The organism is Endozoicomonas elysicola (assembly GCF_000710775.1).
GTDB lineage: Bacteria > Pseudomonadota > Gammaproteobacteria > Pseudomonadales > Endozoicomonadaceae > Endozoicomonas > Endozoicomonas elysicola.
Map to the genome: position 1 here is coordinate 2207071 of NZ_JOJP01000001.1, position 115343 is coordinate 2322413.

At 47.6% G+C, this 115343-nt stretch carries 114 protein-coding genes and 4 tRNA genes (2 of these 118 only partly in view); 68 read left to right on the forward strand and 50 right to left on the reverse strand.

What is annotated here, in order from left to right:
• Nucleotides 1-1775, reverse strand: the 5' portion of a protein-coding gene (locus tag GV64_RS09375; protein WP_020585101.1) for an efflux RND transporter permease subunit. Its footprint begins 1354 nt before the window's first position; only the first 1775 of its 3129 coding nucleotides appear in the window; it begins with the start codon at nt 1773-1775; the stop codon falls past the left edge of the window.
• 1 nt (nt 1776) lies between these two features.
• A complete protein-coding gene (locus GV64_RS09380) occupies nt 1777-3003 on the reverse strand; it encodes an efflux RND transporter periplasmic adaptor subunit (protein WP_020585100.1) in 1227 nt (408 codons plus the stop codon).
• A gap of 965 nt (nt 3004-3968) precedes the next feature.
• On the opposite strand from GV64_RS09380, the gene GV64_RS09390 reads away from it, so the two are divergent.
• Genes GV64_RS09390 through GV64_RS09405 form a run of 4 tightly spaced genes read left to right on the forward strand, consistent with a single transcriptional unit; the run spans nt 3969 to nt 7362 of the window.
• Nucleotides 3969-4673, forward strand: coding sequence for a response regulator (locus GV64_RS09390; RefSeq protein ID WP_033403744.1), 705 nt, complete (start codon nt 3969-3971; stop codon nt 4671-4673).
• Between the two features lie 11 nt (nt 4674-4684).
• Nucleotides 4685-6076, forward strand: a complete 1392-nt coding sequence (locus GV64_RS09395) for an ATP-binding protein (protein WP_160171781.1) — start codon at nt 4685-4687, stop codon at nt 6074-6076.
• Nucleotides 6069-6770, forward strand: a complete 702-nt coding sequence (gene nfi / locus GV64_RS09400; protein ID WP_020585096.1) for a deoxyribonuclease V — start codon at nt 6069-6071, stop codon at nt 6768-6770. Before GV64_RS09395 ends, nfi begins: the two co-directional genes overlap by 8 nt.
• Nucleotides 6655-7362: a hypothetical protein gene (locus GV64_RS09405; protein WP_152553988.1), complete on the forward strand. Its 708-nt coding sequence runs from the start codon at nt 6655-6657 to the stop codon at nt 7360-7362. The genes nfi and GV64_RS09405 overlap by 116 nt, the downstream gene beginning before the upstream one ends.
• Before the next feature lie 255 nt (nt 7363-7617).
• Here the strand turns inward: GV64_RS09405 and GV64_RS09410 are convergent, their stop codons facing one another.
• From GV64_RS09410 to GV64_RS09420, 3 genes are all read right to left on the reverse strand, one after another.
• Complete coding sequence (locus GV64_RS09410; protein ID WP_236632929.1) at nt 7618-8346, reverse strand: MBL fold metallo-hydrolase; 729 nt, start codon at nt 8344-8346, stop codon at nt 7618-7620.
• A gap of 34 nt (nt 8347-8380) precedes the next feature.
• On the reverse strand, nt 8381-9016 hold the full coding sequence (locus tag GV64_RS09415; RefSeq protein ID WP_020585093.1) for a peroxiredoxin: 636 nt from the start codon (nt 9014-9016) through the stop codon (nt 8381-8383).
• Between the two features lie 204 nt (nt 9017-9220).
• Nucleotides 9221-10405: an acyl-CoA dehydrogenase family protein gene (locus GV64_RS09420; protein WP_020585091.1), complete on the reverse strand. Its 1185-nt coding sequence runs from the start codon at nt 10403-10405 to the stop codon at nt 9221-9223.
• Between the two features lie 387 nt (nt 10406-10792).
• Between GV64_RS09420 and GV64_RS09425 the strand changes: the two genes are divergently transcribed.
• The 6 genes from GV64_RS09425 to GV64_RS09450 all read left to right on the forward strand — a co-directional run bounded on the left by GV64_RS09425 (nt 10793) and on the right by GV64_RS09450 (nt 17706).
• Nucleotides 10793-11392, forward strand: a complete 600-nt coding sequence (locus tag GV64_RS09425; protein WP_152553989.1) for a hypothetical protein — start codon at nt 10793-10795, stop codon at nt 11390-11392.
• Between the two features lie 336 nt (nt 11393-11728).
• Entirely contained in the window at nt 11729-12244 is a 516-nt protein-coding gene (locus GV64_RS09430; RefSeq protein WP_020585089.1) for a flavin reductase family protein, read from the forward strand.
• A gap of 49 nt (nt 12245-12293) precedes the next feature.
• Complete coding sequence (locus GV64_RS09435; protein WP_020585088.1) at nt 12294-13994, forward strand: FAD-binding protein; 1701 nt, start codon at nt 12294-12296, stop codon at nt 13992-13994.
• A complete protein-coding gene (locus GV64_RS09440) occupies nt 13981-14730 on the forward strand; it encodes a glucose 1-dehydrogenase (protein ID WP_020585087.1) in 750 nt (249 codons plus the stop codon). The genes GV64_RS09435 and GV64_RS09440 overlap by 14 nt, the downstream gene beginning before the upstream one ends.
• Nucleotides 14731-14751: 21 nt before the next feature.
• Nucleotides 14752-15849 (forward strand): ferredoxin--NADP reductase, encoded by a 1098-nt coding sequence (locus tag GV64_RS09445; protein WP_020585086.1) that lies wholly within the window; start codon nt 14752-14754, stop codon nt 15847-15849.
• A gap of 276 nt (nt 15850-16125) precedes the next feature.
• Nucleotides 16126-17706: a FadD3 family acyl-CoA ligase gene (locus GV64_RS09450; RefSeq protein WP_020585085.1), complete on the forward strand. Its 1581-nt coding sequence runs from the start codon at nt 16126-16128 to the stop codon at nt 17704-17706.
• A 61-nt stretch (nt 17707-17767) separates the two neighbouring features.
• On the opposite strand, the gene GV64_RS09455 is transcribed toward GV64_RS09450, so the two are convergent.
• The gene (locus GV64_RS09455) at nt 17768-18475 is read right to left on the reverse strand and encodes a hypothetical protein (protein WP_020585084.1); all 708 of its coding nucleotides are present in this window, start codon (nt 18473-18475) and stop codon (nt 17768-17770) included.
• 287 nt (nt 18476-18762) lie between these two features.
• Between GV64_RS09455 and GV64_RS09460 the strand changes: the two genes are divergently transcribed.
• The 7 genes from GV64_RS09460 to GV64_RS09490 all read left to right on the forward strand — a co-directional run bounded on the left by GV64_RS09460 (nt 18763) and on the right by GV64_RS09490 (nt 24876).
• Nucleotides 18763-19986 carry an acyl-CoA dehydrogenase family protein gene (locus GV64_RS09460; protein WP_020585083.1) on the forward strand — a complete coding sequence of 408 codons (1224 nt, stop codon included), beginning with the start codon at nt 18763-18765 and terminating at the stop codon, nt 19984-19986.
• A 5-nt stretch (nt 19987-19991) separates the two neighbouring features.
• Nucleotides 19992-21185 (forward strand): acyl-CoA dehydrogenase family protein, encoded by a 1194-nt coding sequence (locus GV64_RS09465; RefSeq protein WP_020585082.1) that lies wholly within the window; start codon nt 19992-19994, stop codon nt 21183-21185.
• 265 nt (nt 21186-21450) lie between these two features.
• Nucleotides 21451-22233, forward strand: a complete 783-nt coding sequence (locus GV64_RS09470) for an SDR family oxidoreductase (protein ID WP_020585081.1) — start codon at nt 21451-21453, stop codon at nt 22231-22233.
• A complete protein-coding gene (locus GV64_RS09475; RefSeq protein ID WP_020585080.1) occupies nt 22233-22694 on the forward strand; it encodes a MaoC family dehydratase in 462 nt (153 codons plus the stop codon). The genes GV64_RS09470 and GV64_RS09475 overlap by 1 nt, the downstream gene beginning before the upstream one ends.
• Before the next feature lie 65 nt (nt 22695-22759).
• Nucleotides 22760-23962: an acetyl-CoA C-acyltransferase gene (locus GV64_RS09480; protein WP_020585079.1), complete on the forward strand. Its 1203-nt coding sequence runs from the start codon at nt 22760-22762 to the stop codon at nt 23960-23962.
• 108 nt (nt 23963-24070) lie between these two features.
• Nucleotides 24071-24454 carry a nuclear transport factor 2 family protein gene (locus tag GV64_RS09485; RefSeq protein ID WP_020585078.1) on the forward strand — a complete coding sequence of 128 codons (384 nt, stop codon included), beginning with the start codon at nt 24071-24073 and terminating at the stop codon, nt 24452-24454.
• Nucleotides 24451-24876, forward strand: a complete 426-nt coding sequence (locus GV64_RS09490; protein WP_020585077.1) for a nuclear transport factor 2 family protein — start codon at nt 24451-24453, stop codon at nt 24874-24876. Before GV64_RS09485 ends, GV64_RS09490 begins: the two co-directional genes overlap by 4 nt.
• A 35-nt stretch (nt 24877-24911) precedes the next feature.
• Here GV64_RS09490 and GV64_RS09495 read toward each other — a convergent pair whose 3' ends face one another.
• Nucleotides 24912-26069: a DUF819 family protein gene (locus GV64_RS09495; protein ID WP_020585076.1), complete on the reverse strand. Its 1158-nt coding sequence runs from the start codon at nt 26067-26069 to the stop codon at nt 24912-24914.
• A 145-nt stretch (nt 26070-26214) separates the two neighbouring features.
• On the opposite strand from GV64_RS09495, the gene GV64_RS09500 reads away from it, so the two are divergent.
• Nucleotides 26215-26646, forward strand: coding sequence for an OsmC family protein (locus GV64_RS09500; protein WP_236632930.1), 432 nt, complete (start codon nt 26215-26217; stop codon nt 26644-26646).
• A gap of 166 nt (nt 26647-26812) precedes the next feature.
• On the opposite strand, the gene GV64_RS09505 is transcribed toward GV64_RS09500, so the two are convergent.
• Together GV64_RS09505 and GV64_RS09510 are read right to left on the reverse strand one after the other, a co-directional pair.
• The gene (locus GV64_RS09505) at nt 26813-27301 is read right to left on the reverse strand and encodes an SRPBCC family protein (RefSeq protein WP_020585074.1); all 489 of its coding nucleotides are present in this window, start codon (nt 27299-27301) and stop codon (nt 26813-26815) included.
• Between the two features lie 26 nt (nt 27302-27327).
• Nucleotides 27328-28122: an SDR family oxidoreductase gene (locus tag GV64_RS09510; protein ID WP_020585073.1), complete on the reverse strand. Its 795-nt coding sequence runs from the start codon at nt 28120-28122 to the stop codon at nt 27328-27330.
• Between the two features lie 286 nt (nt 28123-28408).
• Between GV64_RS09510 and GV64_RS09515 the strand changes: the two genes are divergently transcribed.
• The 5 genes from GV64_RS09515 to GV64_RS09535 all read left to right on the forward strand — a co-directional run bounded on the left by GV64_RS09515 (nt 28409) and on the right by GV64_RS09535 (nt 33017).
• The gene (locus tag GV64_RS09515; RefSeq protein ID WP_020585072.1) at nt 28409-29230 is read left to right on the forward strand and encodes an alpha/beta fold hydrolase; all 822 of its coding nucleotides are present in this window, start codon (nt 28409-28411) and stop codon (nt 29228-29230) included.
• A gap of 118 nt (nt 29231-29348) precedes the next feature.
• Entirely contained in the window at nt 29349-30140 is a 792-nt protein-coding gene (locus GV64_RS09520) for a fumarylacetoacetate hydrolase family protein (protein WP_020585071.1), read from the forward strand.
• Between the two features lie 4 nt (nt 30141-30144).
• Nucleotides 30145-31059, forward strand: coding sequence for an acetaldehyde dehydrogenase (acetylating) (locus tag GV64_RS09525; RefSeq protein ID WP_026258653.1), 915 nt, complete (start codon nt 30145-30147; stop codon nt 31057-31059).
• 3 nt (nt 31060-31062) lie between these two features.
• Nucleotides 31063-32091, forward strand: coding sequence for a 4-hydroxy-2-oxovalerate aldolase (gene dmpG / locus GV64_RS09530; protein ID WP_020585069.1), 1029 nt, complete (start codon nt 31063-31065; stop codon nt 32089-32091).
• Between the two features lie 83 nt (nt 32092-32174).
• Nucleotides 32175-33017: an SDR family NAD(P)-dependent oxidoreductase gene (locus GV64_RS09535; protein WP_020585068.1), complete on the forward strand. Its 843-nt coding sequence runs from the start codon at nt 32175-32177 to the stop codon at nt 33015-33017.
• A 44-nt stretch (nt 33018-33061) separates the two neighbouring features.
• On the opposite strand, the gene sctU is transcribed toward GV64_RS09535, so the two are convergent.
• The 9 genes from sctU to GV64_RS09580 form a co-directional block, all read right to left on the reverse strand.
• Entirely contained in the window at nt 33062-34126 is a 1065-nt protein-coding gene (sctU, locus tag GV64_RS09540; protein ID WP_020585067.1) for a type III secretion system export apparatus subunit SctU, read from the reverse strand.
• Nucleotides 34123-34914, reverse strand: coding sequence for a type III secretion system export apparatus subunit SctT (sctT, locus tag GV64_RS09545; RefSeq protein WP_020585066.1), 792 nt, complete (start codon nt 34912-34914; stop codon nt 34123-34125). The genes sctU and sctT overlap by 4 nt, the downstream gene beginning before the upstream one ends.
• 2 nt (nt 34915-34916) lie before the next feature.
• Nucleotides 34917-35180: a type III secretion system export apparatus subunit SctS gene (gene sctS / locus GV64_RS09550; protein ID WP_020585065.1), complete on the reverse strand. Its 264-nt coding sequence runs from the start codon at nt 35178-35180 to the stop codon at nt 34917-34919.
• Nucleotides 35173-35841: a type III secretion system export apparatus subunit SctR gene (gene sctR, locus GV64_RS09555; RefSeq protein ID WP_020585064.1), complete on the reverse strand. Its 669-nt coding sequence runs from the start codon at nt 35839-35841 to the stop codon at nt 35173-35175. The genes sctS and sctR overlap by 8 nt, the downstream gene beginning before the upstream one ends.
• A gap of 66 nt (nt 35842-35907) precedes the next feature.
• On the reverse strand, nt 35908-36879 hold the full coding sequence (sctQ, locus tag GV64_RS09560) for a type III secretion system cytoplasmic ring protein SctQ (protein ID WP_020585063.1): 972 nt from the start codon (nt 36877-36879) through the stop codon (nt 35908-35910).
• A gap of 8 nt (nt 36880-36887) precedes the next feature.
• Entirely contained in the window at nt 36888-37628 is a 741-nt protein-coding gene (locus GV64_RS09565; protein WP_020585062.1) for a type III secretion HpaP family protein, read from the reverse strand.
• A 12-nt stretch (nt 37629-37640) separates the two neighbouring features.
• A complete protein-coding gene (sctO, locus tag GV64_RS09570) occupies nt 37641-38144 on the reverse strand; it encodes a type III secretion system stalk subunit SctO (protein WP_020585061.1) in 504 nt (167 codons plus the stop codon).
• Between the two features lie 4 nt (nt 38145-38148).
• Complete coding sequence (gene sctN / locus GV64_RS09575) at nt 38149-39492, reverse strand: type III secretion system ATPase SctN (RefSeq protein WP_020585060.1); 1344 nt, start codon at nt 39490-39492, stop codon at nt 38149-38151.
• 329 nt (nt 39493-39821) lie between these two features.
• Nucleotides 39822-40328: a type III secretion system chaperone gene (locus GV64_RS09580; RefSeq protein WP_020585059.1), complete on the reverse strand. Its 507-nt coding sequence runs from the start codon at nt 40326-40328 to the stop codon at nt 39822-39824.
• Nucleotides 40329-40506: 178 nt separating this feature from the next.
• On the opposite strand from GV64_RS09580, the gene tadA reads away from it, so the two are divergent.
• From tadA to GV64_RS09605, 5 genes are all read left to right on the forward strand, one after another.
• On the forward strand, nt 40507-41073 hold the full coding sequence (gene tadA / locus GV64_RS09585) for a tRNA adenosine(34) deaminase TadA (protein ID WP_020585058.1): 567 nt from the start codon (nt 40507-40509) through the stop codon (nt 41071-41073).
• 222 nt (nt 41074-41295) lie between these two features.
• Entirely contained in the window at nt 41296-45222 is a 3927-nt protein-coding gene (gene purL, locus GV64_RS09590; protein ID WP_020585057.1) for a phosphoribosylformylglycinamidine synthase, read from the forward strand.
• Between the two features lie 151 nt (nt 45223-45373).
• Nucleotides 45374-46114: a hypothetical protein gene (locus GV64_RS25870; protein WP_152553990.1), complete on the forward strand. Its 741-nt coding sequence runs from the start codon at nt 45374-45376 to the stop codon at nt 46112-46114.
• A gap of 141 nt (nt 46115-46255) precedes the next feature.
• The gene (locus tag GV64_RS09600) at nt 46256-46726 is read left to right on the forward strand and encodes an outer membrane lipoprotein (RefSeq protein ID WP_033403729.1); all 471 of its coding nucleotides are present in this window, start codon (nt 46256-46258) and stop codon (nt 46724-46726) included.
• Between the two features lie 117 nt (nt 46727-46843).
• Nucleotides 46844-47254, forward strand: a complete 411-nt coding sequence (locus GV64_RS09605; RefSeq protein ID WP_020585054.1) for a GNAT family N-acetyltransferase — start codon at nt 46844-46846, stop codon at nt 47252-47254.
• 29 nt (nt 47255-47283) lie between these two features.
• Here GV64_RS09605 and GV64_RS09610 read toward each other — a convergent pair whose 3' ends face one another.
• Nucleotides 47284-47652: a GtrA family protein gene (locus GV64_RS09610; RefSeq protein ID WP_020585053.1), complete on the reverse strand. Its 369-nt coding sequence runs from the start codon at nt 47650-47652 to the stop codon at nt 47284-47286.
• Between the two features lie 144 nt (nt 47653-47796).
• On the opposite strand from GV64_RS09610, the gene GV64_RS09615 reads away from it, so the two are divergent.
• Both GV64_RS09615 and GV64_RS09620 read left to right on the forward strand, forming a co-directional pair.
• The gene (locus GV64_RS09615) at nt 47797-48105 is read left to right on the forward strand and encodes a hypothetical protein (RefSeq protein ID WP_020585052.1); all 309 of its coding nucleotides are present in this window, start codon (nt 47797-47799) and stop codon (nt 48103-48105) included.
• 379 nt (nt 48106-48484) lie between these two features.
• Nucleotides 48485-49336, forward strand: coding sequence for a sulfurtransferase (locus GV64_RS09620; RefSeq protein WP_020585050.1), 852 nt, complete (start codon nt 48485-48487; stop codon nt 49334-49336).
• Nucleotides 49337-49347: 11 nt separating this feature from the next.
• On the opposite strand, the gene GV64_RS09625 is transcribed toward GV64_RS09620, so the two are convergent.
• Complete coding sequence (locus GV64_RS09625; RefSeq protein WP_020585049.1) at nt 49348-49596, reverse strand: hypothetical protein; 249 nt, start codon at nt 49594-49596, stop codon at nt 49348-49350.
• A gap of 361 nt (nt 49597-49957) precedes the next feature.
• Between GV64_RS09625 and GV64_RS09630 the strand changes: the two genes are divergently transcribed.
• From GV64_RS09630 to GV64_RS09650, 6 genes are all read left to right on the forward strand, one after another.
• On the forward strand, nt 49958-51322 hold the full coding sequence (locus GV64_RS09630) for a class II 3-deoxy-7-phosphoheptulonate synthase (RefSeq protein ID WP_026258649.1): 1365 nt from the start codon (nt 49958-49960) through the stop codon (nt 51320-51322).
• A gap of 13 nt (nt 51323-51335) precedes the next feature.
• Nucleotides 51336-51602 carry a macro domain-containing protein gene (locus GV64_RS26105; protein WP_248630901.1) on the forward strand — a complete coding sequence of 89 codons (267 nt, stop codon included), beginning with the start codon at nt 51336-51338 and terminating at the stop codon, nt 51600-51602.
• On the forward strand, nt 51568-51858 hold the full coding sequence (locus GV64_RS26110; protein WP_020585047.1) for a macro domain-containing protein: 291 nt from the start codon (nt 51568-51570) through the stop codon (nt 51856-51858). Before GV64_RS26105 ends, GV64_RS26110 begins: the two co-directional genes overlap by 35 nt.
• 61 nt (nt 51859-51919) lie before the next feature.
• Nucleotides 51920-51996: transfer RNA gene (locus tag GV64_RS09640), tRNA-Pro, on the forward strand.
• A gap of 93 nt (nt 51997-52089) precedes the next feature.
• Nucleotides 52090-52166 (forward strand) — tRNA-Pro (locus tag GV64_RS09645).
• Between the two features lie 254 nt (nt 52167-52420).
• Complete coding sequence (locus GV64_RS09650; RefSeq protein ID WP_020585046.1) at nt 52421-53350, forward strand: hypothetical protein; 930 nt, start codon at nt 52421-52423, stop codon at nt 53348-53350.
• Nucleotides 53351-53410: 60 nt separating this feature from the next.
• On the opposite strand, the gene GV64_RS09655 is transcribed toward GV64_RS09650, so the two are convergent.
• Together GV64_RS09655 and GV64_RS09660 are read right to left on the reverse strand one after the other, a co-directional pair.
• Nucleotides 53411-54301, reverse strand: coding sequence for a sterol desaturase family protein (locus tag GV64_RS09655; RefSeq protein WP_020585045.1), 891 nt, complete (start codon nt 54299-54301; stop codon nt 53411-53413).
• Nucleotides 54302-54340: 39 nt separating this feature from the next.
• Complete coding sequence (locus GV64_RS09660) at nt 54341-55459, reverse strand: MBL fold metallo-hydrolase (protein ID WP_020585044.1); 1119 nt, start codon at nt 55457-55459, stop codon at nt 54341-54343.
• A gap of 379 nt (nt 55460-55838) precedes the next feature.
• Here GV64_RS09660 and GV64_RS09665 point away from each other — a divergent pair, with 379 nt between their 5' ends.
• Both GV64_RS09665 and GV64_RS09670 read left to right on the forward strand, forming a co-directional pair.
• Nucleotides 55839-56531 (forward strand): AraC family transcriptional regulator ligand-binding domain-containing protein, encoded by a 693-nt coding sequence (locus GV64_RS09665; protein ID WP_020585043.1) that lies wholly within the window; start codon nt 55839-55841, stop codon nt 56529-56531.
• Nucleotides 56532-56547: 16 nt separating this feature from the next.
• Nucleotides 56548-56886: a helix-turn-helix domain-containing protein gene (locus GV64_RS09670; protein ID WP_020585042.1), complete on the forward strand. Its 339-nt coding sequence runs from the start codon at nt 56548-56550 to the stop codon at nt 56884-56886.
• A gap of 12 nt (nt 56887-56898) precedes the next feature.
• Here the strand turns inward: GV64_RS09670 and GV64_RS09675 are convergent, their stop codons facing one another.
• The 4 genes from GV64_RS09675 to GV64_RS09690 all read right to left on the reverse strand — a co-directional run bounded on the left by GV64_RS09675 (nt 56899) and on the right by GV64_RS09690 (nt 63522).
• Nucleotides 56899-58461: an FGGY-family carbohydrate kinase gene (locus GV64_RS09675; RefSeq protein ID WP_026258648.1), complete on the reverse strand. Its 1563-nt coding sequence runs from the start codon at nt 58459-58461 to the stop codon at nt 56899-56901.
• Nucleotides 58462-58724: 263 nt separating this feature from the next.
• Nucleotides 58725-60323, reverse strand: coding sequence for a glycerol-3-phosphate dehydrogenase/oxidase (locus GV64_RS09680; RefSeq protein ID WP_020585040.1), 1599 nt, complete (start codon nt 60321-60323; stop codon nt 58725-58727).
• 35 nt (nt 60324-60358) lie between these two features.
• Nucleotides 60359-61960 (reverse strand): FAD-binding oxidoreductase, encoded by a 1602-nt coding sequence (locus tag GV64_RS09685; RefSeq protein WP_020585039.1) that lies wholly within the window; start codon nt 61958-61960, stop codon nt 60359-60361.
• A 455-nt stretch (nt 61961-62415) separates the two neighbouring features.
• Entirely contained in the window at nt 62416-63522 is a 1107-nt protein-coding gene (locus tag GV64_RS09690) for a linear amide C-N hydrolase (RefSeq protein WP_034844173.1), read from the reverse strand.
• A 402-nt stretch (nt 63523-63924) separates the two neighbouring features.
• On the opposite strand from GV64_RS09690, the gene GV64_RS09695 reads away from it, so the two are divergent.
• Both GV64_RS09695 and GV64_RS23720 read left to right on the forward strand, forming a co-directional pair.
• Nucleotides 63925-65376 (forward strand): hypothetical protein, encoded by a 1452-nt coding sequence (locus GV64_RS09695; protein WP_152553991.1) that lies wholly within the window; start codon nt 63925-63927, stop codon nt 65374-65376.
• A gap of 539 nt (nt 65377-65915) precedes the next feature.
• On the forward strand, nt 65916-66341 hold the full coding sequence (locus tag GV64_RS23720) for a VanZ family protein (protein WP_157237125.1): 426 nt from the start codon (nt 65916-65918) through the stop codon (nt 66339-66341).
• 112 nt (nt 66342-66453) lie between these two features.
• Here the strand turns inward: GV64_RS23720 and GV64_RS09705 are convergent, their stop codons facing one another.
• Both GV64_RS09705 and GV64_RS09710 read right to left on the reverse strand, forming a co-directional pair.
• Entirely contained in the window at nt 66454-67206 is a 753-nt protein-coding gene (locus GV64_RS09705; protein WP_020585034.1) for a hypothetical protein, read from the reverse strand.
• A gap of 96 nt (nt 67207-67302) precedes the next feature.
• Nucleotides 67303-68040 (reverse strand): hypothetical protein, encoded by a 738-nt coding sequence (locus GV64_RS09710; protein ID WP_236632931.1) that lies wholly within the window; start codon nt 68038-68040, stop codon nt 67303-67305.
• A gap of 261 nt (nt 68041-68301) precedes the next feature.
• Here GV64_RS09710 and GV64_RS09715 point away from each other — a divergent pair, with 261 nt between their 5' ends.
• The 9 genes from GV64_RS09715 (at nt 68302) to GV64_RS09755 (ending at nt 74110) form a co-directional block, all read left to right on the forward strand.
• The gene (locus tag GV64_RS09715; protein WP_020585032.1) at nt 68302-69186 is read left to right on the forward strand and encodes a bile acid:sodium symporter family protein; all 885 of its coding nucleotides are present in this window, start codon (nt 68302-68304) and stop codon (nt 69184-69186) included.
• A gap of 64 nt (nt 69187-69250) precedes the next feature.
• Nucleotides 69251-69712, forward strand: a complete 462-nt coding sequence (locus GV64_RS09720; protein WP_020585031.1) for a DUF3291 domain-containing protein — start codon at nt 69251-69253, stop codon at nt 69710-69712.
• Between the two features lie 14 nt (nt 69713-69726).
• Complete coding sequence (locus GV64_RS09725) at nt 69727-70464, forward strand: SGNH/GDSL hydrolase family protein (protein WP_020585030.1); 738 nt, start codon at nt 69727-69729, stop codon at nt 70462-70464.
• 67 nt (nt 70465-70531) lie between these two features.
• On the forward strand, nt 70532-70942 hold the full coding sequence (locus tag GV64_RS23725) for a hypothetical protein (RefSeq protein WP_020585029.1): 411 nt from the start codon (nt 70532-70534) through the stop codon (nt 70940-70942).
• A 63-nt stretch (nt 70943-71005) separates the two neighbouring features.
• Nucleotides 71006-71221, forward strand: coding sequence for a DUF7661 family protein (locus GV64_RS09735; protein WP_020585028.1), 216 nt, complete (start codon nt 71006-71008; stop codon nt 71219-71221).
• Between the two features lie 82 nt (nt 71222-71303).
• The gene (locus GV64_RS09740; RefSeq protein WP_020585027.1) at nt 71304-72152 is read left to right on the forward strand and encodes a DMT family transporter; all 849 of its coding nucleotides are present in this window, start codon (nt 71304-71306) and stop codon (nt 72150-72152) included.
• A gap of 49 nt (nt 72153-72201) precedes the next feature.
• Nucleotides 72202-73239 carry an NAD(P)H-dependent flavin oxidoreductase gene (locus GV64_RS09745; protein WP_330218049.1) on the forward strand — a complete coding sequence of 346 codons (1038 nt, stop codon included), beginning with the start codon at nt 72202-72204 and terminating at the stop codon, nt 73237-73239.
• A gap of 41 nt (nt 73240-73280) precedes the next feature.
• Complete coding sequence (locus GV64_RS09750) at nt 73281-73673, forward strand: MazG nucleotide pyrophosphohydrolase domain-containing protein (protein WP_020585025.1); 393 nt, start codon at nt 73281-73283, stop codon at nt 73671-73673.
• A 206-nt stretch (nt 73674-73879) separates the two neighbouring features.
• Nucleotides 73880-74110, forward strand: a complete 231-nt coding sequence (locus GV64_RS09755) for a hypothetical protein (RefSeq protein ID WP_020585024.1) — start codon at nt 73880-73882, stop codon at nt 74108-74110.
• A 977-nt stretch (nt 74111-75087) separates the two neighbouring features.
• Here the strand turns inward: GV64_RS09755 and GV64_RS09765 are convergent.
• The 6 genes from GV64_RS09765 to ectA form a co-directional block, all read right to left on the reverse strand.
• A complete protein-coding gene (locus tag GV64_RS09765; protein WP_020585022.1) occupies nt 75088-75285 on the reverse strand; it encodes a hypothetical protein in 198 nt (65 codons plus the stop codon).
• A gap of 250 nt (nt 75286-75535) precedes the next feature.
• Complete coding sequence (locus tag GV64_RS09770) at nt 75536-77017, reverse strand: aspartate kinase (protein WP_236632932.1); 1482 nt, start codon at nt 77015-77017, stop codon at nt 75536-75538.
• Entirely contained in the window at nt 76987-77892 is a 906-nt protein-coding gene (thpD, locus tag GV64_RS09775) for an ectoine hydroxylase (RefSeq protein ID WP_026258646.1), read from the reverse strand. Before thpD ends, GV64_RS09770 begins: the two co-directional genes overlap by 31 nt.
• Before the next feature lie 7 nt (nt 77893-77899).
• Entirely contained in the window at nt 77900-78295 is a 396-nt protein-coding gene (locus GV64_RS09780; RefSeq protein WP_020585019.1) for an ectoine synthase, read from the reverse strand.
• An 11-nt stretch (nt 78296-78306) separates the two neighbouring features.
• Nucleotides 78307-79617, reverse strand: coding sequence for a diaminobutyrate--2-oxoglutarate transaminase (gene ectB / locus GV64_RS09785; protein ID WP_020585018.1), 1311 nt, complete (start codon nt 79615-79617; stop codon nt 78307-78309).
• Nucleotides 79618-80163 (reverse strand): diaminobutyrate acetyltransferase, encoded by a 546-nt coding sequence (gene ectA, locus GV64_RS23730; RefSeq protein WP_269078658.1) that lies wholly within the window; start codon nt 80161-80163, stop codon nt 79618-79620.
• A gap of 217 nt (nt 80164-80380) precedes the next feature.
• Between ectA and GV64_RS09795 the strand changes: the two genes are divergently transcribed.
• From GV64_RS09795 to GV64_RS09810, 4 genes are all read left to right on the forward strand, one after another.
• Nucleotides 80381-80878 (forward strand): MarR family winged helix-turn-helix transcriptional regulator, encoded by a 498-nt coding sequence (locus GV64_RS09795; protein WP_020585016.1) that lies wholly within the window; start codon nt 80381-80383, stop codon nt 80876-80878.
• 159 nt (nt 80879-81037) lie between these two features.
• A complete protein-coding gene (locus GV64_RS09800) occupies nt 81038-81466 on the forward strand; it encodes a hypothetical protein (protein ID WP_020585015.1) in 429 nt (142 codons plus the stop codon).
• Nucleotides 81467-81733: 267 nt separating this feature from the next.
• Complete coding sequence (locus GV64_RS09805) at nt 81734-82312, forward strand: hypothetical protein (protein ID WP_020585014.1); 579 nt, start codon at nt 81734-81736, stop codon at nt 82310-82312.
• 99 nt (nt 82313-82411) lie between these two features.
• A tRNA-Pro gene (locus GV64_RS09810) sits at nt 82412-82488 on the forward strand.
• Between the two features lie 232 nt (nt 82489-82720).
• Here the strand turns inward: GV64_RS09810 and GV64_RS09815 are convergent.
• On the reverse strand, nt 82721-83047 hold the full coding sequence (locus GV64_RS09815) for a hypothetical protein (protein ID WP_020585012.1): 327 nt from the start codon (nt 83045-83047) through the stop codon (nt 82721-82723).
• A 197-nt stretch (nt 83048-83244) separates the two neighbouring features.
• Between GV64_RS09815 and GV64_RS09820 the strand changes: the two genes are divergently transcribed.
• A tRNA-Pro gene (locus GV64_RS09820) sits at nt 83245-83321 on the forward strand.
• A gap of 164 nt (nt 83322-83485) precedes the next feature.
• On the opposite strand, the gene GV64_RS09825 is transcribed toward GV64_RS09820, so the two are convergent.
• A complete protein-coding gene (locus GV64_RS09825; protein ID WP_020585011.1) occupies nt 83486-84346 on the reverse strand; it encodes an aldo/keto reductase family protein in 861 nt (286 codons plus the stop codon).
• Nucleotides 84347-84793: 447 nt separating this feature from the next.
• On the opposite strand from GV64_RS09825, the gene GV64_RS09830 reads away from it, so the two are divergent.
• Nucleotides 84794-85672 (forward strand): patatin-like phospholipase family protein, encoded by an 879-nt coding sequence (locus GV64_RS09830; RefSeq protein WP_020585009.1) that lies wholly within the window; start codon nt 84794-84796, stop codon nt 85670-85672.
• Here GV64_RS09830 and dgt read toward each other — a convergent pair.
• Nucleotides 85641-87107, reverse strand: a complete 1467-nt coding sequence (gene dgt, locus GV64_RS09835; RefSeq protein WP_020585008.1) for a dGTPase — start codon at nt 87105-87107, stop codon at nt 85641-85643. The genes GV64_RS09830 and dgt overlap by 32 nt on opposite strands.
• A 156-nt stretch (nt 87108-87263) precedes the next feature.
• Nucleotides 87264-87605, reverse strand: coding sequence for an acid-activated periplasmic chaperone HdeA (hdeA, locus tag GV64_RS09840; RefSeq protein WP_020585007.1), 342 nt, complete (start codon nt 87603-87605; stop codon nt 87264-87266).
• A gap of 284 nt (nt 87606-87889) precedes the next feature.
• Between hdeA and GV64_RS09845 the strand changes: the two genes are divergently transcribed.
• On the forward strand, nt 87890-89014 hold the full coding sequence (locus GV64_RS09845; RefSeq protein WP_152553994.1) for an SPFH domain-containing protein: 1125 nt from the start codon (nt 87890-87892) through the stop codon (nt 89012-89014).
• 264 nt (nt 89015-89278) lie between these two features.
• On the forward strand, nt 89279-91237 hold the full coding sequence (locus GV64_RS09850; RefSeq protein ID WP_020585005.1) for a DNA topoisomerase III: 1959 nt from the start codon (nt 89279-89281) through the stop codon (nt 91235-91237).
• A gap of 288 nt (nt 91238-91525) precedes the next feature.
• On the opposite strand, the gene GV64_RS09855 is transcribed toward GV64_RS09850, so the two are convergent.
• The 3 genes from GV64_RS09855 to GV64_RS09865 all read right to left on the reverse strand — a co-directional run bounded on the left by GV64_RS09855 (nt 91526) and on the right by GV64_RS09865 (nt 94439).
• The gene (locus GV64_RS09855; protein ID WP_020585004.1) at nt 91526-92152 is read right to left on the reverse strand and encodes a hypothetical protein; all 627 of its coding nucleotides are present in this window, start codon (nt 92150-92152) and stop codon (nt 91526-91528) included.
• A gap of 250 nt (nt 92153-92402) precedes the next feature.
• On the reverse strand, nt 92403-92831 hold the full coding sequence (locus GV64_RS09860) for a hypothetical protein (RefSeq protein WP_020585003.1): 429 nt from the start codon (nt 92829-92831) through the stop codon (nt 92403-92405).
• A 234-nt stretch (nt 92832-93065) separates the two neighbouring features.
• The gene (locus GV64_RS09865) at nt 93066-94439 is read right to left on the reverse strand and encodes a hypothetical protein (RefSeq protein ID WP_152553995.1); all 1374 of its coding nucleotides are present in this window, start codon (nt 94437-94439) and stop codon (nt 93066-93068) included.
• 300 nt (nt 94440-94739) lie between these two features.
• Between GV64_RS09865 and GV64_RS09870 the strand changes: the two genes are divergently transcribed.
• Nucleotides 94740-96029, forward strand: a complete 1290-nt coding sequence (locus tag GV64_RS09870; protein ID WP_020585001.1) for an ankyrin repeat domain-containing protein — start codon at nt 94740-94742, stop codon at nt 96027-96029.
• Between the two features lie 54 nt (nt 96030-96083).
• Here the strand turns inward: GV64_RS09870 and GV64_RS09875 are convergent, their stop codons facing one another.
• On the reverse strand, nt 96084-98102 hold the full coding sequence (locus GV64_RS09875; protein ID WP_020585000.1) for an NADPH-dependent 2,4-dienoyl-CoA reductase: 2019 nt from the start codon (nt 98100-98102) through the stop codon (nt 96084-96086).
• 139 nt (nt 98103-98241) lie between these two features.
• Here GV64_RS09875 and GV64_RS09880 point away from each other — a divergent pair, with 139 nt between their 5' ends.
• Nucleotides 98242-98847 (forward strand): TetR/AcrR family transcriptional regulator, encoded by a 606-nt coding sequence (locus GV64_RS09880; protein WP_020584999.1) that lies wholly within the window; start codon nt 98242-98244, stop codon nt 98845-98847.
• A 44-nt stretch (nt 98848-98891) separates the two neighbouring features.
• Here GV64_RS09880 and GV64_RS09885 read toward each other — a convergent pair whose 3' ends face one another.
• From GV64_RS09885 to GV64_RS09905, 5 genes are all read right to left on the reverse strand, one after another.
• The gene (locus GV64_RS09885) at nt 98892-99785 is read right to left on the reverse strand and encodes a D-hexose-6-phosphate mutarotase (RefSeq protein ID WP_020584998.1); all 894 of its coding nucleotides are present in this window, start codon (nt 99783-99785) and stop codon (nt 98892-98894) included.
• Nucleotides 99786-99918: 133 nt separating this feature from the next.
• Nucleotides 99919-100590, reverse strand: a complete 672-nt coding sequence (gene artM, locus GV64_RS09890) for an arginine ABC transporter permease ArtM (protein ID WP_020584997.1) — start codon at nt 100588-100590, stop codon at nt 99919-99921.
• Entirely contained in the window at nt 100587-101306 is a 720-nt protein-coding gene (gene artQ, locus GV64_RS09895) for an arginine ABC transporter permease ArtQ (protein ID WP_201772477.1), read from the reverse strand. The genes artM and artQ overlap by 4 nt, the downstream gene beginning before the upstream one ends.
• 82 nt (nt 101307-101388) lie before the next feature.
• A complete protein-coding gene (locus tag GV64_RS09900; protein WP_034844176.1) occupies nt 101389-102147 on the reverse strand; it encodes a lysine/arginine/ornithine ABC transporter substrate-binding protein in 759 nt (252 codons plus the stop codon).
• Nucleotides 102148-102217: 70 nt separating this feature from the next.
• Entirely contained in the window at nt 102218-102964 is a 747-nt protein-coding gene (locus GV64_RS09905) for an ATP-binding cassette domain-containing protein (RefSeq protein ID WP_020584994.1), read from the reverse strand.
• Nucleotides 102965-103102: 138 nt separating this feature from the next.
• On the opposite strand from GV64_RS09905, the gene argR reads away from it, so the two are divergent.
• The 4 genes from argR (at nt 103103) to GV64_RS09925 (ending at nt 107317) form a co-directional block, all read left to right on the forward strand.
• Nucleotides 103103-103570 (forward strand): transcriptional regulator ArgR, encoded by a 468-nt coding sequence (gene argR / locus GV64_RS09910; protein WP_236632933.1) that lies wholly within the window; start codon nt 103103-103105, stop codon nt 103568-103570.
• A gap of 370 nt (nt 103571-103940) precedes the next feature.
• Nucleotides 103941-104744, forward strand: coding sequence for a class I SAM-dependent methyltransferase (locus tag GV64_RS09915; protein ID WP_020584992.1), 804 nt, complete (start codon nt 103941-103943; stop codon nt 104742-104744).
• Between the two features lie 123 nt (nt 104745-104867).
• Entirely contained in the window at nt 104868-106325 is a 1458-nt protein-coding gene (locus GV64_RS09920) for a hypothetical protein (protein WP_034844178.1), read from the forward strand.
• Nucleotides 106326-106471: 146 nt separating this feature from the next.
• On the forward strand, nt 106472-107317 hold the full coding sequence (locus tag GV64_RS09925; RefSeq protein WP_157237123.1) for a phytanoyl-CoA dioxygenase family protein: 846 nt from the start codon (nt 106472-106474) through the stop codon (nt 107315-107317).
• 67 nt (nt 107318-107384) lie between these two features.
• Here the strand turns inward: GV64_RS09925 and GV64_RS09930 are convergent, their stop codons facing one another.
• On the reverse strand, nt 107385-108656 hold the full coding sequence (locus GV64_RS09930; RefSeq protein ID WP_152553997.1) for a hypothetical protein: 1272 nt from the start codon (nt 108654-108656) through the stop codon (nt 107385-107387).
• A 230-nt stretch (nt 108657-108886) separates the two neighbouring features.
• Here GV64_RS09930 and GV64_RS09935 point away from each other — a divergent pair, with 230 nt between their 5' ends.
• The 4 genes from GV64_RS09935 (at nt 108887) to GV64_RS09950 (ending at nt 112463) form a co-directional block, all read left to right on the forward strand.
• Nucleotides 108887-110017, forward strand: a complete 1131-nt coding sequence (locus GV64_RS09935; RefSeq protein ID WP_020584988.1) for an ABC transporter permease — start codon at nt 108887-108889, stop codon at nt 110015-110017.
• A gap of 2 nt (nt 110018-110019) precedes the next feature.
• Complete coding sequence (locus GV64_RS09940) at nt 110020-110799, forward strand: ABC transporter ATP-binding protein (protein WP_020584987.1); 780 nt, start codon at nt 110020-110022, stop codon at nt 110797-110799.
• A gap of 63 nt (nt 110800-110862) precedes the next feature.
• Complete coding sequence (locus GV64_RS09945) at nt 110863-111816, forward strand: MlaD family protein (RefSeq protein ID WP_020584986.1); 954 nt, start codon at nt 110863-110865, stop codon at nt 111814-111816.
• Nucleotides 111813-112463: a PqiC family protein gene (locus GV64_RS09950; RefSeq protein ID WP_020584985.1), complete on the forward strand. Its 651-nt coding sequence runs from the start codon at nt 111813-111815 to the stop codon at nt 112461-112463. Before GV64_RS09945 ends, GV64_RS09950 begins: the two co-directional genes overlap by 4 nt.
• A 50-nt stretch (nt 112464-112513) precedes the next feature.
• Here GV64_RS09950 and GV64_RS09955 read toward each other — a convergent pair whose 3' ends face one another.
• A complete protein-coding gene (locus tag GV64_RS09955) occupies nt 112514-113380 on the reverse strand; it encodes an OTU domain-containing protein (protein WP_152553998.1) in 867 nt (288 codons plus the stop codon).
• A 93-nt stretch (nt 113381-113473) separates the two neighbouring features.
• The gene (gene udp, locus GV64_RS09960) at nt 113474-114247 is read right to left on the reverse strand and encodes a uridine phosphorylase (RefSeq protein WP_020584983.1); all 774 of its coding nucleotides are present in this window, start codon (nt 114245-114247) and stop codon (nt 113474-113476) included.
• A gap of 257 nt (nt 114248-114504) precedes the next feature.
• Between udp and GV64_RS09965 the strand changes: the two genes are divergently transcribed.
• Nucleotides 114505-115343, forward strand: the 5' portion of a protein-coding gene (locus GV64_RS09965; protein ID WP_020584982.1) for a sodium-dependent transporter. 505 nt of this gene lie beyond the right edge of the window; only the first 839 of its 1344 coding nucleotides appear in the window; its start codon is at nt 114505-114507; its stop codon lies beyond the right edge, outside the window.

The window sequence follows — 115343 nt, forward strand, 5'->3', positions numbered from 1 at the left end:
GTAATCTGTCGCATGACCTCTTCGGTACGATTCAAAGAGGCGGCGTCTGGCAGCTGGATATCCACCAGGAAGAAGCCCTGGTCTTCATCAGGCACAAAACCGGTGGGTGTTGAGGTGAACATAAAGCCGGTGGCCGCCATCATAATGGCAAAGAGGGCCATGCCGAGAATAGAACGACGCAGCAGCAGTGATACCCAGCTCTTGTAACCCCTAGTCAGCCGGGTAATAAAGTTCTCTACGGGCCTTAACCAGACGATCTGGGCCAGGTTGCCTTTCTTCAGCAATGTAGCACAGAGAGCCGGGCTGAGGGTCAGGGCGTTGATGGAAGAAATTAATACGGCGACCGAGATGGTGACGGCAAACTGTGAGTATAGCCCCCCCGTTATGCCCGGCATAAAGCCAACCGGTACGAATACCGCCAGCAGCACCAGGGTGGTTGCAACGATCGGTCCAGATACTTCTTTCATGGCCAGACTGGTTGCATCTTTGGGGGACATGTTTTCCTGGGTGATCAGACGTTCGACGTTTTCAATAACAACAATCGCGTCGTCTACTACAACCCCGATCGCCAGCACCAGACCAAACAGGGTAATGGTGTTGATGGAGAAGCCCAGCAGTTTCATGACCGCAAAGGTACCGATCAACGATACCGGGATAGCGATTGCCGGAATGAGCGTTGCCCGCCAGTTCTGCAGGAACAGGAACACCACCAGGATTACCAGAAGTACGGCTTCAAAGAGTGTTTTAACGACTTCGTTGATGGAAGCATCGATGAAGTCGGTGGTGTCAAACTTGATAACGTACTCGATACCTTCCGGGAAGGTATTGGCCAGATTCTTCATCTCCGCCTTCACGCCTTCAGCCACTTCCATGGCGTTGGCATCAGGCTGCTGATAGATAACCAGAAATGCAGTCGGGTCGTTATTCAGGCGGGCATCACCTTCATAGCTCTGTGAACCCAGTTCAACGCGGGCCACATCTTTTACACGGATAAATGAGCCATCAGGTTGCGCACGGACAATAATATTACCGAACGCTTCAGGGCTACTCAGACGACCCTGAGTCTTGATGGTATAGGTGAACTGCTGGTCGGGAAGGGTTGGTCCCTGACCCAGCTTACCCGCTGCAACAATGGTGTTCTGCTCATTAATGGCACTGGCGATATCACTGGTGGTGACATCCAGAGCGGCCATCCGGTTAGGATTCAGCCACAGACGCATACTGTAGGTCATGGGACCCAGTACTTCGGCACTGGCAACACCATTGATACGAGCCAGTGGCTCTTTCAGATAGTTGTTGGCGTAGTTGTTCAGGAAGATCTGATCATACTCACCACTTTCTGAAATCAGGTTGACCCCAAGCAACATGTTGGACGACTGCTTACGCACCGTGACGCCAAGGCGGCGAACATCTTCCGGCAGGCTGGGTTCAGCAACCGCTACGCGGTTCTGAACGTTAACCATGGCCATGTCCTGATCAATACCGGTCTCAAAAGTGACCGTGATAGACGCAGAGCCACTGTTGTCAGCGGTGGAGTTGATGTAGATCATCCCCTCAACACCATTAACCTGCTCTTCAATGGGTCGGATAACCGCTTCTTCAACGGTCTCGGCATCAGCGCCGGGATACATGGCATTAATAGTCACCTGGGGCGGCGCTATTTCCGGGTACTGGCTCACTGGCAGTGTCATCAGTGAGATCAGGCCGACCAGGGTAATCACTATCGAGATGACGAAAGCGAACTTTGGCCGGTTAATAAAAAACTGGCTGATCATCTCAGTTACCCTTCTCCTGCTCAGGGGTAATGGTGCCGGTGGTTGGGTTCACCGTTACCAGTCCCGGGGTTACTTTGGCACCTGGGCGAACTTTCTGCAGACCTTGAACAATGATGTGCTCATTGGCTTTCAGGCCTTTGGTCACCACCCACATGGCACCGATACGTCGTCCCAGGGTAACCTGGCGGGTTTCGACAGTATTCTCAGGTGTTACTACCAGTACAAAGTGGCCGGACTGGTTCTGCTGAACGGCAGCCTGAGGGATCATCGGTTGCATGGTCTTGGCATTGCTTTCCGCCTGCAGGTTGACATACAGCCCTGGCAGAATGATACCGTGAGGGTTAGGGAAAGAAGCACGCAGTGTCAGTGTGCCGGTTGTTTCGTCCACCTGGGTGTCGGCGAAGCGGAAGGTGCCTGGCTGGTTATACTCCTGACCGTTAGGCAGCTTCAGTGTTAGCTTGAACTCTTCCTTTTCCTCAATCGGCGCTTCTTCTTCGGCGTCTGCTTTCTGGCCTGCCGCCATGGCATTGTCCATCATATGACTGATCAGCTGTCGCTCATCCACCTGGAAGGTGACATAGATAGGGTCCATGCTGGTCAGAGTTGCCAGTGGTTGGCTGGTAGGGCCGACCAGGTTACCAACGCTGTAGGTTGATTTGCCGATTTCACCTTTAAAAGGTGCGGTGATGCGAGTGTAGCTCAGGTTGATCTGTGCGGTTTCCAGACTGGCTTCCGCGGCCTCAACACCGGCAACAGCCTGTGCTTCCGTGCTGGTTTGCATATCGAAATCAGCCTGACTGATAAACCCTTTTTTCACCAGGTCCCGGCCACGCTCAAGGTTCTTCTGAGCATTGACCAGGTTAGCCTTGCTGCTGGCCAGCTGGGCTTCAGCACCTTTAAGAGCGGCAATAAACGGCGCTCGGTCAATTTCATAGAGCAGCTGATCTTTTTCCACCAGGCCGCCTTCAGTGAAGTTTCTTTCGACAAGAAAACCTTCAACCCGGGCACGAATATCGACGACATCAATTGCTTCGGAACGGGCTACGAACTCATGGTATTCGCCTACTTCCTGATCAGCCACGTTAAATACGGAAACAGCTGGGGGGGGCATCTGATGCTGTTGCTGTTGCTTGTCTTCTGAGCACCCTGCCAGAAATAATATAGAGGTGGCTAAGGCGCCTATCGGAAGCCATTTTCCGAATTTACGATCAGTGATTTTAGCGATCATTGATAGCTCCGTAAGGGGTCAGGTTCTTGCAGGACCCGCAAAAGCAATGATGTGCCAGACCATTAGTTTAAGCACATCTCTATTCTGGTGGCTGCCAATACCGCTATCACAGCAGCCTCTTTATACCGTTCGCTTTAATACCCTCTATGGTCCTGACATTTGGGGCAGATACACGAATAGGCACTGTCTGGGCTCAACAGAAAATTTGCCTTGTATATCTCCCCTCAAACACCACGCCCTGCATTGAGGGGAAAGTCTGATTGGTACTTGTTGTGTATTAACCCCGAATGACTCTGCGGTTAGAGTGCCTGTCTTCGGCTCTTCATAGGGGAATGCTCCGTGCAAAGCATCGGACAGCATACAGGGTTATGGGTTGTGACGGATAGTATGGGTTTTATGTATCTATAGCCATGTGGAAAACCGAAGTTGGCAGTTTTTTTACTATTCAAAATGGAATAAGGCAGGGCTTTACACTGCTTTTACCGGATCTATTGACCCGATTGAGATGCAAGCCAATACACTGTACCTACATTCAGGAACAGCAGGTTTAAGTGCAGTTGTTGCAGGCGATAAACCGGAAAACTGTCAGTAATCGTTTAAAAAAGCATTCCTGATAGATGAATGATATGATGTCCCGCGCCTCGGAGAGTACTGGTTAAGCCCTTTTTGCATATTATTAAGAAGCAGGAAAGGGAGGTCAGAATCACATTGAGTGAATAACTCAAGAGGCTAACAGCTGAGAGCAGTACATTTTCTTATAATGTTCTGCAGGATTTAGAATAGTCAATCAGCTGTATCTTTGGAATTAAAGTGGTATGAAAAAGCCTCTATTGAAATGGTATATCGATAGAGGTGGCCAGAAAGCCCAAGCGGGGGGTTGGCTGGCTTGGCAATCAGTTACCCCATGAGCTGTACCTTTAACCCCGCTTCCCCCAAGGCGGGGTCTTTTTTTTATGGAGCAAACCATGAGCAAAACCAATGCCAAGCTATTGCTGATTGATGATGATATTGAGCTCTGTGAATTGCTGGTGGAATACCTGGCCACAGAGGGATTTACTGTCTCTGCTGTTCATGATGGTGAAGCAGGGGTTGATGCGGCTCTGTCCGGGATGCATGACCTGGTGCTATTGGATGTAACGTTGCCTAAACTGAACGGCTTCGATGCTTTGAAACAGATTCGTCAGCAATCCGATATTCCGGTTTTGATGCTGACTGCCCGTGGTGACGATGTGGATCGGATTATTGGTCTGGAAATAGGTGCTGATGATTACCTGCCCAAGCCTTACAATCACCGTGAACTGGTGGCCAGAATCAAGGCCATTTTGCGTCGCGGCCGAACGCCGCTGATTCCTGAAGGGACCAGCCGGACCTTGCAGATTGATGACATTGCATTAAACCTTGCGAACCGTGAGGCTGCCATTTCTGGCGAACCTCTGGAATTGACTGCAACAGAATTTCTGGTGCTGAAAACGCTGATTGAAAAAGCGGGAGAACTCATTTCCCGGGATGATCTGACCCAGATTGCTTTGAACCGTAAACTGACGCTTTATGATCGTGCGATTGATATGCATGTGAGCAATGTGCGCAAGAAAATTGGTACCCGGCCTGACGGCAGTCTGAGAATTAAAACCGTTCGTGGTTCTGGCTATTTTTATATTCTTCCGGGCTGATGGGGTTACGAGTGCGATTTAAAATCCCCCGGCTTGTGGTCTGGCCATGGCATAGTGTCTTCTGGAAGATCTTTCTGTGGTTTTGGTTAACCATGATTGCCATGCTGGTCACACTGTTTCTGGCATTTGCCGTCACGGTGGACCCTTCCGACTTCCTTTCAGAACGGCGGGCGCTGTTTCGCGAGCTGGAAATAGCAGCTCGCAAGATGGAACTTTTGTCCCGCACCTCTGTGCACCTGCCTATCCCAAGGTTTCCAGGCAGTGGCTATTACCTGTTTGATACCGAAGGTAATATTCTGGGCAGTGCATCTATCTCTGAAGAGTTGATTTCTGCCTACAACAAAACCCGGAATCGCAGTGACCCAACGATCACTTTTCGAAGAGGTGTTGTTGTCGTAGGCCCTCAGCGCATTACCCTGAATGATGCCCCTTATGAGCTTTACCTCACTAAAGAGATGCCAATGCTGGTGCACTGGCGGGTGCAACAGGTGGTGGCAAGGCAATGGCATCTTATTATTCTGGCACTGGGTGTCAGCTTCTTCCTTTGTGTGGTATTGGCGCGCTACCTGGTAGGCCCTATTCGCAACCTGCAGAGGGCATCAAGAAAGCTGGCTCGAGGTGACCTGAGTGCCCGCGTGGGTGTCAAGGTTGCTAAACGTCGAGATGAGTTGGGAGAGCTGGCCAGAGACTTTGACCATATGGCAGAGCAGGTCGGTTCTCTGGTGTTCAGTAAAGAGCGTTTGCTCCGGGATGTATCCCACGAGCTAAGGTCACCGTTAACCCGACTGCAGATTTCTCTGGCTCTGGCGAGAAGAAAGACACCCGATGCAGAAGCAGAGCATGCCCGTATTGAGCGTGAAATTGAGCGACTGGATCAGCTGATTGGGCAGATCATCCACTTTTCCCGTATTCAGCATAATATGGCCAATATGGCCTGCGAGAAGGTTTCGCTTGAAGTCATGCTGAAAAAACTGGTAGATGATGGAAACTTTGAAGCTCAGGCTCGTGATAAGGCGGTGGTTTTCAAAGAAACCGCTAAGATTGAGCTGGTTGCTGTTCGTGAGTTTCTCTCCAGTGCGGTGGAAAACATTATCAGGAATGCAATCCGCTTTACGCCGGAAGGCTCAGAAGTTGAGGTGCGTCTGTTCCGTGAAAATGATATGGCTCTGATTCGTATTCGGGACCACGGACCTGGTGTGCCTGAAGAGGCTCTTGAAGATTTGTTTGAACCATTTTTCCGGGTAGATGAAACCCGGGGGAAAGAAAATGATGGAACGGGCCTTGGGATGGCTATTGCAAGCACGGCAGTATCACAGCACAACGGCTCTATTATTGCCCGTAATGCTCATCCCGGTCTTGAGGTGTCCATTCGCCTTCCGTTAAGGAATGGGTTGAGTGCCTGACCTGGATCTTCACTGCTGGGATTTGTCTTATGCAGAGGCCAGAACTTTGCAGACGACGCTGGCCAGGCAAGTCATTCAGTATGATGACTTGCCTGAGGTCCGTTGCGTTGCCGGTGTTGATGTTGGCTTTGAAGAGAAGGGTAGCGTTACCCGGGCTGCTGTGGCCGTACTGGCTTTTCCCGGGCTGGAACTTCTGGACTACGCGGTTGCCAAAGTACCGACCCTGATGCCTTATATTCCCGGATTACTGTCATTTCGGGAATGCCCAGCCATTCTGGAAGCACTTTCCCGGTTATCGGTTCAGCCAGATCTGCTGTTCTGTGATGGTCAGGGGATTGCTCATCCCCGAAGATTTGGAGTGGCTTGTCATATTGGGGTATTAACCGGGTTGCCGGCGATTGGTGTTGCCAAGAGTCGGCTGTGTGGAAAAAGTGAGATTCTGCCTGAGGAAAAAGGCGCCCGGGTTGAGCTTTGGGATGACAATGAACTTATAGGGAGCGTGGTTCGTACCAGAACTGCAGTACGCCCACTGTATATCAGTATTGGCCATAGAATATCGTTGAACACGGCGGTGCATTATGTTGAAGCATGTCTTACCCGGTACCGGTTGCCAGAAACTACCCGCTGGGCAGATGCCCTGGCTTCAAACCGGGGGCAGGCAGTTATCAGGGCAAATCAGGTTCTGGGTCGTTAGCTTTTCCTGTGGTCTACTGGTTCTGTTGCTGGGTGGCTGTGCAGGAAATGATCGGGAAACATACAGTCAGCAGAGCTTTCAGAAAATGGTGGATGCCGGTTTTCTCTCACCGCAGATTCGCAGCTTGGATATGCTGCCAGTTATGATGGTACAGCTTTACCTGGAAACCCCCCAGATCTTTATCCAGGGCGATGGTAAACCACTGATGTTTCATATCAATGGCAAGGTTGATGCGGATGTGTTTGGTGGCATGGTTACAGAAAAGCTACCAGTGCAGGTCACTGGATTTACTCAGCTGAAGTACTCGACGGAAGATCAGGCTATCTATTTTGATCAGATCGATTTTATGGAAGCCCGGATTGATCTGGAAGTGGCACTGTTTAAAACAATGATCGTAGACAGCTTCCAAAAAGCCCTGCTGAAAGAGCTTGCAGCAATGCCGCTTATTTCACTGGAAAGAACGCCGGAGCTGGCAGCAACCCTTGAGGCTTTGTCCAGAAATAATGAGGAAGGCGATATTCGCTTTGATACCCGTGATGGCAGTCTTGTGGTTGAGGTTGTGCCGAATAAAAAGGAAAACAATTCGGGATAGTCGATGTGTCTGGTAGACGTGAAGTATTTATCTCCTGCTTTCATGGATTAAGGATTGAACCACAGAGTTCGCAAAGAGCACAAAGGAAAAGCGCTTCTTAGTGTTCTTTGTGACCTCTGTGGTTTAAAAAAGAATCCCGCAGTACGGTCAGGCTCTTAGAGTAAGGTAATAGATCAGAAACAAGCAGTGACGTTACTTGCATTACCCTCCGAAGCATTAAGGGAAGTCCTTAATCTCTATCTTAAAGGCAGGTGTTCAGAGAATATCTGTTGAACCACACCGAAGGTTTGCTGGCACTGCAATGTCCATTTTTTTGGGGTACGCAAGGTTCAGGCTGTTCATGATGGCAACAAATTCTTCTTTACTCTTTCCTCCCCCGATTCTCTGATTAAATCGCTTTTCTTCTCCAATGGATGAGCTGGTGAATCCACGGTAATCATGGGCAGGGTATACAAGGGTTGGGTCTGGCAGGGTAAACAGCTTGTTAGTAATACTGTCGTATAACTGCTCAGCAGAGCCCTCCTGAAAGTCACACCGTCCAGTCGCACGAATAAGGAGAGTATCTCCGGTCAATACCTTGTTATCAAACAGGAAACTCATACAGCTTTTTGTGTGACCTGGTGTTGCAATAGTTTTGACTGGAATAGCTCCAATATAAATAGTTTCTCCATCACCCAGTAACTGGTCAGCCATATCAATACAGGATGATTTGCTCAGTGCTATGTTGGCTCCGGTTTGCTGTCTCAGCTTCCAGGCTCCGGTAATATGATCGGCATGCACGTGTGTCTCAAGGATAAGTTTCGGTCTGAGGCCCAGTTCTTGCAAAAGCTGAAGATCTCGATCTGTTTGCTCGCTGACTGAGTCAATCAGAACGCCTTCTTTTGCGTCCACATCTCCAAGGATATAGGTGTAAGTATGAGATTCTGGATCCTGCAGTTGCCGGAAAATCAGGTTATTCATGGTGATGGTATTTGTTGTGCCCAACCTTTATGCATAAAAATAAAGGCTGGCGAGGTGGCTACAGGTTGGGTTGTGGTGTGGTTCGTAGATAACTCTTGATGCGTTGATGCCCTTTAGGAAATTTGGCCGGTATGTCTTCATCAGGGATGGACGGAACAATGATGCAGTCTTCGCCATGATTCCAGTCAACAGGGGTTGCCACCTGGTAATCAGCGGTCAGTTGAAGGGAATCGATGATCCTGAGTATTTCATCAAAGTTCCTGCCTGTGGACGCCGGGTAGACAATGGTTAATTTCACTTTTTTATCAGGGCCGATAACAAAAACATTCCGGGCGGTCATGGTGTCTTCTGAGGTCGGATCCAGCATGTCATAAAGGGCGGCTATTTTACCGTCAGAGTCGGCAATCAGTGGATAATTGATGGTGGTGTTCTGTGTCTCTTCAATATCCTTGATCCAGCTATGGTGGGATTCGACAGGGTCAACACTGAGTCCTATAACTTTAACCCCTCTAGAGTCAAACTCATCCTTTAATTGGGCAACACGGCCAAGCTCAGTGGTGCAGACAGGGGTGAAGTCTTTGGGGTGTGAAAATAAAACCGCCCATTGATTATCAAGCCAGTCATGAAAAGTTAAATCGCCTTCAGTCGTTGTTGCCGTAAAGTCAGGTGCTGTATCTCCAAGCCTGATGCCCATGTAAAACCTCTTATTTTATTTGAAGAAAGGTGCGAAATAAGGATGAATTTTCCTGATTCCAAGTCCGAAGAATAGATTAATTTATGAATTTTGTTCTTCAGGTTTTTTCAGTAGTTAAAGCGAGAGAAGAGAGTCAGGGGGGAAGAGAAAGGGGGAGGGAAGTAACAGGGCTGCTGTTATCAGCCCTGTTACAGAGGGGATTTCTTAAAGGAAAAAATCAGTAGTTTCACGGCCCATCACGACACCGCCAAAGTTGCGTGCATACTTGGCAGGCTGGTTGGCAACGTGTGTACGACCGGTCTGAATATCACGGAAAGCCTGGTTAACTTTGTGACCATTATGAATAGCAGCTGAGCCACAGTGCAGGTAAAGCTCTGTAATTGCATCGGCACAACGAGAAGCGACAACCGCAGAGTCATAACGCATTTTAACGCGTTCTTCGATGGCCAGAGGTTCACCTTCTTCAGCGCGCTCACTCAAAATATCAAAGTTTTTGAAGAGAATGGTTTTCAAATCGCTGACGACCATCATCGCATTAGCCGCTGCAGTTTGTGCGCCAGGGTCTTCAACAACCGCTTTCCCGTCATGAAGGGCAATGCGCTTGCGGTTAAAGTCAACGAAATCATCCACGGCACCTTTCAGTGCGCCAATAGCTGCTGAAGAAACGGCGCGAACAAAGATCTGTCCGAAGGGCAGCTTGAACAGTGGTGCAGTGTTTACTGCATTGCCTGGGCTGTTCTGCATAAAACCATCCAGAGAGCGGTGCGTGCGGTACTCTGGCACAAATTTGTCTTTTACCACGACATCATGAGAGCCGGTAGCCTGCAGCCCCATGGTGTCCCAGTTGTCCACGATCTCGTAATCTTCCCGAGGTACCAGGAATGTCCGGTAGTCAGGTGCCTCGCCTTCGTTTTTTGGCGGAACAATGGCTCCCAGAAATGCCCATTCGCAGTGCTTGGAGCCGGAGGAGAAGCCCCATTTACCGCTGAGCTTGTAACCACCTTCTACATGTTCCACTTTACCAACCGGCATATAAGAAGAGGAGATGAGAACGCTGGTGTCTTCACCCCAGACATCCTGGGCAGCGCGATCATCAAACAGGGCCAGCTGCCAGTTGTGGATAGCAACGACACCGAGAACCCAAGCTGAAGACATACAGCCTTCGGCCAGGGTCATCTGAACTTCGAAAAAGTCATGAGGCTTCAGCTCGTAGCCACCCCATTTTGCAGGCTGGAGAATTCGGAAGAAACCCGCTTCCTGAAAATCTGCAATGGTTTCGTCGTGCAGTTTGCCCTGGTTATTGGCTTCAGCTGTGCGCTCTTTCAGTACTGGCACCAATTCCCGGGCTCGTTCGTAGAGTTTCTGCCGAATCTGATCTTGATCACTCATTATTATTATCTCCAGTTGTCACCGGTTTGGATGAGGCCTTACCTGGATTTGATCAGTATCTTCTACTGTTGGCTGGCGCCAATTGGGTTTATTCCTGGCAAGACCACTGTACTCCAGTTCCCCGAAAGCACGCTCCGGTAGGGCGCTCTTAACTGTGGATTGAAACAGTCTGGCAGGCAACCGACATACTCTAAATGGACCATCTTGCATACGGTTGGAGAAACTTATATGGATGTTTATTGTCTTTTGATTGTATGACGTATATCTGGCAGATTGCCGGAAAGAGCCGATTTTGCATCAGGTCAGATGGCGGGGGCTCCATAAGTCAATAGTTTTAAGTGTCATATAGCTCTTAGAGCTTCAAATACCTTAATTTGGGTTGTTGATGTGCAAGGGCCTCAAATCGATATTCAATATTGCCAGTCCTCATCTAGTGGAACGAGTGATCGATCTGATGATGTTGGACGAAGTTTTAGTGGTCGAGGGGTTAAAACTCAAAAGGAAGTTCTTTTATTTGCAAAACAATCAAAGATGGGCGGTCAGGTGATGTTTGATTGTGCATTATACAATGACTGTAAAGGTAAGCAATTTGGGCTAATGGTCAAGCATCTAAACAAAACTCATTTCATGGTCAGGCCATTTCAGTGTGCTGATTGTAATGTTGGTTTTCATAACTCCGCACTGCTTGCTGGCCATCGTCACACTACAAAGCATCTCTCTAATACAAAGTATCAACATGAGAATGTTTTTGATTCAGTCTATTATTCTCGAAATGAACCTTATTCTGTGGAAGCTTGTGCAATAGAAAAGCAAGTTTCTAAAGACGATATGATAGCCCCTTTGAAGAGGGGTTCAAAGCTACTTATCAACGTAAACTTGAAGCTCATATTGATGAGCTGGAAGAGGAGGAATATGACATTGTATTTAACTGGCTGCGTCCTGCAGGGCTATTTGAAATTGGCAGTGATAAGCACATCGAACTCATAGAGAGGCTTCATAAGATAAGAGTGCTAAATTTGCGATAAGAAAATTGAACTAAGATCATTGCAATATTCATTGTTTCCCTATGTTGAGCGACTTCCCGTGACGCCGGGTTCATAGCCCTGCAGTATTTATTCTCTTACTTGCTTATGTGTAAATAGTGCTTGCCTGATTAACTCTGTTTTCTGGCAGAAGCACCATTTTAGCTGTTAGTCCCCTTGGACGATGATGCTCTCTGGTCACAACGACACAATTCAGGCAGCGCTGTTGTAAGTGCATCGGAGGCTATTCTCAGACAGCCTCGAAAAACGTATTCTCAGCGAATTGATCCAGGAGCGGATAATGACTAATTCCAAACAGCGCCATGAACCGTTGAAAGAGCAGATGCTTCAATCCATGCGCCGCCTGGCCAGCTCTGTGACTGTTGTTTCCTCCACAAATGGGGAGCAGCGTCATGCGATGGCGGCGACTGCTGTGACTTCTTTGTCCGTTGAGCCACCTTCATTGCTGGTTTGTGTTAATCAGTCTACGGCCATGCATGCGCTTCTGGAAGAAGGTGTGGATTTTTGTGTCAATATTCTCAGCCGTGAGCAGGAAGAAGTTTCGGCCATGTGTGGCGGCAAGGCGCATGGTGAAGACCGTTTTCTGACAGGTAACTGGGAGAGCAGTGAAGAAGGTCTGCCCTATCTCTCAGATGCGCAGTCAGTGCTGATTTGTGAGCAGGATGGTAAATACAGCTACGGCACACACACCATCTATATAGGTCGCATCAAACAGATTCAGAACAGTGAGGATGTCAGCCCACTGATTTATGTTGATGGCCGTTATACAACCTCCGCCGAGGCGGTAACAGCCTGATTTAGTCACCCCTTTTTATATAAAAAATAATAAAAAGAAGAGAGACCTTATGAGTCGTCCATCCGAAGAACGAAATGCTTTAAAGGTAGAGAGTGCGGACCAGATCCAGTGGCACGATGAGCGTGATGTTGTCGTGGTTGGTTTTGGTGGTTCGGGTGTGGCGGCGGCGCTTGAGGCTCGTTATCACCGTGTTTCTGTATTGGCGCTGGATCGCTTTTTTGGTGGTGGTGCTACGGCACGCAGCGGTGGCGTCGTATACTCCGGTGGGGGGACCGAGTTTCAAAAAGCAGAAGGTTTCGATGATACCCCGGAGGAGATGTTTAATTACCTTCGTCAGGAAACAGGCGATGCGGTAAAAGAGGAAACACTTAAGCGTTTCTGTGATCAGAGTGCGACGAATCTGCGTTGGCTGCAGAGTCATAATGTTGAGTTCTCTGGTCAAATTCCACCGGTGAAAACGTCCTATCCAAGTGATAAGTACTATCTCTATTACTCCGGTAATGAGGCTGTCGGAAGTTATGCAAAGCATGCGAAGCCTGCTCCCCGGGGGCATCGGGCGAAAGGTCCGGGTCTTTCCGGTGCGTCTCTGTTTGCACCGTTAAAAGCTTCCGCCCTTGCCAGGGGGGTTGAATTACAGGTTCAAAGTGATGTTCGTCGTCTGGTGTGTGATGAATCCGGATCGGTACTCGGTGTAGAAGTTCGTCGTTTGATGCCCGGTACTAAAGCGGCGCGCAATCATAAACGGTGGTCTAATCTGGCGACGGCTATTCATAATTATTCTCCCAAGCTTGCTTTCAAGGTCCGTGGCAAGGTTCGGGCTCTCGAAGAAAGTGCCGGAGTTGTTCAATACATTCGCGCCAGAAAAGGGGTGGTTCTGACTGCGGGTGGTTTCATCTTTAACCGTGAAATGGTCAAACAGTACGGCCCAAAATATCAGGAAGGTTTATCACTGGGAACCACAGGGTGCGACGGCAGTGGTATTCAGATGGGCATGGGCGCGGATGCAGCGATTGATCGAATGGATAAGCTGAGTGCCTGGCGATTTATTAACCCTCCGCTGGCCTGGGCACAGGGGATTGTGGTTAATGATCACGGCGAGCGTTACTGCAATGAAGAGGTTTATGGAGCCAAGCTGGGTTATGAGATGGTTGAGCATCACAATGGCCGTGCAACACTGATTCTTAATAAAGACCTCTTCAAACAGGCATTTAATCAGGTGTTGCCAGGTAAGATCTGGTTTTTCCAGACTGCTCCAGCCTTGATGAGCATGTATCTGAACTGCAAGAAGGCCAGCTCTATTGCTGAACTGGCGAAAAAGATTAAGGTTCCTGAAGGCGCACTGGCGGCCACAATCCAGAGTTATACCGATGCAGCAAAGGGCCTTGCAGAAGATGAATTAGGTAAGTCCAGCGGATTTCTGGCGCCTCTGGATCAGGGCCCCTGGTATGCAATGGATATCTCCTTCAATAGTTCTGTTTTCCCCTGCCCAATGATTACTCTGGGCGGTCTGAAGGTGAATGAGGAAACTGGCCAGGTTCTGGATCAAAAAGGGGATGGAATATCCGGCTTGTACTCTGCAGGTAGAAATGCGATTGGTGTGGCTTCAAACCTATACGTAAGTGGTCTTTCAATTGCTGATTGCATTTTTTCTGGTCGTCGTGCTGGTAGCAGCGTGGCCCGGGTTGGTGAGAAATTAGTGAATACAGCGGAGCAGTCCGCAAGTAAGGAGGCTGTAAATGAAGCGGGTTGATGGAAAGGTTTGTATTATCACCGGTGCCGCCAGTGGTATGGGTAAAGAAGATGCACTTTTGTTTGCAGCCGAAGGTGCAAAGGTGGTGCTGACAGATCTGAATGAAGACGCCGGTAAAGCCCTTGCTGCAGAAATTGGTGAAAATGCGCTGTTTATTCGTCAGGATATCAGCAGTGAGGCAGACTGGCAGAACGTAATAAAAGAAACATTGAATGTTTTTGGTCGGTTGGATGTATTGGTCAATAATGCGGGTATTTTGATTCCTGGTTCTATTGAAGATACCTCTCTGGATCTTTGGCAAAAGATTAACCGGGTGAATGGGGATGGTTATTTCCTTGGCTGTAAGTATGCAGTTAAGGCGATGAAAGAGACCGGTGGTGGCTCAATCATCAATATGTCATCGGTTGCAGCACTGGCAGGTATGCCACATTTCTGTGCGTACTCTGCCTCCAAGGGGGCGGTCACCGCGTTGACCCGTGCCGTTGCGGTTCACTGTCGAGAGCGTGGTTATCGGATACGTTGTAACAGTGTTCATCCTGATGGTGTTGATACCCCCATGACTCAGCCTTTTACCGGTGGGCCGCAGTCAGAAGAAATAAAAAATGATCCGAAAAGTCGGATGTGTGATCCGAAAGAGATCGCCAGTCTGGTGTTGTTTCTGGCATCTGACGAATCTAGGTTCGTCAATGGCAGTGAGTTTAAAATTGATAACGCCCAGACGGTATCAGGGGTTTAGGAACGGATTAGGAGTTGAGAGATGAGTAGTTCAGAAGCTATAGCGGTTCAAGAGGTTGCACAAGAAAGTGCACCAAAACAGCGCTACCATCGTCTGGAAGTAGCTGCTGTCATCGAAGAAACCCACGATAGCAAGTCCGTGGTGTTCAGTATTCCTGAAGAGGTCCGGGAGCAATTCGAATATCTGCCTGGTCAGTTTCTGACGTTGAAAGTCCCTTATGAAGGCAAGCAGCTCACTCGTTGTTACTCATTGGCCAGCTCGCCACATGTGGATCCTGAGCATAAGGTGACGATCAAGCGGGTGGACGGTGGTCGAATATCTAACTGGATTAACGACGGAGTTAAAGCCGGTGATCTGATTGAAGTGATGCCGCCAGCAGGTTTGTTTCATCTAACCAGCAAAACCCCTCCTGGCGATATTGTTCTCTTTGGTGGTGGCTCTGGTATCACACCGGTGTTCTCAATCCTGAAGTCAGCACTGAAAACAACCGATCGCAAAGTAAAGCTGATTTATGCTAACAGGGATGACCAGTCGGTCATCTTCAAGGATGAAATGAAAGCGATTGCTGCAGAGAATATTGATCGTCTGGAGGTGGTTCATATTCTGGACTCTGTTCACGGCTTTCTGACTCAGCCCATGGTAAAACAGTTGGTTGAAGGGCATGAGAATGGTGAGTATTTTATCTGCGGCCCAGGGCCTTTCATGGATACGGTTGAGTCATCACTGATCGGTTTGGGTGAGCCCCGTGAGCGGATTCACACTGAGCGTTTTGTCTCTCCACCGGATCCTGATCAGGCCGAAGCTGCAGCTAAAGAAGCAAAAGCTGCAGCAGAAGGCTCAATTACTACCCAGTTCGTAGCTGAGCTGGATGGTGAGGTGCATGAAGTCGCCTATGAGAAAGGGGATACCCTGCTTCAGGCTATGCAGAAAGTGGATCTTGATGCCCCGGCATCCTGTGAAGAAGGCATGTGTGGTGCCTGTATGTGCATGGTAGAGAGTGGTGAGACTCAGCTGGGTCTTAACGAGGTACTTTCAGAAGCTGAGCTAGAAGAAGGGTGGACGTTAGCCTGTCAGAGTCGTCCATTGAGCAATGACGTTAAGGTTAAGTTCCCTGATTAAACCTTTAAGTACCCAAGCCTATGAAATCATATTTTCTGACTCACTGGACAGCCGCTCTGCCACGTTGCAACTTTGGTCACATAGCCCTGCTATGCTTCCGCCGTTGTGCCTTGCATAGCAACTGTTCAATAAGCCAGAAATATTCGACTTCATATGGCCGGATACTTAACCACAAAGCACACAGAGCTCACAAAGATTATATTTCTTGATTCTTTGTGTTCTTCGTGACCTTTGTGGTTCCAAGTGGTTCAAAAAATAAATAAGAAGCGACCGGTTATGATTGATCTGCAAGCAGTAAATACAATTCCTGATCTGATGGATGCCGCAGCTAATACCTATGGTAGCCGGTCTGCGATTGAAGATGAAAACGTGACTCTGAGTTTTATAGAGCTGAATGAGTTGCGCCTTAAAGCCGCCGCTTCATTGCTTTCTATGGGGGTAAAGCCAGGGGATCGTATAGCAGTCTGGGCTCCCAATATTTATGAATGGATTGTGGCGGCCACTGCATTGCAGACCGTCGGGGCAGCACTCGTTCCATTGAACACCCGAATGAAAGGTTCTGAAGCAGGTTATGTCCTTCGTGCCAGTGGTGCGAAACTGTTGTTCTGTATTCATCAGTTTCTAAACTGCCAGTACCCGGACATGCTGGAAGGTGAGGCGCTTCCTGAACTGGAGACGATTGTCACATTCCGTGGGCAAGGTGCCGAAAACTGTATTTCCTGGAATGAGTTTCTGCAAAAGTCAGAAAATACTTCTTCTGAACAAGTTCAGTTACGTCAGCAGCACGTAGCATCTGACTCCATGTCTGATTTGCTGTTTACCTCGGGCACTACGGGTAAGCCCAAAGGAGTGATGACCAGTCATGGTCAGAACCTTCAGGTGGTTGAGGACTGGAGTGGGGTTGTTGGGTTAACGGAAGCGGATCGTTATCTGATTGTTAATCCTTTCTTCCACTCTTTTGGCTACAAGGCAGGCTGGATGGCTGCCTTAATGAGAGGGTGTACAATTCTGCCACTGCAAATATTTGATGTGTCTACCATTCTGCAGATGATTTCCGACGAGAAAGTCTCTGTACTGCCGGGGCCTCCGACACTCTATCAATCCATTCTGGCTCATCCGGAACTGGATACATTTGATATTTCATCATTACGGGTTGCGGTCACGGGGGCGGCTGCGATTCCTGTTTCCATGATTCACCAAATGCGGGATGAGCTCGGTTTTGACACCATTATCACCGCTTATGGCCTTACAGAGGTTTGTGGCTTTGCGACTATCTGTCGTTCCGGAGATGACCCGGAATTGATTGCCAATACTTCCGGTCGTGCCATGCCCGGTATAGAAGTTTGCTGTGTTGATGGTGAGGGAAATAAGGTGGCTGCAGGAGTACCGGGGGAGGTTGTGATTCGAGGCTATAACCTGATGCAAGGGTACTTTGAAAACCCAGAGGCTACTGCAGAAACCATCGATTCTGATGGCTGGTTGCATACAGGTGACATCGGGGTAATGGACGAGCAGGGTTACCTGAAAATTACCGATCGGATGAAGGATATGTTCATTACCGGAGGTTTCAATGTCTACCCGGCAGAGATAGAAAACCTGATGAGCAGTCATAAGGCCATTGCGCAGGTCGCTGTGGTAGGGATACCCGATGAAAGAATGGGTGAAGTGGCGATGGCTTATATTATTCCAGTATCCGGTGAGAGTCTTAGTAAAGACGATGTGGTAGCCTGGTGCCGACAGGAAATGGCAAACTATAAGGTGCCAAGGCATGTAGCTATTGTGGATAGCCTGCCAACCAATGCGTCAGGCAAAGTGCTGAAATTTGAATTAAGAGAGAGTGCAAAGAAACTGGTGTAGTTAATAAAAAGCCTTGTTGATACAAGGCTTTTTATTAACCTGTGACAAGTTGGTCCGGATGTTAATTTGAGGGTTTAAAGGATCCCATCATAATGTTGAAGGTATCCGTTACCGGGTAGAGTGGATAGAAGGTGCGCTGGTTGGCAAAATTTCGGCTCAGATCATATTTAAAGTCGCTGAGAATAAAGTCTGGAATCTCTGGAATCCATTTGTGCACCACTTTCCTGAATGTGAATACCTCGCTTCTGGTTTGGTAGCCGGAGTATGAGTCTGGGAAAGTCGTTAATACGGTTACAATCTCTCCATCATCATCTGCCCGCATACGAAATTTAGGGGTTAAGTTAATTTCGTAGGCCCGGGAAATGCCAACATTAAATTTTGATTTGGAAATGATTCGAATAAAAAAATCTTGTGGAGTAAGCTCATTGGCCTTTGCTCTTCCCTCAGGAAAAACAAACTCAAATAAATGACTTGAGTGATAGCGTTGAACCTGATGCTTTAATAGCTTTAATGAGTCTTCTGCAAAGAAGTTGGCGAAGTCATCAAAGTCAAAAGTATTCAAGGTTCGTATCATCTCAATGATGGTGGCTTTCAGTTCTTCTTTGTCACTCTCGGATAACGACGCATCCATGGCAGGCATGGGGGATGTTATTTCTGTAGGGTCTGGCTTTTTCGAATGTGAGTTATTTTCTGACTCACCAAGACATGATTGGACAGTGACGAAAACGGCAATCATCCCGATAAGGAGTGATTTAATGACACTGGACATTTGAACCTCCTGATAAAATATTAAGTGAAATTTCAATCGCTGCAGCAAAATTTTTAATTATGAGAGCTGAATAAAGAATTAACTCTGACTGTAAAAACTAATGACTCTAAAAAAACAATTCTTCAAGTGGTTTTTAAGACTCATCAAGCCAGCATGGACATAAGATAGTCAGTAATTCTTGGTTCTGCTGAGTTGATGCAGGCGCCGATATCGTCCATTCGAACGATTACGCTGTTGATGATTCAGGCGAGAGTATGCAGCGATAAGAATCATAAGAGGCGCTTGCAATGGAGTTCGCTTTTACCGATGAGCAGGAGATGATTCGGGAGTCCGCCGACAGCTTCCTGCAGGATGTCTCAACATCGGAGGCAGTTCGTGCAGCCATGGCTACTGATCAGGGTTTTGATCCTGAACTCTGGGACCGGCTGTGTCAGGAAATGTACTGGCAGGCACTGCATATTCCTGAAGAGTATGGTGGCCTTGGTCTGGGGTATGTTGAACTGGCGATACTGTTTGAAGAGATGGGGAGAAGGTTGTTTTGTTCACCCTTCTTTTCAACCGTTGCAATGGGTGTTAATGCGCTTCTGGTTGCTGGCAATGAAGAACAGAAACAGCAGTGGTTGCCTCAGATTGCTGAAGGCAGCCTGACCGCAACACTGGGTCTGGCGTCCAGTCAGCAGAATCGAGAAAATCGCAGTTGGGATGCCAGCAGTGTTCAAGCCACCGCCAGGAAAGAGGGGGATGGCTATGTGCTTTCAGGCTCCTGGCATTACGTGCCGGATGGGCATACAGCAGGATTATTGATTCTTGCTGCCAGGGAAGAGGGCAGCAAAGAGGAAGATGGTATACGTCTTTTTGCCGTGTCTCCTGACAGCGAAGGTGTACAGCGTTACTGGACACCAACCATGGATCAAACCCGCAAACAGGCAAAGGTCGAGATTGAAAATCTGTTCGTTTCAGCAGATTGCCGTCTGGGTGGTGAAGGGACGTCAGACTGGCCTGCCCTGCAACAGGTTCTTCAACTGGCGTCGATAGCCATTGCTGCTGAACAGGTGGGTGGTGCACGTCAGGTGATGGATTTAACCATCGACTACACCCGCGAGCGGGTTCAGTTTGGTCGTACCATTGCCAGCTTTCAGGCCATCAAACACCGGGCTGCGGATATGATGCTGCAGGTTGAGTGTGCCAAATCTGCCGTTTATTACGCAGCCTGTGTTGCTGATGAGGTGTTGAGAAACGAGTCTGATTCCGCAGTAAAAGAAGAACTTCCCGAAGCAGCAGCGCTTGCCAAAGCGTATTGCTCTGACGCTTTTTTCCACTGTGCTGCAGAATCCATCCAGCTTCATGGTGGTGTTGGCTTTACCTGGGAATATGACCCACACCTCTATTTCAAACGTGCCAAGTCCACCGAAACCTTTCTGGGGGATGCTGGTTTGCATCGGGAGCGTATTGCCAGTCTGCTATTGGATGATAGTAAAGATAACGTTACTTCAGGGCAGGTGGAGAGGTAAGCATTATGAAAATCAGTTTCAGTCCTGAAGATGAGCAGTTCCGTAAAGAAGTAGCCACCTGGCTAAAGGAAAACCTGACCGGCGAGTTTGAGCAGCTTCGCTTCCGCGGTGGGCCGGGTGATGAACATATGTTCCCGGAAGAGCGGAAAAAATGGGAAGAGCACATGGCCAAAGCGGGTTGGCTCTGTGTGGGTTGGCCTGAAGAGCATGGCGGTCGCGGGCTCTCTATTAATCAGCAGGTTATTTTTAACGAAGAGTATGCCCGTGCCGGTGGTCCTGGCCATATGGGGCATATTGGTGAAGGTCTGGCTGGCCCTACCATCATTGCTTTCGGTACTGAAGAGCAGAAGCAACGTTTTCTCCCAGGTATTGCCAATGGCACAGAGTATTGGTGTCAGGGGTACTCAGAGCCCAGTGCAGGTTCAGATCTGGCTAATGTCAAAACTAAAGCAGCATTGAATGAGTCTACCGGGCAGTGGGAGATCAGTGGTCAGAAGGTCTGGACCTCTCTTGCCCATGAATCTGACTGGTGCTTTGTGATTGCCCGTACCGAACCCGGTAGCAAAGGCCATAAAGGGCTTTCGTTTCTGCTGGTGCCAATGGATCAGCCAGGAATCGAAGTACGCCCTATTGAACAGCTGACGGGTACCTCAGAGTTTAACGAAGTCTTCTTTGACAATGCTGTAACCGATGCCAGCAATATTGTCGGCAAGCCCGGTGATGGCTGGAAAATAGCCATGGCTTTGCTGGGCTTTGAGCGTGGAGTCTCCACGCTGGGACAGCAGATGCAGTTCCTCAATGAGATGGATGAAATTATCCGGATCGCAAAAAAGAATGGTGCAGCAGAAGATCCTGCTATACGACAGCGCATTGCTGATGCCTGGGTTGGTCTGCGGATCATGCGTTATAACGCACTTCGCATGTTGTCCGGTTCTCAGGATGGTTCTCTGCAGAAAGAAGCGATGATCTACAAACTGCACTGGGCTACCTGGCATGCCAACCTGGGTAAGCTGGCGATGGATGTGCTTGGGCCTGAGTCTGAACTGCTGGACGAAGGGCCTTATGAGCTGACCCGCCTGCAATCCATGTATCTCTTTACCCGTTCTGACACTATTTATGGTGGCAGTAATGAAATTCAGCGGAACATTATCGCTGAGCGGGCATTGGAAATGCCCAAAGAGCCCAGACAGGCCAAGTAGTTTTTGAGCCACAAAGAGCACGAAGAGCACAAAGGAAGAAAAAGAAAAGCTTCCCTTTGTGATCTCCGTGATTAGGCTCTGGTTTGAGCCCGAAGGGTGGCTCGTATAACCGCCTTCCAGCTTCGTTGGACTGGTTTGATGTAGAACCTACTACACCTGCACCAGTCCGCCTCGTGGAAGATGGCTATACAAGCCACTGAGGCTGCAACCTTAGGTCAACAGAGCCTAACATTATTTGATAATAAGAATTAACGGGAGAAAGGCGATGTTGAACCCGGAATATGTACAGGGTCATAACCTGTTGGATGGTAAGTCAGTTCTGATTACCGCAGCTGCCGGAGCGGGTATTGGCTTTTCTGCTGCTGTGCGGGCGGCGGAAGAGGGCTGTCGTGCACTGATGATCAGCGATATTCATGAAGGCCGGTTGATTGAGGCCGCAGAAAAGATAAAAGCCGAAACCGGTCTGGAAGCGATTTATACCCAAGTTTGTAATGTCACCGATGAAGAGCAGGTCCAGACTCTGGTGGCTGCTGCTGAGGAAAAGCTCGGTGGTGTGGATGTATTGATCAATAATGCTGGTCTGGGTGGTTCCAAGCTGCTGGTAGAGATGGAAGACGCTGAGTGGAACCGTGTTCTTGATGTGACGTTGACCGGTACCATGCGTATGACTCGTGCTATTTTACCAGCGATGATGGCTCGTAAATCCGGTGTTATTGTTAATAATGCTTCGGTACTGGGCTGGCGTGCCCAGAAAGAGCAGGCACATTATGCGGCTGCCAAGGCCGGGGTTATGGCACTGACCCGCTGTTCCGCTCTGGAGGCTGCAGAGTATGGCATTCGTATCAATGCGGTCAGCCCAAGCATCGCTCTTCATGATTTCCTTCGTAAGTCAGCACCTCAGGATCTGTTACAACAGCTGGCTTCAAGAGAAGCATTTGGTCGTGCTGCTGAAGTCTGGGAGATCGCCAACATCATGATGTTCCTGGCCAGTGACTACAGCTCTTACATGGCCGGTGAAGTGATTTCTGCCAGCAGCCAGAGGGCCTGATGATGACCACAGTCTTTAAAACACCTCATGAACTCCAGGATAAGGTTGGCGTGGTTCTGGGAGAAAGTCAGTGGCTGACTATTGACCAGGAGCGAATTAACCTGTTTGCAGAAGCAACCGGTGATCACCAGTGGATTCATGTTGACCCCGAACGTGCCAAGGACGGCCCTTTTGGTGCCTGCATAGCCCATGGTTACCTGACGCTCTCACTGGTCAGTTTGTTCCTGCCAGAGATTATGGATGTTCAGGGAATCAGTATGGGCGTTAATTACGGCACGGATAAAGTGCGCTTTCCTAATTCTGTGAAAGTGGGTGCGCGCATTCGTGGTGTGGGTGAGCTGATTAACGTTGAAGAAGTAAAAGGTGGTGTTCAGTCAACAGTTCGAGTGACTGTAGAAATTGAAGGTGAAGATCGTCCTGCCTGCGTGGTGGATACGATTTCCCGTTACTACCCAGAATAATCAGTTAACCCGGTAGGAAAGCCGGGTTGAAGCTTTCCAGAATGCTCGAGCAAGGAATAAAAACAATGAAAGACGCTGTTATTGTTTCAACCGCCCGTACGGCCATTGGTAAAGCGTTTCGCGGCGCATTTAATGATACTGAAGCACCGGCGATGGGTGGTCATGTAGTACGTGAGGCGGTTAAGCGCGCTGGCATCGAAGCGGGTGAAGTGGATGATGTGCTGATTGGTGCGGCTGCTCAGCAGGGCACTCAGTCATACAATCTTGGTCGCCTCTGTGCCATTGCTGGTGGGCTGCCAGAGAGCGTGCCCGGTATGGCCATGGAGCGTCAATGTTCATCAGGTTTGATGACGATTGCTACTGCTGCCAAAAGCATCATGTGTGATGAGATTGATATTGCAGTGGCAGGTGGTCTTGAGTCAATCTCACTGGTTCAGAACAAACACAAGAATACCTATCGAAACCTGTCTAAGGCCGCCATTGCCATGGATCCTGCTGCCTATATTCCCATGATTGAAACGGCAGAGATTGTTTCTGAGCGTTATGGCATCAGTCGTGAAGCGCAGGACGCCTACAGCCTGCAAAGTCAGCTGAGAACGGCTGAAGCCCAGAAAGCCGGCCTCTTTGCGGATGAAATTGTCCCCATGACCACGACCAAGAGCATCTTCAATAAGGAAACTAAAGAGGTGACTTATGAAGAGGTGACACTGGCTCAGGATGAGTGCAATCGAGCCAGTACAACGCTGGAGAGTCTGGCAGGCCTGCAACCCGTGTGGAAGGATGGTCACTGGGTACCTGAAGGTCGCTTCATTACAGCGGGTAACGCTTCACAGCTGTCTGATGGTGCATCTGCCTCTGTTTTGATGAGCAGCAAACTGGCAGAGCAAAGAGGTCTGGAACCACTGGGTATTTATCGTGGTCTTGCCGTTGCTGGTTGTGCATCCGATGAAATGGGGATTGGTCCTGTGTTTGCCATTCCCAAACTTTTGAAGCGCCATGGTCTGAAAATGGACGACATTGGTCTTTGGGAGCTGAATGAAGCTTTTGCCTGTCAGGTCATTTACTGTCGTGACCAGCTGGGTATTCCCAATGAAAACCTGAACGTTAATGGTGGTGCGATTGCCGTTGGCCATCCATTTGGGATGTCAGGTGCCCGTATGGTGGGGCATTCTCTTATTGAAGGTAAGCGTCGTGGAGCCAAATATGTGGTGGTCACCATGTGTATTGGTGGTGGTATGGGCGCTGCAGGCCTGTTCGAAGTAGCCTGATTTTTATTGAACCACGAAGATCACAAAGCCTACAAAGAAGGGCTTTTCTTTTGATTCTTTGTGCTCTTCGTGATCTTCGTGGTTAAAAAACAGAGGATGATAATAACAATGATCTCTACATCCACTATCCGTGAAAAGATGGAACTCTATGTCCAGCTGGTTAATAAGCGGGATATTAAAGCTATTCTCGAACTTTATGCCGCTGATGCCACTGTGGAAGATCCTGTGGGTGTTGAACCTTTACAGGGTATTGAAGCAATTTCCCGGTTTTACCGTGAAGGGTTAGGGCAAAGTGAAGCCTCAGCTGAGCAAACGGGTGACGTCAGAACAACGATCAGTGGTGAGGGGGCTATTCCTTTTCAAGTCAAAGTGACCTTTGAAGGACGACCCTGTGTTATTACGGTTATCGATGTCATGCAGTTCAACGACGATGGCAAAATTACTTCCATGAAGGCCTATTGGAGCCAGGATAACCTGGAGGTGCTGGCATGACGCTGGAAGAGCGCATAGAAAAGCTGGAAGCGCTGGAAGATATCCGTCAGCTGAAACACCGTTACCTGAACGCCTGTGACCTGAAAGAAGTGGAAGCTATCAGAGACTGCTTTGCCGAGGGTGACATTGTCATCGATTATGGCCCTATTGGCCTTTTTAAAGATCGTGACAGTTTTGTTGGGCTGTTCCAGGAGATGGCCTGTCATGATCATGTCATTGACCTTCACCATGGCGCTAATCCTGAAATTGAAGTGGATGGTAACCAGGCTTCAGCAAGATGGGCGCTCTATTACTTCAATATCAATGGGGATACGGGGGCAACCCGTCAGCTCGGCGGTTTTTATCAGGATGAGTATCGTCGTATTGCTGGTTCATGGAGGATCATTAAAACAACTTTCAAGGCTCACTCTATAAGCGAATGAGCCTTGGGCCGCCAGTTTTTAACAGGATCTGGCGTCTACCCCAGCCACACTAGAATCTCACTCACCAGCAGGCCGACAAAAGAACCCACCATGGAACCGATCAGAGCCATGATGATGGCGATCGGCATCAGGTTTTTATCATAGGCTGCGGCAACCACCGCCGCAGAAGGCGCACTGCCAATATTGGCAATGGAGGCAATTCCGCAGATATGCAGGTTCAGCTTCAACAGACGACCCAATAAAAGTAGTAGAGCGCCATGGATGGTAAGGATCATAACCCCGGAGAGAATATATAGCGGCGCTTTGGTAATTGCGCTCAGGTTAACTTCTGCACCGATCAGGGCAACGATAATGTAAAGCATGATGGTTGATACTTCGTCACCACCACCCATCTTACCAAGCTTGGTGGGTGCCAGGATCATACCACTCAGGGATGAAATAATGATGGCCCAGACCATGGCACTGAATAGTCCGGTGGCAGCAATCAGGCCACCAAAATAGTGGGAGAGTGCCGCAATGATCAGTGAAAGGCCAAGCATCAGCATTAATGCCTGAAAGTCAGGCTTTTCGGTGCTTCCTACATTTTGCAGTTGCTCCAGCACTTTATCCAGGCCGCTGTTATCCGCTCTTAGAAAATGACTGAACTTAGCCTTAAAGGGCTTCATGGCGATAATAATAATCAGCCATACTGAGTAGCAGAGAGCGCCCATCAACAGGGTGTAAGCCATGGCTGAATCACTGACGTTCAGGGCCTCTTTTACAGCAACAAAATTCTGAGTGCCTCCAGTCCAGCCAGCGCTCATAACACCAAAGGTATAGGGGGTTTCATCACCGAGTAAAGGCCCCATGATCTGCTGAACAATAATAAAACCCAGCATTATGGTAATGGTGGAGCCCAGAAACATGGTAATCAACCGGATACCCAGTTTTCGGATGATGGAGAGGTCGAATTTCAGGGACATAAGAAACAGCATGGCAGGAATCAGGTTGTCCCTGACTGAGGCTCTGGCTGTTTTTACTTCAGACGACATTTCCCACAGGCCGAAAGTATAAAGTGCCATCGAACCAAACATCACCAGGACAATACTGGGGAACCATTTGAAGAGGCGACTGGGGTACTGTTGCTCTATCCATACCAGAATGCCGCATAGCCCTGCCATAACGGCAATAAACGGGAAACCCGTGGTGATCATGCTGTTACCCACCAATATCAAATTATCATTATTTGGAAAAATTATTTTTTTAAGGTTATGGGCTGAGTGGATATGCTGCTTTGATACGAATCAACAAGACAGATGTTGGAACTGGTTATGCTGGCGCATCGATTTAGGAGGGAAGATGATGCAGGCAACGATACAGTGGTTGGGTAATAAACGATTTGTAGGGCATACCGAATATGTTGAAGGCGAACATTCATTGATCATGGATGCGCCAACGCAGTTTGGTGGTAAAAACAGCGCTCCTTCTCCTATGGAAGTTGTGCTGGCTGCCGCCGGTACTTGTGCCTCTATGGATGTGACATCCATTCTTACGCAGGCTCGCCAGGATATTCGTGACTGTAAGGTCTTACTGACTTCAGAGCGTTCGAAAACACCTCCAACGGTGTTTACGGCTATTCACATGCATTTTGATATTTACGGAAAGGATCTATCTGAAAAGCAGGTGGATCGCGCATTAGCGTTGACTTTTGAGAAGTACTGCTCGGTATCAATCATGCTGGCAGAGTCAGGGGTGACGATAAGCTGGGACTATACCCTGCATCAGGCTTGATTAGAGTGAGTAAAAAATGTACTTAATAAAGGATCAATCAACGTCTGCTATTGAGTACATATTTTATTAGCCTGGCTTGCTACTTAGTGGCTAACCATATGAAATCCTGTATTTCTGATTCAATATGGCTAGCACTGATCAAGCAGAAAAGTGGCAGATACCTTTATCAGGCTTTTGAAATGGTTTTATTGCTGGGAACACCCGTCTCATAATAGCTTTTCATATTCCGGGCAATTTTGTTCACTGCACCGTCAAGCGCTTTTTTAACAAACAGTTTATCCAGCAACTTACCCAGGAAACCAAAGCGGACTGTGTAGCTCATGGTGGTGGTCAGTTGAGTTTTTTCACCTTTTGGCTGGATTTTGTAGATAAAACAGGCTTCCCGGAAAGGGGCTGGCGCAGGACCATCACCTTCGTGAAGACGAATCACAAAGCCCTGTTTTTCCCGCCAGTGGGTGACCGTTTCATCGAGAAATTTTCCGTTTTTCTGAAAGACTCTTCGGCTGGCGCCTTTACCTTCCTCTGGTCCGGGGTGGAGCTCACAGCCAGTCAAGTTGGGAACGTAATTTACGGCTTGAGTAAAATCACGAAGAATTTCCCAGGATTTCTCCAGGGGTAAGTCAATATCGATGGTGCTGGTTGATTCTGAAGTCATTGTTATTATCCTCCACCGTCAATGGTTTATGATGATGTGTTTTCTGCCGCATTCAGGAATGCCGGTTTTTCTCCACCACCATGAACAGTGATATCAGCACCACTAACGTAGGATGAAAGTGGTGATGCCAAGTACAAACAAGTGTCGCCTATATCGGAGGGAGTTGCCAGTCGCTGTAGTGGAACTGTTCGGGCGACACTGGCAATACCGTCTTCATCACCGTAATGCAGGTGAGCCTGTTCTGTGAGAATCAAACCAGCAGTAACCGCATTCACTCGAACCTTCGGTGCCCACTCGACAGCCAGCGATTGTGTCAGGTTTAAAAGACCTGATTTTGCGGCACCGTAGGCTGCGGTTCCTGGAGAAGGGCGTTTGGCGCTGACGCTGCAGATATTGATAATCATCCCGCCTTCAGCCTGTTCCTGCATGACGGCATTGGCTTTCTGGCACAGGTTCAGCGGTGCGATCAGGTTCAGGCGAATGATGGACTCAGAAAAACGGGGTGATACGGTGGCTGCATCGGCATTGGGAGCGCCACCGGCATTGTTGACCAGAACATCCAGGCGTCCAAACGTTTTGATGGTGCTGCCAATCAGTTGATCGATCTGCTCCAGATCCCGGACATCACAGGGAAAGAAGGTCGCCGTATTTTGACTTCCCTGTGGATTAACTGCAGAAGGCAGGTTATCCGGTTCCTGACGTCCACAGATTACGACATGGGCACCCTGCTGTAAGAAACGTTCACTGATGCCTTTGCCGGCACCTTTGCCACCACCAGTGACCAAAACGACTTTACCGGTAAAATCCAGAGGGTTACTCATTACTACCATCCCTTTTTATTAGCTATGCGCATTTGTTCTTTTATTTTTTCATTAAGTCTACGATGTTACCCACTGAGTCTGGGGCTGTATTAGTCTTGTTGGACGATGTTGCTCTTGCCTGCCATTGAAAAAATGCCTAACAGTAAAGAACCTTGAGCGAAGATAAACACCACTTCTATACAGTGATCAAACTCACTGGGTAGATGCTTTTTCACAATGGGTGTTTGGTGGATACCAAATGATCAAAACGGTTCCACATTCATAATAACAAGAAGGAGAGCGGGTAATGAGTGCAATTCCAGAGGGGCATTTTGTTCAATTGGAAGATGGTCTGTCACTTCACTACCACGAAGCCGGTCAGGGAGAAGCTGTACTGTTCCTGCATGGCAGTGGACCCGGTGCCAGTGGTTACAGTAATTTCAAAGGCAACTACCCGATTTTTGCAGAAGCCGGTGTGAGAGCTATCGTTCCTGATCTTCCTGGTTATGGTTTGAGTGATAAACCGGAAACTGAATACACCCTCGATTTTTTTGTTGCCGCCGTCAAAGGTTTGATCGATCAACTGGCTATTGATTCTGTCACCCTGGTGGGTAACTCACTGGGTGGCGCCATTGCCATCAAACTGACGCTCGACTATCCCGAGCTGGTTACAAAACTGATTCTTATGGCCCCGGGTGGATTGATGGAGAAAGAACAGTACTTCCAGGAGATGGAAGGTATTCAGAAGATGGCGGCTGCGTTTGCTTCTGGAGAACTAAAAGAAGCTTCTGGAATGAAACGTCTGTTGGGTCTTCAGCTCTATGATGCGTCACAGGTGACCGATGAAACGGTGAATGAACGAGTTGCTGTCGTCCATGAACAGCCTGCCTGTGTTCTGTCAACCATGCAGGTGCCAAACATGACCTCCCGTCTTCATGAGTTGAACTGCCCCATCTTCGGTATCTGGGGAGTCAATGACAAGTTTTGTCCTTCCCGTGGTGCCGACACCATGATGAAGGGCTGCAGTAATATCCGTTTTACCCTGCTGAGTGAGTGTGGTCACTGGGTGATGGTTGAACATCAGGACTGGTTTAACCGGCAATGTCTGGATTTTATAAAACACGGCTGATGAATTGTTAAGGGGCATCTATTCCCAGACAGTCTCCTCGCTCCCATGTCCCGGCGCAGGAGTATGTGACAGGTTTTAGATTCCCATTCAGAACGTGGGAATGAGGCGAATAAAAATAATGAATAAAGATAAAAGAGCGCAGTACGGTGATGAACTCTATGAGGCCTTAACCAATGGCCAGAGCATTGCCCCGCTAACGGAACGTGAGAGCGATATTTCTATTGAAGATGCCTACCACATTTCTCTTCACATGGTGGAACGTCGGGTTGCTGCTGGCGATAAGATTGTGGGCAAAAAAATAGGCGTAACCTCCAAAGCGGTTCAGGACATGCTGAATGTACATCAGCCAGACTTTGGATTTATTACCGAGCAGATGTGGTTCAACAATGGGGAAACTATTTCCTGTTCAGAAAACAAACTCATACAACCCAGGGCTGAAGGAGAAATTGCCTTCAAACTGAAAAAGGATCTGGTGGGGCCTGGTGTGACTGAACAGGATGTACTGGATGCAACCGAGTCGGTTTTTCCCTGTTTTGAAATTGTAGACTCCCGCATTCATAACTGGCAGATCAAGATACAGGATACGGTTTCTGATAACGCTTCCTGTGGTGTTTTTGTGTTGGGTGAAGAGGCTGTTGATCCACGGTCTATTGATCTGCCCGCCGCGCAGATGAAAGTTTATAAAAATGGTCAGTTGATCAGTGAAGGTGTTGGGGCAGCCGTTCAGGGGGACCCATTAACGGCGGTTGCCTGGTTGGCCAATACCCTTGGTGAGTTTGGCATTCCTTTCAAGGCGGGTGAAATAATTCTGTCTGGCTCCCTTGTACCTCTTGAGCCTGTTCAGCTAGGTGATGTGATGGAGCTGGAGATTGAAGGTTTAGGCAAGGCCGCTGTGACATTTGGAGAATAAAAAGATGAGTCAGAAACTGAAGGCAATCATCATCGGGCCGGGCAATATTGGTACCGACCTGTTGATGAAAATGAAGCGCTCTGAATGGATCGAGCCGGTCTGGATGGTGGGTATTGACCCTGAATCAGAAGGTTTGAAACGTGCTCGTGAAATGGGCATCAAGACCTCTTCAGAAGGTGTTGATGGTGTGCTTCCTCATGTTATTAAGGACGATATCCGCATCGCGTTTGATGCAACGTCAGCTTACGTACATGCAGAGAACAGCCGTAAGCTGAACGAGCTGGGTGTGATCATGATTGATTTGACCCCTGCTGCTATCGGTCCTTTCTGTGTGCCTCCTGTGAATCTCAGAGAACATACGGAAGAGTTGAAGCTCAACGTGAATATGGTGACCTGTGGTGGGCAGGCGACCATCCCCATGGTGGCTGCTGTCTCTCGAGTTCAGGAAGTGGAGTACGGTGAGATTGTTGCCACCGTATCTTCCCGCTCAGTAGGGCCTGGTACACGACAAAATATTGATGAATTTACCCGAACCACGTCCGGAGCCGTTGAAAAGGTCGGTGGCGCCAAGAAGGGCAAGGCGATCATTATCATTAACCCCGCTGAACCACCACTGATCATGCGTGACACCATCCACTGTCTGACCACAGAAGAGCCGGATCAGAGAGCGATCACTCAGTCGGTTCACGACATGGTGGCTGAGGTTCAGAAATATGTACCGGGCTATCGTCTGGTGAATGGTCCTATTTTTGATGGCAACCGGGTTACGGTCTTTATGGAAGTGGAAGGCCTTGGGGACTTTCTGCCCAAGTATGCCGGTAATCTGGATATTATGACGGCGGCTGGCCTAAGAACGGCTGAGATGTTTGCTGAAGAAGCGGCGAAGGGCGCTATCACTTTACCGGCACGTGGAGAATAAGCAATGAACCTGAAAGGTAAAAAAGTCACCCTCCATGATATGTGTCTGCGGGACGGTATGCATGCCAAGCAGCATCAGATTTCTCTCGATGAAATGGTGAATATTGCCACTGCGATGGATGATGCCGGTATTCCCCTGATCGAAGTCACTCATGGTGATGGCCTGGGTGGGGCATCCGTTAACTATGGTTTTCCGGCCCACAGTGATGAAGAGTATCTGGATGCCGTTATTCCCAAGATGAAAAATGCCAAAGTTTCTGCTTTGCAGCTGCCTGGTATAGGAACTCTTGATCACTTGAGAATGGCAAAAGATCTGGGGGTTTCCACCATACGGGTAGCAACGCATTGTACGGAAGCGGATGTGTCTGAGCAGCATATTGGCATGTCTGCCAAGATGGGCATGGATACAGTGGGCTTTTTAATGATGGCGCATATGGTCAGTGCTGAGAAAATTCTGGAACAGGCCAAGCTGATGGAAAGCTACGGTGCAAACTGTATTTACTGTACCGACTCTGCCGGTTATATGCTGCCGGATGAGGTGACAGATAAGCTTGGACTCCTTCGTGCAGAGCTAAAGCCTGAAACGGAGATAGGCTTCCATGGTCATCACAATATGGCGATGGGTATTGCTAACTCTCTGGCAGCAATTGAAGCCGGAGCCAGTCGTATTGATGGTTCTGTGGCAGGCCTGGGTGCCGGTGCTGGTAATACACCATTGGAAGTGTTCGTTGCAGTGCTGGATCGCATGGGTGTTGAAACCGGTGTTGATCTTTACAAGATCAGTGATGTGGCTGAAGACCTGGTCGTGCCATTGATGGATCAGCCGATCCGAATTGACCGTGATGCACTGACGCTGGGCTATGCCGGGGTTTACTCATCCTTCCTGTTGTTTGCCAAGCGTGCAGAAGCGAAGTATGGCGTTCAGGCTCGTGATATTCTGGCCGAGCTGGGTCGTCGCGGAACCGTCGGTGGTCAGGAAGATATGATCGAAGATCTTGCCCTGACCATGGCCAAAGAGCAGGGACTGATTTAAGCAAAACTCTATAGACCACAAAAGGCTCAGTGCTCTTTGTGGTCTTCCTGGTTAAAAATTCCTTAAATAGCAGACTTCAGCCTATGAACAATTTTAATAATAAAGTGGCTGTTATCACCGGTGCGGGTGGTGGCATTGGAAGAGAGGTGGCGTTGCAGCTGGCGAAAGAAGGCTGCCATCTTGCCCTTGGAGATATCAGTCAGCAAGGGTTAGATGAAACCGCAAAGCTGCTAGAACCCTATGGTGTAAAAGTCAGCTGCCATATTGTTGATGTCACTGACCGGAAACGAATGGAAGCACTGCCTGAAGAGGTTATTGAGGTTCATGGTGCTGTAAACCTGTTGGTCAATAATGCCGGTATTACTCTTCAGAGCAGTTTTTCAGACCTGAGTATTGAACACTGGGAACTGGTGATTGGCATCAATCTGTGGGGTGTGATTTATGGTACCAAAGCTTTCCTGCCTTATCTGAAAGAGCAGGGTAAAAAAGGTTTGGATAATGCGCATATTATTAATATGTCCAGTCTGGCAGGCTTTATTGGCATGCCCAATCAGTCTTCTTATTGCGCAACGAAGTCAGCGGTTAGAGCGATCAGTGAAACACTGTGGGCTGAATTGCATATGGATAATATTGGGGTGACCAGTGTTCATCCCGGTGCGATTAAAACCAATATACTTAACGCTCACCTCGACAAAGCGGGTAACCCGGCAAATGCTGCTGCCATTAACAGAAAGGTGGATAAGTTTGCTATGGATACTGATAAGGCTGTCGCTAAAATGCTAAATGCGGTCAGGAAGAATAAACAGAGAGTGGTTATAGGAACTGATTCACATTTGGTAGAAAAGTTTAAGCGCCTTTTACCTTCTGCTATCCATAAGCCTTTTGCGAAGATGTTTGCTAAAGAGCAGCTTGCCCGGACCAGTTGATCTTTTATTCAGCAGCATCATTTTTTATGAAATGTTGTTGCTGGTTACTCTTCGGCAGGTGACTCATTATCTTTTTCCTGCTCTTTAATTTCCTGTACCCAGCGGAAGACTTCTGCAACAGGTTCAATAAGTTCCCCGGGGATAAAATCGGCAATGTTCAAATGAAAAAGGGCGTGAGCCAATGGAACGTTTTCTAGAACAGGAATACCTTCTTTTTCTGCAATTTTGATAATAAACCGGGCATGACCACCACGACCTTTAACCGTGACAAGGGGAAGTGGCGTCTTACCTTGACGATACTGCAAACCAATGGCAAGGTGAGTCGGGTTTTTAATAACAACGTCTGACTTTCCGGTATTTTCAGCCTGGTTCAGTATTTCCTGATGAATTTCCTTCCGTTTACCTTTTATTTCGGGGCTACCTTCACTCTCCTTATGCTCCCGTTTGACCTCATCTTTACTCATTCGGTTTTGCTTCGTAAAGTTATGGCGCTCAAACATATAGTCCAGAACTGCAATAATCACGAAAGCAATCATTGAATAGAGCAGTAGTTTTTTTATCAGATGAGCAGCGACTGGAAGTATGCAAGAGCTGCCGCAATGTGGCATGTCGACCATATCACCAATACTGGAATAGATGACGTAGTACACAACAAAAGTCAGAAATAATATTTTGATCACCGATTTGAAAAACTCGACGAGGTTTTTCATGGCGAAAATCTTCTTCAACCCACCAACCGGACTGATTTTTTCGATATCCGGTTTGATGCCTTCAGGGGCAAATAAGAGGCCAAATTGCATCACATTACCGGCAATGGCAGAAAACATGGCGACGGCAACTAATGGGATGAGTAAGTCCATGGTCATCTGCAGAATACCCATGGTCACAATTTTAAAAGAGACTTCAAATGGTTCGTTGTAGACCAGGGCCGGGAACACCACCATAGCCTTAAAAGTTTCGATATACGTTTCACTCATGTACCAGAGTACAGCCAGTACTGCGATCAGGTTGAAAGTACCAGATACCTCTTTACTCTTTGCGACCTGCCCTTTTTCCCGGGCATCGCGCAGTTTTTTGGGGGTGGGTTCTTCTGTTTTTTCTGCACTCATTTCCAGATCACTCCCAATGAGTCAAATAGCTGGGGGACTCCCATCATATATTTGCGGGTTAGTTCCAGAATGGTTGCCATGTAAACCACAAGAATGGCACAGGCAACGGCAGATTTAATTGGCATGGCCAGAATGAATACGTTTAGCTGTGGTGCTGCCCGGCTGATCAGGGCAATCCCGAACTCGGTGATAAACATACAGATAATGACCGGTGCGGCTAGCCACATGGAGAGCTGGATGATCAGGTCAAACTGGCCAAGGAAGAAGGTGGTTGCTTCCTGGTTGATTTGGGGGAAATAGCTGAAGACAGGCCAGACTTTGTAGGTGACCATCAGGCTTTCCAGTATTAATAAAAACAGCCCGCTGGTCATTACCAGTGCGATCATGGCTTGACTGAATAATATACCCATAGGTGATGTTTCAGCCCCTGAGAAGGGGTTCAGAGTGCTCGCCATAGAAGCACCCCGTTGGTTATCTATAAAAAAACCGGCTGCTTCTAATGCCCAGAATGGGATCGCCAGCACGAAACCCATGATGGCACCGATAAAGGCCTCCTTGATAACGAGGCCGCCAGTGTCATAGATGGTGAATGCTTCATCCGGTTTGGCTTCTGAAAGCATGGGGTGGAGAAAAAGCACCAGGCACATGGCAATACCATTGCGAATCATGGCACCACCCAGATTACGTTTGTGCAATAAGGGCAAGACGGTAAACATGGAAACTATACGTGGCATTCCCATCGACAGGATGTAGAACCACTCTTTCAGGTCGTCGACGGGTATGATCATGACTAGAGCCTTTGAATCATATTCATGATCGCTAAAGAGTAGTTATAGATCTCAATCCCGATCCATCGTGAAGTCAGGAAAATACTGATGATGACGGCAACCAGCTTGAAGGCAAAGGGCAGAGTCTGTTCCTGAATTTGTGTCAATGCCTGAATCAAACTGATTAACAGGCCAACGACGGATGCGGCAATAATCGGAGGCATGGACAGTAGCAGTGTCAACCAGAGTGCCTGCGCTGTGAGTGTCAGTATATGCGGATCATGCATAACTCAGCACCAGTCCGTGAATCAGGCGTGTCCATCCGTCCAGTAATACAAACAACAGGAGCTTGAAAGGCAGAGATATCGTCATGGGGGATACCATCATCATACCCATGGCCAGAAGTATGTTTGAAACGATCAAGTCAATAACGATGAACGGTAAATAAAGCAGGAAGCCAATTTCAAAGGCTTTCGTCAACTCACTAATACAGAAGGAGGGCATTAGAATGACCAGATCATCAGCGGTTAACTGTTCCTGATAGGCTTTTGGCCAGAGCTGTCGCGCTGTTTTGAGGAAAAAGTTTCTTTCACGCTCTGATGTATTTTTTTTCAGAAATTCCCGATAGGGGACAATCAGCAGCTCGATGTTATCCATCAATGCTTCACTGTCTTTAGTCTGAAAACTGATATTTTCCTGTTCAATAAGATCCCAGGCCTCAAAGCCAATAGGTGCCATGATATAAAGCGTCAGGATAATGGCCAGGGCATTCATGGCGATGTTGGGAGGAATCTGCTGAAGACCGGTGGCATTTCTCAGTATGGAAAAAACGACGACCAGTTTCAGGAATGATGTACCCATAACCGCCAGAAAAGGCACCAGCGCCATCAGCGCCAGCGGTATCATCAAATAAAAAGGACTGGTGAGAGTAATCGCGCCGCTTTCCATAGTCGCCCTATATAAGTCTCTCTGTGTGATCAGGAAACTTTTTTATTAAGATGGTCTTAAAAGAAGTCAGTCGACAATTCTGGTAATACGCGCACCCAGTCGATTGTTTATCTGTACCAGCTGGCATTCGGCAATCAACTTGCCACCGGCCCGAACACGTACCGGTTGTTCAATGGGGCGGTCCAATTCAAATACATGACCTGCCTGAAGAGCCTGAACTTCCTGTGCACTGAACTGTTGTCGACCCACTTCAAATAAAAGGTCAATCTCAATATCTGACAGATCTATCGGCTCCTGTTCATGATGCATCTGATCGTCTTCCATTGTATCCATCCTGTGTTTGATGGTGATTTGAGAGCCTTCTGCTTCTCCGATGAAAGCAACATCCTGGCTGACTCTGATAATCAGCTGCTGTCCGGTTACGTGGTAATGGAAAAATACAATGTCACCGACACCCAGCCCACTGGTTTCTTCTTTAGACAGTTTTGCCTGTCCCAGTTCCAGACCTGCCCAGATAGGTATATCGGTGGTTTGCTCGTGGATATGAGTGGGCAGTAGTTTCAGCAGCTCAAATACTATCGGGTTGCTTTCCAGATAGATGGGGTATTGCGTACCCGCTATCTGGATAGTCATAGCCAGCTCTGCCCGCTTTGATTGATCGGCATTGGGCATCATGTCAGAGAACTTGATAGAGATACCAAGTCCCTGCATCAGATACTCAAATAAGTTTTGCAGCCTGTTTTCCAGTGCAGCCAGCATCAATTCTCTGGGGAGTTTCAGTAACACCTGGCTGTTAAGGTTGTCCGGCATTATGCGATCAATCAATGCACTGCCGGTGTACAGGGAGACAGGTTGATGGTTGATTTCAAGCTGCATGCAGATGGCAGGCATATTTTGTGCCGCGATGCTGCCGAGTGAAATGTCCCACCTGTCGTCATTAACCGGCAGGGCAAGCTCTGTCTGACGGTTGCTGAGGATTTGACTAAGCAGCAGCTGCGAGGGTGAGACAGAGGGTAGATCAATAAGTTCTGCTGCCATGGTTCAGCCTATGCCCGATCGTTTCTGGAAGAGTTCTGGTCATTATCTTCGGCAACATACTGGTTACGTGAACGGCCATCGGTATCCTGATTGTCACCACCTGACATATTGATATTGACCTGAACCTTATCGTTGGAGAATCGTTCAGCCAGCATTTTTTGCAGGTTTGCTTCATGCTGTGCCAGAAAGTTTCCTGCTTCTGCAGATGATGTGTTCATGGTTACCGTCAGCTCTCCACCCAGCCTTTGGATTCTGATCTCGGTACCTGGCAGTACACTGTCTTTCAGGGAGATTCGAACCTCAGCCCCATTGATTGCATCTTTTGCGGAAACCTGAATCTGATCTGCCAGCTTAGTAAGAGCGGCATCAATTTCCTTTACGCTGCTTGCCTGTTGGATTTCACGAAGCTGGGCATCCGCTTTTATCTGGCTTTGAGTGTTATTGATTTGAGCGTGTTCTGACCCATCCCGCATATTGTGGGACATGTGCTCTCCGCCCTGATCTTTTTCCTGGCGGCCTTTTATGGCGTCTTTAGAGCTCTTGCTTCGTTCTGCCATCAAGCTCTCAAGACTCTGGTCCTTTTCACCTCCGGCCTTTTTCTCTTTTTCCCGCTTCTCTTTTGCCATTCGTTCAGCAAAGTCACCGGCCTGTCTTTCTGAAACTTTACGGCTCTGCTGGTTATAGTCCTGTTGCTGAGTAGGAGGGGTTGATTGGGTATTGCCACTTTGATTCAAGCCTTGTGTCGACATGATGATAGACTCCTATTCCTTGGATTTAACGGTAAATTCTTCCATTTCCAGGTCTTCAAGACGTTTGGCTTCTTTTTCAGCCTCTTCGTCCTGCACCTTGCAGAACTCTTCAAACTTTTCCACAGCGAGCTTGGCCTTATAGTGAGCCTGCTTTGCTATCTCAAGCAGCTGCTCTGCTTCTGTCACCTGTTGTTCTGCTTCTACGACCCGCTGCTCTGCTTCTGAAATTGCCTGCTCCATTGACGCATCTTTCTCACGTAATATGGCGACTTTCTGTTTCAATCGATCCAGATCATGCTGCTGAATACTGGTGTTCATAATATTATCGTATAGTCGCTGCTCTTCTTGACTGCGCCACAGGATATAGTCTTCCAAATCCTGCTTGCGTTGTTCGACTTCCTGCTGTCTCTTGATGACTTCCTGTCTTCGAAGCTCCAGTTCCTGTTCGCACAGCTTCACTTCACGCTCGGCAGTTTGCTCGCGTATATTTTTAACTTTCAGCAACTCCTTGAGCATAATCTTAATATTCTGCTAGTTGTTGGAGTTGAAGAATGGTCTGATCAAAGGGCATCAGTTCGTCGGTTCTCTGCTTCAGGAATGTTCTGATCGCCTCAATCTTATGTATTGCTTCATCGGCTACTTGATCAGCGCCCTGTTTGTATTCACCCACTTTGACAAGTAACTCGATCTCATCGTACTTGGCCATCAATTGGCGTATTTTGGTTGTCGCAGCACGGTGCTCAGGTGTAGTAATTGCATTCATAACCCGGCTGGCACTGGCCAGAACATCAATGGCGGGGAATTGACCAGCAGCGGCGAGCTTTCTGGAGAGAATAATATGGCCATCGAGAATCGATCGGGTTTCATCGGCTACCGGCTCTGTCATGTCATCGCCTTCAACCAGCACCGTATAGAGTGCAGTGATTGAGCCAACATCGGACATGCCTGTGCGCTCCATGAGTTTGGGGAGCGTGGCAAACACGGAAGGAGGAAAGCCTCGACGGGTTGGCGGCTCACCTGCTGCCAGACCAATTTCACGTTGGGCACGGGCAAATCGAGTCACCGAGTCCATTAGCAGAAGCACTCGTTTGCCTCTATCCCGGAAGTATTCAGCAACTGCCGTGGCGGTATAGGCCGCTTTTGAACGTTCCATGGATGATTTATCGGATGTGGCTACGATAATGACGGATTTTTTGACCCCTTCAGGACCCAGGTCGTGCTCAATAAATTCACGTAATTCACGTCCCCGTTCACCGATCAGGGCCAGGACCGTAACATCCACCTCAGCACCTTTAACCAGCATCGATAACAGCGTACTCTTACCACCGCCAGCCGCGGCAAATATCCCCATTCTTTGACCTTCGCCACAAGTCAGAATGCTATCAATAGCCTTAACCCCCAAGGGGATAGGGTGGTCGATAATTCGTCGAGTCATAGGGTCAGGGGCGTCGGCATAAACGGGGTAATGAGCTTCAGGCTCAATACCTTTAAATGCGTCCGGGTTCAGCGGGTTGCCCATTCCATCCAGTACATGACCCAGAAGGTGAGGCCCTACAGCCACATGATGTACTTTGCCTGTGGGTATAACTTCGGTGGTTGAGGAAATACCCATGATTTCCCCGAGGGGGGCAAGCACCGTTTCATGCCCCTGAAAGCCCACCACTTCAGCGTATGAGTTCCGATCATTGTCATCAGGGTTATTGGGAGATACCAGCTGACAGAGTTCACCAATTTTCACTCCAGGTACAGCAGCTTTGATGATCATTCCCTGGACTTCGGTGACACGCCCACGGATGTCTATCAGCCTGCCACTTTCGACAGTGCCCTGAAGTGCACTGGTCAGATAGTTAAACGCTTGAGCCAACTTGATGCCTCCATTATTTTTCTTTCTCTGGAAATGCTGCTTTTGAGATCCTTCCCATTTTCATGGCTGAAGAGTGCAGCACTTCACTTTTGGCAGTATGGAGTAATTATCCAGACGCGACGGAGTATAGTTCTTCTACTCAAGGCGTGATTAAAAACTGGATAAAGGCTCCCGGTTCAAATACAGGCTTCTTACATTCTTTTCGGCCTGATGATTTCGAGCTGAAATGGAGCTGATAAAATAAGTGTAGGCAGAGGGGCAGGAAATAAAAGAAGGGTTGTGGAAACCCTTCTTTATATTGAGTTTTATGAGGATTGAGATGTTGTTGGTTATACCATCATTCCCATATCACCAGGGCCACCGGGAGCGCCTCCTGGACCGCTTTGAGGAGACGGTGATGTTTTAGCTGAAGAGGCCTGCTCCTGCTTGGATTCATCCAGTTCACTGACACACCATTCGAGGGTGTTTACAAACTTTTCCAGAGTTGATTCAAATAAACCATAATCACAGGAAGCCTGAAGAGAACGAATTAACAGCACTTCAGTTTTATCATGGTTTAACGCCAGAAATGCCCCCTGCATGCTATGGTGTTGGAGGTTCAGAGAGCACATCTTTTCCAGCAGAGCGGTTTTTTCCGGGCTGTCATGGGTAATCATTGGTCGAACAGAAGCGACAAACACCAGTGCTTCATCATCCTCCAGATACTCCATGTTAACGATTAATGTATCGTCAAAACACAGGCCGCAGGCATCATGTTCGTTTAGTTTGAGTTCTCCCAGACCGATGCTCTGGGCAAAGTGTTGTAGATGCTGTTCTACATTCTGCTTGAAAGACATCAGGCCCTTCCCTCCACTGATTTATTTTTCATAATAGAAGCAATTTATTTTTGATAATCTATTTATAGCTTAGACACTATATATAGCTCAGACATTCCGCATGTAAAAAAAATCCATAGATTTAATCGGCTGATTGACGCATTTCATAAAAAGCTTCAAAAAAAATCAGAATCAATGGATGAAAATCCGGATGCTTTACTTCAGTATACAAAATCATTTAAGGCTATTAATTTGGTTTGGTAAACAGTTTGTGATTGATGACGCTGTCTGGATGAAAGAAGCTCTGCTGGAAGCTGATAAAGGCCGTAATCTGGGTGAAGTTCCTGTTGGGGCCGTGGTGGTTAAAGATGGTCAGATTATAGCCCGGGCCTGTAATCAGCCGATTTCATCCTGCAACCCGGTTGCCCATGCCGAAATTCTGGCACTTCAGTCTGCTGCAAGAGCCATCGGGAATTACCGGCTGGTGGATTGTGATCTCTATGTCACACTGGAGCCCTGTACCATGTGTGCGGGAGCCATTGTCCATAGTCGGATTCGACGCCTGATTTACGGTGCGGCCGAGCCGAAGGCCGGAGCCGTGCACAGTGCTGCCAGGGTACTTGAACAACCCCAGATGAATCATCGTGTTGAGGTTACCGGAGGTGTTCTTCAGGGCGAATGCAGTGAGATGATCAGCGATTTTTTCCGTTTTCGACGACAACAGAGGCGTGAGGAGAAAAGAAAGCAGCCTTTTGTGGAAAAATAGCGCCATAAATGGCCTATGACTGCTGGTTTCCGAAGGCTGGTTTCGATTATTATAGGCAGCCTTTGATCATTCCCCCTGAGTTGAGAGGCTGTAGCATAAGGACTGGCTTGTAATCCAATCAGGAAGTGGCCATCTATGCCGGCTTTCTGATGTTTATTATTATTTGCTCATCCAGGCTGTAGCTCCTCATAGCTGTTAATTGGCCCGAGGACAGACCAGAACATGCTGATACTGCGTGGCGCCCCTGCACTTTCCCAGTTCCGCAGTCAAAAGCTGCTTGCTCAGTTGCAGAGCAGAGTGCCAGAGATCTCCTGTGTTGTTGCTGAATTCCAGCATTATGTCAAAATCCAGTCGCTGTGTGAGGAAGGGTTAAATGACAGACAGGCTGATATTCTGGCCAGACTTCTGACATACGGCCCTAAGATTCCACAGACCGAACCCGAAGGTTTTGCCACGCAGGCAGAATTTCTGGTGGTTCCCCGTCCCGGAACAATTTCTCCCTGGTCCAGTAAGGCATCGGATATTGCCCATAACTGTGGGCTGAGCATGATCCAGCGTATTGAGCGAGGAATTCGCTTCGTTGTTTTTGCTGATACTCCGCTCACTGAAGACCAGGAAGGTCTGATTATTGAAGCGCTGCATGACCGGATGACCCAGGCTGTACTCCGTGATGAGTGCGATATTCCCAAGCTGTTTGCGGAAGCAGAACCGGCTCCAATGACTACCGTCTCGGTACTGGAAGGTGGTAGAGATATGCTTGTTGCTGCCAACCAGTCCCTTGGTCTGGCACTGGCTGATGACGAAATTGATTACCTGGTGGACAGCTATCAGAAGTTGGAGAGAGATCCGACGGATGTTGAGTTGATGATGTTTGCTCAGGCAAATTCCGAGCACTGCCGGCATAAAATTTTTAATGCATCCTGGAGTATTGATGGAGAAGAACAGGACCTTTCCCTGTTCAAGATGATCCGTAATACCCACGCCATGCACAGTGAAGGGGTTTTGTCAGCCTATAAAGATAATGCCTCGGTTATCGAAGGTTTTCATTCCAGTCGTTTTTACCCCAACAGTGATAGTCGTGAATATGGTTTCAATGAGGAAGACATTCATATCCTCATGAAAGTAGAAACCCATAATCACCCGACTGCGATCGCGCCATGGGCAGGCGCTGCTACCGGTTCTGGTGGTGAAATCCGTGATGAGGGTGCGACCGGTAAAGGTTCAAAGCCCAAGGCCGGCCTGACGGGATTTACTGTCTCTAACCTGAACATTCCAGGTTACAGGCAGCCTTGGGAGCAGGACTACGGAAAACCGGAACGCATTGTTTCCCCTCTGGATATCATGATTGATGGTCCATTAGGTGGCGCTGGTTTTAATAACGAATTTGGTCGACCTAATCTCTGTGGTTACTTCCGTACTTTTGAAGCCAGCGTAAAAGGCGCTGCCGGATATGAGGTGCGTGGTTATCACAAACCCATCATGCTGGCGGGTGGTCTTGGCAATATAAAAGCGGAGCACGTTGAAAAGGGCGATATTCCAGTAGGTGCCAAACTGATTGTACTGGGTGGCCCTGCCATGCAGATTGGTCTGGGGGGGGGAGCTGCTTCCTCCATGACATCGGGTGAAGGGCAGGAAGACCTGGACTTTGCAAGCGTACAGCGTGATAACCCGGAAATGGAGCGTCGCTGTCAGGAGGTCATTGACCGGTGCTGGCAGCAGGGTGACAGGAACCCTATTGCGTTTATTCACGACGTGGGTGCCGGTGGTCTTTCCAATGCCCTCCCTGAGCTGGTGAGTGATGGTGGTCGTGGTGGTCACTTCCAGCTGCGCGCCATTAATAATGACGAACTCGGAATGTCACCTCTTGCGCTCTGGTGTAACGAGTCACAGGAACGCTATGTGATGGCTGTGGCTGCCGAGGACCTTTCAAGGTTCGAAGCGATCTGTCAGCAAGAGCGTTGTCCTTATGCGGTCGTTGGAGAAGCAACTGAAGAGCAGCGGGTGCTGTTGGAAGACAGCCACTTTGAAAACCATCCTGTTGATATGTCTCTGGATGTGCTTCTGGGTAAACCGCCCAAAATGCATCGGGAGATTCATCGACAGTCATTTGAGCGTGATGCGCTTGATCTCAATGATGTCAGCCTTCGTGAAGCAATGGAGCGGGTCTTAAAGCTGCCATCGGTAGCCAGTAAGAACTTCCTGATCACCATTGGAGATCGAACTATTACCGGCCTCGTTAATCGTGATCAGATGGTAGGTCCATGGCAAGTGCCTGTTGCTGACTGTGCGGTCACTGCGACAGCTTTTGAAGGTTATACCGGTGAAGCCATGTCGATGGGAGAGCGGACTCCCGTTGCTTTGATTAATGCACCCGCCTCGGGTCGTATGGCGATTGGTGAAGCGATTACTAATATTGCCGCTGCCCGTATTGGGAAAATCGGCGATATTAAACTGTCAGCAAACTGGATGGCTGCTGCGGGCCATCCGGGTGAAGATGAAAACCTGTTTGAAACGGTTAAAACAGTGGGTATGGAGCTATGCCCAGCACTGGGTATTGCGATTCCAGTGGGTAAAGACTCCATGTCCATGAGAACCCAGTGGCAGGAAAAGGGTGAAGATAAGAGTGTTACTTCACCACTGTCTCTGGTTATCTCAGCGTTTGCTCCGGTTCAGGATATTCGCAAGACACTGACCCCTCAACTGAGAACTGACCAGGGTGATACCGATCTGCTGCTGATTGACCTTGGTCGGGATCATAACCGACTCGGTGGCTCAGCACTGGCCCAGGTGTATGGCCAGATGGGCGATACGGCACCGGATGTTAATTCGGCAGAAGACCTGAAAGGCTTCTTTAACGCGATTCAGGAGCTGATGGGTAAAGATCTGCTCCTGGCTTATCACGATCGTTCTGATGGTGGCCTGTTTACCTCCCTGATTGAGATGGCCTTTGCCGGGCATACGGGTATTGCTATTGATCTGGACAAGCTGGCGGGTAATAAATCAATGTTGCTGCCAGCACTGTTTAATGAAGAGCTGGGTGCCGTTCTTCAGGTGCGTCATAAAGATAAAGGGGCTGTTAAAGACATTCTGGCCCAGCATGGGCTGGCTTCCTGTTCTCATACCATTGGTACATTGGCTTCAGGGCAAAGGGTATCGTTCCGGTTTAATGGTGCCGAGCTGGTGAGTGAAAGCCGAGTGAAGTTCCAGCGCTGGTGGGCAGAAACCAGTTATCGGATTCAGGCTCTGCGTGATAATCCTGAATGTGCACGACAAGAGTTCGATAACCTTCTGGATGATCGGGATGACGGCCTGCACGCTTCCCTGCCTTATGATATCTCTCTGGATGTGTCTGCTCCTTATATCAATACCGGTGTCCGCCCGGCCATGGCCATTCTGCGCGAGCAGGGTGTCAATGGACAGGTGGAAATGGCAGCGGCGTTCGACCGGGCTGGCTTCAAGACCGTTGATGTTCACATGAGTGACATCCTTTCTGGACGTCGCGCATTGGATGAGTTCAAAGGTCTGGCTGCATGTGGTGGTTTCTCTTACGGCGATGTTCTGGGCGCTGGTGAAGGCTGGGCCAAGTCCATCCTCTTTAATGAACAGGCCCGTGATCAGTTTGCCCGTTTCTTTGATCGCAGGGACAGCTTTGCTTTAGGTGTATGTAATGGTTGTCAGATGCTCTCCAACCTTCATGACCTGATTCCTGGTGCTGAATACTGGCCACACTTTGTACGCAACCAGTCTGAGCAGTTTGAGGCCCGGGTGGCTATGGTTGAAGTGCAGAAGAGCCGTTCAATCTTTTTCCAGGGGATGGATGGTGCTCGTATGCCGATTGCTGTTGCTCATGGGGAAGGGCATGCAGAGTTTGCTGATCCGTCACACCTTGACCGGTTGACTGCCAGTGGTCAGGTGTCATTGAAGTTTGTAGATAACCAGGGTAAACCCACCACCCGTTATCCATACAACCCCAATGGCTCGGTTCAGGGGGTCACAGGCCTGACCTCTGCCGATGGTCGGGTAACTATTATGATGCCGCATCCTGAGCGTGTATTCCGTAGCGTTCAGAACAGCTGGCATCCTGATCACTGGGGTGAAGATGCTCCGTTGATGAGAATGTTCCGAAACGCCCGGGTCTGGGTGAGTTAAAGGAAAAATGCTTTTCCTATTTTAAATCAAGCTGGCTTTTCTTTTGAGAGGCCAGCTTTTTTTTGTTTCTCCATCAAGGTGGGAAAAGTTCTGATGAACTGTTTTGTAAGGATGTTGTCTTTAAATTGTAAGTCATCAGAGAGCTTGTCTTGTGGGAATAAATATTATTAGTGAAATAATAACGGAGCTCAATTCAGGCAAGAAGGGAGGGTTCGGATATGAAGGTCGTGATGAGTGGGAGGGAATACCCGGTAAATGGGACCTGAGAAAATCAGTCCATCATGAACCCTCGCAAAACACTCTTCCTTCCAGTTGTGTCGATTCTGTTGCGGAGTTAAAACAGCTGCAGGAAAGGAGGGTATGTCTGGCGTGTGAAGAAAAGCGTCAAGAGATAATCTCTCTTGCGAACATGGGGCGGCCTTCGGGAGATGGGCTTTGTTGCAGTGTCCTTAGGTGCATTTATGATTGCGTGGACCTTTTCAGCGGACAAGAGCAGACCATAAGATGGGCCGAATGTACCCACACTTTGGATGAAGATGATTCGGTACCCGTTATAACACATCAGCCGGAGATAAGTTCTAAAGCTGCTGGCCAAGTATCATCGAATGAAAATAAGGCTTTGACGCTGAAAGGTGAGGAATTGCCTGATATTCAGGAAGAGAATGTTGTTAATGCAGACCATCAGGATAGAAGCAATCCAGCTCATTTGACAGATATCATATTTCATCGTGAGAAGCTGCCTACCCCTATTCATTCTTCTTCCCCAAAAAGTCAGTATGCTAGTGACGTGGATCTTCTGGAGTTTAAGGAAGCAGATGAGCGTGCAATGTCTGGGGGGCGTTTTGCTCCTGAAACAGTTGAGTCCATTGAGCTTCGGGAAAAGGCTCGCTAACGTTTAACAAGAACAGTTCAGCGCATTTTACGCTTGCTCTGATTAAACCTTTACCCGATTTTACTTTCCATAAATATGGCTTCAGTCACAAACATCTCGCTATCAGGTACTATAGTTACTCAGATTTAAGGAGTTGAAGTCATGAGTGTGAGACGCTTTTGGGTCATATTACCCATCACGTTTATGGTCTTGTTGTCAGGTTGTATGACTGACAGTACGGGGACAACGTATTCAAGTCGTGAAGCCCGCCGCATTCAACAGGTCAGTTTTGGCACTATTTCCGAGCTGCAGCATGTAAAGCTGGAAGGCACAGAGGGGGCAGTCGGCACAGTGGCGGGTGCGGCCATTGGTGGTATTGCCGGTTCCAGTGTGGGTGGTGGTAAAGGCAGTGATATTGCTGCGATTCTTGGTGGTGTTGCCGGTGGTGTGCTGGGTAATATGGCGGAGAAAGAGCTGACCACTCAGCAGGGCATTGAAATGACCATCCGGCTCGACAGTGGCAAATACATCTCAGTGGTTCAGCAAGCTGATCCAAAAGCCCCTTTACAGGTCGGTGATACGGTTAAGATTCTGACTCAGGGTGGCACGACTCGTGTTGTAAGAATGCCATAATCCACTTGGATGGGGCTTTGGCCCCATCCTGATGTCGTGTGTTGGTTGAAATTGTGTCTGGCTAAGCTATTCCTCCTACAATTACTAAACAATCACAAAAAACAGGACTCGAACCCTGTGAACATTGAGTGTTTAGCTCCCACCTCGAAAGAACTGGCAGAATTATACCAACAGGCAGGGTGGACGAATCTCGCCAGTTTAGAAGCTTTGCAGCATTCTATTTATGCCAGCAGTTGCTGGTTTCAGGTAAGCATTGAAGAAAAGCTGGCAGGCGTTGTCAGGCTGCAGAGTGATTATGTCCGTTACTGCTGCATCTATGACCTGCTAGTGGATAAAGATCACCGCAGTCAAGGAGTAGGTTCAGCTTTAATGGAAGCTGCCGTCCAGTGGTGTGATCAGCGGCAGATCCAGATTGTCCATCTCTGGCCAGCAACGGGGCGGATCCCTTTCTTTGAGCGTTTTGGCTTTCAGCCTCTCAGTGATAAGCACCCGATGATGGTCCGCAGTGACAGCTATCCGGTCAATTAGGGGGAAGTCAGGCCCTTCAGGATAGTGCCTTAGCGAAACACCCAATACTTGCTCAGAATAAACATCACCAGCGATACAATGACGAGCACAGCACCACTGGCCCATAAATAGTCCAGATCGGTTCGGGTCAAAGCCATATAAAACAACCATTGATTAAGCATGCCCCCAGCAATTTGAACGGCCACGAACCGGGTGAGGCTGCGCTGAAAACCGTGCTTTTTGTGATTAAACGTCCAGAAGGTGTGGCCGTAGTAGTTGACTATCATGGCCAGCAGGAAGGCTGCAACATTGGCTCTGAGTGGTAAAAAAACATCATTCGTGACCAGAAGATGTAGAATGTCCAGATGTATGGCGCTTGCCAGAATACTGACCAGAATAAACTTAATAAGTTGTCCCAAAGGCCTATTCCTTCTTTTCGATCCTTTTATTCCTATCGGTTGAGGAGGGCTTGGAATGAAGGCTTGAGTGATGGGTTGCAACTTTGTACATTGGCGCTCTAATCAGATATTGGTAACTTCCGGTGGGTGCTGGAGAGGGCAGGTATGAGTAAAAAGGTGGTTGTATTAGTGGGGGGGATTCTTCTGGTCATCTGTGCGGCAGGTTGGCTGTTCTTTGCCGAAAATGATGAACCAAAAGTATTGCCGGTGTCGGATGTGATTTCGATTCAAGAGGAAATTGTAGAAACTCCGGCTGAAGAGAGTTCCTTCGCTCCAGATATGGAGTTTGATGAGTCATCAGAAGAAACAAGAATTATCCTGATTGAGCCCGATGATGGTAAGTTGAGTGACTTGCTTTCAGAAAAAGTGATACGTGATGGCAAAATTGTCGATAAGTCTCAGGCGACTCAATGATCAAAGTGAGATATATCTCACACTTTTCAGCGTGATCACTGCTATTGCCATGGAAAGTGTGCTGATAACGTAAATCGTGCATGGATTGCACTTATCACATGGATGTGAGCCCACCAGCTTTGCTGGTGGGTTTTTTTATGTACATGGATGTACTGTATGCAGGCAATGCAGGAGCAATTGCCAGTAAATGAAGGAATGTACTGTATGCTGGCAATGCACGACTGCATGGGTGCAGCAGCTTTCATTTTCCTCTCTCCAGCCCTATCAAGACTTCTTGCAAAGGATTCAGCATTTTCTTACTGTATTTAAACAAATTTAAGCAGTCATAAATGTTTCATTATGATGTGTTAATGGCCGTCTGCCTGACAGAGGTAAACAGATGCCCTTGTTGATTGAGCCGGAAATGCTGGCAACCCTGTTAAAGGATAAGAATCTGGTTGTGCTGGATGCAAGGTTCAGTCTTGCCGATTCGAAGATGGGGCGGGTGATGTATGATCAGGGGCATATTCCTGGAGCCCTCTATGCCGACCTTGAAGCCGATCTCTCTGGCTTGATTGAACCGGGCACAACCGGCAGGCATCCGCTACCAGAGCAGGAGGACTGGCAGGCAACCCTCCGGCGCTGGGGGGTGGATCAACAGACTCAGGTTATTGTGTATGACGATGGTGGGCATGCGATGGCGGCAAGAGCCTGGTGGCTGTTGCGTTGGGCAGGGATCTCTCAGGTCATGATTCTGCATGGTGGTATGAAGGCCTGGCAGGCAGGCCGCTACCCTGTGACGACTGATGTGTGTGAGGTGGTAGAAAGCCAGAGTATGTTCTCAATGGGGCATATGCCAACAATTTCAGCAACAGATTTGCTGATTGAAATGGATGCGAAAGGAAATGGTCAGGCACACAAATTGATTGATGCCAGAGCCTATGAGCGGTTCCGTGGGGAAGAAGAAACCATGGACTCGGTTGCTGGCCACATTCCTGGCGCTGTATGTCATCCATTCACGGAAAATCTGGGTGAAGATGGCCGCTTTCTGTCGGCGGGTCATTTGCGAGAAATATTTACGTCGCTGGTTGGCGAAGATTCCCGGCCGGTCTTCTACTGTGGTTCCGGAGTAACCGCCTGCCACAATATTTTTGCCATGGAGTATGCTGGCCTGTCAGGCGCAACGCTTTACCCCGGTTCCTGGAGTGAGTGGATAACAGACCCTCAGCACCCTGTCGCCAAAGGTCAATAGATACTTATCATTCAGAGTAATCCACGGGGTTTGACCGGGCTCAGTTCGCGGATGTATTCCTGCTGAGCCAGTCTGCCAACAATCTGGTGCTGGCTGGAAAAACCACAAACGCACATTTTGATTTCGTACTGATTTTTTTGTGTATTCAACTCGGCAGCAAAACTTTTCAGGTGCAGCCCGTTCTCGCTGCTGCACTGTAGAATTTGTTCCAGACTGCTTGGGTCACCGGTGGCGATCAGTCGAAGATTCAACTCACTCATACTCTCGTTTCCTTTCAGCTTGAATGCTCATAAAAAAGCCCCCGGACCGGTTAGGGTGCGGGGGCTCGTTTCTGCTTTTCAGCTATCCACGATGACCCCCTCGGCGCATCATAATTTTGCCGAGTTTCATGGTAATCATGGAGAGCAGTAAGAAATTCATGGTTGTTAGTATAGTTACGTATTTCGATTAGGTCGAAACTTATAACAAACCCAGGGTGAGTTGTAAAGTTTCATGTTCAGTTAATAACCGATATTTCTGCATGTATCTTCCATAATTACTCATGGGAAAACGTCAGAGCCTTGATGATTTTATTCAGGTAGAATGGCCATTTTCAAAGAGCGTAAAAGAGCTGGTGACTTAATGAATTCATGGAATGTTGATAGCTGGAGGCATATGCCCTTACTCCAGCTGCCAGAATATCCCGACCAGGAAAAATTGATCCGGGTTGAGCAGGAACTTGCTGCAATGCCACCCTTGGTTTTTGCGGGTGAAGTGAATGAATTGAGAAACCGTCTGGCCGAGGCTACTGCGGGTAAGGCTTTCCTGCTGCAGGGCGGCGACTGTGCCGAGAGCTTTCTGGAGTTCTCTGCCAACAATATTCGGGACACCTTTAAAGTACTGATGCAGATGGCGGTGGTACTCACCTTTGGTGCGGCTTGCCCGGTGATCAAGGTAGGGCGCCTGGCTGGTCAGTTTGCCAAGCCAAGAACCTCTGGGACAGAAACCATCAATGGTGTTGAGCTGCCTATCTATCGTGGCGATATCATTAATGGCACTGAGTTTACCAAAGCTTCCAGAGATCCTGACCCGCAGAGAATGCTGCAGGCCTACCATCAAGCGGCATCAACGTTAAATCTGCTGCGTGCTTTTGCTCAGGGTGGATTAGCTTCCCTTGAGCAGGCCCATGCCTGGAATCTCGACTTTGTCTCCAACAGCCCTCAATCGGATCAGTATAGCAATATGGCTGACCGGATTGATGAAACGCTGGACTTTATGAAGGCCTGTGGCATTTCTGCAGAGCATTCATCCACTATTCGTGAGACGGCGTTTTATACTTCCCATGAAGCATTGCTGCTGCCTTATGAGCAGGCGTTAACGCGCCGTGATAGCCTTTCTGGTGATTGGTATGACTGCTCCGCCCACATGCTCTGGGTGGGTGATCGAACCCGCCAGGTGGATGGTGGTCATGTTGAGTTTGTTCGCGGTATTCAAAACCCTATTGGCCTGAAGGCTGGCCCGACACTTCCACCGGATGACCTGATTCGGCTGATTGACTTGATCAACCCGGACAACATTCCTGGCAAATTGAACGTCATTGTTCGCATGGGGGCTGATAATGTGGAGAAAGGCCTGCCGCCACTGCTGAAAGCCGTTCAGCGTGAAGGACGCAATGTGCTCTGGAGTTGTGACCCGATGCATGGGAACACCTACAAGGCTGGTAATGGTTTTAAAACCCGGGAAGTATCAAAAATTCTTTCGGAAGTTGAGCAGTTCTTTGCTGTGCATCGTGCTGAGGGGACCTATGCCGGTGGTGTTCACTTTGAAATGACCGGGCAGAATGTGACCGAGTGTGTTGGTGGTGCCCATGCTGTGACTGAAGATCATCTGGGCAATCGTTATCATACCCACTGTGACCCACGCCTGAACGCCGATCAGGCACTGGAACTGGCATTCCTGATTGCTGAAACACTGAAAAAGTGTCGCAAGCTGAGGAATGTAAGGTAAAGGAGAGGTGACCATGAAAGACCGCATTGACATTATTCAGGGGGACATAACCGAATTAGCAGTGGATGCTATTGTCAATGCGGCCAACAGAGGTCTGCTTGGGGGTGGTGGCGTTGATGGTGCTATTCATCGGGCTGCCGGCCCCGAACTTCTGGCTGTCTGTCGTGAGGTTGGTGGCTGTCCAACCGGTGAAGTGCGGATAACGCAGGCATTTCATCTGCCATCAAGGTATGTTTTTCATACGGTTGGTCCAATCCTGGCAGGGTGGCAATGCCGGTGAGCCTGACTTACTACGCGCCTGTTATCGGAATGCTCTCGATGAAGCTTCGAACCGACGGTTAGGGGCGCTGGCATTTCCAGCGATCAGTTGTGGAGTCTATGGATACCCTCATCAGGAGGCCGCTACTATTGCACTGAATGAGGTGTGGCCGTGGTTGGTTGGCCATGAGTTTCCTCAAAAGGTGGTGTTTGTTTTGTTTGATCAACCCATGTCTGAACTCTATCAGCGTCTATTGGTTGAAAAGGCTAAAAGTTAAACATTTTGTATACCTGACTGTTGACTTATCAGTCAAAAACAATATGATAGGCGTCGTCTTACGGGGTATAGCGCAGTCTGGTAGCGCGCCTGCTTTGGGAGCAGGATGTCGGGAGTTCGAATCTCTCTACCCCGACCATTTTTCCTTTCTTTTTTCTCTTTGCAAAACTTCACTGAATTCTTTCTTGTTTTGTTGACAGGTTTATCTGCATGTCTAGAATAGCAATGGCTTCGGCGTGTAGCGCAGCCTGGTAGCGCATTTCGTTCGGGACGAAAGGGTCGGGAGTTCAAATCTCTCCACGCCGACCAGTGATCTTTCTTTTAATCTACCTTTCTTTGTTCATATCACTTTGAATTCAAACGGCTGTGACTGTTTGTATTACAGGTAGCTTGTAATAAAAATCCTCAGTCGTATTATGGTTACCTGTTGGGTTTATAAAGATAAATTCTGGGAGTCTGTTCTCAGTAATTTATAAGACCACCTGTTTTCTCAATTGAAAAATAATAATAAAAATACCGGAAGCTCTGTTCAAAGCGCTCTGGTTAAAGTGACAGGGTTCATAATGATAGAAAGTACCGAATGGACATGGGCGTGGAATTGGTGGAGCGTACTGGTTTTTATCAATGCAATTAACCTTATTGTCGCTGTCTCATTTTTTCGCCAAAAAGGTGGTGGTGCAGATAATACTCCCTATCTGCGGGTGATGAGGTTGATGGGAATGATCTTTGTTTCGGTTGCACTGTATCGTTCTGTTTTTGTGTCCAGCTATTTAGAGCAACTGGCGTGGTTTGACAGTCTGGCGAACAGTTCGTTGTTTATTCGCAGCCTGGCCTTCTTTGCAGAGCTGTCTTTTGCCGGGCTATTTATGTTTGCCATGTTGCGCACAAGCCGGGATTTAGGGCTCTACCCGGCAGGAAAACAGCATCTCTTAAGTGTGCTTGTCAGTCGGGCACCTAAATTTCTCTTCCTTTGCATTTTCACTGCCCAGTTTTTTGCCACCACCGCATTAATTACCAAGCTCGAGGTTTTGTTTGCGATTGAAGAGACGCTCTGGGGAATGGCTTTTCTATCTATCTTCCCATTAGCCATCAAGCAGTTGTGCGCCGTTTTAAAAAGTGATCGCAGTGCTGCAGAGTTAAGATTGCTGAAACCGTTTGTCTGGTTAAACGTTATCTGGCTGGCTGGTTATTGCAGTTATTCAGTATTTTATCATCTGCCGATCGAGTACTGGCCTCATGTGCTGGAAAACCTGCGACAGGGGAACTACCAATTCAATGTCAGCTTGCAGGCCGTTAAAGATGCGTTGTTGGTGGTCAATGAAACGAAGAATCTAAGTGAGTGGGGCGGTGTTGGTTTTCTGATCTGGCATTCGGGTTATTTCAGTATCTGTGTCTGGATTGTGCTGTTCTTAATGCGAGGTCCAAGGCTGCTGAGTTCAAAGGATGCGGTTCAAACCAATGATCAGCAGACAGGAGAGGTGGTGGGGGCTTGAGTTTCTCTGAATGGTTGAGAGGCTGCACCCCACTGATTGGGCGCAGCCTTTTTTGTCCCTTTAGAACTCTGCAGAGCTGTGTGTTGGCTTACCCACAGAAACTGTCCTGCATGTTCTTTTACGCTGTGATTTTCTGAGTTCAATTTCCTGCTGTTCGATCTGCTGAGCCGTTAATCCTGCTTTACGACCTTTCAAATAGCGTAGATAGGCTGGGATATGCGTTTTGCCCAGGTATTCATCCAGGTAAGGCAGAAAGCCGGCGTAGTTGCCTTTGAATTTTGCATGGTGGAAATCGTGGTAAACGGGACCTTTGTAAACCGGGAAAAGGTGTGCCGGATTCCACGGTACATCGTAGCCGATATGGCCATCAGCACCTTCCATTTGACGAATAACAACCCAGATCCAGACAACATAAATATGAGCACCTAATAGAATAGGTCCCACCAGAGTCAGTCCGGCCGTCAATACATACTCCAGCCAGTTCATGTAATTACCATTAATACCACAGGTGTTGCGAATGCGATGGTGGACGCTGTGCACATGCTTTAACAGCCACTTGTTTTCATGCATGTAGCGATGCATCCAGTAATATAAAAAGTCGTCCAGAAACACAAAGAACAACAGCTGGGCGATGATGATGTACCAGGAGGGCAGTTCTCCATTATGCACCGCGGTCAGTTTTAACAGTGGCCAGGTGACCACTAATAACCCGGCCAGAATGACATTATTGATGATGATGCGGGCAATGGAGGGCCAGAAATATTTTTTAAATTCAAACGGCTTTTGCTGGATTTTATATTTGCGCATCGACCTGGGATCGAGCCAGGCAATAATGGTCCACGGGGTGGCTACGGTTAGAAACGACGCCATACTGATGATCAGGGTTGCCATGGGGAACTGCCAGAACCATGGGTCGTTATGAAATCCCTGCCAGGGTGAGAATACATCCATGAGGAAACCTTTTTTGATTATTGTATGGTGAATGGATGATTACTTTTTAGTCAGTGCTCCAAAGTGAAGGTCTCCATAGGCCGCTGTTGGCTTATAGCCAGGAAAGCCCCAATAGCTGGTCAGCTCGGATGAATTTGCCATATTGGGGAAATCACGATAGACCGGATGGGTTCCGGCAATGGTTTTTTCAACAACCATGGATATGTACTGGTCCATCCCGCCTTCCAGTGTATTGCCGTTTAAAATTACTTCCATGCCGGTTTGTAGCGCGTATTTTTTTAAGCCTGGTATACGGGATTTTTCCGGTGCATAGCAATCAGGGCCAACACCGTTTTCACTGGTTACCTTTAATCCTTCTGGCGTATGAGCCACAAACGAGTGGTTGCCTGCGGTATGCCCAGGTGTGCTAATTAATGCCAGGCCATCACCAATCATGACGTCACTGTCCAGCTGAATCACTTTCTCTTCCGGAACACCCGCCAGACCATTTGGGCAATACCAGTCGATTTGTGGTGGCAATAATGCTTTTGCCGACTGCCACTCGTCTTTCATCACTAACAGGCGGGCATTGGGAAACAGCCCGGGCTTATTGCCATCACCCAGCCATTGACGTAAATCCTGTGTGTGAAGATGGTCATAACTGATGAAATCAATATCTTCAGGTAATAAACCCAACTGTTCCAGACAGCCATTCACCGTATTGCTTTGTGGGGCGATGAATTTTTTCAACAGATCTTTGGCCGGTCCTGCTTTGTTGGTGATTCGCTTGAAGTAAGGAGTTTCTGCATTCGCTTCAGCATCAGATGGGGAGAGTAGAATGGTTTTCAGCCCTTCTGAAGTATCTACCTGAACCACGAATAAACGGTTCAAGATATGAATAAAGGGCATTGGAATGATATTGCAGTTTAAAAAGGCGTATTTGGTTGGGTACGGTACACGGATCAGCTCCATGCTGCGGTAAAATTTAACTTGGGGTTTATTGAGCATGTCGGTTCTGAACTTTTCCGCAGCCAACCGCATGGCTTCAAGCCGTGTGTGTGTTGCCCGATACCGACGTGCTTCTTCAAAATGTTCAATAGGTTGAATGATGCTGCTTAACCATTCTTTATCCATGGATGAATGGTGAGCGGTTGTTGGCTCAAGTGTGTCCGTTGTCATTCTGTTATCCGGTTATTGTTATTTTTATAGGCCTAGGCTCTGTTGACATAAGGTTGCTGGCTCAGCTCAAACCAGAGCATTCGTGATCAGGCGTAAGAACGCAGGAATACCAATGTATTTCAAGTTCTTGCAACGACGTCACGGGAGCTCTGGTTTGAGCCCGGAGGGTGGTTCGTATAGCCGCCTTCCAGCTGCGTTGGACTGGTTTGATGTAGCACCACTACGCCTGTACCAGTCCACCTTGTGGAAAACGACTATACGAGCCACTGAGCCTGCAAACTTATGTCAACAGAGCCTAGCCTAAGCCAGTTGAGTTGAATAATATTGTTTTATTGCGACAATAAATTGCTATATCGCGATCATTAGGTGACGTTTGTACATGCAAGAAAGGACGGCAGATACAAAGGCCTCTACCGTTGAAGCATTTGTTTTGGGTGTATATCTGAAGCCAACGCTGGTGGCTTTTCTGAAGAAGGGCGGTCGACTAAGTGCCCTGGCCAATGCTATTGGAAAAGCGGATTTATGGCTGTATAACCCACCAGAAAAGGTGGATGTCAGAGATTACCTGGCATTTATGCAGGCGGCCAGTGAGTTGTGCCACGATCCCTACATCGGCTTGCTCAGTGGCCAGCTGGCTGATTTAAGCAGTTTTGACCTGTTGGGTGATGCTCTCGGTTTGTCCAACACACTGGCCGACGCATTGCAGCAGGTCATGGCACTGGAGCGTCTGGTGCACAGGCTGGGTGATTCCAGCGTTCAAGCTGAAGGTTCTGATATCCGATTAATATGGCGCTCCCGCTATCAAAACCACCCGGCAATACGGTTGGTCAGTGAAAACGTCTTGGCCGGTATTGTGCAATTAGCGCAGACATTAACCGGGCGGTCTTTACCCATACGTGAAATGACGTTTATGAATGCAAAGCCAGAGCGTTATATTGAAAAACAGTATCAGGCTTTATGTCAGGGAATCTGCCGGTTTTCTCAGCCATACAATAGCCTGCTGATTGCCCGAAATGTTTTAGACTGGCCATTGAAGAAAATGTCGATGGGGGGGGCAGAACCCGGTAAATAGTACAGTAACCCTCTCATTGACAGATCAACTGACGGAATTGCTGGAACAGCGTCTGGCTCATAACCCGAGCTTATCGCAAGCTTCGGCCATCTTCGGGTGTTCTCAGCGTGTGTTGCAACGTAAGTTGAAGCAGGAGAGTCAGAGCTTTCAACAGGTTTTGACCCGTGTTCGCTTAAGAAAAGCCTGTGATTATTTAAAATACTCTACGATGAGTCTTATGCAGATCAGCCAGCGGCTGGGCTTTCGTGAGCAAAGTTCATTTAATCATTTTTTTGTTGGACAAATGGGGCAGAGCCCCAGGGCTTATCGGCAACAGACAAAGGCAGAATCACAGTCTGTGATGCAGGCGGAATGATGTTGATAGAGCCTAATGTTTAGGGTAACCAGTAATGTCACGAATCGATTTATACAGCGGCTGCATACGCTTATAGATCTTCTTATAAACCTCGTTGTATAAACGATCGTAGAGCTGTGTTGTGGGCACATCCGGTTCGAATACATCGCCAATTCGTGTCATTTTATCGATGGCTTCACCGTAGTTTTTATGAATACCGAGGCCAACGCAGCAATTGATCGCCGCCCCAAGACCTGACGCTTCAAAAGTATGAGGGCGCTCGGCTTCCATGCCAAAAATATTCGCGGTCAACTGCATCGCTGCATCGCTCTGGGAACCGCCACCAGAGACTCTTAATCGTGTAATCGGTGTACCACTGCGCTTTTCGATCTGCTCTTTTCCCGAAAGTAATTCGTAGGCCAGTCCTTCCAGAATGGCACGATAAATATGCGCTCGCTTATGAACATCACCAAAGCCAATAAAGGCCCCTTTACCCTCTGGTCCGGGCTGTCGTACGCCAGGTGACCAGTAAGGTTGCATCATCAGTCCCATTGAGCCTGGCGGCACCTGAGTTAACAGGGCATCGAACAGCTGTTCGGGCTCGACGCCCAGCTCTTTGGCCTTCCGCTGCTCAGCCTGTGCCAGCTCATTTTTAAACCAGCTGACCATCCAGAAGCCGCGATAAATCATCACTTCAGTATTGTAGTGTTTTGGCATTGCGGCAGTATAGGGAGGAATGAAGGGGATGGTTTCAAAGTATCGGGTCGTTGTCGTGCTGATGGTCGCCGTAGTGCCAAAACTCAAACAGCCGATATGAGGGTCAACACCGCCTGCGCCCAGTACTTCGCAGGCTTTGTCTGACGATGCTGCAATCATCGGTAAACCAACAGGCAGGTCGGTGTGTTCAGCGGCATCGGGCGTGATATGGCCTAACAGCTCTCCCGATTGCACCAGTTCTGGCAACATGTGCCGTCTTGCTGCCAGCAGTTTCCATTTCAGGTCTCGCTTTCCTGCCCATTTCTGGCGACGATAGTCATAGGGCAGGTACCCAGCCACTGAGCCACAGGCGTCTTTCATCTCACCGGTCAATTGATAGGTCAGATAGCCCGATAAATTCACATAGTGTCGGGTTTTCTGCCATACATCTGGCTGATGCTGCATGATCCAGTTATCACGCGCTTTGGCTCGCAAGTCTTCAATCAGGCTGGTCAGACCGATGGCCTTAATCAATAGGCCCCACAGACCGCCAACTGGCTTCTCTGGTTCGGATTTGCGCTGATCCATCCAGATAATGGCAGGCCTCAGCGGTTTTTTATGCTCATCCAGATTAATCATGGTATAGCGCTGAGTGGTCAGTGACACACCCTTAATTTGATCGGGCGTTACAATACCCTGAGCCCATAACGCTTTGCACGCTTCGCCAAGATGTTGCCAATAGTATTCGGGGTGCTGTTCTGCCCAACCAGGATGCTGTGAAAAATAGGCTTCCAGATCAACTTTGCTTTTGGCTATCTCATTACCGGCGCTGTCAAACACCAGGGCGCGAATACTTTGCGTACCATTGTCGATTGCCAATACATATTCTGAATTACTCACTACGAACTCACTTTTGTATTTTTATTATTGAGTTGAATATCTATTCTTACGGTAGACATTAAGCATCTATCCATTCATTTCTTTGAACCACGAAGCACGCGAAGAGCACAAAGGAAAAGCTTTTCTTAGTGCTCTTCGTGGTTCCAATTAAAGGGCCAGCAACACGTATCAAGCAACATATCTGCCCCCGTTAGCAAAAGCCAAACAGTGAGGGCAGCAGCAGTGGCAGAAAGCAACCCCCTTAATCTCCACCCTAAGATTATCTATTGCGGAATGCTGTAATAGGTATTCCAGATCGATTGATAACGGGCAACTTCCTGCTGCCATTTTTGTTCACTCCAGCCAAGTTCTTCGCTGCAAATGGCCTTGATTTTATCTTCAAAAATCAAACCTCCATTCTCGAGCAGCAGGCCTAGGCGTGTTCGGCGCAGCAGGAGATCATCCAGGTGAACAATCGCTTCATTACCCGCAGACCAGCGTAACTCTGCCCATAGGGCTCGAGCACCGGGAATAACATCCAGTTCATCTGGATTAGACTGCTCCAGCAAACGGTTACTGTCCATTCCATAATGGCCTTGAATTCGTTTCTGCAAATAATCAGGTAGTTGTTTTAATAAAGAAGTGGCGGGCTCATGTTGAGTAAACATATCTGCACCGGAATCACTGAAATCAACGCCCGGCAGATACGCTTCAGCGGCCTGTAAAACATCTAGGGCAATCAACCGGAAGGTGGTTAACTTACCGCCGCTGATGGTCACCAGACCGTTATCGTTCCAGATACTGTGATCACGCTTTTCTTTCGAAGGGTTCAGTGCGCCAGAGCTTACCAGGGGGCGAACACCAGCCCAGGAAGAAATAATATCCTGCTCTGTTAATTCGGCTTTCGGGAATTGGAATCTGACTGCGGCCATCAAATATTCCAACTCATTACGTGTCATGGCAACCTCGTGGTTAACAATGTCGCCATTGTCCAGATCGGTTGTACCGATTACTGTTCTGCCTTCCCAGGGGAAAATAAAAATCGGGCGTTTATCATCCGGATGCATCGCGGTATAAGCCTGTGCGACTGGCAGTCGCCAGCCAGGCACGACAATATGGCTGCCTCGGGCAGGGCGTATATGACGCTCTGACGTCAGTTCTCCCCGCAGCTCATCACCCCACGCCCCCGTTGCATTAATAACGACTTTAGCGTTCACCGACATCAACTGACCGGTTTCTGCATCTTTCAACTGTGCACCGATTACTCGACCCTTCTCTTTAATCAGAGAATCGACAGCAACGTAGTTAATAACGGTTGCTCCGTCTTTCTGAGCTTCCCGAAGCACTCGAATGACTAAGCGTGAGTCGTCAGTGACGGCATCGGCAAACTGGGTGCCACCAAGCAGGTCATGTTCATTGATCAAAGGGCTCAGGTTTTCGAAATCATGGCGTTTATGAAACTTGCGGTAACGCTTTCCAGCGAAAAAATCATAAATACGCAATAACACATTAAAGACAAATGGTCCGGGAAATCCGCTTTTATAATGCGCCATCAGATACCCCATCTGATCAACCAGACCCGGGGCTTCTTTCATCAAACGTTCTCGCTCCGACACGGAGTGCATGGTGGTTTTAATATCACCAGAAGCGATATAGCGCAGGCCACCGTGAACCATTTTCGAGGAACGGCTGGAGGTACCCCAGGCAAAATCCTGACGATCAACCAACAGGACTTTCAAGCCGCGTCGGGCAGCTTCACGGGCAATACCGGCACCGGTGATACCACCACCGGCGATAACGATATCCCACTGGTGGTCAGCATTGTCTGCTAAATGTTTCAGTAACCGATCCCGGTTTCCTACCTGCCACTGTTCTTGCCACATAAACTGCATTCCTGGTTTGCTATGTAAAGCGAGGGTTATTCCTGAAGTAAAACACCAGGGTTCAGTCGCTTTTCCGGGTCAAAATCTTTCACCAGCGTTTTAATAACCCGCATACCTAACTCACCCTTTTCAACCGGCATATAGAGGGCATGGTCACGCCCGACACCGTGCTGGTGAGAAATGGTTGCACGACCTTGAGCAATGACTTCACAGGTTTTGGATTTAAGCTTTTTCCAGCGTTCCAGGGTGGCTTCGTAGCTGTCGGCACAGCGGAAGAAGTAAGTGGTGTAGATACTCGCGCCCTGACCGTAAATATGGGAGAGGTGGGTAAAGACCATGACTTTCTCACCGTCGTCTTTCAGCGCATTTTCAAGGGTGGTTTCCATCTGGCTCATCTGTTCATCAATATTTCCCCAGTCGGTTGAGGTTTCCAGCGTATCAACCGCGATGCCCTGCGCCCAGGTGGTTTCCCGTAAATAGGGGAATTTGAAGCGACCATGCGCCCAGATCGTACCCATGATGTTGGCCAGTGCTCCGCCAACGCCTCCGTGCTTTTTCAAAATCTTTTTAAGCTGCTTCAGGGCCACTTTATTCTGGTATTTAGAGCCTGTAACACCAAAGGTCAGCATGCAGCGATTATCATCCAGTCCGCGAAAACGCAGATACCCATCCAGTAGCTTAAACTGCTTGAGTGATGTACCTAAATTGGCATGGGCTCGCGTCTCTTTGGCGTTGCTGACACGCATCATGGACAGAGGGATTTTCTGCTGGGCAACTTCCCGCGCAACGGTTTTGCCCGCCTGCCAGTTTGGCATGAAGCACACCATGAACTTTTCTTCTTCAGGCGCCCGTTGTACGCGTACCTTAACTTCCGTGAAGATACCCATGCGGCCTTCAGTACCCATGGTCACTTCACGGATATCAGGGCCGGCAGATGAGGCCGGGATTGATGGTATGTCCAGGGTACCCTGCAGGGTTTCCATACGACCACCGGCAAACATTTGCTCAATACGACCATAACGGAGCGATTGCTGGCCTGAGGAGCGGGAGGCAATCCAGCCACCAATGGTGGATAACTCCCAGGATTGAGGGTAATGGCCCAGCGTATAACCGCGAGCCTGTAGCTGGGCTTCAACCTGGGGGCCGGGAGTACCGGCACCAAAGGTGGCAATCTGGCTCTCTTCATTGAGATCCATCAATTGATTCATTCGACCCATATCAATGGTCAGAATGGCCTTCGTGCTTTTCTGCGGCGTAATGTGACCGGCGACGGAGGTACCACCACCGTATGGGATAACAATGAAATCATGCTGAACCGCAAACTCTAACAGCTCGCGGACCTGTGCACTGGTTTCCGGATAGGCCACACCATCGGGGAAAAATTCAAAGTCGCCGCTGCGCATGGCCAGCCAGTCGGGGAAGCTCTGACCACGAGCGTGTCGCACACGATCTTCTTCTGCGGTAACAATCAGTGGGTGCTGGGGCAGGCGTGATGCCGGTACCCTGGCCATCACACTGTCCAGAGTTGCATCTTTCAGGGGAGCAGGTTCGCCAATAATACTGCGAATCAATGCACCTCCATGGTCGGATACTTCTTTGACGTAACTATCATCACCCCAGCCATTCCAACGGCGCATGTCTACCTCTGTATTCTTCTTATTCTTTGGGTGCGAATAACTGCCATGTAGAGCTAGGAGCCTGTCGGACTTACCACTGGCCTACTGCGAAAAAGCCGGATTTGGCCATTTTTTATGCTGCTTTTCGTTGAATAGAACCACTATTCGCCTCAAATCAGCATAAAAACTGGCTCAAACTGGACTTTTTCTCGCTACGGCCGGTTAAGTCCGACAGGCTCCTAGGGAACAGCTAACGCTCATTTATGTACGATTTTTTCAGAATTATAAATTAGAACGATCGTTTGAATTGGTAATGTAGCAAGTTGGGTCATGGGATTTCAATGATTAGAGAAGGAGTGGGCCAGAAATTATCATGTTCACCACAAAGGCACAGAGCCACAGAGAAGCGCTTTTCTTAGTATCTCTGTGCCTTTGTGATGAACATTCAAGTAATTTTTAATGCGAAAGTCGGCAGTTCAGAGGTTTACTTTTTCCACAGTAAAATGCCCATTATCCAGTGGCAGTTTGGTTTCTGTTTTTTGTTTGAAGTTAACCAGGTCAAGGTCCAGCTCTTTGATACGACTGTCGTTCATGGTGGTGAAATACAGCACCTTTTTTTGCTGGTCGATAACAGAAGTCCACTGGGTAGCGCTGGGCAGATTCGGTATATGTTGCCTGTGATGTGGACCAAACTCTGAACCTAACGGTATGTCGAAATTGTTGAGAATATGAAATGCCTGAGAAACGGCATCTTTACTGGTTTTCATGGGTGGGGCGGTGTGCAGGTAAAAGGATGCCCGGACAAATCGCGATGGTGGGCTGATATCGCCGGGCAATCCGGCAAAAGCGCTGCCGACACCAAACGAGTTCGCCAGGTATTGGCCAATCTTTTTCGGTGCTGCGCTGCCGGGGTCCAGGTGAATGTAGTTATTCAGGTTGGTGACCTGCCAGGGGAAATCTGGTGAATTAGTCAGTACCCCCACTTCATTGTCGTAAATATGGACCTGCCCATGGTTGATGATCTCAATCACAATACTGGCCCCGGTGTTATCGGTTACACGCCAATGGGCAGTCGGTGATGGATTACCTTTGGCATCAATAAACACATGAACAATTTTAATGTTGGCCATGGCCGACTTTACGTCTTTAACCGTTTTGAACTGGCTCAGCATCCAGCGGACAAAATCCATATCGGTAATATTGTTTCTGGTTTTCTTCGGGTCGAACTTTGCCAGTGAACCATAGCCTTTGAAATAAAATAACCCGGCAGTAAGACCTTCCTCGTTAACCCCTTCCGCAATAAACCGGTCATCACTGACCGAGATGCCCGCAAACCCGTATTTGCTTTTCCAGCTCAGCCCGTTTTTTCCGTTGGGGAGGGTTGATGTGTACTGGTAATCACGGGGGGCAAGAATCAGCTTGCTGTTCAGGTTGCTCTCGCCCCACTCAATGGTTCTGGCGTGAATATTGGCATTTGACTCGGTGGTGATGGTGATGCCGGTACAGGCATGCACAGTTCGGTAAGAAGGGATGGTTAGTAGCAGAGCCAGTAGTAGATGGCCTGATAAGAATCTCACTAGCATTGAAGGTTACCTCGTCTCACGATTCCTGAATCTATGGATTTGGAACGGATTTGCTATGAATAATTATCAGCCGGATATGGAACTCTGCCAGTTTTCTATTTGGGGAGATGATGTACTTATGGGTGCTGCTTAACGATCCCTCAGGTCTTTATAAGAAGATCACAGTGTTCGGCAATGCAGAAATTATATGACTACATCATTTTTATGTTCAGGTACCTGCCTTCTCTAGGAGCGTTACCAACTGTTTGCATATCCGTTGCTAACACTCATCCTATGCAGGACAGCTAAAGAAAATATGATTTGACAGTAATTCTTACGGGGGTGTTATGGAAAAATACCTGATGCTAATGATACTTGCCTTTTTAATCCTGGAATAAGTGCAGCAATGAGGCAGGAGAGATTGTGGATATAAGTAATAGTACTACGTTGCCATTTAACGAAGCTGATATAAGAGAATCAAGGCCTGATTCATCTCTCGGTACTGGTCATGAATCAGAGGCATTGGTTGGACCTCGAAGCGTTAAAGTCGAAAGGGATCTGCCTATCAATATGCAGAAAAAATTGAGTCAGATGCCTGATACCAAGCTGCAGGAATTACCGGCTGATCATAGAACTATCTCAATTGCTCATCGCTCATCGGAGGAGCAGAGCTCTCCACAAGAGCAACTGACTCTATCCCCTGACACTTCACCTCCCTCTGGTATTGAAGCAATGTTACCATCAAGGAAGCGGGAACAGCCCTTAGATTCAGAGGGTTCTCAACCGGCCAAGCAGGGACGATACTCTCTTTGCAATGATGCTACCGTTGCTTCCGGGAGGCCAGAGGGTGCCGAATTAGATTCACGTCTAATGTCTCTGGCGGATCAATTGAATACTGTTAAACCCGACGGCGTTTATGCGTTAGCGAAGGGCTTCTCTGAGAATGCTCAGGGTCAGCCATATGGAGCACTGACGGTTGATTTTTTAGTGAAACAGTTTGTTGCCAGTCATGATCGAAAGTATGGTGAAAATCTCTGCTTATTTGTTGTGTGCCTTAGCGAGTTGATGCCTTCCATCATTCGTGGTGAAGCTGCAATTCGTTCGAAGCTTCATCCTGTGATTCTTGATATTTTTAAATCAGAGTTTGAAGAAAAGCTGAGAAAAATAGCGGCTAACGGCGATATGATGTACTCGCTCGAGAATGAAGCTCAAAAGGTTGATTTTGATGTTTCCAGCGGTTCAGGTTTATTGCTCCATCTGTCAGAGATTCACCCAGACTACATCAAACAATTTTTTATCATTCCTGATGCTGAGTATGTGAACGACTGCCTTGAGTTAGAGGATATATTTCACGAAAGATTGCCGTACTATTGTGCCAAAGACTATGTGATTAAGACATTACCCAAAAAGATTACTGACAGTCTATATGCGCCACTATCCCAAAGGGTCAACAGCTATGTTCAGCGGTTAGCAACTGAAGACCTTTTTCGTGTTTCTGGTGCCCAAGTGGCTGCAGGAGATGCTGCTTTCGGACAGTTCGATGCACTCAATAATATGGGGGCTAATCAAAGTTGTCATAACACCCATGTCCAGTTTGAAAGGATGTCTGATGCCAGTATGGATCATACACTGAGAGCCTTTAGTGATACTCATCAAGTCAGACAAAGGGTTAATGATCAGCTTTTAAAACAGCTCAGAATGGATCTGGAGGTTGTGTCTTTTGACTGTCTTGAGGAGGAAATTGGTCAGGATCAGGAAATGGAGGAAGATCAAGGTATTGCTGAAGATAAAACTATTGCTGACTTTCCTGCTTTTATGAATAGAGTAATTAATGGTATTGAGGAGAAGATTGAAAATTTTTCTGCGCTTGTTTGAATATGCTTCTGTAGAGAGGTTAAAAGTAAGTTCAGTTTAATTGCCACTGAGCCTTTAATGTGGACTGAAGTGCTTTCATCTAAGCTTGTCAGGTAGTGATCTCTAATCCGTTATTTTTCCGGCTCTGGGCAGCCGGCTGATTGGGATCGATGCTGGTAATGGCGTGAGGGTGCTTTTTTACCTCAACTATTGTCGATAGGTTGATAAGAGCGTTGGATTTTTGGGGCTTGAATTGAAGCTCTAACCTTCTGCTTGCTATGCAGCCCGTATTTATAGAACTGGGTGTTCAGGAGAAATATCTGAACGGATCGTTGTTGCCCTATAACTCCAGAAGGTGGCACTTCATATGAATAAAATTCGACAGAACCTAATAAGAGTAACGAAGAAGCTTGAAGCATCTTATGGGCAGGATTTAATCATAGGTTGAGCCTGAACTTTCACTCGGGGTGGTGGATGTCATCACGGTAATCCTGAACAGCATCAATCCTACAAAAAAACGGCCGATGACTGTTTTAGAACAGAAAACTCAGGGCCATAAAATGAACGAACTATTCGCAGAGCTTCTGGCAATCCCTACTGCAACCTGGCGAATCCTGTTTTTCTGTGCTCTGGCTTTTGCCTTATTTATGTCACTGATACCGGGTAAGTGGGACCCTACCCGATTTCTTAATGATAAGGTGAAACATATTCTCACCTTTATGGTGTTGTTTCTGCTGCTTGATCTGGCTTTTCCAATGGCAGAGCTTCCGTGGTGGAAGCCTACAGGGCTGATGGCATTTGGGGTGTTTATCGAAACCTGTCAGCACATGACCCGTGATCGCCGTTTCAGTATTGCTGATATCCTGGCTAATGGGGTCGGGATTGGGCTTTATCTATTGATCATTTTTTCTATTGGCTCATCGAGTGCCTCTGAAGGCAAATGCCAGCCCTGGCCTGAATGCATGAGTGTGTTGTTTAATCTCTAGCTCGTAGCTTTTTTAACCGCAATACCCAAGGGCATAAAAGGCACAAAGACACGAAGAGCCAGGGAAAAGCCTCTTTTCGTGTCTTTGTGGTTATGCCTTTTTTTCGGGTTGACTATTTATCCCACTCACAGATTGGCTTGTTAGTACAGAAGTGGGAGGCACATACTTCATAGTCACATTGATGACTGCCTTTGGGGCACTTATCCCAGGTTGTGAAGGCGGAACAATGGAAAGCACCACATCCATCACCATTACACTGGTGGCATTCCGGAGAGAAGGTTTCACCGGTGCAGCCATTGGTTGCTGTCTCTACATAGCTGAAGAAGGGCGATGGGTAGATCGCTCCGACGAAGTGATCACAGGATTTCTGACCTTCGTCTGATACGGTTTCATAACCAAACTCAAAGCCTTTTTTGGCAGTGGTGTGCACGCAAATAGGGGGGAAGTGTTCAGGGTCGTGCTCATCTCCGCGGATAGCAAAGAAGGTTTTCCCGTGACTGTCCTTTTCAATGCTGGCAAATGATGTAAGCCAACTGGCGAGCTCCCCATGAGTAACATCCAGCCAGTCAAATTCAGTGGTTGTTAAGGATGTACTGAAGAAGCCGTGCTCGGGCAGGATATACTCACACACGTAAGTACGGGCTTTATGTCCGGGAATAACTCTACCAATAATATCACCGGAAATACCTGACTCAGGGCTGAACGGTAAAATACACAGTAAAACATTGGGCTTGGCTCTCTCATATGCATAGGGGGTCAGTTGAGAAGCTGCTTTCAGATGGTTTGGGAAATCTGCCGCGTTGGTCTGAAGAGCAGCTGCCAGCAGACATATCAGCAGTGCGCGAACCTTATGTATTACATTCATAATAAGAAGTCTGTAATGGTAAAAATATTACTGATATGCAGGCCGCCAAGGTGAAGGCCTGCATGGAAATAGGTTTAGATGGCAGGGGGTGGCGGGTTATTTATCCCATTCGCAGATGCGCTTTTGCGAACAGAGGTTGCCTACGCAGGTCTGATAGCCACAGACATGACTGCCTTTTGGACACTGATCCCAGGTAGTGAAGGCAGAGCAATGGAAGGCGCCACAGCCATCGCCATTACATTGATGGCAATCGGGAGAGAATGTTTTGCCAGTGCATTCATTCCAGCCGGCCAGAGCTACGTCAAAGAACGGTGAGGTATAAACTGCACCAACAAATTCGCCGCAGGACTTATGCCCGTTACCGGAAACGGTTTCATAACCAAATTCAAAACCCTTGCCGGAAGTGGACTGTGCACAAATGGCTGGCGGGTGATCCGGATGATGTTCGCTGCACCGTAAAACGTAATAATGGCCTTTGTCGCTTTTCTCGATGTGTGCCAGAGAGGTCAGCCAGCTGGCCAGTTGTTCATAGGTGGCGTTCAGCCATTGGAAATCAGTGGTGACATAGGGACCCATCGCCACGCCGTTAATAAGCTGAGTGTACTCACACACAAAAGAGCCGGGTTCGTTACCGGGTGTGACCTTGCCAATGACATCACCCGTATCGGCCCCGGAGGTGGAAGGCAGGACACACAGCAGAACATTGGGGCGGGCTGCCTTAACGATGCTGCTCGTTAGTTCGGAAGCATCTTTCATATGATTGGGCAGGGAATCGGCGTGAACGTTAAAAGTGATTGCAGACAATAAAAAAAGCGTGGAATAAATCTTATGCATGAGGGACATCATCAGTAACCCTTTTTTTCATTGTTCAGGGACAATGGGTATAGGCAAAGAGTAAACAAACGTCAAACGTCCTCTTACACAGTCTTTACTAAATGAAATTCAAACAAAGTATCATTATTGCAGGCTGCTATAAGATCGTTTTCTCTGCAGTTTTTAAGGCCGACAGGGGTTAATTCACCATTGTGTTATTCCTGTAAAATCTGCAAAATCATCGAACAAAAATAACAATAAACAAGAACAAGGATTTCATCCATGTATCAGGTACTTGTTGGGATAGGGCTTCCTGTCGCTCTCATTCTTATCATGATCGGTGTTGGGTTAAGCCTCACCTTCAAGGACTTCACCAGGGTTTTTATGCAGCCCCGGGCTTTTCTGGTGGGCATTACCTGTCAGATGCTTCTGTTGCCGATTGTTGCAGTAGTGATTATTGATCTTGCCGGCTTAAGTGGTGAGCTTGCCATTGGGCTTTTCATACTGGCTCTTTGCCCCGGGGGGACCACGTCAAACCTTTATAGCCTTCTGGCCAGAGCGGATGTTGGGCTGTCCATTTCATTGACGACCATTGCCGGGTTTATCACTACCTTTACGATTCCTCTACTGGGTAACTGGGCGATATATCACTACGCTGGTGAAAACTCCCAGTTTGAATTACCGGTGTTGATTACCTGGGTTAAGTTGATGGCGATTACCATTATTCCAACGTTGATTGGTATGGGAATCCGGATGCAATGGCAGGGCTTCGCTGAGAGGACAGAGCCTTATGTCAGCAAGCTATCCGCCGCGATACTGGCATTGATGATTGTCAGTATCGCCCTGCAACTGGGTGAGAAAGTATTGACGTATTTGCTTCAGGCAGGCTTTGCTGCTTTGGCTCTGAATGTAGTGACAATGGTGCTGGGGTATCTGGTGGGCAAATGGCTGGTGGAAAGTGAGCAGCAGGCAAGAACCATCTGTCTGGAAGTGGGTCTGCAGAATGGAACACTGGCCCTGCTGGTGACCGTTACCATTCTGGACAGTGCTACCATGTCCATTGGTCCAAGTGTATACAGTCTTCTGATGTTTGTTACGGCATCGCTGTTCACGATGGCTGTATTAAGGAAAGATAAAATCGCCCAGGGTAAGGTGGTGACGTCCTGAGAGCAGTACCTTCTGTTCTGGGCTGAATGTTTGCACGAATAAGAAATAAAAAGGAAAGGAAATCATGGCCAGGTATCATCTTGCCCAGGTCAATATCGCGAAAGCAAAAGGCCCAATGGACAGCGCGGTAATGAAGGGGTTTGTCGACCAGCTTGACTATATCAATCAACTTGCGGATAACAGTCCCGGCTTTGTCTGGCGGCTGCAGACGGAAGAAGGGGATGCCACTGATATTTCGGTCTTTGATGATGAACTGATTATTATCAATATGTCGGTATGGCAAACCTATGAGGATCTGAAGCAGTATGTGTATTCGGGTGAACACCTTAGTGTTCTCAAGCAGAAGAAAGACTGGTTCGATAAACTGCCTGGTTCACATCTTGCATTATGGTGGATACCTTCAGACACGATACCTACGGTGGAAGAAGGAAAGCAGGCGCTTGAATCGCTGGATACTCAGGGGCCAACAGAGAAGTCATTTACCTTTGCCCGACCGTATCCAGCACCTGAGCTGAAAAGTGCATAGCAGGTATAGTATTGATGTATGTGTTTATGATGCTGCTGAGCATTCTTTCCGGTTTTCTATTGCTGGTTTCTATCGCTTTTTATCAGGGGATGCAGTTAAAAAGAAATGCACTGCGTCTGCCTGAAGCCACTGGTAAACGGCTAAAGACCAGTAACGCCGACTTTTCTATCCTTCATATTGGTGAAAGTCCCGTGGCCGGGGTCGGTGTGGAAGATATAAGGCAGGGCTTGACCCATCGGGTCGTCAGCCAACTTTCTCACGAACTGAGTGTAGGGTTTGACTGGGAGATACTGGCAAAAAATGGTGCCCGAATTATTGATTCTCTGTCATTCGACGCAGTGATTGAAGAGCCGGATGTGTTAATAGTCAGTTTTGGTGTCAATGATACGACTAAATTTACCAGAGGCTCGATGTTCAATAAAAACATGAAAGCGTGTGTTCGTCGCTTTTCTGTTGGTCATACCAGGGTATTTGTTACCTCAATCCCGAAGATAAACCAATTTCCTCTACTTCCACCCCCATTAAGCTGGGTGCTGGGAGTAAAGGCATATCTTCTGGATAGACAGTTGCAACAGCTCTGCGAGCAGGAAGGGTGGGTATACATTCAGAGTGAGACAGCGCTGGATGCTTCTTTAATGGCTGAAGATGGTTATCATCCAAATGAGTCCGGATATCAGGTTTGGGCGGACATCATTACGGATCGGATATCTGAGGGCTGGAAGGCAAGAGCGGCTTTTGTTTCAAGGCAATGAAGAGGTGTCAGCGTACATAGCTATGTCCTGCTATTTTCTATGGAGATGAATATTCAGGGCTTTATTTATGCAACTCAGCATTACTCAACACTGTCTGTTTTTCTCATTATTTTTATGCCCCCTGGCTTTTTCTGGAAACGATGTGTGGCCATACCCTGACTCACTTGATGCCGTTAATGCAGCGCCTGACTCACATGAAATTCTTTTAGAGAATGACAAGGTTAGAGTATTGCGGGTGGTGATTGAGCCAGGCAGTAAAGAGCCTTTTCATACTCACCGTTCCGGTAGTGTGATGATTGTCGATAAACCTGCTCAGATAAACTACTACGGAGAAGAGGGGGACTTGTTGTTTTTCACAAAACCTACTGATGGAAAACATCACCAAATGCCACAGTGGTTGGACCCGGAAGTTTTACACAGTGTTGAGAACATTGATGACAAAGTTTATAAAGCTTACCGTATCGAAATCAAAGAGTAGCCGGTATCTGGACGCGGGAATGTCTGTCACCGTTATTCTGTCAATGCTTAGAATGGGGCATTTATGATCAGATTTAACGCTTTCGGAAAGCTCATGGTGGTCGAGCGAAAGAATGGAGAGTGGTTGCTCTATAATGATTCTCCAACGGGGGCTCGAGCCAGGGTGTATGATATTGTGATACCGGCTGAGTTACCTGAATCCAGGTTGGGTCAATATCTTGATGATATGTATCATGAGTTCGCTACGGAAAAGCACCATCGTGTTATTCGACTGCACTGATTAGTTTGTTTTTTGTCTGTTCCATTAAACAGGAAGCCGGCTTTAAGGGAGTAATGTCATCATTATCAAATCCGCATTGTGGATGATTGGCGCATTAACGTCATTTAGTTTGATGGCTATTGGAGTCCGCGAACTCAGTGGTTTGATTGACACGTTTCAGGTTTTGTTTTTCCGGAGTGTCATTGGGCTGTTTGTTATTGCTCTAGTGATTGCCTGTTCAGGGAAGGTAGAACGGTTCCGTACTGACCGCCCTGGCCTCCATGGTATCCGGAATATTGTTCACTTTGCTGGGTCATATGGGTGGTTTCTGGGTATTGGGCTATTGCCTCTTGCAGAGGTTTTTGCCCTGGAGTTTACCGTGCCCTTATGGACAGCATTGATTGCCTGCCTGTTCCTGAATGAGCAGCTTACGGTCCGGAAAGTTTTTGCCATAATTCTGGGTATGGTCGGGGTTGTTGTGATCGTTCAGCCCGGCAGTGGGGTTATCAGTCATTCTTCACTGATCGTGCTCGGTGCGGCCATCTGTTATGCCGTTGCCCACTCTTCGACAAAATCTCTTGCTGCTACTGAACACCCACTGACCATTCTGTTTTACATGTGCCTGGTGCAGTTACCTATTGGTTTATGTTTTTCATTGCTGAACTGGCAAAACCCTACCGATGTTCAGTGGTTCTGGATTACCGTTATCGGTATCAGTGCGCTGACCGCCCATTTCTGCATGGCTAAAGCCATGCAGACTGCAGAAGCTACCGTGGTCGTTACTATGGACTTTCTGAGGTTGCCGGCCATTGCCATGGTCGGCGTTGCGTTCTATGCCGAGCCTCTGGAAATTGCATTGATGGTTGGGGCTCTGCTGATGTTGCTGGGGAATTTATTGAATATGTATGTTCCTGAAAATAAGCACGGAGATGTTGCCAGAACATCGCGTTAAGGTTGTGAAGGCTTTCGTCATCCCAAGGTAAAACATTTCATGGAGTTTGATGATGTTGCTGCATCATATGCTGGGATTGGACTTTCCTATTATTCAGGCGCCCATGGCAGGCGTTCAGAACTGGGAACTGGCGGCAGCGGTTGCTGAGGCTGGAGGGCTGGGCTCTATTCCCTGTGGCATGTTGAGTCCTGAACAGGTGCTCACCGAAATCGCAGCATTTAAACAGCACTCTCATAAACCTTATAACCTGAATTTTTTCTGCCATAAAATGCCGGAAATAGATAACGACAAGATGGCAGCCTGGGAACAGAGGTTAGCAGCGTATTATGCAGAGATGAATGTCAGCCCGCCGAATCAGATGGGCAACCTGAGAGTGCCTTTTGATGACGCTACTGCCGAGATTCTGGAGCCCCATAAACCACCGGTGCTCAGCTTTCACTTTGGTTTGCCTGCAGAGCATCTTGTCAGGCGTATCAAGTCCTGGGGAACGGTGATTATGTCTTCAGCTACTACCCTTGAGGAAGGGATCTGGCTGGAAGCCAATGGGGTGGATATTGTGATTGCCCAGGGCGTGGAGGCTGGTGGTCATCGAGGGATGTTTTTAACCACAGATATTGCATCCCAGATGGGGACTGATGCATTAGTCAGGGCATTATTAACGACACTGACGGTTCCTGTTATCGCCGCCGGAGGCATTGCATCCCATCAAGGTATTGTGACGATGATGGATCTCGGCACAGCCGGTGTGCAAATTGGCACAAGCTACCTGCTTTGTGATGAGTCAAAAGCCAGTCCGGTTCACCGTGACGCTTTGAAGTCTCAAATGGCATCAACGGCGTTGACGAACCTGTTTTCCGGTCGTCCTGCCCGAGGGTTAAGTAATCGATTAATGAAAGACCTGAATAATATTTCCAGCGATGCACCGGACTTTCCCTATGCTTCTATTGCTTTAGGTCCTCTGCGTGCACGGGCTGAGTCAGGAGGGATGCCTGACTTTTCACCCTTATGGTCCGGTGAAAACCGGAGTGGTTGTCGAGAAATTCCAGCAGGTCAGTTAACTCGCAGCTTATGGTCTGGAGCTGACTAAGGGTATATTGCAGTGGTCAGTTAATAGACCTGGTCTTTAGTATGAATCCGAAACATTTGAACAAGTTGCTTGATGTTGTCAGGCAGAAAAACCTGATTGATCAGGACAGTGAATGGTCAAACGGCAGCGAAACCTATTTCAGGGAGATCCGGCTGGAGCTGGATGAGGTTCAGGAGGAACTGGATTCTGACAGAAACTGTTACCTTGAAGACGAGCTGGGGGATGTGTTCTGGGATTACCTGAACTTGCTTCTGGCTCTTGAACAGGAAGGTAAAATTTCACTCTCCAGGGTCTTTGAAAGGTCACTGGCCAAGTACAGTGAGCGTATCGAGGGTATACAGCAGGGAGTGTCCTGGTCGGAGGTGAAGCAGAAGCAGAAACAGAGACTGGCTGAGGAGCAGGCGATTGAGGATCACAAGGCTGAGCTTATATAGCTCAGTCTTGTGTTTATTGTTTGCTAGGTATTGATACGTATCAATGTAGGTATCAGTAAATTGATTGATAATTGCGCTGAAATTATTGATGTTTGACTGTCACGAATTTGTCACTGCTGCAATGGTATGCTGACGATGCTGGTGCTTCAACAGTACCCGAGAATGTTCGTATACAGTCATAATAATAGCGGAAACTGTCATTGGTTATGCTGAGAATTGAAAAATACACGCTTAGAGATGGGCAGGCCGGTTGGCAGGCGCATCTGGTAAAACCCCATTGCTCAAAAATACGCGAGACACGTCGTTTCAGTTATTCGGACTACGGTGACTTTGCATTTCAGAAAGCACTGGACTGGATTGAAAGCCAGTATTACCAGCCAGCAGCAAACGATGCGGATAATGAATACCCGGCGATAACAACGATGGATAAATACTGAATTTATTTTTCACCATAGAATGGAATAGGCCATGGATTGGCCTCGCCAGAAAAATCGTTGCTACATTGCTGGTTTTAATGATCTCTACTATCTGTAGTCATAAATAGACTTCATTTGACAGGTCATCCATATCGCACATCTTTCATACTCTGTACCTTCCTGTGTCTATAGTTGTTAAACAAACTGTAAGGAGGTGGTCAGAATGGTTGGTGAAGTATGTTTTAATAATGCCCAAACCCTAAGTTGCACATGTAGCCATCCTCCACCAGAACCGCCTCCGAAGCCTGATTTTTGCAGTAAGGATGATGGTGGAATAAATGAATCAGCTATAATCTTCGCTGGTTTTATTATAGCGGTGTCGGCCGTCGTAATTTATTCGCTATGTGTCGCAAAGCAAGGCGTAAATGAAGGAAAAACATATTCCGAAATTCCTCGCTATATCGCAGACCGTACATGCTCAACTGTAAACTCTTTTTTCAGTGGTCTTGCGAGTAGATTTAGGGGAAGTTCTGAATCTCGGGCAGTAACTGAAAGAGAGAATCCCATGGAACAAATGGAGCCTTTGCATCAAGCTACTGTGTAGACAGAAGGAATCGTCAGCTTGCTTTTCTACTCATGCCTTGTTCCGTAGGCCGTTTCACTGTGAATCCAAGGATTATACCAATTCCATCTTCTGATCATGAACTGCGCAGTCATTTTGAACAGCTGGGTCTTCGTTGGAATTCCTCGCAATAGCCCCGCTATTACGCGTCATTCGGCCTTGCCCAACCGTACAAAATGGCCTGCTCGATATCATGTTTAGAAGGCGGTATTGGTATTAGCTGTTCTTTTGGGGAGGTTGATACTTTTGGTAAGGGGAATAACTTTCTTCTCTGTTTTCGCATAACCCGTTGAGGCAGGCCTGTGAGGGCTTGCCTTAATTTAGATAGAAGTTAATGTTCTTTTTAGTCGGGTTGGCAACGTTATTAAGGGAGTTGTTATTTTCTTACGGAATTTAACCGTTTGATTAACTCATCTGTGGCTTCTACCGCCTTTTTGGCCAGCTTCTCTTCGGTCCAGTCACTGAAATCGGGGTTGGCCAGCAGCCCCTGAAGTGCCATTGCAGCCATTTGTTTTCTGGATGGAAAAATCAGGTTGGCTTTCTTCTGGTTTCTTCTATTGTCTTTGTCTGCCATGCTGCTCTCCCGATTTATTTCTTCATTAGCCAGCAGGCTCAGTGTTTCCCCGTCAAAATGGAAAGCACATGCAGCCAGGTTGCTTCAGTGTTTTACCCCCGTTAATTAAAAGTACATGTATTCAGTATATACCAGAGACCGGTGGTGAATTCTAATACCAACTAAGCTTTCTGGAGTTGTTTTTGAGTAAAGGAACGCTGCTATCAATGTGCTCGCTATTGGTAGCAGCGGGAAGAGCTACCGCAATCATTCAGGCTGCAACGTATCGTCGAATGACAGAACCATGATTTTCATTCTCTACCAGTGTTTTATGTAGAGCGCGAATAGCGTTCTCATAGTCTGACTCGGCAACGATACACTGCATTTCAACCTGTCTAATGGTTTGGTGCAGGGCCATCACATTAATATCTGCATCCGATAGTGCTGAGACTGTTTTAGCGAGTATACCCTTCACTTTCAGGTCAGAACCAATCGCGGAAACCATGGCTGCTTTGTGAATGGCTACCTCCGCCGTTGGGTACTTTTGCTCTGTCAGGCGGACCAGGCGGTTAATTTTTTTCCGGCTTCCTGTGAGGTAGAAGGTAATGCTGTTCGCGTCAGACTCTTTATTGACCAGCTGCAGTTTCAGTTCCTGAATGAGCCGGCTGATCTGCAGGTCGTGCTCGATAGAGCCCAGCATTTCCTGATCAAATATTTCAATGGCGGCGATATCTTTGCGCCCGGCAATAATTTCTACACAGGGTCTCGGGTTACAGTAATTTTGATCAATAATGGTGCCTAAGTGCTCAGGCTCAAATGTATTTTTGATTCTTAGCTTTATGCCGCTTTTCCGGATTTCCTGTGCGGCTTTTGGGTGAATGGCTTCCATACCGAGATTGGATAATTTGTCGGCAACGTCAAAGTTGGTCATACCAATGGGGATAACGTTGTCTTTCCCTGCCAGCTTGGGGTCAGCACTGCTAAGGTGATATTCCTTATGAATAATGGCTTCACGGGCTCCGGTGACAGCAGCGATTTTTGCAAAGGTCATCTCACTGTAGCCACGATCAAAGGTCTTCATCAGTTGTTCCTGGCAGTGTGTATAACCAGTCGCAATGAGCAGCTGTTTCGATGGATCAAACCCTTCAAAGGCTTGTTTGATCATTTCATCCATCGGAAGCGGTTCGCTGGTTTTCCAGCCTGTCAGATCAACAAACCGGGCGTTAATGTCCCGGGATTTCAGAAGCAGGGTGGAGTTAAAAGCACTGTGAGCTTCACCAATAGAGGCCAGCATTTCCCGGACAGTGGCGAGATGTTGCTGGAGCTGAAAATGACCGTATGAGCACAGACTGTGAAGGCTGGTCATGCAGGTTTGGGCATCAGCAATTCTCTGTCGAATAAACTGGTTGGCTTGTGACAGGTAGTGGCCAGAAAACATGTCTTTGTTAATTTCCAGCAGACGTGTTTCGAGTTTGCCCAGCATATCCAGCCATGCATCTTCTTTTTCACCGTCGATAAAGCAGCTGTAGACCCCGGCTTCGCCGGTTTTCTTATGTTCCAGCAGCAGGTCGGTTATACCGGCATAAGCGGAGACGACAAAAATCCGGTTAGAGATGCTGCCGTTCTTTTCATTGAGCCAGATATTGTTCAGCACATCCTGGTATTGGCTCATAGAAGTGCCGCCAATTTTTTCAACGGTATGTGACATTTTTCTGGGGTGCTTTAAATCGGCGTCATGGTTTGGCGAGAGCATAGGTATTCCGGGCGAGGGGTTTTTCCACAAAATGGATCACCCACTCGATTATTAATTTGGTTGTAAGCAAAGAACAGGTTGCTTCTTGGACATGGTGTGATGTTACTGTTTGAGCCATGCATCACATTGCAGTCGAAAAACAGGACTGAACCCGCTTTGGCTTCAGCGCAGTCAATACCGTATTTACTGGCAAGATATGAAAGGCTCTGGTCACTGGGTACACCATATTCCTGTTTCTTCAATGAAGAGAGGTAATGATTGTCAGGTGTTTCCCCTGTGCAGGAAATGTACTCCCGGTGGGAGCCCGGAATCAGCATCAGAGCACCATTATGGGCATTGTTGTCCGTTAACAGTATTGAACAGCTCAGGGCTCCCATGGCTGGCATGCCGTCTTCAACGTGCCAGGTTTCAAAATCGGAGTGCCAGTAAAACTCTTTACCACGGAACCCAGGTTTGAAATTCAGCCTGGACTGGTGGATGTAGATATCACCGCCAAGAATCAAACGGACGACATCGGTGATTCTGGAGTCACGAGCGGTTTTTGAAAATAAAGGTGAAAATGCCGGGTGGTTGCAGTGGATCTGGAATACTGAACGCAAATCGCCACTGCTCATTTCAGTAATTGCCTGTGGAGAGTTCAGGATCGCTGAATCCTGTTTCATCCTTTCCAGTTCACTGATGAAGGCGATGACCTCTTTTTCATTAAAGAGGTCTGGTATCAGCATGTACCCTTTTTCCTGATAATGTTGCAGCAGGTCTTCAGTCAGATGTTCTGCCGGATGGATATCAGAGGGGTGCAGGACTGGGTCGGTACGCCAGATAATGTCGTCCTTATCATTGATTCTTGATGGATAAAGATCATTTTGCTGCTGCATGGCTTGATCAACTGTCTTCCAGAAGCGGATAAACACCATCTTTGTCGTGAACTTCCTGGCCGTTCAACGGCGGGTTGAAAACGCAGGCAAGCTTAAGCTCGCTGTGGCCTCTCAGAAGATGCTCATCGTGCTTATCCAGAACGTAGAGGATTCCCGGTTTAATAGGGTATACCTTTGAGTCGGCCAGCGTTTCAATTTCGCCTTCACCACTAATGCAGTAGACGGATTCCAGGTGGTTCTGATACCAGATATGGGTTTCGGTATTGGCATAAATGGTGGTGATATGGAAAGAAAACCCCATGTTGTCGTCTTTAAGCAGCATCCGGGTGCTTTCCCAGTGCCCGTCAGGGGAGACAACACGGCGCTCTGACTGTTCTGCGTCTTGAAGTGTTCGTACAATCATTTTTTATTATCTCAGCTGGCTACCCGGTACAGGTTGCGAAATTGATTTTTTTTACTGAATGGTTTGCTTTCTGCCGTGCACACTTCTGCAAAAGCGTTCTCTATAATATCGAGACCTTTTTCAAGGTTCTCATCATTGATAATCAGCGGACAGAGCAGTTTGACGACCTGATCGCCAGGGCCGCTTGTTTCAATAATCAGCCCATTCTCAAGGCAGTTACGGGTGATTTTTGCTGCCAGCTCGCCAGTACCGCAGTCAATCCCCTGGAACATGCCTCGCCCACGTGTGGTCAGACTGCTGTCCCCATGTATCTCGGCAATGGTTTTCAGGCGGTTGGCGATGTAGAGTGATTTCTTCTTAATGTTTGTGGAAAATTCATTGTCGGACCAATAGTGGTCGATGGCCACTTTGGCCGTGACAAAAGCCAGGTTGTTGCCACGAAATGTGCCGTTATGTTCACCGGGCTTCCACTGATCCAGCTCTGGGCGGAAAAGTACAACAGCAAAGGGGAGGCCGTAACCACTGAGGGATTTTGACAGGGTCACAATATCAGGTTTTATGCCGGACTCTTCAAAGCTGAAAAAGGTCCCCGTTCTGCCACAGCCTGCCTGAATGTCATCAACAATCAGGAGTATGTCGTATTTTCTGCAGACGTTTTCCAGGTTTTTCAGCCATTCAAAGCTTGCTGCATTAATGCCGCCTTCACCCTGCACTGTTTCAACGATCACTGCCGCAGGAAGATCGACACCACTGCTTGAATCACCAAGTACCTTATCCAGATACTCTGTCGTATCAAGGGACTCATTAAAGTAGCCGTCGTAGGGCAGTCGACTGACACCGTTCAGGCTGATTCCGGCACCGTTGCGGTGGTGGCTATTGCCCGTGGCGGCTAGGGAGCCAAGACTCACACCATGGAATCCGTTTGTGAAGGCAATGACATCGGTTCTGCCGGTCACTTTTCTTGCCAGCTTCAGGGCGGCTTCAACGGCATTGGTGCCGGTTGGTCCGGTAAACTGCACAACGTATTCCAGTTCCCTGGGCTTCAGAATGTTCTCGTTGAAGGTGGTCAGAAATGCTTCTTTGGCTTTTGTGTGCATATCAAGGCCGTGGGTAATACCGTCAGCCTGAATGTATTCCAGCAGCGCTTCTTTGAATACCGGGTGGTTGTGACCATAATTCAGTGTTCCTGCGCCGGCCAGGAAGTCCAGATACTCATTATTGTTTTCGTCGTACAGGAACTCCCCCTGTGCCCGGTGAAATGTCTGGGGAAAGGAGCGTGCATAGCACTGCACGCCAGACTCTAGTTCATCAAAAATATTCATTTATCCAATTGCCTCAGTCAGATGACAGAATTGTTCGCTGCTGCTTCGGGGCGTTACCGCTTCTGATGTTCTCGTTTTGGTGCCGAGATAGAGGATTTCATCCTCATGATCTTTATCAAGGTGGATACCGCTTTTGAAGTGATCGAAGGTTTCGACGGTCATTCCCTGGTTCTCGAAAAAGGCCTGGAACAGTTTCTGAGAAGGGATGTTGTCGGGTGAGATGGTGGTTTTCAGGCGTTGCAGTTGCTTGTGTCGGGCAAACAACCTGTTCAGCATTTGTGATGCGATGCCTCTTCCACGGCACTGTTGATCCAGGGCTACCTGCCAGATGAATAAGGTATCTGAGCTGTCTGGCGGTATGTAGCCTGAGATAAAGCCGACAATGTCACCATCAGCGCTCTCTGCGACAATCGACGTGCTGGCAAAATCGGTGCATTGCAATAGATTGCAATACAAAGAATTTTTATCCAGGGGAGGGCATCGATTGATCAGCTGATGTACGACGTTGCCGTCCATCTTGTTGGGTTCTCTATAAGAAATATGCATAGTACTTAGATATATTAGTTATACTAAAATTTAGTATTCCTATATATTTTAAAGCATTTGTCTGTCGCTAAATCAAGGTTTTGTCACTTTTTCTGCATTTTTCTCTTTCTTTTACTATTAGTTATTCATCGTGTTTCTATGTATTTTCTGCTTGAAATTACCCAACAAGCATTGAATAGTAGGGCTACCAGAAAATTTGCAGTGAGAAGCTCTGAAAATGGCAAGAAGTCAGGATGCACTGGTATTGTTACGTCGGATTATCAGATCAACCGATATGCAGGATAAGGAGATCAGCCGCTGCAGCGGGCTCACCCTGCCTCAGTTAATGACGATGCAAACGCTCAGGCTATCGACTCAGATTACGACGGGTGATCTGGCGAAGGCGATTGGTCTTACACAGGCAACAGTGACCAGTATTCTTGACCGCCTTGAAAAGAAGGGGCTGGTTTGCCGGGAGCGAGGAGAAGAAGATAAACGCAAGGTCTGGATCAGTTTGACGCCTGCAGGGCTTGAACTGCTCAAAAAGGCACCGACTCCGCAACAGGATCTTTTTACACGTAGCTTTGAGGACATGCAGGACTGGGAGCAATCTATGGTTATTTCAGCGTTGGAACGCGTTGCCTTCATGCTGGATGCTCAGCACCTTGATGCGGCACCTATGCTGGATATCGGACAGATTGACAGGGACGATACCGACTCCGGCAATTGGAGCTAAGCACTGTTGATCTGTTTGAGAGTTTTGCGGGTGACTCTCGTTGAACGCTATTTTCAACATTGCCTGTGAAGCTTATTGCCTGTTTTTTGCGGGTCAGTTAGCGTTATAATCGAGAAGTGGAAGTAAATCCAATTGCCTGAAAATAAAGGGGGTAGCATTATGTCCCGAACAATAAAAGGCTTGCTGGCAGGGATGTCATTGTTGGTAAGTACGACGGCTGCGGCTCAGAGTGATAATCACGTCTATGTGGGGCTTGGCTGGACGGTGAAAAACGGCTGGGTGCCTTCAGCCATTGTTGGTGCCCGCAGTGTGGATGTTGATGGTGTTGGTGATGTCACCGGCGTAGATCTTTCCCTTTCCTATCATCTTACAGATGGCTTCGATAAATTCCTGCTGAAAGGCGTCAGAGGCGAGATTGACTGGCAGGCTGAGTTGGGCGGCGGGTATGACTTTCAACAGGAAGCATTGCTTTTGGCTGGAGGCGTACAGGGGCGGCTGATTAATTTTTCTGCAAATGTTTCTATGAGTGGTGATATTGATGGTGGTGTAGCCATCAATAGTATTGATAAATATGAATGGCAGCCATAGGGCTGAGTTTTGTAAATAACTTTTGTCCACTTTCATAATTGAGCTTGATTGAACGGTTAGCGCTTTACTATGTAGGAGCTATGTAAGGCGCCAGATCTGCTTATCTTTATCTCTTCTGAATATTGCCTTCATTAAAATCTGATGAAGGTCTTCTGTCACAGGCTCTCAGCATATTTTATTTTTCATTTTTAATCCATTTTGGTTATTGCTGCAGGGTTTAGTTGGTATTATCGTACACGCATGTAAAGTGTGATGTAGATCACAAAAATGATGAGTTCAGTCGATTATCAAAAAGCGGTTATCTGGAGTTTGTCGAAATTCAGCCAGCAGAAAAAAGCGGCTGACTTTTTTGACTCTTTGAGGACCGGTTTGTGTGTTTATTCTCCGGGGGCTCAAAGCCTTTACGGTAAGTATGATGTTTACTGGGGAACATCTCAGCGGGAAAAACTGGTGGTCATGCCTGACTTCGCGCAGCATTTATGGACCATTCAGCGTCTTGATCTTTCTACTGCACGACAGACAGGTATTTATCTGGTGCCTGGAGAAATTATCGGGCGTGATGGTTTTTACCTCTCAGTGCGAGATAGCAGTAAAAAGCGGATTCTCGTGCCCGCTAAAACAGGTTTCAGCAAAATAGCCCGGTTGTTTGAGAAAAAGATCGGTCAGCCTTTTTGCCCGATTGTTACCCGGGGTGATTTAAGAGAGTTCCGTCAAAGCCACCCTTATCTTCATCTGCATCATATTGATATCACCCGGATTCCGGTAGTCAGTGATTTGACTAAGCGGGATGTACTGGATATGTCCAGGCAGAAACTTTCTTCCTTGTTGAGTGAAGGGCTAAATTAAGGGGAAAAGTAGTCATTGGTAGTTGACGGCAATTTGAAAATAGGGATAATACGCCACCACTGGCTCGGCGCAACATTGATGCGACTGCGAGTGAGTTAACGGGGTATAGCGCAGTCTGGTAGCGCGCCTGCTTTGGGAGCAGGATGTCGGGAGTTCGAATCTCTCTACCCCGACCAAATATGCAAAGCCCATACTTTCGAGTATGGGCTTTTTTTATGTGCATGGATGTACTGTATGCTGGCAATGCAAGGAGCAATTGCCAGCATATGACATGGATGCACTGTATGCGTGCAATGCACAGCTGCGTGGATACATGGATGCAGAAGCTAGAGTAACGCAGGGCGGTTACCGAGGAGCAGTTTCTGGGATTATCTTTCCTTTTTGATTTATAGGTTAGATAAATACTGGTCAATCCGATTTGCTGCAAGTTATCTGTTGCTCGAAACATGCCCCGTTTTTATTGCTGCATTGATTCAGGACCTTTCCTCGGGCCTCCGCTTCTGTTGCTGCGTGGGCAAACAGGCCGCCGGCACGTATGTCATTCAGATAACACCCCCACTGCATGCTGTGTCCCTTCGGGGTGTCAGGCTCTAATGCCATAACCCTTTTTTCCAGTCGTCTTACCTCTTTGCGAAGCTGCTGCACTTCTTTCCTTAGTTCCTGGACTTCCGGGGTGTCAAAAGCCTGAATGCCGGGGCCGAGCAGTAGCATAGATAATACGATTAAGTACTTCATGGTTTTTCCCGTTAAGTGGTTCCAGAAGGGATTTTTGAAAACTATAGCCTTAATCTGTGTATATTCCGTAACCAGTTTGCGGGAATCACCACTACACAAAGGCTGAGGGTTTGTTAAAGTATGAATCGTTCCGGTATGGAGGTGTTTTAAGAAGTAGCGCTTTCATGGTGTCCGGAACGCTTCTCAGTTATGAGAATCGGGGTATAGCGCAGTCTGGTAGCGCGCCTGCTTTGGGAGCAGGATGTCGGGAGTTCGAATCTCTCTACCCCGACCAGGTTGTTTTTTTATTAGCCAGCTTAATGCTGGCTTTTTTTTATCTGCATTTTTTGTGAAAAATTTCCATTGTAAACACAGTGGAATACTTTCTGTTCCTCCGTGTCTCTGTAGTGAAATCTCTTATCCCCCTTGGGGATTTGTCAGTTGAATAAGTAGCTGACCTCAAGCCATCAGCTGCTCAATCAGGGTGACTTGGTCATCCGTTAATGATGTTTTCTGACAGTGCAGATCCTGCTGCATATGTTCTGCATCACTGGTTCCGGTGAGAATGATCATTCCCATTTTCAGTGCCGCCTGAAAAATCACCTGAGGTCCGGTCAGCCCGGTTCTGTCCATAATGCTCTGAAACTCCGGTTTTTCAAACATGGCTGTATTGGCCGTCAGCAAAGAAAACCCCTGGTAATGAATATCATGCCGCTGGCAGAGTTCGCGTATATTGGCATCCCAGCCTGTTCTGGCAAAGCATCGGTTCTGCACCAGCATGGGTTTGATGGCCGCGTGGTGGCTCAGGTATTCCAGCTGGTCATGGTTTACATTGCTGACACCTAACAGTTTGATATGACCGGAACGGTAGAAATTCTCCATGGCTTCCCACACTTCAAAATCCTTGTCACTGAGTCCGCTTGATTGAGAGGGACCATGCAGCAGATAAGCATCCAGATAGTCTGTCTGCAAATGCTCCAGAGAAGAGAGGAAAGACTGTTCAACCTGAGTTTTAATATCTGCCTCTGGGTCATAAGGTAGTCGGTTATCCTGTCCCTCGATATAGGTGAACTTGGTTTGAAGAAACAGGTCATCGCGGCTTTTACCGCTGACCTGATAATAGTTTTGTAAGGCTTCCCCGACGCCTTCTTCATAATAATGTTTACGCTGATTAGCGGTATCAATGGCAGTGAAGCCGTGGTTCAGGGCTTGCAGGGTGAGCTCGCTGGTGGCCTGTTCTTTCCAGGCAGTACCATAAATAAAGCGGGGGACTGCTGTGTCATGAAGATAAAGTGGGTCGGTCTCTGGCAGTTCGGCCATCGTCCTTGCCTCCTTTTCGTTTATAGAGAGTGTGATGTAAAAAAGTAACGTCCCCTAGGGCCTGTTGACGTTTCGTTGCGAGCTCAGCGGATCAGGTCGCTCCTATGACGAGGCGCGGCATTGCAGTAAGGCTGGCTGCCTTTCAAAATGCCGCAACGAAGTCATAGGGGCGCCCTGATCCGCCAGAAGGGTGGCCCAGAAAAGCGCCATCTGCTTTGTCAGGCTTGATTGATGTAGAATAACTACACGCTGCTCAAGCCTTTCGAGCATATGACGCTTTTCTGGGTCACTGAGCAAGCAACGAAACGTCAACAGACCCTAGCCAGGCTGTGCCTTTTCAGAATAACTTTAGTGTAGAGCTGGGCTCATGACATAATGTCGGCATGGGTGTAGAACTTTCTATGGAAACTTTTTCTGGAAAAGCGAGTATTCAGAAGACTTTGAACGATGAGCCTATTTAAAACTGAGCTTTTTAAAACCAAACCGTATCGGTTAGGCCTGACACTCTCTGGTGGTGGTGCGAAGTGCATGGCTCAGATTGGGCTTCTACAATACCTCAAAGAGCAGGAGCTTGAGCCGGATATTATTTCAGGAGCCAGCGGTGGGGCGATGGTGGGTGCTCTTTACAGTGCAGGTTATGCACCGGAAGAGATTCTCGATTTTTTTGTCTCAACCAAGATGTTCAGTTTCAGAAATCTTTCGTTTAATGCGCTCGGGCTGATTGATTCCGGCAAGATTGCGAAAAATTTCCAGCCGTATTTTCCGGAAGATAGCTTCGAATCGTTGAGTAAACCGTTGTATGTGGTGGCGACAGATTTGAATCGTGCCCGACAGGTGGTATTCAACAGTGGGCCGTTAATTAATGCCCTCACCGCATCATCGGCTTATCCTGGTATGTTTACTCCGGTTACATGGCATGGCACTGTTTATGCGGATGGTGGGATTATCAACAATTACCCCTCAGATTTAATTCACGATCAGTGTCGTCATCATATCGGGATGTATCTGGCCCCCATTATGTCGAGACCCAGTGAGCACTTTGGTAACACTTTTGATGTTCTTGATCGGGTGTTTCAGATTTACAGTTCCGCGAGGCAGTATTCCAATATCAACTTGCCCGAGGTGTCATTGGCCCCGGAAGGGATTGAGGAGTGCAGTGCTTTTATGGTGAAGCCGGATCAATTAAAGTCTATTTACGAGCTGGGTTATAACTCCACCAGGAAGTACTTTGAGAGTGAGGGGGCTGACTGGCTGCGGAATATGAAGGGAAGTGCGCAGAAACGCACTTCCTGGTTTAAATTGCCGATAGGCTCTGATACTCAGTAAGCACAAAGTGATCAGTCATACCGCTGACATAATCCAGAACAAGTCGTGCTCTAAAGTACCATTCAAGGTCGTTTGCTTCGGCGGTAGAGTGGTCTTCCTGTTCCAGTTGATGAACCGCACGAAAATAGGCCGCTTTGTATTTGCGGGATAACCGATGGTTGAGCCGGTGTTCGATAAAATGTTCACCATCGTCAAGATTTTCAAGGTTAGCAAATGCAGTTCTGGGCAGTTCAAGGATTGGACGGTAGATGTCCAGCAACCCTATCAGGGCTGCATAGCCCCGAAGTTCCGGTGTTTCTTTTTCCTGACTACTGAACACATGACGTATCGCAACGGTTTTCAGTGTTTTCAGTGCGAGGTGCTGGTCAGACCCCCCGTCAATTAAGGGTTCATCCAGAGTGCCATGAAAAACGGCCTCATGCTTCTGGATATAGCGATTGGCCGCATAGCTCACCAAGTCCTTTACCAGTTGTGAGCGCAGATGGCGAATAAAATCCTGAGGATTATCACCGGCGACCTGCTCTGCGGTTTGGATAATGTCAGGCAGATAGCTGCTGCTATCACTGAATTCCTGCCACACTTTCTTCAGCCAGAAACTGAGTCCCCGAAACGAGAGGATGCCTTTATCAACGGCATCTTCAAGATCGGCAATGCAGTACGAAATATCGTCCGCCGCTTCCATGATATATACCAGGGGAAAGCGGCAGTTCTCTTTGATATCGAGATTTTTCCAGATTTCCTGGATCAGGGCTTGCTCTGAATAGTAGAACCCTGGTTTTTTCTGGCGATAGTCAAACCCAGTTTTTTTGTTTTGAAAAGGTGTTCGGGTGTATTTGATGGTGGCTGCCAGTTGTGACCAAGTAAGGTTGAGCGCCTGCAAAGTATGAATGATTCTCAGGCCCTGAGCATTCCCTTCGAAGGTTGATAAGTCTGGTAGCAATACAGTGTAAAAGTGTTCTGAATGCCCGGTTTGGCCATTCAGCGCTTGCTGTCTCAACATTGCTTTCTGATGACAGTGTTCGCCGTGCTCTTGTATCCAGCGGCTGAAAGCGGCTTCGCCAAAGTGACCAAAAGGCGGGTTACCCACATCGTGCAACAGGCAGGACATTTCTACCAGGTTGGAAAATGCGGTTTCAATGCCTTCCAGCCCCAGTTTTCCAAGCTCTCCGCTCTGGTTCAGTTGATCCAGAATGGTCTTGGCCAGATAGCGACCCGTTTGCTGAACTTCCAGCGAATGTGTTAACCGACTGCGAACGGCCGCATTGGTTTCCAGTGGGTAGACTTGGGTTTTCTGCTGAAGCCGACGCAAAGCGGCAGACTGAATAATACGTCCCCGGTTACTTTCTGTTTCTGTAATTAAATCTCTTGGCTGCGAATAGACTCTTTGCTCGGGACGATCACAGGTGAGTTTCTTAAGGTAATCCAGAGATTCCATAGGATGGTAACCGGGAGATTATATGTGTGCTCAGGTTATCATATCTTTCGGCTGTTCGTTGAGTTGCATGTCTTGCAGGGTGGGAGTATTAGGAACACCTGCCAGAGGCGGCAGGTATTACAGGGTGGATGTTGCGATCGAAGGGGGAAGAGTTAACTAGATATGCTTTTTAAACTCGGCTTTCACTTTGTCCCAGAATGATGCTTGCAGATTTCTGTTGCAGTACTCAAGGAGTGTAGGCTTGATAGTTTCAATTCCTTGAACATCAAAGGCGGTATCTTCAGGTTTTCCGGATTTGCTGTATGCCGTAGCCCAGCCAATAGCATAGGGCTGGTAGTTTTCCTGAAGGTCAAGATAGTCAGCGCAAGTCCATTCAGTGATAGGTTTGGCTGGTTTACTGCTGGAAGTGGGTGATTTGCTCTTGTCGGAGCTTGCGGCTACGGCAGTAAGGGATAGAGCGGTCAGTGTCATGGCGAGACCAAGCACTTTTATTTCCATCGTGAGAACCCTTTACGGTGATAAGCCTGAAAAATTTTAGTCTAAGGGGGATGTTCTGCCAGCTTTGCGTTGTGAGAAAAATAAACACATATTCAGTTATTTTAGTGAATAGCTAGCCAGCTTTCAGTTTCAAAGTTTCTTTAATTTAACCTTATTCAAATAATGTTATAAACGTTAGTACTTATTGTTTTCGTTGTTTGCTTTTTGATTATTTATGGCTGAAAAGATTAAATTTGCTATAAATAACCGTCATGATAATTTTTAAAAAAATCAGGAGCTGATTTGTGGCTAAGAAATCAATGACGATATTATTTCTGTTTCTTGTTTTTTCACAATTATTTGATGAACAGGCAGAGGCGGCGGATTTTTATTCCTATATTCCCTTTTTATACAAAATTCCGGAAGGAAGTGTTGGTGTTTTTAAAAATGGCAATCAATTCTACGATGACATCTATCCGGCTGGTGTATATACAGTCTGGCCATCTGATGAAGGTTTTAATATCAGCATTCTGCCAGAAAAAGTGACGGTCACCGAAATTTCGTGCATTACTGTTGAAAAAATAAAAATAACATTTCCCGCAATGACGGTTCATTACCAGGTTAATGAAGAGAATGTTTTTGAACTGGTTAAAAACCGGGGTTTTGATTTTGTGAAGCCCTTAATAAAAAATCCGTTAAGACAGGGAGTGGCTGATTTATGCTCCACAATGACTGCTGAATCTGTTTATCTGGAACAATTTTCAATTCTACAGCAATACATTTCTGATTATCTGGCTGAGGTGCAGGTAGATAAAGAATCAGGATTACTGGTGATTGATGTGGATATAAACCGGCCTCATGTACCGGATGAAATGCTTGAAAATTTCATTGGACGTAATTTACCCACAGGGTCCTGTGATCAGCCTTATGAAATATTCTACACGCTTGAAGATGAAAAAGAGGCCAGAGAACGACTCTGTGGGGCTGATCAGCAGACGCCAATTGTGGAGGATGATCTGAGCAGAGAGAAGCATGGCTTAATGATGCCTGTTGAACCTTTAACTGTGTCCACAACCAGCATGGAGACTCATCAGGACAATTCTCGCCAGCCAGGTTATGAGCTACCTTCTGAAGAAGGGGAGCATCGGCTGATCATGGACCCATTTATTGATGATGAAGACTCATTCGATGAAGAAGCAGACACGGAAGAAACAAGTCGACACCAGGTTGGGGATGATCTGAAAGGAGGCAAGAAACACGTTGAGTCAGTCTATAGCGCAGGCGTTGAAATAGAAAAATACCCGACTCAACCCATCCAGAGTAATGTGGAATCTTATCAGGATGAGAGAAAAAGAAATCTGCACCAGCAGATGCAACACTCCAAAGGACTTTGGAAGAATAACAACAGTCGGTTATACCTGGGTTGGTAATAATATCATTTCCACCTTCTAGCTATGGCTGGGCAGCCATTTTGAACGGCTGGTCTGCGTTGACGCTTCTCGCCATAGCTAATACTCAAAGGGTATAAAGGCTGTGACTCGTCGCTTCGCCTTGTCCGGCAGCCCAAAATGGCTTGCTCGCTCTCATCCTTAGAAAGCGGGACTTATATAAAATAGAGGAGTCGCTCGCCAAATGATGATTTATGCTGTATAAAAAAACAGTATTTTAACCATTGTGAGCCGGATTGTTTTTGAATGCGGTTATTTATTGCCGAAAAACCCAGCCTTGGGCGAGCCATTGCAGATGTCCTGAAAAAGCCCCTTAAAAAGCAGGAGGGCTATATAGAGTCTGCCTCCGGAGATGTGGTGACCTGGTGTATTGGTCACCTGCTTGAGCAGGAGGAGCCGGATGCCTATGATCCCGCCTATAAGACATGGAAACTGGAACACCTGCCCATCGTTCCGGTGCAATGGAAGCTGAGGCCCAGAAAGGGGGGGCGCTCGCAACTGTCAGTGATTGGTAAACTGCTGAAGCGAGCGGATATTATCGTTAATGCTGGTGACCCTGACCGGGAAGGTCAGCTGCTGGTGGATGAAGTCCTGGACTATCTGAAACTCTCTGCTCAGCGTAAAAAAGAAGTTCGTCGTTTATTGATCAGTGATTTGAACCCTTCAGCCGTTTCACAGGCACTTGGGCGGATGCGGTCCAATCAGGAGTACGTGCCGCTGGCCGTTTCAGCGCTGGCCCGCTCCCGGGCAGACTGGCTTTATGGTATCAACCTGACCCGTGCCTGCACATTACTGGGACGTAAGGTTGGCTTTAATGGTCTGCTATCCATTGGACGGGTTCAAACCCCGATATTGGGTCTCGTAGCCCGCCGTGATGCAGAAATTGAGAATTTTCAGCCGAAACCCTACTTTGAAGTGTTTGCAACGCTTTTGACGGCAAAGGGTGAGCGCTTCAAAGCCAAGTGGATTCCCAGTGAAGCCTGCCAGAACTGGATGGATGAAGACGGGCGAGTTCTGGATCGGCGTCTGGCCAAGAATGTTGTCGACCGGGTTACTGGCAAACAGGGGATGGTGAAGCGTGTTGAAGATAAGCGCGGCAAAGAGACACCACCGCTTCCTTACTCTTTATCCGCACTGCAAATAGATGCCGCCAGGCAGCTACGAATGGATGCCAAGAAAGTGCTCGACAGCTGTCAGCGCCTTTATGAGCAGAAACTGATCACTTACCCCCGTTCCGATTGTCGTTATCTGCCTGAAGAGCATTTCTCTCAAGCTCCTGAAGTGTTGGCAACTATCCGTAGTAATATCTTTTCTCTCAGTAAGGCAGTGGATAGTGCATTACCAGAAAGGAAAACCAGTGCCTGGAACGATAAGAAGGTTGGGGCACACCATGCCATTATTCCTACATCGCTGAGAATGGACCTTGAACGATTGCCGGAATTGGATCGTAAACTGTATGAGTTGATTGCAAGGCAATACGTTGTGCAGTTTTATCCTGATCATACGTTCAGGAAAAGAGTTGTTGATGTTGACATAGAAAAAGGTCTCTTCCGTGCGAGTAGTCGCCAGACGGTTGAAGAAGGGTGGAAGGGCCTGATTACTTCTGGCAAAAGCGATCAGCGTCCAGGTGACGATGAGAGCAATGAAGGGAATGCATTTCTGCCGGAACTGGCAAAGGGCGATGTTCTTGATTGCCCTGAAGCTGAGCTGAAGGAGAAACTGACACAGCCTCCCAAGCCCTTTAATGATGCTACGCTGCTTTCTGCCATGACGGGTATTGCCCGATTTGTTCAGGACAAGAATATTCGAAAAATACTCCGTGAGACCGATGGCCTGGGAACGGAGGCCACCCGGGCCAATATTATCGAACTGCTGTTCAAGCGACAGTTTCTGGAGCGTAAGGGACGTAATATTCATGCGTCGGCAACAGGGCGTGCCCTGATAAATGCCTTGCCGGAAAAAGTGACAACGCCTGATATGACTGCGCGATGGGAGGCATCCCTGAATGATATTGTTGAGCGCAAGGGCAGTTATGGAGCGTTCATGGGAGGGCTTGATCAGGAATTGAGAGCCCTGTTGATGCAAACCAGGACGGACGGCTTGCCATCGGTTGCCGGGTTACCTGCACCTGCTAATCAACCGTTTAAAAGAAAAGGTCGAGGGAAGACAACTGGGGGGCGCCGTAAGAAACGAAGTCCCGCATAAGTACTTGAGATAGTTACCGGATGCTTTCAGGTCTTTTCAATATAGTGATTTTATACCAATCGAACTTCCTAACTACGCTATTGCGCAGGCGATATGGATGTCAGCCCTGCGTTGGAATTCTTCGCAATAGGCCTATTACTCGTCATCCCGCCTTGCTCTGTCGTCCATATCAACATGCTCATTACGGTAGTTAGAAAGCACGATTGGTATTATTTTTGAACCACAAAGACATCAAAACACAAAAGATTTTTATTTGTGCACTGGTGTCTTTTTGGTTAAGGGTAAGGTTTAGAAGAAGAACTTCACAAAAAACTGAGTGGTATATTGGTCGGAATTGCCTCGATAGTTCAAACCAAACCCCCACTCCTTATCCACTTGATACTCTGCCCCGGCAGTGAAAAAGCCGGTGCTATTGCTTTCATCCTGGTCGTCATTTCGGTCATAGTATTGTTGGGTATAGCCGGTATTCAGCCAGAGGCCTCGTTCCAGATGATAACGGGCGCTAACTGAAGCTGTGTAGGCTGTCAGTTTATCCTTTACTTCATCTGCATCCACAGAAAGACCATTTCGAAGTCGACCACTGGTTACCGATGGAATCAGGTGAAATCTCCCGGTAGGTTTTAATATCAGGCTGGCTCCAGCAAAGTAAGAGCTCCCATCTATTTCGACATTTTTGGCAACCTCATCTTTATCAATGCGGCCATAGGAATAGCCAGCATTAAGTATTAAAGGTACAGAAGGGATTTTGTATGCACCATTAACAAACCAGGTGGTTCCATCGATAGTTTGTGCACCTTGGTTCTGATTATTGTAACCAAAGCCAGTGTTGATAAATGTGTAGTTATAGTCATTACCTGCATTGGCGATCGCTGAAATGGTTAGTAGTAAGGACAGTAGCCAGGAGCGGAGGATCATTTATTGAGTCCTTTTGTCTAATAGAAAAATATGTAGTGCATGGATTTAATATGAATGGAAAAAGACCTGTCACTACAGCCTTTCTTTAGTGATTATTATTATTTGAAAAAGTTCCAATGGGTCGGATTGTTTTATGCAATGATAATTAAGTAAGTGTAATTGGTTTTATCATTAAGAAAGCTAGGTTATTAATTATTAGCTTGTGTGCTGTTTCTACGAAGGGGGGCGGAATTAGCACACAAGTTTATTTTTAATCAATAGTGGAGGGCTGTTTCACTCTTCGTATATCACAAGAACCGGACTTATAGTAGTTTACTGAATAGGTTTGTTCTGGCTGATAAATGTTTTCCTTAGTATCAACTGTGCACAAATCATCGCCATTATCATTTATGAATTTTATATATATAGGCATGCAGGCATTATATTCACAAGGGATTCTATCTGTCAGGAAGGACTGTGGTTTGATGGGATCTGATGTTTTAACCAAATGACTGGTTATCTCGACACGATACTCAGCTCTGATCGTTTCATTTGAATGGTTGGCAATATTAAAGACATCATAGTTATGCGCATTATCAGCACCAGCGGTTGCAATCTGATCTACGCCAGCATGCGTCATGAAGCTTGCTACCATCATAGTAAGAAAAACAAACTTCGCTTTTTCGAAAGTACGGTTCATTTTTTACTCCCAGTTTTTAATAAGATTTGATTTTGCATGGAATATGATAAGGAGCGAGTCTGAATATTAGACCATTTTCAGGCTGTTTAATTTTGAGGGGTATTTTTTATAAATTTTATTTTAAATAATAATTGTTTTTATTATTTTTATTTGTGATTTTTGGTTTGCTACGGTAGTGCCGTAGCAATGATTTTTCATTTTTATCTTATAAATAATATTACTTGTATGTAAGGGTTAAGGTTTCTTCTGAGTGTAAGGGGTTGACAATCCTGGCTTCTCTTTTGAAAGCTCCTTGATAATAGTGAGTGCGCGCCTAATATCGGTGTCAGAAGCTTTTTCACTAGTTGTTTCACCCGGTCGGCTTGGAATTCGGTCTCCCCTTGGGAGAGTGAGCTGATATTCCAGACTAGAGATAATGTATTGATCCAGAGACATCATCAAGACCACGGTATAATCTTTTTCAGGCAGCTCCTGCCGCATTTTGATTTCTGGTATCGTACTGTGGTGCTCTTGAGGTATAAGCTCTACAACAGAAATGCCTGTTGGAACTTTCAATACTGGGCGTAAGGCCGCAGCTTCATTTATAAATATACCAAGATGTTCACACAAAAAATCATTATAGGATCTTGAGTTGTATTGGTGAAAAGGTACGTTTCCAATAGAAAAAACGCCACCTCTACCTTCCATATCCGGGAAAGCCAGCCTCAGGGGATTTGAGGGTCTGGTTCTTTGAAAATTGACCAGCTGTTGTGTTATGGCATTATGCGCATCGCAGTAAAAATAACCAGGCGTTATAAGCTCTTTACCATTACGAATTATACCTCGCAACACTATATCGGGGTTCTCTGGATTTCCACTCAGTGTTGATGTCAAAAGCCCTGCATCATTTCTCCAGAGGCTATTTTGTAAAACCGTTTGTATATGAGGCAATCTAGCCACTCCATCAGCAGTGGTATATCGCATTATTACTTCAGGGCTGACGGTGATAGAATAAGTATTCTCCAAAATAAAAGGTATTTGCTGATCACCTTCTGTTTGTTTGAATAGGGTCTCATTGTAATTGGACAGTATATCTATAATTTTTGGATCATTTGAAATTAACTTATAATTAACACCTTCTCCCGTTTCCAGGTTTCCAAATAACAGAAACGCAGTATGCCGAGAACTTGCATCTTCAAACTGTTTCTCAAGTTTATCGGTATCTGATGTTTCACTGTAATTGAAAACGGTTTCTGAAGATTTCTCGAACAATGCTCTTATAGCAAGAGACTGTTTTTCCCTATCCCAGTCTGTGAATTGTTCAGGTGTGGTCTGGAGTGCAACTATATCGTAAGGTAAAGATCCAGATACTTCTGCTCTCATATCTGACTTATAGTTAGTATATGCTTTATCCGGGCTTTGGTGCTCTATTTTTTGAGTAGCGATACTGTCTTTCTGTACTTTACTACTTTCTAATGCAAGCCTGCAGTTAGTTTGTAATGGTTTATCAACTCTGAATGAACCTAGCTTGCTACTATGCATCATTAGTTCGGGTGCAGAGTGACTTTTTCCCTTGCACAGATTAGAGGATGGTTGTGTTGCGTGAGTGAGTCCTGACAGAGTATCCATTGAAATTACACCCTAAATATTTATTATCAGTGGATTATTGGAAATATATATATTGATGTCACTGACATGTTGGATAGTGATTCTTACCTATCTTGTTTATATTCAGAAATTAATATTTATTTTTTAATTAAACTTAGTTTGTTTTCCTATGTCTAAAGGGGTGTTAAAAACACCACTAAGAATCATAGGTGGTGGAAATTTTCTGCTACTTATTGCAAATAAAATAGTTTGGTGTTTTTGTTTCTATGCTTAATAAGATTATCTATAAAAGTAATTTATTAGATTATCAAGGATAGAGTTATGCAAATGAATAAAAAAAATATTTCAGTTTTTCTATGGCTGATATCAGGAATAGCCTTTGCAAGTACTGATCCCCGGTTTCGGGAAGAGTCAGAAGGTGCTAGCGATGCCAGGTTTGCTGTGGAACGGGTGGTTATCCGGGCTTATGAAGAAGTACTGCAGTCAGGAGTTCATTCTGGTGAGCAGCTAGTCAATGCACCAATATCTGGCCAGACTGATAAGCGGGGCCGGCATTTATTGTCTTTTGCTGCCTTTAATCATTTCCCCCGTCTGGCTCAGTGGGGGCTTGATCACGGTGCTGATATTAATCTGGGCGATAAGGATCATGCCAATATGCTGCGGATGTCTCTGGGTAACTTTAACGGAGAGATGGCACGCTTTGCCCTGGAGAGCGGTGCTGACCCTAATATTCAGATGGGCTCTGGCAATGACACCATGTTGAGCGGATTGTTAAAGTGGCAGTGGCCAGTTAATGGATTCGTACTGGCAAAAGAGTTTGGTGCCCGTCCGCGAAGTAAAAAAGAGCGTCAGGAGCTGTTGGCATACTTGAATAGCTTACCTATTACCCAGGAAGAGCCCGCTGGTTTCTGGTCGTGGGTATTTCCTGATCACAGTGATCGCCGGGAAGTGATCGACTATATCAAGGATGCACCGCTACTCAGGGGGGAGTTGCCCTCTGCAGGGGCGGGGCAGCTGATTTCCTCCAGTATGATTGATGTGATGGACAGACATATCCTTGCGGCTATTAATAGCGGTGAGCTGACTGAAATAGAGATGGATGCGTTTCAGGTTAAGGGAAAGGGCTTTGAAGCGTTCCTTACCTTTAATGGGTTTACTCACAGCGTTATCAAACGGCTTGCCACTATGGAGCGGGCAAAAGCGGTAAGAGTGGTGAAATCTCTGGATGTTGAAGGGAATGACCTGCTGGTTGCTGCTATTAAGAGCCTTAATGATGAAGCTGTTGAGGCGATTCTTGCGGTGACGTCGGAAACGGTGAATGCCCTGGTTTCTAACAGTCCTTACCACTACAGCAGCGGTCAGCGTCCATTACATATGGCCATTCAATGGGAAGTACCTTACCGGATATTTGCGTTATTGGTCAGTAATGGTGCTAATCCAGCGCTCACCAATTCCAGGGGCATCTCGGCAATGAAGCTGCTTGAGTATTATCGGGCTGACTGGAGTAAGGAGCCAGGAAAGTATGAGAGGGTGAAAAAACTATTTGATGATTCATCAGGTAGATCCCCTGCACCAAAACCTGGCAAGAAGAGAAAGAGCAGGAAGGGGTAAGGTGTCATAATCATTAAAGGGAGCAGGCCCCCTTTAATGATTAAAGTGCTCACGTTAAATTTCTGCAGCCAGTCTACAGCCCTGATTTATCGCTCGCTTGGCATCAAGTTCAGCAGCCACATCAGCTCCGCCAATCAGGTGAACCGTCTTGCTGCTGATGTTATCGGCAAGCTCTCGCATGGGCTCCTGACCCGCACAGATAACAACGGTATCGACATCAAGGAGTTGCTCCTCTCCAGCGATGGAAAGGTGCAGGCCCTGATCATCAATCTTATGATATTCACAGGCGGGAACCATACGAACACCCCGGTTAGCCAGTGATGAGCGGTGAATCCATCCGGTGGTTTTACCGAGGTTTTTACCAAGTTTGCTTTTTTTTCTCTGTAGCAGAAAGACTTCCTTCGATGGTTTTGGGTGCTCGCTTTCTGTCAGCAGGCCGCCTCGATTTTCCAGTGTCATGTCCACACCCCATTCTTTCATAAAGGTGGGGATATCCAGACTGCTGGATGGGCCTTCCTGGGTAATCAGTTCACAAAGGTCAAAGCCAATACCGCCAGCACCAATCACGGCAACCTTGTTTCCTACGGGCGCACCCTTAAATACGTCCAGGTAACTGAGGACCTTGCTGTGATCGATCCCTTCGATATCCAGTTTTCTTGGGGCAATACCGGTGGCAACAATGACTTCATCAAAGTCACCGTTTTCCAGCTCATCAGCTGATACCCGGTGGTTGAGCTTAAGTTCAACACCGGTTAGCTCGATTTGCCGCTTAAAGTAACGAAGGGTTTCCTCAAACTCTTCCTTACCCGGAACGGTCTTGGCAATATTGAATTGACCACCGATTTTGTCCGCAGCATCAAAGAGGGTGACTTTGTGACCACGGTAGGCTGCTGTGGTGGCAAATGCCATGCCGGCAGGGCCTGCTCCCACCACTGCCAGTTTCTTGGGTTCACTGGTTGGTAGATAATTCAGTTCCGTTTCATGGCATGCCCTGGGGTTTACCAGACAGCTGACGGGTTTCAGATAAAAGACATGGTCAAGGCAGGCCTGGTTACAGCCAATGCAGGTGTTGATTTCATCCGCACGGCCTTCAGCCGCCTTATTAACCCACTCAGCATCTGCCAGCATGGGGCGGGCCATGGAAACCATGTCTGCATCACCACGGGCCAGCACTTCTTCTGCCGTTTCCGGCATATTAATGCGGTTGGAGGTGATCACAGGAATGTTTATTTCGTTACGAATTCTTGCCGTCACCCAGGTAAAAGCAGCTCTTGGAACCATTGTTGCAATGGTAGGCACTCGGGCTTCATGCCAGCCAATACCGGTGTTGATGATGGTGGCACCGGCTTTTTCGATTTCTTTTGCCAGTTGAATGATCTCATCCCAGCTGCTCCCGCCTTCTACCAGATCCAGCATGGACAGGCGGTAAATGATGATGAAATCAGAACCTACCGTTTCGCGGGTCTTTCTCACCATTTCTACTGGTAGGCGAATACGTTTATTGTACTCTCCCCCCCAATCATCTTGCCGCTGGTTAGTGCGGTTAACGATGAACTGGTTGATGAAATAACCTTCAGAACCCATGATTTCCACGCCATCGTAGCCTGCCTCTTTTGCCAGGGCTGCAGAATTCACAAAGTTCTCAATCTGTACATCGATTTCGTCTGATGACAGTTCTTTGGGCTTGAAAGGGTTGATTGGCGCCTGAATAGCGCTGGGGGCAATACTTTTCGGATGGTAGGCATAACGACCGGTATGGAGAATCTGCATACAGATTTTACCACCCGCCTCATGAACCGCGTCTGTGACCACTTGGTGGTGCTTTACATCATCCATGGTTTCCATGGTGGCCGCACCTGGCATCCCCCCGCTCTCCTGGTTAGGTGCAATACCACCAGTCACAATGAGCCCTACACCTCCGGCTGCGCGTTCGGCAAAATAAGCCGCCAGTCGTTCAAAACCGTTGGGCTGCTCTTCCAGGTTGGTGTGCATGGAGCCCATTAGAACCCGGTTTTTCAGCGTGGTGAAACCCAGATCCAGCGGTGCCAGAAGATGTGGGTAGGGAGTGGTCATTTTATAATCCTTCTTGTGATTCGACGCCTCATCTAGACGCTGTCAAGATAAAATGCTATTTTGACACTGTCAAGATAATTTGCATTGACTCTGGACTTCACCATCTTGTAGCAAATAGCAGACGGGCATTAAACGACTTATGACTGCCAGAAAACCCTATCATCATGGCAACCTACACCAGAAGCTGCTTGAAGAGGCAACCCGGATGATTGGGGAGCAGGGGGTGGATGGTATTTCCATGCGAAGCCTGGCTGAGCGGGTAGGGGTGTCGAGGACCGCGGCCTATCATCATTTTAAAGATAAGAATGCGTTACTCTGTGCCATTGCTGAACAGGGTTTTCAGACATGGCAGGCTCATTTTGCGCAACTGATGCGTGAGCAGTCTGGTGATATGAACCGCTGGTTGAAGGCATTTGTCCGGTCTTATCTCGATCTTTCCTGGAAGCACCCAGAAGAGTATGACCTGATGTTTGGTCGGCCTGTCTGGAAAAATGGAGAGCCCACAGAAAGCCTTAAAGCGGCTTCTTTTGCCTGTTTTCAGGATTATGTTGATCTTATTCGCAGTTGGCAGGAGAAGGGCAAATTATCAAAAGATATCGACTGCCTACGTCTTGCCCAGGTGAGTTGGAGCATGCTGCACGGTATGAGTCGCTTATTAAATGATGGGATCTATCTGGATAGAAACTCCATCGATGCGATGTCGGACAGTGCAGTGGAGATGATTCTGGCAGCAGCAACCGTGTGAAGGGACATTCCCATGAAATTCCATGGGAATGCGTAGCCTGTTAATTATTCTGCTGAAGTCACAGTGATTTCAGTGCTTAACGACTGTTTTTCACCCGGCATTAACAGTGAGCCTGATGCCAGATCCTTTGCGTATTGGGTCGCTTCAACGCAGACCATGGTTTCGTACCCATCATCACTCATATCCCCCATGCTTCTGCTCAGGTCTTTCCATGGATTCCAGATAACCGCTGAGTTATGCCCCCGGTTAAGAACATTAATAGTTCGCTGATTGCCCTGATCATGAATCGATATGGTTTCCTCCGGCGTCGTATAAATCCGGTCGATGGACTGATTAATGATCAACGCTTCTGTTGTTTCACAAGGCAGGTCATTTTTCAGACTGTCGATATAGGAAGTACCGGCGCCAGTAATCCAGGTTTCGGTGGCTTCTGCAATAGCAAAGTAAGTGTGCAGTGCTCCACTCCACTGCCAAGGTGTCTCGCCGGTGTTGATCATTTCCAGATTTATTCGCAGAGTCTCTCCCAGGGTAAAGGTCAGAACTGCACTGAAATCATGGGGCCAGACCACTCGGGTCTGTTTGGAGGCACTGAGTTTAAGACGAATGGTAACCGCCTGCTCATTTTCCTCGTGATCCAGCAACTGCCAGTTGCTGGTTCGGGCAAAACCATGGGAGGGTGAACCGACCTGTCCAAACCATGGCCAGCAGACGGGTACGCCTCCCCGTATTGCCTTCTCTTCTGAGAAAATGGCTTTATTGCTAAGCCAGATTACGTCTTGTTCACCGGTTGGTTTGAATTGAAACAGGTGGCCGCCGTGAAGGGATATGGCCGCTTCACACTTAGGGCTTTGAACTTTTAGAATGGCCAGACCATTCATATTGTATCTGGCAATGGAAGGGCTCAGTGTTTCTTCAAAAATCATGTCATTGATCAGCATCGGGGGAAACCATAATAACTGTCGAACTTTCAGGAGTGGGAAATGTGGGTTAAACCACAGAGATCACAAGGATCACGAAGAAAAAGAAAAGCTCTTCTTTGTGCCCTTTGTGCTCTCTGTGGTTTAAAGAAAATTAAGTGCGGCTGAATGCTAAGACTTTGTGCTCCATAAACCGAATCAGCAAAGTCAGAACGCCAGTCATGGCCAGATAGATCAAACCTGCCATGGTGAACACGGTTAATGTGTCGTAAGTTTGTGCGTTCAGTCTGGCAGCATAGCCCATCAGATCCATCAGTGTGATGGTACTGGCCAGGGATGAGCCTTTCATGACCAGAATGATCTCGTTGCCATAGGCCGGCAGTGCACGGCGAGCCGCATGGGGCAGGATTACTTTCAGAAGTGCCTGCTTATGAGTCATGCCCAGTGCCATGCAGGCTTCCCAGTCGCTCCTGGGTACAGCATCAATGGCGCCCTTAAACAGCAGGGTGGAGTATGCCGCCGAGTTTAGCGCCAGGGCCAGCATGGCGCAGAACCAGGGCTGGCTTAACAGCGGCCAGATAACACTGTCTTTGATAAGGTCAAACTGGGCTGGACCGTAATAAATCAGAAAGATCTGGATCAGCAATGGCGTGCCGGTAAACAGCAGTATTTGAAGTTTGACCAGCCAGGTCAGTGCTTTCACCTTCAGGGAAAGTACAATCGTAAACAGAATGGCCAGAACCAGTCCGGTAAGCAGACTGACAAGGGTAAGTTCCAGCGTGGTTCCCAAGCCTTTCAGTAACTCAGGCAGATATTCCATATTCATGCTGTGGCCTCGCTGGATGTCACTGCCGATTCGGTAGGCGTTTCCATTTTACTCTGGCTGGAAGTCAGGTGGCGGTTTGAGCGTGACTTCATTCGTTCAAGGATATTCTGGCTGATCAGGGTGATGGCCAGATAAATCAAAGCGGCAATGCCATACCAGGTAAAAGGCTCGTAAGTGCTGGCGGCCGTCATTTTTGCTTGTAATAAAAGGTCATGAACGCCAATCAAGGCGACCAGAGCCGTATCTTTGAGCAGTACCAACCATTGATTACCAAGGCCGGGCAGTGCATGTCTCCAGGTCTGTGGCAGTGTGATCCGGAAAAAACAGCGGACTTTGCTAATACCCAAAGCACTGGCGGCTTCAGCCTGTCCCCTGGGGATCGCCATAAAAGCGCCCCGAAGCGTCTGGGATGCATAGGCTGAATAAATTAACGACAGTGCAATGGTGCCTGCCAGAAATGGACTGACTTCAACAAACTCACCAGTTAGCAGGAAGATGGCATGGGTTGAACCAAAATAGACGAAAAAGATCACCAGTATTTCAGGCAGGCCACGCAAAACAGCAACAATGGTACTGGTGGTGAGCGCAAGCGGCTTAAAGCGGCTCAGCTCGGCAAGAGAGAAGGCGATGGCCATTAACAGGCCCATTGCCAGCGATGACAGGGCCAGCCCCAGGGTCATCACGGTCGCTTCAGCGAAGAGCGCGGTCAGGCCCACAGTTACCTCACTATCGGATCATGCATTCCCACGCAGGACCAGCAGGACCTGAAAACGTGGGAATAGGGGTTAACGGGATAAATTAGTTGGCAGCAGAGTTGAAATACTTGGTGTGAAGTTGCTGATATACACCGCTCGCTTTTACCTGAGCCAGTGCTGCATTCAGCTTTTCTACCAGAGGGTCACCCTTGCGGGCGGCAATGCCCATGCCGATACCAAAATAATTGGCATCCTTGACCTCTTCGCCCACAGTCTCGTACTGACCTTCACTCTGTTGAGCAAGCCATTCACGGGCTACGGCGGTATCAGCAAACACGGCATCCACCCGGCCGTTGGTCATATCCAGCAACGCATTCTGGTAACTGTCGTATGGACGGGTTTTGACGCCTTGAGCTTCCAGCTTATCGATCAGATAGGCTTGGTGAGTACTGCCATTTTGAACGCCCACCGTTTTGCCTTTCAGATCTTTCTGGCCAGTCAATGCGCTTTTGTTGGCAGCAACAAAGATGGCTGAGTTTTCATAATAGGGCTGGGTGAAGGACACTTGTTCCATTCTTTTCGGGGTGATATCCATACCGGAGATAACCGCATCAAAGCGACGGAATTTAAGGCCGGGAATCAGACTGTCAAAAGGCTGGTTATTGAACTCACAGGTGGCATCCAGTTCTGCACAGATGGCGTTGGCCAGTTCAACATCGAAGCCGGTCAGTTCGTTCTTCTCATTGATGAATTCAAACGGGGGATAGGTCGCTTCCATACCAAAACGGATTGACTCCTGGGCCTGAGCCATACCGGAGATAACCGCACTGTACAGTGCGACAGCAGTGACTATTTTTTTCATGAGGCTTCCTTACTTACAGCTTGTTCTTGAAAGCAGTTTTTATCGGTTGATTTGGTGTTTGAGTCGGTATTTAATGTTGAAGATAACGTTCAAATGCTTTGGTCTGAGGCGCAGTAAATCGTTCGGCCGTTCCTTCCTCGACAATTTCCCCGTTTTCCAGATAGACTACGCGGCTTGCGATTTTTCGGGCAAAGTCGACTTCATGGGTGACCACGACCATGGTGATGCCGGAGGCCTGCAGTTCGTTGATGATCTCCACGACCTGGTTGGTAATGGCCGGATCCAGTGCTGCGGTGGGTTCATCGAACAGCAACACTTCGGGTGACAGCATCAGTGCCCGGGCAATGGCTACCCGCTGTTGCTGGCCACCTGAGAGAGAAGATGGCCAGGCATTGGCTTTATCGGTCAGTCCCATACGCGCCAGCAATTCCATGGCTTTGGTCCTGGCTTCTGGCTTGAGCATGCCCTGCTGAACGGGAGCTTCAATCAGATTTTCAAGCACCGTCATATGGGGCCATAAGTGGTACTGCTGGAAAACCATGCCGACTTTACGTCTTAACTGGCAGGCTTCTGCTGAAGATGGTTGTTTCTGGCCTGTACGCTGATTTTTGTGAAAAGTGAATGCCATATCAGCTATGTTGAGAGTGCCCTGGTCAGGACTCTCCAGAAGGTTAAGCATGCGTAAAAGCGTGCTCTTACCCGCACCACTGGAACCCAGTAATACCGTTGTTTCACCTTTACTGATGCTGAAGCTGATATCCTTCAGTACCTGGTGGTCACCAAAGGATTTGCTTAGGCTCTGTACTGCGATGCCCATTGCCTGAATCTTCTTTTTGCCTGAGAGATTTATGACTGAATTGTCCGCTATGAGTATGGATAAAATCAAGAAAAAAATGAATAAGTATTCACTTTGGTGCGGTCGGTCTTTATGATTGATGATCATCTGAAAGGTTATATGACAACTATGACTAGCCCAAAACAGGATGCGCTGGTTCGTTCTTTCCGCCAGCTTCTTAAAGAAGAACGCTGCGGCTCACAAAGTCAGATTGTTGCTCTTTTGCAGGAGCAGGGGTTTGATAATATCAGCCAGTCCAAGGTGTCCCGTATGCTGAGCCGTTTTGGTGCGGTCAGGGCTCGGAACGCGCTGAATGAACTGGTCTACTGCCTGCCTCCCGAACTGGGCAAAATGGATTCCAGTATTGCCGTAAAAGATCTGGTGGAAGAGATTGATCACAATGAATCGATGATTGTGATCAAAACCAGCCCTGGTGCTGCCCAGATGATTGCCAGATTGCTGGATTCCATTGGTGTTAAAGGTGGGATTATGGGGTGTGTGGCTGGGGATGACACCATTCTTGTGGTGCCCACCAGTGTTCAGGAGATAGAAGAGATCACTCTAAGTATTTCTGAGATGTTTAACTGAAAACGATGCGTTGTTAGCCTTTACAGTGAACCAATGAACGTTATGGGTTCCAGAGTTTTTTTGGTTCACTTGTAAACTGTTGTGCGTTGTCTTATCAGTATTAGTAAATATGACCCAGGTCTTTAAAATATTCTTTGACTTGATATTGTTGTTTATATATCTGAACGCATACTGCCACTCACACATAAAAAACGGTTTGCCAGTCATTGTTGGTGATAACCGCTGTCTTATTTCCCGCAACCAACCGTCATTTTTCCCGCTTTCTGTATCCTGTGTTTGGGCTGGATCATTGTTTTCCTACTATATTGGTTCGTTACGATTTCGCTAACAGTATCAACGCAGAAAGAACACTACAGGTAACGATGCAGTTATGACTTCTCAGTCCTCCCGGTTTGTAGGTTCCATTCCTGAGCATTACGATAGCGGACTCGGTCCTCATATTTTTATCGACTATGCTGCGGATATAGCTAGGAGGGTAACGGATTACAAGCCTTCATCCGTACTGGAGCTGGCGGCAGGGACTGGCATTGTCACCCGGAAACTGCGTAACCTATTGCCTGTAGACACGACACTACTTGCTACAGATCTGAACCCACCAATGCTGGAGCAAGCTAAGAAGAAATTCGCTGAAGACGAAAACATTCGCTTTGAGGTTGTGGATGCCTGCAGCTTACCTTATGAGTCTCCTTTGTTTGATGTTGTTGTCTGCCAGTTTGGTGTGATGTTTTTTCCGGATAAGCTCAAGTCTTATAGCGAAGTGCTTCGCGTGCTGAAGCCCGGCGGGCATTACCTTTTCAATGTTTGGGACTGCTGGGCAGCTAATCCTTTTGCTGAAATAGTTTACGAGACAATAGCCGCGGTGTTTCCTGACGACCCACCGGGGTTTTATCGCGTGCCCTTTGGCTACCACGATATAGAAGCAATCAATGCTTCTCTTCAGGAAGCTGGTTTCACAAATATTACTGCGAAAACCCTCCCTCTCAGGTCCAGAATTTTATCGGCGGAATTATTGGCTCGAGGTATTGTGTTTGGCAGCCCTCTTTACGAAGAAATCGTTAATCGCAATGGAGATCTGATAGCCATTCATTCTCGAGTACAGAAAGTATTGGAGTCAACGTTTGGGAGTGATATGCCTATTCAGGCCATTGTTTTCGACGCTGAATACACTCTTTAGGAGAGTAACCACTGATTGTTAGCAGTTCTAACGGCTTTGTTAGTTTTCCTGACAAAAGTGAACATTTGTTCGTAGTGGTAATCAATATAAGCCATTACTCATAATCAATTAATGGCTAACTGTATGGATTCGTCTCTTCCTTTAATCGCTGCTCCTCAACTTTACCCTGATATACAAATGTTTGAATTATGCTCAATTACACCATATGGTCCTGTTAATTCGATAGTTTTTGGATGCAAGCGATGTTATCTCACCTTTCCTGATTTTAATGCTTGCAATAACCATATCAGTCGCACCCGAAAGGAAAAAAATCAGTATGTATGTGTATTTGATCGTTGTGTTGAACGCTTTGCTTCTCGGACGAACCTTGGCTTTCATTACCAGAGAACTAAACATGATCAAATGGCTCAGCATAGCTTTGACGATGATGGTGCGATGGATTTATCGGTAAGAAATCAGAGGGAGTGTGACGATAAACACGAGCTTGATGTTAACCCGGGGTCACATGATTCTGGCTTTCCTTCAAGTTTGCCTTCTTTGTGTAGTGAGATTAAAAGCGAGCCGGCATCACCAGGTGCTTATGGTGAATCTGGCTATGAAAATCAGAATGAACCCACTTTTTGTCAGAATCAGCCCCAGCCTTCTTCGTCCAGCAAGCTTTGCTTATTACCCGGTACTTCGCCAATAGTCCCTGAATCGAACTGTTTTAGGGCTACAGCTACTCAACATCAACAAGCTTTCTCATCTGACGTTTCTGAGAGAGTAGTTGATTCGGGTCAAAATGGATCTCGTGTCGAGAGCTCTCTTTTAGCTCATCCTGTTAGCGTTCAGTCATTTGAACATGAGGCGCTTATAGAAAGAGAGGTTAAGCATACTGAGGAGCTGTCTATCTCCACTGTTAAAGAGAGTGCTTTAGAGTTTTCTGCAACTGCGAATGGTGATTGGGAGCAAGTGGAGGCTAAGCAGCATAGTGATGTCTGTCATCAAGTGGGGAAGAGTGAGGTAGTCCAGTCTGGTGTTGATGGCAGTCGAAGCCTTCGGGGTTCAGGAACTGAGACTGGATCACATTCATCAGTTGAAAGCTCTCCGGATCGCACTGCTAATCAGTGTATGGTCACCAGTTTATTATCTACGCTAAAGAAAGCATCGGAAAAACTGGTCAGTTCGGAAACCTATAAAAGCGACAGAGCACGCTTGTTAGAGAGCAGATTGAGGCTGGAAGTTGCCAATGCCGAGTGGGAGCCTATTAAGAATCCGGTTGATAATGGTGTTATGAGGCCTAATACTTCGGTTGGAAATACAGGTTTTGTGGTGTCAGATAATAAAAATAAGAGTTCTTCCAAGCGTTCTCATAACCAAGTGGACACTAATAATGAGCTAGCTTCTCATAAAGTACCAAAAGTAGTTCTAACGCGGCTATCAAAAGATGAAATTGCCAAATACACAGCCCCTGATGTAAAGACAGAGGTATCTTATCCGGGATTAACCGATGGTGAAGTCAGCTACTGTCTTTCCGCGCATGTAGAGCTGGAAAAGCTGCCTTCGTGGCAAGTAACAAGAAAAATGAGAGGTGAAGACTAGCCTTATGGTGCTTCATGTTTGGTCCTCGTGGGGTTACAGCTCTTTTTGATTGATAGCTGGCAATAAATCGCCAGCTTTTTTATTTGTATCTTCTTCTGAAATCAACTTGTTTTACTCAGGACTATTTTCATAGGGGAGGTATGCCAGTGTTACGGATTGCGTCTCTACTAACTGTACTGTCTATATGTCAGAGCAGCTTTGCCTCTGTGCTGTCTGAGGAGCAGCTAACGTTCTATCGTGAGAATGGCTACCTGATTCAGCAAGGCTTTTTTCAAGGAGAAGAGCTGGACGATCTGGAGCATCATATTCAGATAGCTCTGGACAGTGTGGCTGAGCTTCCATGTTCGGGTAATCAATCAGAAGAGAAACTGTATCTAGGTGGAACACTCTATGTTTTGGGGGCTGTTGGACAGGGCTCACTGCCGATAATTAAACGAATTGTCTGGGCTGGCGCAAAGTTCCCTGAATTACTGGCTTATGGCAGGCACCCTCAGCTAAGAAAAAATGTAGCCCAGATTCTGGATAGCTCAAGAGCGACTCACCTGATCAATCAAATTCATCCCAAGCAACCTGGAGATGGTGTTGAGTACGATATCCACCGGGATATTGATAATCGGCGGAACTTTGATAAGCGCTGGTTGGATATAAAAGGCAATGGCAGTTTTGTTCAAACCATGCTGGCTATTGACCTAATGGGAGAAGAGAATGGCGGGCTTTATGTGATTCCCCATTCTCACCATAACTGCTCGCCAGTGAAAGGTAATCAGCTACTTGGTGAGGAATATCGGCAGGAAAAGCATGGTCAGAAAATGGCTGTGATTATGGAGCCGGGAGATATGCTTTATGTTCATCCCTGCCTGGTTCATTTCAGTGGCCCTAATACATCGGATAAGCCAAGAAGGCTCTTTATTAATGGTTATGCCTACCCAGGGGCCAATCATGAACCTTATCCGGGTGACGGTAGTGCAGAAGTCATTTCTTTAATTGACTGAGTTAGGTTCTGTTGACATAAGGTTCCTTTCTCAGCTTAAGCCATCACTGCTCGTTTCAAGTTTTTTATTACGGCCTCTGAACTTGTGCCATAGGATGAATCGGCGTGCTTACTGAAATACTGCTGGGTGCAAAAAAAATCTGATTCTCTCGGGGTGGTCTTCCAGGCCACGAAGAGTAAAGTAAAGGGAGGCCTGCAGTGATTTTTGATATCAACCACTCATAGTTGTAGTTAAGTTTGCCTTGTATCTGTGCATGAGGATTTTGCAAGCACCTTAATATTTCTGGCGTTACCCTTTCTGGTGGAATTTTAAAGCGGATAAAAAGGTATTGACCTCCTCTTAGTTGAATACAAGCATCTCCGAATATGGGTTTTTGGGAAGAAGGCGTTTGATGTAAGTAAACTACCTTGGCATTTAACGATTTGTTGTAAAGAGAATGAATGGTGTCATAAACATATTTCTGTTGGCTGGTAAGGTCTAATTTTGTAACTAGATTCACATTGTTATCAGACTTCTTAATGACTCGTGCACAGACTTTATCAATCTGAAGTGGATTCTTCAGGTCACGCTGCAGGCGTTCATTAAGAAAGTTTTCTGCAGGCATTGATCGAACATACTGCTTCATTTTATCGTCATTAAAGTCCAGCTTGCCTCTAATAATGTATTCATCTCGAATGGTTTTGAAGTGCATTCCTCTTTGTCTTAATGCACATTGAAATACTACCTGTATACAGTACGGGGTTGCTTCTGGGCAGAAGCTCGCAAACCCACTGTCAAAGCTTTTACTGATGTACTCTAACTGTGCAGTGATCTCTTCTCCTTTAAGTTTTTCCAAAAGGCTGATTATTGCTGTATGACTTGGCTGTTCATAAGCACCAGTTGTTGTGGTTTCAGCTGAGGCTGAGACTACTGCAGAGTTTTGTGAGTCCACTTCACTGATAGTTAACTGATCCATGATGCCTGGTAAGGCACTGCTTCTGGCAGAAAGGTTGTCTTCTGGGTTAGTGCGAATATATTCTGTTGTATGCTGAGTCGGAAGGATGGACGCTCTTTGCAAGGTTCCAGGCTTAGAGCAGGTCTTTTCTCTTTCTGGTGGCGAGGCGCGCCATTCATCTACGTTTTTAAATATATCTTTGACTTCTGTACATAGAGGAGGGGTGCATTCCATTTCATATCCTTGCCATCGTGGGCGAGGATAATGGTTTTGCGGTACCTCGGGCAGGGACATATTGCCTGAATGGACTCTGATTGATGCTTTTGCTGGATCCATAGTGCTGAATTTTACCTTGTGGAATTTTGTTTCGTTATTGTCATCAGCAATAGAGAGAATAATTGGCAAAAATGGTTCCCAAGCTTGGGACTCTTAAGTTGATGATTGAATTTACTGTTTAGATCTATTTGCAAGTACAACGGCATAGTATGCAATGTACGCTTGGGTTTTTTAGTTATAAAGGCAGTCAGTGGCTAAGCAGGACCTGTACAAGAGCCTGCAATTTGGCTGATAGCTACCTTGCCTATTAATGGGATTTTCCTGTTATTATTGACGCTTTTTTCAAGGCATCAATAAGCATGAAGCAGGCGACACTGGTGTTTGATACAGCGGCTAATACGGTGTCTACTCCAAATGTTATGGTCACGTTGCAGGGAAACTGGACGGTTGATGGTACACTGCCTGCTCTGGATCAACTCTCTGTGCTGCAGGAAGACGACCAGTTAAGGACGGTTATTTTTGTTGCGGGTGATGATTTTTCCTGGGACTCAAGACTTCTTGCCTGGTTGATGGCCTGTCAGCGAATGTTCGAGTCTTCCCGTTGTCAGTTTGATCTGAGTGGATTGCCTGAAGATGTGGATGACCTGTTCAGGCTTGCCAATACCGTGCCCCCCAATAAGGCGCTGCCTGAAAAGCATACATCACTTGTTCAGAGCCTGATCAACCGGGTTGCCCGGCTGGGTGATGAGGCAATGGAATTGCTGGCTTTCACCGGAGAGCTGGCACTTACCCTGTTCCGCTGGTTTTCCCGAAAAGGGTCTGCACGCTGGTCAGATATCCTCAGCTTTTGCCATCAGTCTGGCCCTTCTGCGTTACCCATTATTACCCTGCAAAGTGTGTTGATCGGGATGATTCTAGCCTACCTGGGAATGGTTCAGCTTCGGCAGTTTGGTGCAGAGGTGTATGTTTCCAACCTGGTGGGTGTGGGGATGGTTCGGGAAATGGGGGCCCTGATGACTGCGGTCATCATGTCGGGCCGAACCGGTGCCGCCTATGCGGCCCAACTGGGTACCATGCAGGTCAATGAGGAAATTGATGCACTGACGACGCTGGGTATTAAGCCCATGGATTACCTGGTATTACCAAGGACATTGGCGTTGATTATGACGATTCCAATGCTTTGTCTGTACAGCAATATTCTGGGGATGTTTGGTGGAGGACTGGTAGCCACCAGCATGGATGTCACCTGGACGATGTATCTGTATCAGCTACGGGATGCCATCACCTTTGGTGATATTATGACCGGCATTTTTAAAAGCTTTGTATTTGCGGTGTTGATTGCCATGGCAGGCTGCCGTGCCGGACTGGACTGTGGTCGTTCATCAGCAGCGGTTGGCCAGGCAACCACTAATGCGGTAGTGACTGCCATTATTTATCTGGTGGTTGCGGATGCCGGTTTGAACATTCTCTTTTATCACCTGGGAATCTGAGCATGAGTCAGTTAAGGCCGGAGCGTCAGGACGTGGTGATTGAGGCCCGTGGGTTGACCATGAAGTATGGGAGCAACCTGATTCAGTCCAATCTGCACTTTCAAATCTGCAAAGGTGACGTGTTTGTTATTATGGGTGGTAGTGGTTGCGGTAAAAGTACGCTACTAAAGCATATGATCGGACTTTACCAGCCAGCAGATGGTGAAATTTTGTTTGGAGGGCAAAGCTATTTTACGGCATCGCAGGAGCAGCAACAGGATATGCGCAGGCGATGGGGAGTGACTTATCAGGGCGGAGCCCTGTTCAGTGATAAAACACTGGCAGAAAATGTTGCTCTGCCGCTGGAGCAGTACACGACACTGACCAATCAAGATATCCGTGATATGGTGCATTATAAGCTGGCCCTGGTAGGGTTAGCCGGTTTTGAAGAATTTTACCCTTCTCAAATCAGTGGCGGCATGTGCAAGCGGGCCGGGCTGGCCAGAGCCATTGCCCTCGATCCGGATATTTTGTTTTTTGATGAACCCTCGGCGGGGCTGGATCCACTCAGTGCCCGACGGCTGGATGATCTGATTCTTCAGTTAAGAGATTCAACCGGTGCTACGGTGGTGATTGTGACCCACGAACTGGCCAGTATTTTCGCTATTGGCAGTAATGGGATTTACCTCGATGCCAATACCAAAACACAGCTGGATACCGGTTCTCCCCAAACTATGCTTAATCACAGTAAGCATCAACTGGTCAGAGAGTTTCTTTCCAGAGGTGAGTATGGAGATGAATGAACGTATGGAACGACTCTTCATAAGAATGAAAGTCAAAGAGGCTCGCTTTTGTGAGAGTGGTGTATGAATAGAAAATCTTTGTCGGTTTCCGTGGGTCTTTTTGTCATTCTGATCATTACCATGACGATTGCCCTCGTATTGTTTTTGAATGCAGATGGCTTTTCCCGGAAAGATGTCCAGCGCTATCAGATCCTTTTTGACAGCTCTATAAAAGGCCTGAATATTGGTGCTCCAGTCACGCTTCGTGGGGTTAAGGTTGGCGAAGTGGTCAGTATCAAAACCAAGCTCTATCACAACCACCAGAAGGTGCTGAATGTCGTCACGGTGGATATGTACCCGGATGCCATCAGTGAACAGGGCAAAAGCAGCGATCATGATGTGCTCGGGCAGCTGATGAAGCAGGGGCTCAGTGCACAGATTGGTTTGCAGAGTGTGTTGACCGGACTGCTTTATATCGAGGTAGATTTTTTTGACAACCAGCCGGATATGCAGCCGGTGGAAACTCAGTACCCGCAGATTCCCACCGTGCCGAATAATCTGGATGAGTTTATTGAAAAATTCGAGAGCATTAATCTGGCGGAAATGGCCAGCCGTTTAACAGAGGTTCTCGATAACCTGGCTACTTTGACAGGGGGAGGTCGGCTGAACAAGCTGATTGATGATGTGGACAGTGCGTTTGTCAGTATGGAAGCCATGTCTAATGAGATGAGTGCGAGTATGGCGGGCATTCGTAAGGAGTTTGCTTCCATGTCCAGTGATGCTGGAGAGGTGACCCATTTACTGAAAACGGAACTGCCTGAGGCTACGCAACAACTGAATACAACCATGTTGCAACTTCAGGAAACCATGTCCGCGGCAGAGGAAACCCTGGCTCCTGACTCTCCATTGATGTATCAGCTGATGGAGAGTTCGAAAGACATCAGTCGTGCATCCAGAGCGGTAGATGACCTGGCCGATATGCTACAGCGTCAACCCGATGCCATTATTTTTGGCAGAAAAGCAGGAGAATCCCGGTGAGCCGCTACCTTCGTATATTAAATATTGCTGTGCACCAGAGAGCAGTTGCTTCAAAGGCTTTCTATTTTACCCTGCTGCTCAGCCTGATGACTGGCTGTTCAGTTAAAAACCCAACCTATCACGATTATACGCTGGTAGCGGCAACTGTCTCACAAGAGAGCAGAGTCCCTTCAGTATTACCCGATACCCTGGGGGTTTTTCCTGTCAATGTTGTGGGGTGGCTGGACAAGAAAAATATCACATGGAGCGATGGTGGCGTGCGCTTACAGACGGCTGTGAACGATCACTGGGGAGAGCCGTTGCCAGAGCTTCTGACACAAGCCATGGTGCAAAATATACGTCGTCAGGTTCGCTCCAGTAGCTGGGTAAGCTCAGGCCCATGGGTTCGTGATAAACGCCCGGAGGTGGTCGCGTTTATTGATGTTCAGTCGATAGTAGTGGTGAATCGCCAGTTGCAGATGAACGTGGCTTGGTCTCTGGAAGGACAGGATCGGAAGGTTATTACCCAACGTGAAAAGGTCTATGCTCTGTTACTGGAGAGTGGTGACTCTACACAGGCTTACGTTCGTACATTAAGTCAGGTCTGGGGCTTGGTTGCAAACGATATGATCCAAGGGTTCAGGCTTCAAAAACAAGAACATAATTGAGGAATATACAATTAGGGTACTGTCGGAGAATAGAGCTTTTGGGCAGTTTCCTAACCTGATCTGTGGAAATCGCGGAAGTTACGCTTTCTACAGCCTCTGAAATGATTGTTGTTAATGTTCTCAATTAGTACGAAATCTTCAAGTGCATTTAAATCAAGATTTTTCAGCTGATGGTCAGTAGTGGGTAGATAGAAACCACGAGCATTGGCAGCGTTCAGGATGGTACCGGTGTGATTGACTGTAATGACTGGTTTTTTAAGGGCCCTGGCGACCAGTGGGGTGATGACCGTATACATCCAGACACCATTACGGCTAATTGCGTCCAGACCTGTGATGCCGCTGTGATCGACTCTTTCCGTTAGATAGGAATAAAGGTCTTCTTCTGCCACTGGATCCCGCCAGCTTTCATATTCATTGAGGCTTAAATAGCGATTCGTCTCGTATTCATGGAGCCATTGTCTTGCCTCTTCATGAATACGTTGACGAAAGGTGTGAGCATTCCAGCCCGGACATTGCGCAGTAGCAGCATGAAAAAAACAATTGCCATCGCCTGGAACATCGACAACCTCGTACCCTTGGTCGTAGACAATTTTGGGTGTGCTTTCAGTTTGGCCAGCAGCTATTTCACTTGATATATCGATATTATGGGGCGATGTAGAAGTGTTACTGTTTTGTGAAAAGGCAGCGATGGCGCAGACTGTAGAAACCACGGTAATGGTTCCAAAGACTGCTGCTGTGGTGAAGAGTCCTGCAAAGATCGCGCTCAGGGCGAAAGCAGCGGACACGATGGCGGCAGCCGTTGAGAGTAAACGGACAGCCCAGCGTTTCCAGCTTACCTGTGGTTGCTCTGTCTGGGGAATATCACCGGATTGATCCACAGAACCGCAGGAGGAAGTTATTGGTAACGTCTGTATCAAAGGATCCTCACCTAAGCATCATATTATTGCCAATTTCCCCCTCGCATTCATCTGAGCTTCTGGTTCAATAATAAGTCAGTAAAGCCCGGGTTTTCAGCCGCTGCTTCCCAGAAGGCGTTTTGCCGCTCCGATCACGGTGTTAATCGCGTTGGGCTCCACGCTGGCCAGCTTTTCTGTATCCGGCGTTTCATTGCAGGTTCGGTTAACAATGACTCCGGCCACGCAACCGGCTTGAAGCCCCATGGTTGCACACATAGTCAGGAGTGTGGCGGATTCCATTTCGTAGTTGAGTACACCCATCGACTGCCACTCTTCCATTGAACCCTGTAGCTCTTTTCTAACCCGCTGGGTGAAGGTGTCATATCGTTCCTGCCCAGGGTAGAAGGTATCACTGGAGGCGGTAATACCTGTCCAGTAGTTAAGCCCACTTCCCTCTGCTGTATCTACCAGTGCCCGTGTGCATTGGAAATCGGCGACGGCAGGATAGCTGAGAGGAGCAAAATGACGACTGGCACCATCCAGACGAACGGATCCAGTGGTAATAATAACATCACCCACATTGATATGGGGCTGGATTGCACCGGTGGTTCCAACTCTCAGAAAAGTACGGATGCCCAATTGTGCCAGTTCTTCCACTGCAATAGATGTAGAAGGCCCACCGATGCCGGTTGAGCATACTACGACAGACTTTCCCTCCAGCTCCCCCCGCCAGGTGGTGAATTCCCTGAGGCTGGCCAGCTTTTTCGGATTATCCATCAGTTCAGCAATGCGCTCGACCCGTTCAGGGTCACCGGGGACAATGGCCAGCCTGGCCCCATTCAGAGCCTCACGGGTAAGCCCGAGATGAAAAACTTCGCTGCTACTCATATATGCCTCCGGGAATGCTACCCTGGATGATCGAACTTTCCTTAATAGAATCCATCATAGACCCATCCACAGTGGGTGTTTATCGATCTGAGTCAATATTTGACCCACTGAAGGTCAGGGTGTGTTCTGGAGTCCTTCAAAGTCTATCCGATGATATAAGTATCAGTTTGCGTCTATGCTGATATGGATTTGCTGGTCAGTTAATGCCTGCTTCGTTGTTTTAAATAAAAGTGAAAAACAGGAAGAATGGATCGTCCATGTCATCTGAAAATAGAATAACTTCCAATCGAGCTTTCATTCTTGCCATTGCAGGGGCGGCTATTGGTCTGGGGAATATCTGGCGCTTTCCCTATGTTGCTGGTGAAAACGGGGGTAGCCTGTTTTTTTTGCTGTACATACTATTTGTTGTATTGCTCGGGTTGCCGGTGATGATTGCCGAGATTGTCGTTGGTCGGGCAGGACGTGCATCACCCGCCAGCAGCCTGCGGCAATTGGCTGTCAGCGCAGGCCGTACAAAGCACTGGAGTAAACTGGCCTGGCTGGGAACGCTGGCAGCGACGATGATTCTATCCTTCTACAGCGTGGTGTCTGGTTGGGTGCTCTATTTCTTTTTTCAGTCACTTTCGGGGGAATTACCAGCGAGCAGTATACAGTCGGCCTCTAATAATTTTCAGCGGCTTCTGGAGTCTCCCTGGCAGGTCATTCTGTACCATGGGCTGTTTATCATTATGACAGTGGCGATTAGTGGGCGGGCAGTTTCCAAGGGGATAGAACGGCTAAACAACTGGCTGATGCCACTGATGTATCTGATTCTTATTATCCTTCTGATATACACCAGTGGTTTCAGTGGTTTTGGGATTGCTCTTGATTATCTGTTTGGCTTTAAGTTGGAAGCGATAACCGGAGGAGTTGTTCTGGAAGCGATGGGGCATGCGTTTTTTACCCTCGCGATCGGAGCCTGCTGCCTTATGGCTTATGGTGCTTATATGCCTGAGCGGCAATCGGTTGTTAAAGCTGTTTTGATTGTCGCACTACTGGATGTGCTGGTGGCAGTCATGGTTGGTGTTGCAACCTTCACAGTGGTTTTCAGCGAAAG

Excerpts from the sequence above, each read along its gene's own strand:
- GV64_RS09380 (WP_020585100.1), bottom strand. The coding sequence starts at position 3,003 with ATGATCGCTAAAATCACTGATCGTAAATTCGGAAAATGGCTTCCGATA.
- GV64_RS09390 (WP_033403744.1), top strand. The coding sequence starts at position 3,969 with ATGAGCAAAACCAATGCCAAGCTATTGCTGATTGATGATGATATTGAG.
- GV64_RS09405 (WP_152553988.1), top strand. The coding sequence starts at position 6,655 with ATGTTGAAGCATGTCTTACCCGGTACCGGTTGCCAGAAACTACCCGCT.
- GV64_RS09415 (WP_020585093.1), bottom strand. The coding sequence starts at position 9,016 with ATGGGCATCAGGCTTGGAGATACAGCACCTGACTTTACGGCAACAACG.
- GV64_RS09420 (WP_020585091.1), bottom strand. The coding sequence starts at position 10,405 with ATGAGTGATCAAGATCAGATTCGGCAGAAACTCTACGAACGAGCCCGG.
- GV64_RS09430 (WP_020585089.1), top strand. The coding sequence starts at position 11,729 with ATGACTAATTCCAAACAGCGCCATGAACCGTTGAAAGAGCAGATGCTT.
- GV64_RS09435 (WP_020585088.1), top strand. The coding sequence starts at position 12,294 with ATGAGTCGTCCATCCGAAGAACGAAATGCTTTAAAGGTAGAGAGTGCG.
- GV64_RS09440 (WP_020585087.1), top strand. The coding sequence starts at position 13,981 with ATGAAGCGGGTTGATGGAAAGGTTTGTATTATCACCGGTGCCGCCAGT.
- GV64_RS09445 (WP_020585086.1), top strand. The coding sequence starts at position 14,752 with ATGAGTAGTTCAGAAGCTATAGCGGTTCAAGAGGTTGCACAAGAAAGT.
- GV64_RS09450 (WP_020585085.1), top strand. The coding sequence starts at position 16,126 with ATGATTGATCTGCAAGCAGTAAATACAATTCCTGATCTGATGGATGCC.
- GV64_RS09455 (WP_020585084.1), bottom strand. The coding sequence starts at position 18,475 with ATGTCCAGTGTCATTAAATCACTCCTTATCGGGATGATTGCCGTTTTC.
- GV64_RS09460 (WP_020585083.1), top strand. The coding sequence starts at position 18,763 with ATGGAGTTCGCTTTTACCGATGAGCAGGAGATGATTCGGGAGTCCGCC.
- GV64_RS09465 (WP_020585082.1), top strand. The coding sequence starts at position 19,992 with ATGAAAATCAGTTTCAGTCCTGAAGATGAGCAGTTCCGTAAAGAAGTA.
- GV64_RS09470 (WP_020585081.1), top strand. The coding sequence starts at position 21,451 with ATGTTGAACCCGGAATATGTACAGGGTCATAACCTGTTGGATGGTAAG.
- GV64_RS09475 (WP_020585080.1), top strand. The coding sequence starts at position 22,233 with ATGATGACCACAGTCTTTAAAACACCTCATGAACTCCAGGATAAGGTT.
- GV64_RS09480 (WP_020585079.1), top strand. The coding sequence starts at position 22,760 with ATGAAAGACGCTGTTATTGTTTCAACCGCCCGTACGGCCATTGGTAAA.
- GV64_RS09485 (WP_020585078.1), top strand. The coding sequence starts at position 24,071 with ATGATCTCTACATCCACTATCCGTGAAAAGATGGAACTCTATGTCCAG.
- GV64_RS09490 (WP_020585077.1), top strand. The coding sequence starts at position 24,451 with ATGACGCTGGAAGAGCGCATAGAAAAGCTGGAAGCGCTGGAAGATATC.
- GV64_RS09495 (WP_020585076.1), bottom strand. The coding sequence starts at position 26,069 with ATGATCACCACGGGTTTCCCGTTTATTGCCGTTATGGCAGGGCTATGC.
- GV64_RS09500 (WP_236632930.1), top strand. The coding sequence starts at position 26,215 with ATGATGCAGGCAACGATACAGTGGTTGGGTAATAAACGATTTGTAGGG.
- GV64_RS09505 (WP_020585074.1), bottom strand. The coding sequence starts at position 27,301 with ATGACTTCAGAATCAACCAGCACCATCGATATTGACTTACCCCTGGAG.
- GV64_RS09510 (WP_020585073.1), bottom strand. The coding sequence starts at position 28,122 with ATGAGTAACCCTCTGGATTTTACCGGTAAAGTCGTTTTGGTCACTGGT.
- GV64_RS09515 (WP_020585072.1), top strand. The coding sequence starts at position 28,409 with ATGAGTGCAATTCCAGAGGGGCATTTTGTTCAATTGGAAGATGGTCTG.
- GV64_RS09520 (WP_020585071.1), top strand. The coding sequence starts at position 29,349 with ATGAATAAAGATAAAAGAGCGCAGTACGGTGATGAACTCTATGAGGCC.
- GV64_RS09525 (WP_026258653.1), top strand. The coding sequence starts at position 30,145 with ATGAGTCAGAAACTGAAGGCAATCATCATCGGGCCGGGCAATATTGGT.
- dmpG (WP_020585069.1), top strand. The coding sequence starts at position 31,063 with ATGAACCTGAAAGGTAAAAAAGTCACCCTCCATGATATGTGTCTGCGG.
- GV64_RS09535 (WP_020585068.1), top strand. The coding sequence starts at position 32,175 with ATGAACAATTTTAATAATAAAGTGGCTGTTATCACCGGTGCGGGTGGT.
- sctU (WP_020585067.1), bottom strand. The coding sequence starts at position 34,126 with ATGAGTGCAGAAAAAACAGAAGAACCCACCCCCAAAAAACTGCGCGAT.
- sctT (WP_020585066.1), bottom strand. The coding sequence starts at position 34,914 with ATGATCATACCCGTCGACGACCTGAAAGAGTGGTTCTACATCCTGTCG.
- sctS (WP_020585065.1), bottom strand. The coding sequence starts at position 35,180 with ATGCATGATCCGCATATACTGACACTCACAGCGCAGGCACTCTGGTTG.
- sctR (WP_020585064.1), bottom strand. The coding sequence starts at position 35,841 with ATGGAAAGCGGCGCGATTACTCTCACCAGTCCTTTTTATTTGATGATA.
- sctQ (WP_020585063.1), bottom strand. The coding sequence starts at position 36,879 with ATGGCAGCAGAACTTATTGATCTACCCTCTGTCTCACCCTCGCAGCTG.
- GV64_RS09565 (WP_020585062.1), bottom strand. The coding sequence starts at position 37,628 with ATGTCGACACAAGGCTTGAATCAAAGTGGCAATACCCAATCAACCCCT.
- sctO (WP_020585061.1), bottom strand. The coding sequence starts at position 38,144 with ATGCTCAAGGAGTTGCTGAAAGTTAAAAATATACGCGAGCAAACTGCC.
- GV64_RS09580 (WP_020585059.1), bottom strand. The coding sequence starts at position 40,328 with ATGTCTTTCAAGCAGAATGTAGAACAGCATCTACAACACTTTGCCCAG.
- tadA (WP_020585058.1), top strand. The coding sequence starts at position 40,507 with ATGAAAATCCGGATGCTTTACTTCAGTATACAAAATCATTTAAGGCTA.
- purL (WP_020585057.1), top strand. The coding sequence starts at position 41,296 with ATGCTGATACTGCGTGGCGCCCCTGCACTTTCCCAGTTCCGCAGTCAA.
- GV64_RS09600 (WP_033403729.1), top strand. The coding sequence starts at position 46,256 with ATGAGTGTGAGACGCTTTTGGGTCATATTACCCATCACGTTTATGGTC.
- GV64_RS09615 (WP_020585052.1), top strand. The coding sequence starts at position 47,797 with ATGAGTAAAAAGGTGGTTGTATTAGTGGGGGGGATTCTTCTGGTCATC.
- GV64_RS09620 (WP_020585050.1), top strand. The coding sequence starts at position 48,485 with ATGCCCTTGTTGATTGAGCCGGAAATGCTGGCAACCCTGTTAAAGGAT.
- GV64_RS09625 (WP_020585049.1), bottom strand. The coding sequence starts at position 49,596 with ATGAGTGAGTTGAATCTTCGACTGATCGCCACCGGTGACCCAAGCAGT.
- GV64_RS09630 (WP_026258649.1), top strand. The coding sequence starts at position 49,958 with ATGAATTCATGGAATGTTGATAGCTGGAGGCATATGCCCTTACTCCAG.
- GV64_RS26105 (WP_248630901.1), top strand. The coding sequence starts at position 51,336 with ATGAAAGACCGCATTGACATTATTCAGGGGGACATAACCGAATTAGCA.
- GV64_RS09650 (WP_020585046.1), top strand. The coding sequence starts at position 52,421 with ATGATAGAAAGTACCGAATGGACATGGGCGTGGAATTGGTGGAGCGTA.
- GV64_RS09655 (WP_020585045.1), bottom strand. The coding sequence starts at position 54,301 with ATGGATGTATTCTCACCCTGGCAGGGATTTCATAACGACCCATGGTTC.
- GV64_RS09660 (WP_020585044.1), bottom strand. The coding sequence starts at position 55,459 with ATGACAACGGACACACTTGAGCCAACAACCGCTCACCATTCATCCATG.
- GV64_RS09665 (WP_020585043.1), top strand. The coding sequence starts at position 55,839 with ATGCAAGAAAGGACGGCAGATACAAAGGCCTCTACCGTTGAAGCATTT.
- GV64_RS09680 (WP_020585040.1), bottom strand. The coding sequence starts at position 60,323 with ATGTGGCAAGAACAGTGGCAGGTAGGAAACCGGGATCGGTTACTGAAA.
- GV64_RS09685 (WP_020585039.1), bottom strand. The coding sequence starts at position 61,960 with ATGCGCCGTTGGAATGGCTGGGGTGATGATAGTTACGTCAAAGAAGTA.
- GV64_RS09690 (WP_034844173.1), bottom strand. The coding sequence starts at position 63,522 with ATGCTAGTGAGATTCTTATCAGGCCATCTACTACTGGCTCTGCTACTA.
- GV64_RS23720 (WP_157237125.1), top strand. The coding sequence starts at position 65,916 with ATGAACGAACTATTCGCAGAGCTTCTGGCAATCCCTACTGCAACCTGG.
- GV64_RS09705 (WP_020585034.1), bottom strand. The coding sequence starts at position 67,206 with ATGAATGTAATACATAAGGTTCGCGCACTGCTGATATGTCTGCTGGCA.
- GV64_RS09710 (WP_236632931.1), bottom strand. The coding sequence starts at position 68,040 with ATGCATAAGATTTATTCCACGCTTTTTTTATTGTCTGCAATCACTTTT.
- GV64_RS09715 (WP_020585032.1), top strand. The coding sequence starts at position 68,302 with ATGTATCAGGTACTTGTTGGGATAGGGCTTCCTGTCGCTCTCATTCTT.
- GV64_RS09720 (WP_020585031.1), top strand. The coding sequence starts at position 69,251 with ATGGCCAGGTATCATCTTGCCCAGGTCAATATCGCGAAAGCAAAAGGC.
- GV64_RS09725 (WP_020585030.1), top strand. The coding sequence starts at position 69,727 with ATGTATGTGTTTATGATGCTGCTGAGCATTCTTTCCGGTTTTCTATTG.
- GV64_RS23725 (WP_020585029.1), top strand. The coding sequence starts at position 70,532 with ATGCAACTCAGCATTACTCAACACTGTCTGTTTTTCTCATTATTTTTA.
- GV64_RS09735 (WP_020585028.1), top strand. The coding sequence starts at position 71,006 with ATGATCAGATTTAACGCTTTCGGAAAGCTCATGGTGGTCGAGCGAAAG.
- GV64_RS09740 (WP_020585027.1), top strand. The coding sequence starts at position 71,304 with ATGATTGGCGCATTAACGTCATTTAGTTTGATGGCTATTGGAGTCCGC.
- GV64_RS09745 (WP_330218049.1), top strand. The coding sequence starts at position 72,202 with ATGATGTTGCTGCATCATATGCTGGGATTGGACTTTCCTATTATTCAG.
- GV64_RS09750 (WP_020585025.1), top strand. The coding sequence starts at position 73,281 with ATGAATCCGAAACATTTGAACAAGTTGCTTGATGTTGTCAGGCAGAAA.
- GV64_RS09755 (WP_020585024.1), top strand. The coding sequence starts at position 73,880 with ATGCTGAGAATTGAAAAATACACGCTTAGAGATGGGCAGGCCGGTTGG.
- GV64_RS09765 (WP_020585022.1), bottom strand. The coding sequence starts at position 75,285 with ATGGCAGACAAAGACAATAGAAGAAACCAGAAGAAAGCCAACCTGATT.
- GV64_RS09770 (WP_236632932.1), bottom strand. The coding sequence starts at position 77,017 with ATGCTCTCGCCAAACCATGACGCCGATTTAAAGCACCCCAGAAAAATG.
- thpD (WP_026258646.1), bottom strand. The coding sequence starts at position 77,892 with ATGCAGCAGCAAAATGATCTTTATCCATCAAGAATCAATGATAAGGAC.
- GV64_RS09780 (WP_020585019.1), bottom strand. The coding sequence starts at position 78,295 with ATGATTGTACGAACACTTCAAGACGCAGAACAGTCAGAGCGCCGTGTT.
- ectB (WP_020585018.1), bottom strand. The coding sequence starts at position 79,617 with ATGAATATTTTTGATGAACTAGAGTCTGGCGTGCAGTGCTATGCACGC.
- ectA (WP_269078658.1), bottom strand. The coding sequence starts at position 80,163 with ATGCATATTTCTTATAGAGAACCCAACAAGATGGACGGCAACGTCGTA.
- GV64_RS09795 (WP_020585016.1), top strand. The coding sequence starts at position 80,381 with ATGGCAAGAAGTCAGGATGCACTGGTATTGTTACGTCGGATTATCAGA.
- GV64_RS09800 (WP_020585015.1), top strand. The coding sequence starts at position 81,038 with ATGTCCCGAACAATAAAAGGCTTGCTGGCAGGGATGTCATTGTTGGTA.
- GV64_RS09805 (WP_020585014.1), top strand. The coding sequence starts at position 81,734 with ATGATGAGTTCAGTCGATTATCAAAAAGCGGTTATCTGGAGTTTGTCG.
- GV64_RS09815 (WP_020585012.1), bottom strand. The coding sequence starts at position 83,047 with ATGAAGTACTTAATCGTATTATCTATGCTACTGCTCGGCCCCGGCATT.
- GV64_RS09825 (WP_020585011.1), bottom strand. The coding sequence starts at position 84,346 with ATGGCCGAACTGCCAGAGACCGACCCACTTTATCTTCATGACACAGCA.
- GV64_RS09830 (WP_020585009.1), top strand. The coding sequence starts at position 84,794 with ATGAGCCTATTTAAAACTGAGCTTTTTAAAACCAAACCGTATCGGTTA.
- dgt (WP_020585008.1), bottom strand. The coding sequence starts at position 87,107 with ATGGAATCTCTGGATTACCTTAAGAAACTCACCTGTGATCGTCCCGAG.
- hdeA (WP_020585007.1), bottom strand. The coding sequence starts at position 87,605 with ATGGAAATAAAAGTGCTTGGTCTCGCCATGACACTGACCGCTCTATCC.
- GV64_RS09850 (WP_020585005.1), top strand. The coding sequence starts at position 89,279 with ATGCGGTTATTTATTGCCGAAAAACCCAGCCTTGGGCGAGCCATTGCA.
- GV64_RS09855 (WP_020585004.1), bottom strand. The coding sequence starts at position 92,152 with ATGATCCTCCGCTCCTGGCTACTGTCCTTACTACTAACCATTTCAGCG.
- GV64_RS09860 (WP_020585003.1), bottom strand. The coding sequence starts at position 92,831 with ATGAACCGTACTTTCGAAAAAGCGAAGTTTGTTTTTCTTACTATGATG.
- GV64_RS09865 (WP_152553995.1), bottom strand. The coding sequence starts at position 94,439 with ATGGATACTCTGTCAGGACTCACTCACGCAACACAACCATCCTCTAAT.
- GV64_RS09870 (WP_020585001.1), top strand. The coding sequence starts at position 94,740 with ATGCAAATGAATAAAAAAAATATTTCAGTTTTTCTATGGCTGATATCA.
- GV64_RS09875 (WP_020585000.1), bottom strand. The coding sequence starts at position 98,102 with ATGACCACTCCCTACCCACATCTTCTGGCACCGCTGGATCTGGGTTTC.
- GV64_RS09880 (WP_020584999.1), top strand. The coding sequence starts at position 98,242 with ATGACTGCCAGAAAACCCTATCATCATGGCAACCTACACCAGAAGCTG.
- GV64_RS09885 (WP_020584998.1), bottom strand. The coding sequence starts at position 99,785 with ATGCTGATCAATGACATGATTTTTGAAGAAACACTGAGCCCTTCCATT.
- artM (WP_020584997.1), bottom strand. The coding sequence starts at position 100,590 with ATGAATATGGAATATCTGCCTGAGTTACTGAAAGGCTTGGGAACCACG.
- GV64_RS09900 (WP_034844176.1), bottom strand. The coding sequence starts at position 102,147 with ATGAAAAAAATAGTCACTGCTGTCGCACTGTACAGTGCGGTTATCTCC.
- GV64_RS09905 (WP_020584994.1), bottom strand. The coding sequence starts at position 102,964 with ATGGGCATCGCAGTACAGAGCCTAAGCAAATCCTTTGGTGACCACCAG.
- argR (WP_236632933.1), top strand. The coding sequence starts at position 103,103 with ATGACAACTATGACTAGCCCAAAACAGGATGCGCTGGTTCGTTCTTTC.
- GV64_RS09915 (WP_020584992.1), top strand. The coding sequence starts at position 103,941 with ATGACTTCTCAGTCCTCCCGGTTTGTAGGTTCCATTCCTGAGCATTAC.
- GV64_RS09920 (WP_034844178.1), top strand. The coding sequence starts at position 104,868 with ATGGATTCGTCTCTTCCTTTAATCGCTGCTCCTCAACTTTACCCTGAT.
- GV64_RS09935 (WP_020584988.1), top strand. The coding sequence starts at position 108,887 with ATGAAGCAGGCGACACTGGTGTTTGATACAGCGGCTAATACGGTGTCT.
- GV64_RS09940 (WP_020584987.1), top strand. The coding sequence starts at position 110,020 with ATGAGTCAGTTAAGGCCGGAGCGTCAGGACGTGGTGATTGAGGCCCGT.
- GV64_RS09945 (WP_020584986.1), top strand. The coding sequence starts at position 110,863 with ATGAATAGAAAATCTTTGTCGGTTTCCGTGGGTCTTTTTGTCATTCTG.
- udp (WP_020584983.1), bottom strand. The coding sequence starts at position 114,247 with ATGAGTAGCAGCGAAGTTTTTCATCTCGGGCTTACCCGTGAGGCTCTG.